Origin of the sequence: Pseudomonas sp. PMCC200344 (assembly GCF_030053095.1) — a bacterium.
GTDB lineage: Bacteria > Pseudomonadota > Gammaproteobacteria > Pseudomonadales > Pseudomonadaceae > Aquipseudomonas > Aquipseudomonas svalbardensis.
In genome coordinates, this window is the sequence record NZ_CP125618.1 from 918,244 (window position 1) to 1,033,586 (window position 115,343).

The window sequence follows — 115,343 nt, forward strand, 5'->3', positions numbered from 1 at the left end:
GAAGCCAGTGCCCGGACACAGCCGATTTCCACCCGTGACCTAATGCGGCTGCTCTCGCACTTGCAGCAATACGTGCCGGCGCCGGCAGCCCAGGACGACTTCGATCTGCGAAACCAGCTCGAACAACTGCTGACCCGGGTCAGCCTCAAAAGTGGCAAGTCACGCGTGGTTGGGGTGGCTGACGAAGACGTGATCAACCTGATCGCCATGCTCTTCGAATGCATCCTCGATGACCGCAACCTGCCGGATTCGCTCAAGGCGTTGATCGGCCGTTTGCAGATCCCGATGCTGAAAGTGGCGGTGCTCGACAAGAGCTTCTTCAGCCGCAGCAGTCACCCGGCCCGACGCCTGCTCAATGAAATCGCCACTGCAGCCATGGGCTGGGGCGAGTGCGATGACCATGAGCGCGACAGCCTGTATCTGCGCATCGAGCAAGTGGTGCAACGGTTGCTGAACGATTTTGTCGATGATCCGGCGGTCTTTTCCGAATTGCTCGCGGATTTTCTCGCCTTCACCAGCGACGAGCGCCGTCGCAGTGAGCTGCTGGAGCAACGTACCCGTGACGCCGAAGAAGGCCGCGCCAGGACTGAACTGGCCCGCCAGCGCGTCGAACAGGTGCTGAATCAGGCCTTGTTGGGCAAAGTATTGCCGCAACGGGTGGTGGTGTTTGTCCAGGAAGCGTGGAGCCAGGTGCTGCTGCTGACCTGTCTCAAGCACGGCGATCAGTCGTCCGAGTGGCACGCCGATGTGCAGTCCATGGAGCAATTGATCTGGAGCGTGCAGCGTCATGATGAATCCGATGCGAGCCTGCGCTTGTTGGCGCTGGTACCTGGGTTGCTCAAGTCGTTGCGCGACGGGCTGAGCAGTTCGGCCTTCGACCCGTTCGCTACCAGCGAATTTTTCAGTGAGCTGGAAGCCTTGCACGTTCAGCTGTTCGAACGTCCAGGGCAAAAGCTTGAGCAGTCTGTCGATACACCGGTAATGGTCGAAGTGCGGCAGGGAATCGTCCTGCGAACCGCCGACGAAGGGCCGGTCGAAACGGCGTCAGTGCGCTTGCCGGAGGACGATGCCGGTCTGCTTCAGGTCGATCAACTGCGGTTGGGGTGCTGGGTCGAGTTTCAGGAAGACGAGGAAAACACCCTTCGCTGCAAGCTGGCGGCGATCATTGAAGCCACCGGCAAGTACATTTTCGTCAATCGCACCGGGATGAAAGTGCTGGAGCGCAGCCGCACCGGTCTGGCGCTGGAATTTTGTCGTGGCGCGGCGCGTGCGCTGGACGACACCTTGCTGTTCGACCGGGCGCTGGAGTCGGTGATCGGCAACCTGCGGCGCCTCAATCGCGGCAAGTGATCGCGCCCCGAGGGTCTATCGCGGCATACTGGGCGCCAACACAGTCGTCGTTGAAGGAACCTGTATGCAGTTGGACCCCGCGAGCGGTTGGTGTCAGGGCGTAGATATTTGCCCCTCGCCCAACTTCAATGCGCGCCCCTCGGACGAAGTTTCCCTGCTGGTGATCCACAACATCAGTTTGCCGCCTGCGCAATTCGCCACCGGCAAGGTGCAGGAATTTTTCCAGAATCGTCTGGATGTCACGGAGCATCCCTACTTTGAAGGGATCGCCGACCTGCGTGTGTCTGCGCACTTTCTGATCGAACGTGACGGCACCGTCACTCAGTTTGTCTCTTGTCTTGAGCGTGCCTGGCATGCCGGCGTCTCGAGTTTCGAAGGGCGGGAAACCTGTAACGATTTTTCCGTGGGCATCGAACTTGAAGGCACGGATGATCTGCCGTTCACCGACGCTCAGTATCAAGCGTTGACGACCCTGACCCGGCAGCTGCAAAGCGCCTTCACGGCCATCACCGTAGAGCGCATCTGCGGGCATTGCGACATCGCACCCGGGCGCAAGACTGATCCGGGACCGGCGTTTGACTGGGCACGCTATCGCGCGGCTCTGGCAAAAGCTGCTCTGGAAAATAAGGAGTAACAATGAGTTTTCTGGTGTTGCTGTTGGCGGTCTGGATCGAGAAGTTCTCGGCCCTGCGTCATCGGATTCAGCGCGATGGTGGATGGGTTCGCGAGCTGAACAAGCTTGAGGTCAGTCCGCGTCTGGCGAAAAGTCCGTGGCTGATCTTGGTCATACTGGTGTTGTTGCCAGTGGCATTGCTGGGTTTGCTGCTACTGGTACTGGACCCGGTGGCTTACGGTCTGCTGGCGTTGCCGGTGCACCTGCTGGTGGTGATTTACAGTCTGGGCCGCGGTGATCTGCTGGCCGGTCTCGGGCCGTTTCGCGATGCCTGGCGCCGGGAAGACCTGCAAGCTGCCGCTCATGTAGCGGACCGCGATGTGGGTATCTGCGCCGATAGCGGCGAACAATTGCTGGAACGGGTCGAAGGGCATTTGCTGTGGGAGGCTTATCAGAGCTTTTTCGCGGTGATTTTCTGGTACTTCCTGCTGGGGCCGGTCGCGGCCCTGAGCTATCGACTGCTGGCCCTGGCCGAAGAACACGGGCAGAACCCGGCCGTGGTCGAGCGCGCGGCAAAACTGCGTCATGCGTTCGACTGGGTGCCGGTGCGTCTGCTGGCGGCGAGTTTTGCGTTGGTCGGCAACTTTGTCGCGGTCAGCCGGGTGATGCTGCACGAACTGCTGAACTGGAACATCAGCGCCGCCCAATTGATCGAGAAGGTCGGGCTGGTGGCCGGTGAAATCCCGGCACCGGTGGTCGGGCCTGACGGCATCAACAGCCTCGACCGGATCTGGGAACTGTTGCTGCGAGCGGCGGTGCTCTGGTACGCCGGTTTTGCGTTGTGGACCGTCCTTCCGTAAGCACGCTGACCCCTGTAGCTGGCGCAGCCTGCGTCCGGCTGCGCAGCAGTCGCCAACTCAGTCACTGCGGTTTGTCTGGCTCACTGCGTAATCTTACGACTGCTGCGCAGCCGGACGCAGCCTTCGGCAGCTGCTACAGGACCGCGTACGCCGTGTCGTTAACCTTAAGTTACAAAACCTCCCGCCGATTTGAGCTATACAGAGACAGCGCCGAATAGTGGCTATCTGCTCTCGACCCGCGCCTGCCAATAAAAATAAGAAATCAAAGGGAGACTTCCAGTGAAGAGCTTGCTCTATCCCGCCGTCGCGCTGATGAATCGCCTGAGCTTTGGCATGAAGTTCAGCCTGATCAGCGTGCTGTTCCTTGTGCCGATGTTGGTGACCAACTTCTATCTGGTGCGCGATTCTTATCGAGAATTCCAGGGCACCCGGGTCGAACTGCAAAGCCTCGACCTGCTGGGCAGCAGCCTGACGTTACGGCGCGATCTGGAAACCCTGAACAATCTGGTGCAGATCAACGTCACCCTCGGTCAGTCCGGCAAGGCCGGCAATATCGAGTCGCAGATCAGTACCTTGGGGCAAAGTGTGTTGACCCGTTTGCAAGGGCTGACGGCGATGACCACTGACCCCGAGCAAATCATGGTTTTTGATGGCAAGCGTGATGAAATGATCGCCGCGTTCAAGGCCCAGCAAGCGGAAAATTCCCTGCAAAGCAAAAGCGCGATGATCGGCAAGTTGCTCGGCAACGCACAAATTTTCAGCCAGATCATCGCCAGTCAGGCCGGCCTCAGCCGCGACACCCAGAGCGACATGCGCCAGCTGAGCGAACTCATTACCAATGTCACCCCGCCCGTTACCCAGCTTCTGGGCGAAGGCCGGGCGATGGGCTCTTTTTCGCTGGGGCAGGGCTTTCTCAACTCAGCATCGAGTACCCGTTTTGATGAGTTGCTGGCGCAGATCGAAAAACTGCAGGCCGAATATGCCCTGAAGTTGCAGGACGCACTGGGCTCCAGCAAAGCGGCACGGGAAACCCTGGCCGCTCAGGCCGATAACAGCAAGGCATCGTTGAAAAAGGCCAGTGAACTGTTCGAAGAGCAGGTAGTGATGGCCGACACGCTGGATGCGCCGTGGCAGGGCTTTTACGATCAGGTCACGGGCCTGATGGACCAGACCTACCAACTCAATGAAGCCACCCTGAAGTTTCTCGGCACCCAGTTACAGCTGCGACTGGAGCAGAACCGCACGCATATGGTCTTGCAGGCCGTGGCGCTGTCGGTGGTGTTTGTGTTGATTTTTTACCTCTACGGCGGCTTCTACGCTTCGACCCGCACCACCCTCAAGCGTCTTGGCGCGGTGATGGACAAAGTCGCGGCCGGCGACATGACGGTGACCTTCAGCGCCAACAGCCGGGATGAACTGGGCGAGTTGGGCGAGGTGTTCAATGGCACCGTGAAGAAAATCCATGACCTGATCGAGCGGGTCGGCCAGACCGTCAGTGAGGTCGAGCGTCAGGCCGGGCAGGTGGAGAGCGTTTCCGCCCAGAGCAACCAGGCGGTGGCGGGGCAGCGCACGCAGATCGAGCAGGTTGCCACGGCCATGAACCAGATGTCGGCCACGTCCCTTGAGGTGGCACGCAGTGCCGCCGCGGCGGTCAGCAGCGCCCATAGCGTCAATGACGAGACCATCAGCGGTCGCGGGCTGGTGGAGTCCCAGCAGGGCAGCATCGCTGCGCTTGCCAGTGAGATTGATCAGTCGGTGCTGGTGATCAATCAACTGGCCAGCGATAGTCAGTCCATCAGCCGCGTGCTGGAAGTCATCAAAAGCATCGCCGAGCAAACCAACCTGCTGGCGCTCAACGCGGCCATCGAAGCCGCTCGGGCCGGTGAGCAGGGCCGTGGTTTTGCGGTGGTGGCGGATGAGGTCCGGACCCTGGCCAAACGTACCCAGCAATCGACCGAAGAAATCGAGCAAATGATCGCCAAGCTGCACAGCGGTGTCGGCGCTGCGGTGAAGGCCATGGGTACCAGTCATCAGATGGCCAACGGTACCGTGGGGCAGTCGGAGAAGGTTCAGCAAGCGCTGGAGAACATCCTCGGCGCCGTCGGCATGATCGTCGATCAGAACCAGCAAATCGCCGCGGCGGTAGAGCAGCAGACTGCCGTGGCCCATGACATCGACCAGAATATTGTCGAGATCAACCGCGCGGGTGAACGCACCGCCGAAGGGGCGCATCAGACCGAGGATGCCAGTCGTGCGTTGTCGGCTCAGGTGGTGGAGCTCAAACAGCTGATCAGCGCGTTTCGGGTGTGATCAACGCCAGTTGAACAGCTCACAGGCATTGGCCGTACTGGCAGCGGCCAATTGCTCGGGCGTGATCGCCATGATCCCGGCCAATGCGGAGCAGATCGCCGGAAGATGGGCCGGGCTGTTGCGTTGACCGGGAAACATGGCGGGCGCCATGTCCGGGGAGTCGGTTTCCAGCACTACCGATGCAAGCGGCAGTTCAGCAAGTACGCGATGCATGCGCAGCGCCTGCGGCCAAGTCGCAGCACCGCCCAAACCAAGCTTGAAACCAAGCTTGATGTACTCACGAGCCTCTTCCTTGCTGCCGGCGAAGGCGTGGATGATCCCCGCGCGTTTCAACTTGAACCGTTTAAGCGTGGCAATCACCGCCGCATGGCTGCGTCGCACATGGATCAGCGCTGGCAGCGTGAAGTCCGCCGCCAGTTGCAGCTGCGCGTCGAACAACGCCTGTTGGCGCTCGCGATCGAGGGTTTCGATGAAGTAATCCAGACCGATCTCGCCCACCGCACACAGTTGCCGATGGCCGGCCAGCCGAGTCAGCCAGTCGCCGAGTGCCGTCAGGTCTTCGGGACGATGATCATCCAGATACACCGGGTGCAAACCGAACGCCGCATGCAGGTCAGGATCGCTTTGCACCAGATCCCAGACGCGCTGCCAATTGCCCTGATAAACCCCCAGCACCACCATCCGCCGCACCCCGAGGGCGCGGCTCTCGGCCAACAGCGCCGTGCGATCCTCGTCGAAGTCCGGAAAATCCAGATGAGTGTGGCTGTCGATCAGCTCCACGGTTCAGTCCTGGCGAATACGCTGCTTGAAGGTCCGCGCGATGGCCTGCACGCCGGGTCGGTAATCCGATTGCTCGATGGCGGCCAGGGCCAGTTCCAGCGCTTTGTCGGCGATGAGCTGATGCTGCTGGGCCATGGCGTTGACCGGCAGCGGCAGGAAATCCAGCAACTGTGTGTCGCCGAAAGTGCCGAGGCGCAGCGGGCGGGTTTTGAGCGGGAAGTCGTGCAAGGCATCGAATACGCCCTGAAGCAGCACGTAGGAAGTCGTCACCAGCGCATCCGGCAAATGGCCCAGACGCTGTAGCAGTTCTTCCATCAACTGTTTGCCGCATTCACGGCTGAACGACTCGCCGTGCTCGATCAGCACCTCGCCTTTGAACCCATCCAACGCTTCTTTGAAACCGCCCGCTCGCTCCTGGCTGATGCTCAGTTCGGGGCGTGCGCCGATCAGTGCAATCTGTTTGGGCAGCGGGTCCAGTAGACTGCGGGTCAGTTGCAGGCTGGCCTCGCGGTCATCGCTGATCACCGAGCAGAAATGCTCAGGCTCCATGACCCGGTCGATCGCGATGATCGGAATGCCCTTGGCCTGCAATTGGCGATAGCTGTCATCGCCGGCCGGCAGGCAACTGGCAACGATCAATGCATCGCAGCGCCGGGCCCGGAACAGTTTCAGCAATTGCCGTTCGCTGTCCGGCGCATCGTCGGAACTGGCGATAAGCAGCTGATAGCCGCGAGCGCGGGCGCCTTGTTCCAGCAGTTTGGCGATTCGCGCGTAACTGGGGTTTTCCAGGTCCGGCAGAATGAAACCCAGGGTGCGGGTATGCCGACTGCGCAGCCCGGCAGCTTGGGGATTGGGCGTAAAGCCATGTTGTTCGACGACCGCGCGCACGCGCTCGACGGTGGCACTGCTGATACGTTGTTGTTCTGCCTTGCCATTGATGACATAGCTGGCGGTGGTAACGGACACACCGGCCAACTGGGCGATATCACTGAGTTTCAACCCGGGTTTTCCTTGTTTTTTCGAGCTTGCCTCGACATTTTCGCCAATCCTACCCGATTAAGGCAGACGACCATCGTCGCGATGCATCCGACAATTGGACTTCAAGGATGAGACATTATCGAGTAACGTGCCAATCATTCTAGATTAAACGTTTCAGCAAGCGTATTTTCTACGTTATAGGCTCCTTTGCCGGTTCTGCCGCGAAACCGCCAAAACTGCCCCTGAAAAGGTGTGTCTAAGAGCCTAAGCTGAATCATTCAAAACAATACCTGGCGTCACAAGACGCCAAAAAGGAGAAAGCATGCTCGAGCTCACCATAGAGCAGATATCCATGGGCCAATCGGCTGTGGATAAGTCCGCAGCGTTGCACCTGCTGGCGCAGCATCTGGTCACCGATGGCTTGGTCGCCGAGGGTTATCTCGCCGGTTTGCAGGCGCGCGAAGCCCAGGGCTCGACCTTTCTCGGTCAAGGTATTGCCATCCCCCACGGTACGCCGGAAACCCGCGATCTGGTGTTTTCCACCGGCGTGCGGCTGATGCAGTTCCCTGAAGGCGTGGACTGGGGCGACGGTCAGATCGTCTACCTGGCGATTGGTATTGCGGCCAAATCCGACGAACACCTGCGTCTATTGCAACTGCTGACCCGTGCCCTCGGCGAAACCGACCTGGGCCAGGCGCTGCGCCGCGCCAGTTCCGCCGAAGCCTTGCTGAAACTGCTGCAAGGCGCGCCGCAAGAACTGGCGCTGGATGCACAGATGATCGGCCTCGGTGTGTCCGCCGATGACTTCGAAGAGTTGGTCTGGCGCGGTGCACGTTTGCTGCGTCAGGCCGACTGCGTGAGCAACGGTTTCTCTGCCGTGTTGCAGCAAGTCGACGCGCTGCCGCTGGGCGATGGCCTGTGGTGGTTGCACAGCGAGCAAACGGTCAAGCGGCCTGGCCTGGCCTTCGTCACGCCGGACAAACCCATGCGTTACCTCGGCCAGCCGCTCAGCGGTCTGTTCTGCCTGGCCAGCCTCGGTGAAGCCCATCAGGCCTTGCTCGAACGCCTTTGTGCGTTGCTGATCGAAGGTCGCGGCCACGAATTGGGTCGCGCCACCAGTAGCCGTAAAGTCCTCGAAGTCCTGGGCGGTGAGCTGCCGGCCGATTGGCCCAGCGCTCGCATCGCCCTGGCCAACGCCCACGGCTTGCACGCGCGTCCGGCAAAGATTCTCGCGCAACTGGCGAAAAGTTTTGAAGGTGAAATCCGCGTACGCATCGTCGATGGCCAGGACAGCGCCGTGTCGGTGAAGAGTTTGAGCAAACTGCTCAGCCTCGGCGCCCGTCGCGGTCAGGTGCTGGAATTTGTCGCCGAACCGAGCATCGCTGCCGATGCCTTGCCAGCCTTGCTGGCCGCCATCGAAGAAGGCCTCGGTGAAGAAATAGAGCCGTTGCCAGCCGTGAGCCAACAACGCGAAGTGATCGCCGATGTGGCCGAGGTAATCCTCGCGCCAGCCTCTGGCAGTCTGATTCAGGCCATCGCCGCCGCACCGGGCATCGCCATCGGCCCAGCGCACATTCAAGTGCTGCAAACCATTGAATACCCGCTGCGCGGTGAGTCTGCCGCGATTGAGCGCGAGCGTCTCCAACAGGCATTGGCGGACGTGCGTCACGACATCGAAGGCCTGATTGAACGCAGCAAGTCCAAGGCCATTCGCGAGATTTTCATCACCCACCAGGAAATGCTCGACGACCCGGAATTGACCGATGAAGTCGACACCCGTCTCAAGCAGGGCGAAAGTGCCGAAGCGGCGTGGATGGCGGTAATTGAAGCGGCGGCCAAACAACAGGAATCGCTGCAGGACGCCTTGCTCGCCGAGCGCGCCGCCGACTTGCGTGATATCGGCCGTCGAGTGCTGGCGCAACTGAGTGGCGTCGAAACCCCGAGCGAGCCTGAGCAACCGTACATTCTGGTGATGGATGAAGTCGGTCCGTCCGACGTCGCCCGCCTTGATCCGGCGCGCGTCGCCGGCATCCTCACCGCCCGTGGCGGCGCCACCGCGCACAGTGCGATTGTCGCCCGAGCCCTCGGTATTCCAGCACTGGTCGGAGCCGGTCCGGCCGTGTTGCTGCTGGCGCCGGGCACGCCGTTACTGATTGACGGTCAGCGCGGCCGCCTGCACGTGGACGCCGACGCGGCGACCTTGCAACGCGCCACCGAAGAGCGCGACACCCGCGAGCAACGTCTGAAAGCAGCCGCCGAACAACGCCATCAACCGGCACTGACCACTGACGGCCATGCGGTCGAAGTGTTCGCCAACATCGGCGAAAGCGCCGGCGTGACCAACGCGGTGGAGCAGGGCGCCGAAGGCATTGGCCTGTTGCGCACCGAACTGATTTTCATGGCCCACTCGCAAGCGCCGGACGAGGCGACCCAGGAAGTCGAATACCGTCGCGTGCTCGATGGCCTGGCCGGTCGGCCGCTGGTGGTGCGCACCCTCGACGTTGGCGGTGACAAACCGCTGCCGTATTGGCCGATCGCCAAAGAAGAAAACCCGTTCCTCGGCGTGCGCGGTATTCGCCTGACCCTGCAACGTCCGCACATCATGGAAGCGCAATTGCGTGCCTTGCTGCGCGCTGCGGACAACCGTCCGCTGCGGATTATGTTCCCCATGGTCGGCAGCGTCGACGAGTGGCGCCAGGCGCGGGACATGACCGAACGTCTGCGTCTGGAAATTCCGGTTGCCGACCTGCAACTGGGGATCATGATTGAAGTGCCGTCGGCTGCATTGCTGGCGCCGGTGCTGGCCAAAGAGGTCGACTTCTTCAGCGTCGGCACCAATGACCTGACCCAATACACCCTGGCCATCGACCGTGGTCATCCAACCTTGTCGGCCCAGGCTGACGGCTTGCACCCGGCGGTGCTGCAACTGATCGACATCACCGTGCGCGCAGCGCATGCAAACGGCAAGTGGGTCGGTGTGTGCGGCGAGTTGGCGGCCGATCCGCTGGCGGTGCCGGTGCTGGTCGGTCTGGGTGTGGATGAGCTCAGTGTGTCGGGTCGCAGCATTGCCGAGGTCAAGGCGCGGGTTCGCGAACTCAGCCTGGCTCAGACCCAAATCCTTGCCCAACAGGCCCTGGCCGTGGGCAGCGCCGATGAAGTGCGCGCACTAGTGGAGGCCCTGTAATGGCCAAGATCCTGACCCTGACCCTCAACCCGGCGCTGGACCTCACCGTCCAGTTGCCGCTACTTGCCCCCGGCCAAGTCAACCGTAGCGACGAGATGCATACACACGCCGCCGGTAAAGGCGTGAACGTGGCACAGGTGCTGGCGGACCTCGGGCATCAGCTCACGGTCAGCGGTTTCCTCGGGGAGGACAACCTCCAGGCGTTCGAAACCCTGTTCGCCAAACGCGGGTTTGTCGACGCGTTCATCCGTGTTCCGGGTGAGACGCGCAGCAACATCAAACTGGCGGAAAGCGATGGACGCATCACCGACATCAACGGTCCCGGACCCTTGGTGAGTGAAGCCGCGCAACAGGCGTTGCTTGATCGACTTGATCAGATTGCGCCCGGTCATGACGCGGTCGTCGTTGCCGGCAGCCTGCCCCAAGGCATCAGTCCTCAGTGGTTACAGGCGTTGATTGTGCGTTTGAAAAATCTCGGTTTGAACGTGGCGTTGGACACCAGTGGTGAAGCCTTGCGGGCTGCGCTCAACGCCGGCCCGTGGCTGATCAAACCCAATACCGAAGAGCTGGCCGACGCGCTGGGTTGTGAGGTGGTTTCGGTGGCTGCGCAAGCGCAAGCCGCGAGCCGCCTGCACGCTCAAGGCATCGAGCACGTGGTGATCTCCGACGGTGCCGACGGTGTGAACTGGTTCAGTGTCGGCTCGGCGCTGCATGCCACGCCGCCCAAGGTTAGTGTCGTCAGCACCGTGGGCGCGGGCGATTCGCTACTGGCGGGCATGCTCCACGGTCTGCTCAGCGCCGACACGCCTGAACAGACCTTGCGCACCGCCACGGCGATTGCCGCGATGGCGGTCACCCAGATCGGTTTCGGTATTGGCGACGCCACGCAGTTGGCGCGGCTCGAACAGGGCGTGCGCATGCGCACCCTGACAGAACAATAAGAGGGTTTGTCATGAAGTTAGCCATTGTTACGGCCTGCCCGAACGGTATGGTCACCAGTGTGCTGTGCGCCCGTTTGCTTGATGCGGCGGCCCAGCGTCAGGGCTGGAGCACCAGTGTCGAAGTCAACGATGCCGCGCACCCAGAACGCCAATTGTCGGTGGCCACGGTCGAGGCGGCCGAGTGGGTGTTGCTGGTGACCAGCGCGCCAGTGGATATGTCGCGATTCGTCGGCAAGCGGGTGTTCCAGAGTACCCCGGCGCAAGCCCTGCAAGATGTTGAAGCGGTGCTGCGTCGCGGTGCTGAAGAGGCTCAGGTTTACGTCGCCCCCGAAGCCGTGGCCGAGCCTGCCGCCCTCGTGAAAAACGCCCCGCGCCTGGTCGCGATTACTGCGTGCCCGACCGGCGTCGCACACACCTTCATGGCCGCCGAGGCCTTGCAGCAAGCGGCCAAGCGTCTGGGTTACGACCTGCAAGTGGAAACCCAGGGCTCGGTCGGTGCGCGCAATCCGCTGAGTGCAGCAGCCATTGCCGATGCGGACGTAGTGCTGCTGGCCTGCGATATCGAAGTCGCCACCGAACGTTTTGCCGGCAAGAAGATTTACCGTTGTGGCACCGGCATCGCCCTCAAACAAGCCGAAGCGACGCTGAATAAAGCGTTGGCCGAAGGCACGCAGGAAACCGCTTCGAGCGGTGCCAAAGGCCCGGCCAAGCAAGAGAAAAGTGGCGTCTACAAACACCTGCTGACCGGCGTGTCGTTCATGCTGCCGATGGTGGTGGCGGGCGGTCTGATGATCGCCTTGTCGTTCGTGTTCGGCATCACTGCCTTCAAGGAGGAAGGCACGCTCGCGGCAGCCCTGATGCAGATCGGCGGCGAGACCGCATTCAAACTGATGGTGCCGCTGCTGGCGGGTTATATCGCCTACTCGATCGCCGACCGTCCGGGCCTGGCGCCGGGGATGATTGGCGGTCTGCTGGCAAGCACCTTGGGCGCCGGTTTTATCGGCGGGATCATTGCCGGTTTCATCGCCGGTTACGCGGCGCAGGCGATCAATCGTTATGCGCGATTGCCGCAAAGTCTTGAGGCGCTGAAACCGATTCTGATCATCCCGTTGCTGGCGAGTCTGTTCACCGGTCTGGTGATGATCTACGTGGTCGGCAAACCGGTGGCCGGGATGCTCGAAGGCCTCACGCACTTCCTCGACAGCATGGGCACTACCAATGCGATTCTGCTCGGTGTGTTGCTGGGCGGGATGATGTGCGTCGACCTTGGCGGGCCGATCAACAAAGCCGCGTATGCGTTCTCGGTGGGGCTGCTGGCGTCACAAAGTTATGCACCGATGGCCGCGACCATGGCGGCCGGCATGGTGCCGCCGATTGGCCTGGGCATCGCTACGTTTATTGCGCGGCGCAAGTTTGCTCAGACCGAACGCGAGGCCGGTAAAGCGGCGTTGGTATTGGGGCTGTGCTTCATCTCCGAAGGCGCGATTCCGTTTGCCGCGAAAGACCCGCTGCGGGTGATCCCGGCGAGCATTGCCGGTGGTGCGCTGACCGGTGCGTTGTCGATGTATTTCGGCTGCAAACTGATGGCGCCGCACGGCGGGTTGTTCGTACTGGCGATCCCGAATGCGATCAACCATGCGCTGTTGTACCTGCTGGCGATTGTGGCGGGGAGTCTGCTGACGGCGGTGGTTTATGCGGTGGTCAAGCGGCCGGAAGTCGTTGAGCTGGCAATAGAGCCCGTCAGCGCCTGACACCCCAACAATCTCCTGTAGGAGTGAGCCTGCTCGCGATGGCTGCTTAACATTCAATAGATAAGTTGACTGTTACACCGCTATCGCGAGCAGGCTCGCTCCCACAGGGGGCTGTGTCACAGTCATTTCATGCGTATGTGCTTTAGTTTTCCTTTTCAGGGAGAACACTATGAGCGAATTCGACCTCGGCCGTCGTCGCGTCATACAAGCCGTCGGTGCCGGGCTGTTGTTGCCTGGCCTGGCGCCGGCAGTGATTGCTTCGGTCAAGGATCGGCCACAACTCACCGATGGCGTGCAGTCCGGCGACGTGCTGGGCGACCGGGCGATGATCTGGAGCCGATGTGATCGTCCGGCGCGAATGGTGGTGGAGTGGGACACCCGCAGCCTGTTCACCAACCCTCGTCGTTTTGCCTCGCCATTGGCCGATTCCAATACCGATTTCACTGCCCGCGTCGAACTCACTGGCCTGCCCGCCGACCAGGCGATTTTCTACCGTGTGCACTTCGAAGATGCCCAGAGCGGCGTCGCCAGCGAGCCCTGGTTCGGCCATCTGCGCAGCGTGCCGCAAACCCGTCGCGATATCCGTTTCGTCTGGAGCGGCGACACCGCCGGCCAGGGCTTCGGCATCAACCCGGACATCGGCGGCATGCGCATCTACGAAGCCATGCGATTGCGCCTGCCAGATTTTTTTATCAACAGCGGCGACACCATCTACGCTGACGGCCCCGTACCTGCGCAGCTCACCACAGAGAGCGGCCGCGTGTGGCGCAACATCACCACTGAAGCCAAGAGCAAAGTCGCCGAAACCCTCGACGATTATCGCGGCAATTACCGCTACAACCTCATGGACGAAAACATCCGCCGCTTCAACGCCGAGGTCCTGCAGATCTGGCAGTGGGACGATCATGAAGTGGTGAACAACTGGTCGCCGGGCAAGCCGTTGGATGATCGCTACAAGAGCAAAGATATCCACAGCCTGGTCGGCCGCGCGCGTCAGGCCTGGCTCGAATACGCACCGATGCGATTGCAGAGCGCCGATGGCGGCGGGCGGATTTATCGCAAGCTCGGTTATGGGCCATTGCTTGATGTGTTCGTGCTCGATATGCGCAGCTATCGCGGGGCCAATGACGACAACCTGGGTGCCGCTAAACCGTTCCTCGGACGTGAACAGCTGGACTGGCTAAAGCGTGAATTGAAGGCCTCCAAGGCCCAGTGGAAAGTCATCGCTGCTGATATGCCGATTGGCCTCGGCGTATCGGATGGTGAAGTCAGCCCCGGTGTGACGCGCTGGGAAGCCGTGGCCAACGGTGATCCTGGATCGGCCCAGGGGCGTGAACTGGAAATCGCCGAATTGTTGGGTTTTCTGCGGGCGCAACAGGTGCGCAATTTTGTCTGGCTGACGGCGGATGTGCATTATTGCGCCGCGCACCATTACCACCCGGACCGTGCGTCGTTTCAGGATTTCGAACCGTTCTGGGAGTTTGTCGCCGGGCCTTTGAATGCGGGGAGTTTCGGGCCTGATTCGCTGGATAAGACCTTTGGCCCGGAAGTGGTGTTCGAGAAAGCACCACCGGCACAGAACACCTCACCGTTTGCCGGGTTTCAGTTTTTTGGTGAGGTGAATATTGATGGGCAGACGGGGGAGATGAGTGTGGTGTTGCGGGATTTGGATGGGGTTGGGGTGTTTGAGCAGAAGTTGCAGCCAGTCTGATAGATCCACCCCTCACCCCAGCCCTCTCCCCATGTTTGTACCGGACACATGGTGGACAGGTGTTCGGAGACATGGTGGACACTTTTAAATAGACACATTGCTCATCTGAAAGGAGATGGTTTGTGTCTTGGGAAGAGGTGTCCACCATGCAGCTTCGTTCCGAATTTGTACTGTTAGCTCGGCAAGAAGGGGCCAATATCCGACAACTCTGCCGACGCTTTCATATCAGCCCAAGCACCGGATACAAATGGCTTGGCCGGTTCGAAACCTCTGGTGCAGACGGCTTGCACGACCAGTCTCGGCGCCCAAAACATTCACCCAAACGCTGCGCTGATACGGTTGAAAAGCAGATTCTGGCCTTGGGGGTGGAGCACACGGCCTGGGGCGCCCGCAAGCTCAAACGCAATCTGGAGGATGAGGGGTATTTGATGCCCGCCGTCAGCACGGTGCATGCGATTTTGCAGCGTAATTCGCGAATCGACCCGCAGGCGGCAAATACCAAACCCTTTATCCGATTTGAGCATGAAGCCCCCAACGATCTTTGGCAGATGGACTTCAAGGGACATGTCGGCATGCGCCATGGTCGCTGCCATCCCTTGACGGTATTGGACGACCATTCGCGGTTCTCGCTGTGCATCGCGGCCTGTGGCAACGAGCAGCGTCAGACCGTGCAGGAGCAGCTTATCCACGTGTTTCGGCGCTACGGCTTGCCGATGCGCATGACCATGGATAACGGTGCACCGTGGGGCGATCAGAGCGGGGTTTATACCGCGTTAGAGGTCTGGCTGATGAGCCAGGGCATCCGAGTGGGCCACTCCAGGCCTTATCACCCGCAGACTCAGGGCAAGCTTGAGCGTTTTCACCGCAGCCTCAAGGCTGAAGTTTTGCAAGGTCAGTGCTTCATCGACCTGCTTGGGGCACAGAACGCCTTCGATATCTGGCGCGATATCTACAACCAGAAACGCCCCCATCAAGCATTGGAAATGGAGGTTCCAGCGACTCGCTACAGCTGTAGTCCTCGTGAATACCAGGAGCATCGGCAAGCACTGGAGTACGCCGAAGGGGATTTGATCAGAAAGGTTCAGGCCAATGGCGAGATGTACTGGAAAAGCCGCAAGTATGCGATTGGAAAGGCCTTCATCGGCGAGCACATAGCCATCAGAGAAACGACCGAGGATGGCATCTACGACATCTATTGGAGCAGACATCGCATTGCCAAAATTGACTTGAGCTTGCAGACCGTTGTATCAGGAAAGCGGCTTTGAAGACGTCCACCATGTCCCCGAACATGTGTCCACCATGTGTCCGGTACAAACACCCCACGGGGTAGAGGGAGAAAGGGAGCCGATCTTCACTGTTTTCAATGCCTGAGTTCGACGCGATTTTTCAGGTCGCAGTATTTCTAAAGAAACTCACGGTCAGTCCCCTCTACCTCTGGGAGAGGGCTAGGGTGAGGGGCTCTTTCAGTACACGTCACGCCGGTAGCGACCTTGCTCGATCAAGCGGTCAACCTCTTCAATTCCGAGTATTTCGTTAAGCACGTGATCCACGCCTGAAGCCATCCCTTGCAAGCTGCCGCAGATGTAAATGACCGCGCCCTCGGCCAGCCATTTTTTCAGCTCGTCCGCCGACTCGCGCAGTCGATCCTGCACGTAGATCTTCTCGGCCTGATCCCGCGAGAACGCCAGGTCCAGCCGCTCCAGATCCCCCGAAATCAACCATTCTTCCAGCTCATCGCGACACAGATAGTCATGCTCGCGATTGCGTTCGCCAAACAGTAGCCAATGACGTTGCTGTCCATCGGCGATCCGCGCCTTGAGCAAGCTGCGCAGCCCGGCCAGGCCAGTGCCGTTGCCCAGCAGGATCATCGGCACCGGCTCGGTCGGCAGGTGGAAACCGCTGTTGCGCCGTACGCGCAGGCTGATGGTGCCGCCCACCGGGGCGTGTTCGGTCAGCCAGCCGGAGCCGACGCCCAGGCTGCCGTCAGGATGCCGTTCCTGGCGCACGATCAATTCCAGCACGCCATCGGCGGCGATCGAGGCGATGGAGTATTCGCGCATGGCCAAGGGCACCAGCGCATCCACCAGCGCCTGAGCATGCAGGCCGACCAAGTGAGTTCTGTTTTCTGGCAGTTGTCGACTGGCGAGGGCTTGCTCCAGCGGTTGTGACAGGCCACCGAGCGCAACCGTGGCGCGACCGTCAATGCCCAGGCCATCCAGGAAATGTTCGATCGCCCACGGACAATTGCGCGGCAACACTTCCACCAGGTCACCGGCCAGCCAACTGCTGGTGCTGGGGGCGGTGAGGCCGAGCAAGTACACGCCCGAACCGCTGCTGTCAGGGTTGAGCAACTCACGGCGGGTCAGGTTCCAGTTGTCGTAGCTTGGCGCGTGCCAGGTGTCCACGGGCGCCTGTCCGGTCAGCAAGCCCAGTTGCTGCTGCCAGTGACGCAAGGCGTAAGGGTCGCCGCTGTCGACCTCCACCGGGGCGAACAGGGTCTTGCCGCCGTGCTCGCCCAGCCACGTGTGCAAGCGACGAGCGAAGCCGCAGAAGTGCTGATACTGCCGATCGCCAAGCCCCAGCACGGCGTAGTTCAGGCTTTCCAGGCTCAACGTCCGGCCCAGCACTTTGCGCTCAAACCCCCGGGCGCTGTCCGGCGCTTCACCGTCGCCGAAGGTGCTGACCACGAACAACGCATTGCTGAAATCACGCAAGTCTTGCTCGCTGACGTCCGCCAGCGGCTGAACCTTCACCGGCAGGCCCGCCGCCTGCAATTGCCCGGCGGTCTGCCACGCCAGTTGCTCGGCAAAGCCGCTCTGGCTGGCGAAGCCGATCAGCCACGCCGGTGCGTCACTGTTCGGTTGTGCGAGGTCTTTGCGGGCATCCTTGATCTGCTTTTTCTTGCGTCGACGATCGAGGTACAACAACCAGCCAGTGACGAAAAACAGCGGCATCGTCAGCGCGGTAATTGTCAGGATAATCCGCCCGACAATGCCGAAGTAGCTGCCGACGTGCAGCGCGTAAATGCTGGTGAGCAGTTGCGCCTTGAGGCTCTTGTCGCTGTAGCGGTCATGCCGTTTGACGATGCCGGTCGCCGGATCGAGGCTGATCTGATTCAGCGCGCGGTCGTGGGGCGAACTGCTCAAAAGGTAGAACACGTTGGCCGGCTGCCCGGCCACTGACGGCATGCGGATGTTGTAGGCGCTCAGTGCAGGACCGGCAGCGCTGTAGATGCTGCTCCACATCACTGCGTAATCGGCGGTGGGCGCCGGGCCGCTTGGCGCAGGGCCGCGACCGCTGCGGGCGCGCTCGTTCTGCGGCGAGTCGGAAAGTAATTGGGTCAGGCCCTTGTTGTACCACTCATAGGACCAGGACAACCCGGTCAGCGCCGCCAGAAGGTAAAACACCAGGCACCAGGTACCGGCCACCGAGTGCAAATCCCAGTTGAAGCTGCGGCCCTTTTTCTTCCAGTCGAGGGTCAGCCAGGCACGCCAGTTTTTCCACTGACGCGGCCAGCGCAGGTAAAGACCGGACAGGCAGAAGAACACCAGAATCAGCGTACAGGCACCGGTGATCTGCCGACCGCTATCGCCCATGGCGAGGAAGCGGTGCAGTTGCAGGATCAAGCCGAAGAAGTCCCGGCCAGTGGCGTCGCCCATGAACTCGGCGGTGTACGGGTTGAAGTAGCGCATCTCGCCGCGGCGCTCACCCGGCGGTGGGGTAAAGGACACCCGCGCGGCGTTGCCGCTGTCAGTCTCGACCCAGAGCATCGCGACTTTCTTGCCGGAGGCGCCCTCGATTTTTTCCACCAGTTCGGCGGGCGGCAGGACGCCAGCGACCTGCTTCTCGACCTGCAGCACAGAAGGGTTCAGCGCGCGCAGGATTTCATCCTGAAACGATACCGTCGCCCCGGTGATGCCCATCAGGGCCAGGACCAGTCCGGCGCTGATGCCGAAAAACCAGTGCAACTGGAACAGGGTTCTCTTCAACACGTTGCTCGCCTTGTTCGTTCGAAAATATTGATCACGGCGCGCATTATGCCGTGGGTTGTCGAGAAACATTCTTTATTACGCACAAAAGCCCCGTTCACCTGGATGAACGGGGCCTGTCCCTGATTTCAGTCTTTACACGCAATCCCTTGTGGGAGCGGGCTTGCTCGCGAAAGCGGTATGTCAGGTGGCATTGATGGCGACTGACACTCCCTCTTCGCGAGCAAGCCCGCTCCCACAGGGATTGCGGTGTGACTGGCAATCAGAAGTGGAAGTTGGCGCTCAGCAGGGCGGTACGGCCCGCCGCCACGTGGGCGTAGTGGTTCTGCAGTATCTGATCGAAGTAACGCTCGTCGGTCAGGTTCTGTACGTTGAGTTGCAGGTCGACGTTCTTGGTCAGGCGGTAGCTGGCCATCGCGTCGTAACGCCAGTAGGACGGGATCTCCACCGAGTTGGCGACGTTGCCGAACTGGGAATCGACGTAGGTTACACCGGCACCGACGGTCAACTTGTCCGGCACCAGATCGTAGGTCGACCAGAACGTGAAGTTGTTCTGTGGAGTGCTTGGCATGTGGTTGCCTTCATCGGCGGCGAGGGTGGTTTTGACCACTTCGCTGTCCATGTAGGTGTAGCCGCCGAAGACTCTCCAGTTACGAGTCAGCTTGCCGCTGTAGCTCAGTTCTACACCATTGACCTGCTGTTCGCCGTCCAGCACTTGAGTGGTGCCGCCGTCCGGATCGTTGATGCGGGCGTTGGTTTTCTCGGTACGGAACAGCGCGGCGGTCAGCGACAGATCGTCACCGAAGAAGTCCCACTTGGTGCCGATCTCGTAGTTGCGGTTCTTTTCTGGATCCAGACGGCTGTTGTTCGCTGCCAGTTCCAGACCACCGTTGCCGCTGGTTTCGCCAGCCGGGTTGCTGGAGGTCGAGTAGGCCGCGTAAATGCTGCCGTTAGGCAACGGGTTGTAGACCACGCCGATCTGGTAGTTCACCAGGTCGCTGGTGTTCTGACGGGAGAAACTGCCCGCTGGAGCTGTGCTGCTAGCGTTGGCGAAGCCGCTGGATTCGACCTCGTAGTTGTCATAGCGCAAGCCCAGGTTCAGAGACCATTGCTCGTTGAACTTCAGCGTGTCGAACACGTAGGCCGCAGCGGTTTTGGTGTCGGTGTCGGTGAACGCAGCGCTGTCGGCGATCGAGCCGTTCCAGTTATCCCCAGGCGTCGGATTCTGCAGGCTGGTGCAGTCGCCGGAGTTGAACAGGGCGCGGTTACAGCGAGTGCCGCTGGCGGTCTGGGTCAGGATGTACGGGCGGTTGTGGGTGTCTTGATAGGAAAACTCAAGGCCGGTGACCAGGCTGTGCTCGATGGCGCCGGTGTTGAACTTGGCGCTCAGGTCGGTCTGGTTGATCCAGCCGCTGGACGTCGAGTTACGGCTTTTCGCGCCGCGATACACGCTGCCATTGACCACGTTGCCCTTGCTGTCGTCCGGGTTGGTGACGATGTAATCGAGCGTAGAACGGGACATGCGGAAGCTGTTCGACACGGTCAGGTCATCATTCAGATCGTGTTCGATCTTGAGGGTGCCGCTGTCGTTGCTGGTCTCGCGAAAGTCGCGACCGGTGAGGCCGTAGAAGTTGTCGCGATCGACATTCACAGGTTTATCGACGTTGTACTTGCTGCGGTTGGGGCTCAAGGTCAACGGGATGCCGTAGTCGGGCATGTCGTCGGTTTCAACGTGGTAGTAGCCGACGGTCAGGCGGGTGTCGGTACCCAGGCCGAACGCGAAGGAAGGTGCCACGCCCCAACGGCTGACGTCCACGGCATCACGGCCGGCGACGTTGGCTTCGTGCTTCATCAGGTTCAGACGGAAGGCCGAGGTGTCGGTCATCTGCTGGTTCAGGTCGAGGGTGGTGCGCTTGGTCTGATCCGAGCCCCAGGTGAAGCCGCCGTTGTAGGCATTTCCCAGTTTGGCGGTCTTGCTCACCAGGTTCAGGCTGCCACCGGTGGAACCGGCGCCGGTAAAGGCGGAACCCGGGCCCTTGCTGACTTCGATCGATTCAACGTTGAAGATCTCGCGGCTCTGGGACGCCGGATCGCGCATGCCGTCGACGAACGTGTCGCTTTCGGCGTTGAAGCCGCGAATGATCGGACGATCGCCGGCCGGGTTGCCACCTTCACCGGCACCGAACGTGATACCCGGTGTGGTACGCAGCGCGTCGACCAGGCTAGTGGCGCCGGTGTCGCGAATCACTTGTTGCGGAATCACGGTGACGCTTTTCGGCGTCTCACGCAGTGGCGCGGTGTACTTCTTGTTGGCCGAGGTATCGGTCTTGTAGGAGGTCTCGTCCTGAGCTTCGCCGTTGATAGCGGTAGCGCCCAGGGAAATCGAGTTGCTCGGTGCTTTTTCGTCGGTCTTTTCAGCCGCGAAAGCCATGTGGCCCGCAGAGCTGGCGGTGATCGCCACGCCAATTGCAGACGCGAGCAAACGCGGTGAACTGACCGGTAATTGTAGTTGTTGGCGTGACATGAGAATTCCCCTCCCCAAGGATTTGAGGCCGCGGAATATAGGGTAAACAGGTATTTGTATCAATTGCGAAACGTTACTATTCGCGACAAATTTACATTCTTTACAATTTAACCTTACGGTTTTTGGTGGCTCGTTCGTCACAGGGGTTTTACAAGGGCAATAAGAATCAATACCATTGCCGCCTCTTTTGTCTTCAGGTGTCATCCCATGCTGCTGCACATTCCCGGCGTGTTCGCGAAAGAAGAAGTGCAGCGCATCCGCGAGGCTCTGGAGCACGCAGATTGGGCTGACGGCAAGATTACCGCCGGCTACCAGTCGGCCAAAGCCAAGCACAATCTGCAGTTACCGGAAGGTCATCCGCTGGCCAAGGAAGTCGGCGCGGCGATGCTGGAACGGCTGTGGAAAAATCCGCTGTTTATGTCCGCGGCGTTACCGCACAAGGTCTTCCCTCCGTTGCTGAACTGTTACACAGCCGGCGGCAGTTTCGACTTTCACATCGATAACGCCGTGCGCCAGCCCAAAGGCAGCATCGAGCGAGTGCGCACCGATCTGTCGGCCACTCTGTTTTTCAGCGAACCGGACGACTACGACGGCGGCGAACTGGAAATCCAGGACACCTTCGGCACCCAACGGGTGAAGTTGCCGGCCGGCGACATGGTTCTGTACCCCGGCACCAGCCTGCACAAGGTCAACGCCGTGACACGCGGCACTCGCTACGCCTCGTTCTTCTGGACTCAAAGCCTCGTGCGCGAAGACAGCCAGCGCGCCTTGCTGTTCGAGATGGACGGAGCGATCCAGCAACTGACCCAGGACATGCCCGACCACCCTTCGCTGATTCGCCTCACCGGCACTTATCACAACCTGTTGCGTCGCTGGGTCGAGGTATGAGTTATCAACTGCGCCGCGAGGAAATCCTCGACGGTGACCGGCTCAAAGCCATGCTCGAAGAAAGCCCGGCACGTGCCGCCCAGGCGATTCTGATCGCCGCCCGCGAAGGCGTGCTGGATGCTCAAGCGTTGCTCGGGCAGATTCTGCTGGATGGGCAGGGCATCGAGCAGGATCAGCCGCTGGCCTTGCGCTGGTTTGGGATTGCCGCCGGGGGAGGGCATTTGATGGCGCGCAACATGCTCGGTCGTTGTCATGAGCATGGTTGGGGTTGCGTTGCCGATGCTTCGGTTGCTGCGGGGCATTATCGCCAGGCCGCCGAAGCCGGACTGGATTGGGCGATGTACAACTACGCCAACCTGTTGGCCACCGGGCGCGGCGTTATTGAGGATCAGGCGCAAGCGTTGAATCTTTATCGCCGGGCAGCGGAACTGGGCCATGCGAAATCGATGAACTTGCTGGGACGATATCTGGAGCAAGGCCATTTTTGTCCTGCTGATCCTGTGACGGCGTTTGATTGGTATCGACGTTCGGCGCTGGGCGGTGATTTTCGTGGGCAGTTCAGTTATGCCAGCGTTCTGGTGGAACTCTCGCACATCGAAGAAGCGCTGGTCTGGTATCGCCGGGCAATGCACGCGGGGCATTCGGCTTTTTTAAGTATCGCGGCGCAGACACTGTCGAACGTGCCCCACGCGCAAGTGCAAGCAATGGCCCTGGAATATCGCGCACGGGCAGCCAACCAAGTAAGCATTTGAAGTTCGCCGTCGGCTTGTCACGCGAGTGGATTAGTTGCTTGCTCGCCAGGCGTTGGTATTTTTTATAAATATATCCTCGTAAGTTTGCACTTTGCAGTGGCGCTGCATTGTGTTTTATTTCCAGTGCGCAGTTTGAATGGTTGTAATGTTCCGGCTCTGCAAATCACGTTATTAAATATCTAATTGTGTGTTGACTAATTAAAGGAATAATTATGTCTGGTAATAAATTGTGGGATGACGCTCTGAAAAACGCTTCTCCCGAGCAAATATTGCAGTACGCCGCTGAAGCTCCGGCGCGGTTAATCAGTGCATCCGCTTCGGGCTCTAATAGTGATGTACGTGCCACGGGGCTGTTGCTGACTAAAAAACAAATCATCGATCTGCACAAGTATCAGGCTGCCGCTTTCAGGCTTCCGCGTACTTTGAAAGACGTTACTGACTATCTGCGCTTCGGTGCCGGTCAGGATGGTGGTCCGGGCCTTTCCCCCGCGGACTTCCTGACCACTTTCCTCAATACTCACAACCATGCCTCGCGTTGGACGGACTTGCGCGAGCGCATCATGATGACGGGCCGCGGCCTCAGTAACTTCGCAACGAGCATGCTGACGTATGGTGCATCGATGGAAGAAGTCTACTCCGACGTAAGGGCTGGCAATCTGCTGGACCTGCACGACATTAAAACGGTTGAACAACTAAGAGCGCTGCAGGCCGCGTTGGGCGACAAGTTTCCAGGTCTGCAACTGGAAAGCGATACGCTGAGTGATTTGGGTTATTTTCTCGACAGGATATTTGAAGAAGTTGATAAGAACTTAAATATTACTCGCGGCATCAAGAAAGACCTCGATGCGTTTGGTATGGATCTTCAGGAGTACATCCTGCCTGGCATCCAATACAAGGTTGATCTGATAAAAAATAATACCTTGTCAGCAGAAATAAAAAATCTGCAAGTGAAAATTGATGATCGTTCCGCCGAGATTGAACTAAAGAATACTGAGTACAAAGCGGCCGTTCAGGAGGCATTGAAAGCCGCGGCTGGTATGAACATTGTCGGGTTGGCGATGGCTATCTATATGGGCGTCGAAGCTGAAAACATTCGTGCAGCGCGTAACGAACTGTATGCCCAACAGGATCTCGACATTCTGAAGCTGGACAGCATGAATCAGACCTTGGGTTCTCTGGCGCGTGTAAAGCACGACTTGCAGAGTCTTGAAATCGTGGCAATCGATGCCGAAATCGCGACAAAAAACCTTATCTATACCTGGAACGTCTTGCACGATGCTGTCGCAAACTCTTCCAAAGCTATCGCTACCATCAACGATGCGTTGTCGCTGCGACAGTTCATCGCGCAATTCAGGCTGGTCGTTAATCCATGGAGAAAAATCGAGACCGATGCCGACGCTCTTATTCTGGTGTTCAAGGAGGCTCAGGAGGAATTTTCACGCAATAACTCGTTGGGAGCACGTTCAATGAATGTTGTAAGCCTGTTCAATTCGGCCTATCCGCCGCTCGATTTGGCGGCATTAAGTACCCATCACGAACACATGCGTAATGCGCGCATTCAGGCCAATACCTGGCAGGTCAAGCTTGGTTATTTGCCGGACTTGTTCAGCCGCTTCGACAGCGTTGTCAGAGAGGTCGGTCGGGGAAGCAACGAGTTACAAGGCACCGCTCAGACCAGCAAGTACGAACTCGAAATCATTCAGCGCGGTCTTGAAGACCTCGAAAAAGAACGACTGAGCGAGGCTGACCCGCTAGTTATCGAAGAAATCGATGGCGATCGTAAGCGACTCTTGAAGCAGGCCGCCGATGTAATCAAGGAGAAGTCGTCCAAAATTGACCAATGCCTGGCGGATATCAGCGATTCGTTCGATCGACGCCTGGTCCAGACTTACCTGGTTGATTTTGCGCACGAAGAGCAAATGGCCAAAGATGAAATCAGTGATCTGCAATTGAAGTTGCAGGCGTTCACGGATGAGCGCAAAACCATCTCTGAAGCCGTCGCTACCCTGGGAAAGGCAGGCGTTGAAGCACTTGGCAAAGACATTGAACTGACCCTTGCCAAGGTCACTCAGTTGGGCCTGGCTCCTACAGAGATTCAACTGGTGATGATGGCGATCGACCAACTTAAAAAAACATTAATCGACGCCGGCAAGACAATTGCTTTTATCGACATGCTTCGCGAGAGTGACAAGTTGAAGCTGAAGATTGATGCCTTGGTCGAGAAGATTGATGTCGAGAATTCAATTATTCAGGCATCACTCGGCAGGACTAAATACTTGCAGGCGATTCTTTCGATAGAGGACTCGCGACATGAATACGCCACTGTCTATAGCGGTGCTGCGACAGCTTATCGGCAGTTCCTGACGGCCACCGCCGCAGCGCAATTTGCCGATGTCGAAGCGCTGGACAATGCATTCAAGGTGCAGGCACCGCTGTTTATCAAGTTCCTCGCGCCCGTGTCGATGCCAAGGCGCTGACAAACGGATGATCACGGACTGCCAGCGGCAACTTTGACGCTGGCAGTCGAGGTTTTGTCAGGCCAAGGAGAGACTGATGCTGGATTATTTATTGGCAGAAAAGAATTTTGCCTCGTTGAAGCAATACATTGTTTTTTTGAACGACTTGCCTGGCGCACTTGGGGAAATCAACCGGTTCTCAGATTCTATCGCCCGATCCGGATATACCTTATTGCCTCGGCCCGATTCTCAGGCATTGATTCAAGTTGCGCGTGGCAACGCGGTCTGCTGGCGAGCGATCGGTATTACCGTACCTTGCCTTGGTAACGTGTCGACTCGGGTACTGCAGGATGTGAGCGGTTTTATCCGCGAGTTTCAGGCGATTGTCAGCGTTACCGAGAATCGGCGTTTGGCGATTTCGGTAATTGATCCGCAGCAGTTCGCCGTTGTCAGATCTGCCGGTTGGGGCAATGCGCCCTGTGCCAATGTGATTGATGTGATGCGCGAACTCTATGCGCGGCTCGAACGTTGCCAATATGCAGTGACGGACTTCAAGTTGCAGGTAACTAAACTTGCGGTGTCGATCCACAGCATTTTTATTCGCTTCATCGAATCGCTGACATTGCCGTTAAGTACCGAAGGCCCGATGTCCAAGATTGAAGCCTATTACACCTTGGGTCGAATTGGGTTGCCGGGCATGGATTACGATCCTGACCATCCGTACTCGCAAACGGAACGGCAAGAGATGTCCCGAGCGCACATGGGACGCCTTGGCGATCTTTACCGGCAAGCCAGCATCGCCGCATGCAACCTCGGTGATTTCTGTTACCGCTGGACCTACATGCTCGATGAAACCAAACGGTCGCTGGCAACTCATTATCCTCAACAAACGATGATGCGTGCCAAGGCCTCTTTGCCGATGATTACCGGCTCACTGGAGGATGTTAAATCCATGTCAGACCAACTGTTGAAAATGGCCAAGGTCTTCTAAAAAAAACCCATGACACTGTCATGGGTTTTTCATTGGGCGTTTGAAACTCGAAGCGTCAGTTACACGTAAAACGACTTCAGCGGCGGGAAGCCATTGAACTCAACGGCGCTGTAGCTGGTGGTGTAAGCACCGGTCGACAACCAGTACAAACGATCACCAATCGCCAGGTTCAGCGGCAAACCGTACTTGTAGTTCTCGTACATGATGTCGGCGCTGTCGCAGGTCGGGCCGGCGATGACCACTTCTTCCACTTCACCTTTCTTCTCGGTCCAGATCGGGAACTTGATGGCTTCGTCCATGGTTTCGATCAGGCCGGAGAACTTGCCCACATCCGTGTACACCCATCGCTCTACCGCGGTACGGGATTTACGGGCGACCAGCACCACTTCGCTGACCAGGATGCCAGCGTTGGCGATCAACGAACGGCCTGGTTCCAGGATGATTTCCGGCAGCTCGTCGCCGAAATCTTCCTTGAGGAAACGGATGATTTCTTCAGCGTAGGTTTCCAGGCTGTTGGTGCGGGTAATGTAGTTGGCCGGGAAACCGCCGCCCATGTTGATCAGCTTCAGGTGAATGCCGTCTTCTTCTTTCAGGCGTTCGAAGATCACTTTGACCTTGGCGATCGCTGCGTCCCAGACGCTGATGTCGCGCTGCTGCGAACCGACGTGGAACGAGATGCCGTAAGGCACCAGGCCCAGGTCGCGAGCGAGGATCAGCAGGTCCATGGCCATGTCGGTCTGGCAACCGAATTTGCGCGACAGAGGCCAGTCAGCGGTGGTCGAGCCTTCGGTGAGGATGCGCACGTAGACTTTCGAACCCGGTGCAGCCTTGGCGATGTTGCGTAGGTCGGCTTCGGAGTCGGTGGCATACAGACGCACGCCCTTCTCGTAGAAGTAGCGAATGTCTTTGGATTTCTTGATGGTGTTGCCGTAGCTGATGCGATCCGGGCCGACGCCCTGGTTCATCACTTTATCGAGCTCGTAGATCGAGGCGATGTCGAAGTTCGAGCCTTTCTCTTTGAGCAGGTCGATGATTTCGACGGCCGGGTTGGCCTTGACCGCGTAGTAGACCTTGGCGAAATCGAAACCGGCGCGCAGGTCGTCATAGGCCTGGCTGATCATCGCGGTGTCGATCACCACGAACGGGGTTTCTTGTTTGTCGGCGAAGGCCTTCATTTTGTTGAAGGTATCGCGCGCGAAATAGTCTTCGACGTTGATCGACATGCTGGGAACTCCTACTGGCAAACTAGATTAATCAATGGGTGCAAATGAACGTCCTCCGTATCCCCACTTTGGTTCGCCTACTTCCCAAGGCATGTCGCCGAAAGCAAAAAGGCCATGGGAAGCGGTGCTTTCCCTTGGCCTTGCTGTCTCGTCGTCAGTACTTGAGCCGGATGGATCGTTTCCAGCATGGACGTTCGGCGCGAACTTTAGGGCGTGAGGGGCTTGAGATCAACAAAAAATGTCGCGTTTTTGCACGCATCCGTCGTGCGGTCCTGGACAGCTACTGATGTAACCGACCTGCATGACAGTGTGATGTTCCCTTTGCAGGGATCTTTGAGGTGTTTCAGTGGAACTTGTGGTGCTCCATTCGCGAGCAAGCCCGCTCCCACATTGGACCTGTGTCAGCTCACAATCTTGTGGATGAGCGCGGACCAATGTGGGAGCAACTGTCTTGATGACCTTTATTTTGAAAGCATATTGATAGACAGCTGAACTCCCACAGCTTTAGGCCATGCGATGCCCTACAGGAACACCGCGACCCGTTTAGGCCAAGGGTTCTTTCCACTCGGTTCGGTCTCGGATCATGGCGTTCAGCCGTATCAACAACACACGCATACAGGCGATGAGCGCTACTTTTGCGCATTTACCCTTATGACGCAGTGCGTCATACCGCGCTTTGAACTCAGGCTGTCGCTGAATCACCACCCAGCACGCCATGTACATTGCCCGACGCGCAGCAAACCTGCCGCCGCTAATGTGGCGGGGGCCTTCATGCTTGCCACTGTCGTCGTTGTAGGGGGCTATGCCTGCCAGCGCTGCAATCTCGTGCCGTCCAACCTCGCCCAGCTCGGGTAAGTAGGCCATCAAGCTGGCTGCCGTCACGAGCCCTATACCCTTGACCGAGCACAAACGGGCCGTTTTATCACTGTCCAGGTCTTTAGCAGTTTGACGGATCAGCTTTTCTATCGACTTTATGGCTTGGCATAAATAGTCGATATGACTTCGCAGACAGGGTTTTACCGTGTCAGCAGAGGCTGTTTTAAGGCGCCGTATATCGTCGCCTTGCTGCTGAACAAAATTTTCGCGCTGCTGTACCAGCGCACGCAAATTGTCCTGTTCAGGGCTGGTGATTCGGTTGCTTGGCGACTTTATGACTTCGGCAAACTGCGCGAGCAGCCGCGCATCTATCGGGTCGGTTTTAGCGCGCTGCCCCATGGCCTTGGCAAAATCCCTGGCTCGGCGAGGGTTGATCCGCAAGACTTCGAAGCCGGCAGCCTGAAGCGCTTTCATGACCTCTCGCTCATAGCCGCCGGTGGCTTCCAGCAATACGCGGCTGACCTGATAGCGCTTTAACCAGTCAATCAGCGCAAGGAAATCACTGGCGGTATTGAGGTGACTCGCGCCAACGTCTTGCGGGTTAATCCGAACTTCAAGGGTATCTTTGGAAACATCGATGCCTGCGCAGGAAAACATAGCCGATCCCTCTTACACTCAAAGGTGAGAGCGCTCTGGCTGGGCACCACGCTTGTAATGTTCGAGGTCGGCTCGTTCAACTGTTCGGGCTCAATAACCAGAGCGGAGAGGTGAATGGCAGCATGGGCTCCCACACGTGCTTTAAGCACTCCGGGCATTCAGCTTGCCATTCACCGCTCTCATCCTCAGTCTAATTCCTGCGCAAGACACAAGCGGGCTTGCCCCGGGCGGCGTTCCGACGAAGGCGTCAGATCAGGCGACGGCAGTCTCAGCAGGCGAAACAATACTGGTCTTGCCCCCACGGGACTTGCCGGAGCTCAGGTATTCGGCAATCGATTCCTGTGTCACTTCACCCAGGAACACCCGCTCCGCATCCATCACCGGCAACCACGAGCGGTTGAACTCGTACATGCGCGACAGCAGGATGCGCAAATGTTCGTCGTACACCGCAGTGGCGTTGAACTCGCGCAGGTATTGCGCGCACGTGCCGGTCTGACGGTGCAGGTCGCGACGGCGCACGTAGCCCAGCGCTTTGTTCTCGCCATCAGTGACCACCACGTAGCGACGGTCCAGTTCGTCCATCAACTCAAGGGCTTCAGCCACTGGCGTTTCCGGGCTCACCGACGGCGCGTTGTCCGCCGCGTCTTCGGCTTTCACCAGCAACAGACGCTTGAGGGTGCTGTCCTGGCCGACGAAGTTGCTGACAAAGTCATCCGCCGGGTGCGCGAGCAAAGTGTCCGGGTGATCGATCTGCAGCAGTTTGCCAGCGCGGAAGATTGCGATCTTGTCGCCTAGCTTGATGGCTTCATCAATGTCGTGGCTGACCATGATCACGGTCTTGTTCAGCGCGCGTTGCATCTCGAAGAACTCGTTCTGAATCATCTCGCGGTTGATCGGGTCGACCGCGCCAAACGGTTCGTCCATCAGCAACAACGGCGCATCCGCCGCCAGCGCACGAATCACGCCGATCCGTTGCTGTTGTCCACCGGACAGTTCGCGCGGGTAGCGATTCAGATACTGCTTGGGCTCAAGCTTGATCATGCTCATCAGCTCGCGGGCGCGGTCGTGGCATTTCTGTTTGTCCCAGCCGAGCAGGCGCGGAACGATGGTGATGTTTTCCTCGATGGTCATGTTCGGGAACAGACCGATCTGCTGGATCACATAACCGATGTTGCGGCGCAGGGTCACGGCGTCGAGGTCGGTGGTGTCTTCGCCGTTGATCAGGATCTTGCCGGAGGTCGGCTTGATCAGGCGATTGATCATTTTCAGCGTGGTGCTTTTGCCGCAACCCGATGGCCCGAGGAACACACAGATCTCGCCTTCATTGACGGTCAGGCTTACCGAGTCCACGGCTTTCACATCTTTGCCGTTGCTTTGGAAGGTCTTGCTGAGGTTTTGAAGTTCGATCATTTCAGGAGTCCTTTTGGAGTCAGCGTGCGTTGCAGCCATTGCAGAAGCAGGTCGGCGAAGATGGCCAGGAGACTGACCAGCACGGCGCCGACGATCAGCATCGACATGTCGCTGCGGCTGATGGAAGCGAGAATGAGTACGCCGAGGCCACCGGCGCCGATGGTGGCGGCGATGGTCATCACACCAATGTTCATGACCACGGCGGTGCGCACACCGGCGAGGATCACTGGCACCGCGATCGGCAGTTCGACCATGCGCAGGCGCTGGCCGAAGGTCATGCCGATGCCGCGGGCGGCTTCACGAATGCCGGGGTCGACGCCGGTCAGGGCGAGGTAGGTGTTACGCATGATCGGCAGCAGCGAGTACAAAAACACCGCAGTGATCGCCGGCATCGGGCCCAGGCCCTGGCCGAACTTGGAGTAGAACGGCAGCAGCAGGCCGAACAGCGCAATCGACGGCACGGTCAGCAGCACCGTGGCGCTGGCCTGCAAGGGGCCGGCGAGGGTCGGGAAGCGTGTCATCAGGATGCCGAGCGGCACGCCAACGAGAATCGCCAGGGTCACTGCAATACCAACGAGGGTGATGTGCTGCCCGGTCAGTTGCAGGACCAACGGCCAGTCGAGATGGGAAAAGGCGTTCAGAAATTCCATGTCTTTTCCTCCTTATTTGATGGGGTGCTGACGCAGGAAATCGGCGGCAACGGATGAAGGGCTTTCGTGATCGACGTCGACCCGCGCATTGAGCTGGCGCATGGTGGCGTCGTCGAACAGTTCAGCCAGCGGCTTGAGTTCTTCGGCGAGTTTCGGATGAGCATCGAGATACACCTGACGCACCACCGGTGCTGCGGTGTAGTCCGGGAAGTAATGCTTGTCGTCTTCCAGCAGTTTCAGCTTGAAGGCGTTCAAACGACCGTCAGTGGTGTAGACCAGACCGGCAAACACTTGACCATTGCGCAGGGCGGTGTAGACCAGCCCGGCGTCCATCTGGCGGATGTTTTTGCGGGTCAGGTTCATGCCGTAGAGGTCGACCATGCCGTCCAGACCGTCGGAACGGTTGGCGAACTCGGTGTCCAGCGCCACCAGGTGATGGGTCTTCGCCTCAGCCTGCATCACCGTGTTCAGCTCGCTGATGGTGTTGATCTGCGGGTAGGCCTTCGCTGTGTTTTCCGGCAGGGCCAGCGCGTAGGTGTTGCTGAATTTCGACGGGGTGAGCCAGATCAGGCCTTTTTTCGCGTCGAGTTCTTTCACCTTGGCGTAGGACTGAGCGCTGTCGAGTTTTTCAGTGATGTGGTTGTAAGCCACCAGCGAGACGCCGGTGTATTCCCACATCAAGTCCAGCTGACCACTTTCGTGGGCGCTGCGGGCCAGGTTGCTGCCCAGACCGCCGGTCACTTGGGTGTCGTAACCCTTGGTGCGCAGGTATTGGGAGGTGATTTCCGCCAACAGGGTTTGTTCGGTGAACACCCGGGCACCGATGCGGATCACCGGTTTTTCAGCGGCTTGGGCAAATCCTGCGAACAGCAGAACGCAGCCTATTAAAAAGCTTAATGTCTTCATAAAAATTCCTTTGCCGAGGCTTAAGACGGGCGGAGGCCGCGTTCGAGCCAGAGGCGGCTGGCGAGTGTCACCAGGCCGTCAAGCAGCAAGGCCAGCAGGGCGGTGCAGGCCGCGCCGAGCAGCAGTTGCGGCTGATTGTTCAAGGCGATGCCTGGGAAAATCAGGCTGCCCAGACTGTTGGCGCCGATCAGGAACGCCAGCGGTGCGGTACCGACGTTGATCGCCAGCGCCACGCGCACGCCACCGATGATGATCGGCACGGCGTTCGGCAGTTCGACCCGCCACAGCACCTGAGTCGGTGTCATGCCGATGCCGACGGCCGCTTCCTTGAGCGAACCCTGAACGTTTTTCAGGCCTTCATAGGTGTTGCGCACGATCGGCAACAGCGAGGCGAGGAACAGGGCGAAAATCGCGGGGCCGCTGCCGATGCCGAGGATACCCAGGGCGATGGCCAGTACGGCAAGAGGCGGCACGGTGTTGCCGATGTTGAAGATCTGCATGAAGCGTTCAGCGCGGCCCACCATGGTCGGGCGGCTGAGGAAGATACCGGCGGGTATGCCCACAACGAGGGCGGCCAGCATGGAAGCGAGGACGAGAATCAAATGGGCTTGCAGGTAAAACAACAAATCGTCGCGGTACTGTTCGATCGTGTTGATGCCAATCCAGTGGACCAGCAGGGCCAGAAGGGCGACGACAACCGCACCTCCTATCAGCCCTTTGCCATAGCGAATAGCCACAGGCAGACTCCTTTTTCTTTGTCGGCGAACGCAGTCCCGAGTGGCATGCCATTCCTGGCTGCCGGGATTATCAACGTTCGCGAGAAGCAGCTCTTCATGCTGATAAAACCGCATGAGATCGAGCCATAAGCGCAGCCTCGTCAGGCCAACTTGCTGATTTTTCAGCCCCTGGTACGAGTGCCGTAACAGGGGAGTGGACGTCTGCACCTTTTAAAAGGTTCCATAATTAACAGCATTTAGCCACCCTTGATCTCCCTTCCGGCCCGTCGATCGCCGTTGGCGACAGGGCGAGCGGTGGTCCGTAAGGCTCGGTTTGCGCTATACTCGCCGCCCTTTTTTGAATCACCTGCCAGGCGATTTCCCATGACCAAACAGGCCGCCGAAGTCGCGAAACGCCGCACTTTCGCCATTATTTCCCACCCCGATGCCGGTAAAACCACCATCACCGAGAAGCTCTTGCTGATGGGCAAGGCGATTGCGATTGCTGGCACGGTGAAATCTCGCAAGTCTGACCGCCATGCCACCTCCGACTGGATGGAAATGGAAAAACAACGGGGTATTTCCATTACCACGTCGGTCATGCAGTTCCCGTATCGCGATCACATGATCAACCTGCTCGACACCCCGGGCCACGAAGACTTCTCCGAAGATACTTACCGCACCCTGACGGCGGTTGACTCGGCATTGATGGTTCTCGACGGCGGTAAGGGTGTAGAGCCACGGACCATCGCGCTGATGGACGTTTGCCGTCTGCGTGACACGCCGATTGTCAGCTTCATCAACAAACTCGACCGTGACATCCGCGACCCGATCGAACTGCTCGACGAAATCGAAGCGGTCCTGAAGATCAAGGCAGCGCCGATCACCTGGCCGATCGGTTGCTACCGCGATTTCAAGGGCGTTTATCACCTCGCCGACGACTACATCATCGTGTACACCGCTGGCCACGGCCACGAGCGCACCGATGTGAAAATCATCGAGAAGCTCGACTCCGATGAAGCTCGCGCACATTTGGGCGATGAGTACGATCGCTTCGTCGATCAGCTGGAACTGGTACAGGGCGCTTGTCACGAATTCAATCAACAGGAATTCCTCGACGGCCAACTGACCCCGGTGTTCTTCGGTACTGCACTGGGCAACTTTGGTGTCGATCACGTGCTCGACGCCGTGGTCAACTGGGCGCCGAAACCGCTGGCCCGTGTCGCCAACGAACGTACCGTGGAACCGGTTGAAGAGAAATTCGCCGGCTTCGTGTTCAAGATCCAGGCGAACATGGACCCGAAACACCGCGACCGTATCGCCTTCATGCGTATCTGCTCCGGCAAGTACGAAAAAGGCATGAAGATGCGCCACGTGCGCACCGGCAAGGACGTGCGGATCGGCGATGCGCTGACCTTCTTCTCCTCCGAGCGTGAGCAACTGGAAGAAGCGTTTGCCGGCGACATCATCGGCCTGCACAACCACGGCACCATCCAGATCGGCGACACCTTCACCGAAGGCGAAGTCCTGGGCTTCACCGGCATTCCACACTTCGCCCCGGAACTGTTCCGTCGCGTGCGCCTGCGTGATCCGCTGAAATCCAAGCAACTGCGTCAGGGCTTGCAGCAACTGGCGGAAGAGGGCGCGACCCAAGTGTTCTTCCCGACGCGCAGCAACGACATCATTCTCGGCGCCGTCGGTGTGCTGCAGTTCGATGTGGTCGCCAGCCGTTTGAAAGAGGAATACAAGGTCGAGTGCTCCTACGAGCCGATTACCGTTTATTCCGCGCGCTGGATCGATTGTAGCGATAAGAAGAAGCTCGAAGAATTCCAGATCAAGGCTGTGGAAAACCTCGCCATCGACGGCGGTGGTCACCTGACCTACCTGGCCCCGACGCGGGTCAACCTGGCGCTGATGGAAGAGCGTTGGCCGGACGTGAAATTCCGCGCGACGCGTGAGCACCATTAAGCGCTGATCGGCTACACCGAAAACCCCGTTGCGAGAGCTGCGGGGTTTTTTGTTGGGTGTCCGTTCGTCGATTTCATGGTTGAAAACAGGTTCAACTGTCAGATTTGACAGTAGAACTGTGGGGGCATCTTCGGTATAAAAAATGGGGAGAAATGATTCTCTACAGTATTTTTTTAAAGGAGATTGTCATGACAGCTAATACAGATTCTGGAACTACAGGTGAATATAAAGTTGATCTCAAGGGGATGTTTCAATTTAACGCAACCCAGTGTGAGTTGCGGCTATATCGCCCGCCTTTTTTCGAAAGCCACTTATCGGGGGGCGATGATGCAGGCAACGCATCTTTTGTAGACTTCTTTTATATACGCGAAATCCAAAAGGGTAAGGAGTATAAACTTTATCCCGATAGAAATGACGACCTGCCAAGTGACAGTGCCGTGTCGTTTTACTTTAGAACTGCCGACGGCGTCCAGTGGCACCCCGTGTCTGGGGGGACAGTTCGTGTGAGTAATATTGATGCCGTCAAAAATGAAATCGAAGTGGTTTTTAAATGTACCGTTGAAAGCGATAGAGGGGAGCCCAAGAGGGTTGATGTGACAGGAAGTGCAAATCTTTCTGGCTTGTCGAAATTGTCTGTGCTCGATGAAGTTGAGACTCAATTTAAATTAAGAAGTAAAAAGTAAGTGCCTAAAAACCCCGCTGTGAAAACTGCGGGGTTTTTTAATGCCCCGATTTCGACGCTGTTAGTTGGTTTGGAGATAACTCTTATTCAAAACCAATCTCCCCACAAACGGCATTCCGTCCATTCGTTAGCGTCCTATCTGGAGAACCTGGCTGATCGGAACTAGTTTTCATTCAGCGCCACGGCAATCGGGTTTTCTGCCGTCAGGCAACCCATGCTGCATCTAGTATGGTGACGCCGAGTGCCTATGGTCTTTTGGGGTATTGCTCAGGTGTGGAAGTGATGAAACATCACGGGACACAGGTTGCCACTACTTCATTTTTGTTGGTTCAACATCTCGCGACCAGCGACATGGTTCTGCACTTACTCGACGGAAATTTCGAGGGCGCTTCTGCTCCACGCTATACGCAGACAGCCAACGGTTTATGGGTACAGTCGGAATATGCGCATTTTCCTGGCGCGACCTGGAGTCCTGACGAGGTTCTCGAACCCACTTTTTATACGCACCTGCCACCTACCGCATTGGAAATGACTGCGCAGGTCAGGGCCAATGGCGGCTCGGGAATTGTCGTTTCGCTTCATGAGTGCATGCAGCGCTACAGCGAATGCACTCAGTTGCTCGCAAATACGCCAGCCAGCCTTTGTCTGAAGGTTCAGCGATACCATAACTCAAGGCTCCGGAGCGCTGCTAACCCATGAGAATGGGATGTTGCGCAACGGTTTTTCTGTAGGTTTTTTCCTTTGGCCGGGTAGCTTGACTCTGGTTTTGCGTTGTTGGCGTTTCTACTCGAGACAACTCAGTCGTAGCCGTCTACTGTTCGAAAGGCAATTGGCAAATAGCTGTCTTTTTAAGGATCAATGGAATGATGAGTCGGCTGACTCACCTGCTGCGGCTGGATGGCTATTTCTGCACCATGGCCTGGGTGCTGGCGGCGCTGCTTTTCATCAATCGCTTGAGCAGCATGGTCAAGCTGTTCATGGCGCTGTACCTGCGTCAGGAACTGGGGCTGGCCATTGAAACAGTCGGCTGGCTGCTGTCCGCTTACGGCGCCGGACTGCTGATCGGCTCGATGCTGGGCGGATGGCTGAGCGATCATGTGCCCACGGCGCGGCTGACGGCTGCGCTGTTTTTTGCCTCGGTGTGGACGCTGGTCTTGCTCGGGCTGACCACGCAGGTGCCGCTGCTGGCAGGTTTGCTTTTGCTCAGCGGGACACTCGACGGAGCTATTCGTACGCTGCATCAGCGGCTGATCATGGAGTACTGCGAGGTGGCGCAGCGTTCTCGCGCGCAGACCTTGAGCCGTGTCGCCAGAAACCTCGGGATGGCTGCCGCCGGCTTGGCGGGCGGGGTGCTGGCGCAGACCGATTTTCGCTGGGTGTTTTTTGTCAGCGCGGCCATGACGCTGCTGGCATTGCTTTGGTTTGTCCGCACGACATGGCATCGACCGGTGCTGATTCCTGACGAAACGCCCGATGTCGGCACAGGCACAGGCACAGGCGTCCCCTATCGAGATCGACCGTTCCTCTGGTTGCTGGCAGCGGTGATCCTGCTTGGCATGGCGTTCGACTCGATCTACAGCATGCTCGGCAATTACCTGCGGGATTACTACCGGTTGAGCACTGAAGCCATCGGTTGGCAGTTTGGGCTCAATGCGATGCTGATTGTGGTATTGCAAATACCGCTTTCGCACTGGGGTGAACGCTGGGGCGCGCGCCGGCAACTGGCGGCGGGATGTGTGTTGCTGGCGGTCGGACTCGGCATGTTGCCGCTCGGTTCCGGGGTGTTTTACGCCTGCCTTTCCACTGTGGTCTGGACCCTGGGGGAAGCCCTGTTCATGCCGCCGCTCAATGTACTCGTCATGCAGCACGCGCAAGCCGGAAAAAGCGGCCAGTACTTCGGTCTGTTCTTCATGTGCTGGAGTGCGAGCGCGCTGTTTTCACCTGTACTTGGCGGTCAGCTTTACGGTCATTTCGGTGGCCACAGTGTCTGGCTCGCAAGCGCGGCTCTGGCGGTGTTGTCCATACCGCTGTTTTATCAAGCAACGCGTTTGTCGGAGCGGCAACGGGTTCTCTCCTCGGCGCGCGGCGAGCCTGCGTCACTTAGCTGATCTGGTTATAGGCGTTATTCACAACCAATCTTCCCGCCAAGGGCATTCCGTCCATTCGTCAGCGTCCTATCTGGAGAACTGAATCAATCGGAACTAGATTTTATTCAGCGCCAGAGAGGCACCGCTGTTTCACCTACAAATGGATGGAATCGGTTATGAACAGATTGCTACGCGTTTTACTGATGTCGAAAGTATTGGTAATGCTGGCCCTCGGCAGTTCGGCGGTCTGGGCCGAGTGCGAGAATCACGATACCCAGGCTTCGAGCGGGCAGGTCGGGCACAGTGATCTGATGATCGCCAAATCCGAATCGGAGCCCGGTGATCAGGGGCAGGGCGGCAGCGCGGACGATGACGACTCGACCACCGATGATCCGGACAGCGACGAGGCAGAAGGGGCTTAAATGACAGGCAAAAGAAAACCCCGACTGTCGGGCTGATGCGCCATCCGGCAAGAAGGGGTTTGGTTAACTCTGAAAAAGCGCGCCTCAGTGACTGAGGCGCGTTTTTTTATGCCGCGCCGTCGAGAAACTGCTCGGCGTAATGGCAAGCCACCTGGCGGCTGTCGAGCAGGCGCAGAGCCGGCTCTTCAGTGCTGCAGCGCTCGGTCGCGTACGGGCAGCGCTTGTGGAATGCGCAGCCGGACGGCGGGTTCAGCGGGTTGGGCAATTCGCCGACGATCTTGATTTTCGGCTTGTTCGGGTCCGGGTGAATGGTCGGGGTGGCCGACAGCAGCGCTTGGGTGTACGGGTGCAGAGGACGCTCGTAGATGTCGTTTTTCGGACCCATTTCCACCGGGCGACCGAGGTACATCACCATCACGTCATCGGCGACGTGTTGCACCACCGCCAGGTTGTGGGAGATGAACACGTAAGCGGTGTTGAACTCTTGCTGCAAGTCCATGAACAGGTTCAGCACCTGCGCCTGAATGGACACGTCCAGCGCCGAGGTCGGTTCATCCGCTACCAGCACTTTAGGTTGCAACATCATCGCGCGGGCCAGGGCGATCCGCTGGCGTTGACCGCCGGAGAACATGTGCGGATAACGCTGGTAGTGCTCGGGACGCAAGCCCACCTGCTTCATCATCGCCTGGACTTTCTCGCGACGTTCGGCGGCGGAAAGGTTGGTGTTGATCAGCAGCGGCTCGCCGAGCTGATCACCGACTTTCTGCCGTGGGTTCAACGAGGCGTACGGGCTCTGGAACACCATCTGCACGTCTTTGCGCAGTTGCTTGCGTTCAGCCTTGTTGGCGCCGGTGACTTCCTGCCCAGCGATTTTCAAGGAACCGGAGGATGGCTCCTCGATCAGCGTCAGGGCACGGGCCAGGGTGGATTTGCCGCAGCCCGACTCGCCGACCACAGCGAGGGTCTTGCCGGCTTCCAGTTCGAATGACACACCGTTCAGTGCGCGTACGGTCGCATGGCCCTTGAACAGGCCGCGGGACACTTCGTAGTGACGGGTCAGGTCGCGGGCGGTAAGTACGACGGCCATTACGCCACCTCCTGATTCAGCGGGTAGAAGCAGCGGGCGAGGCTGTTGCTTTTCGGGTCGAGGGTTGGACGTTGCTGACGGCAGGTGTCCTGCACGTACGGGCAACGCGGCGACAGCAGGCAACCCAGCGGGCGGTCATAACGACCGGGAACGATGCCCGGCAGCGTCGCCAGGCGGGTGGCGCCCAGGCTGTGTTCCGGAATCGCCTTGAGCAGCGCTTCGCTGTACGGGTGCGCCGGAATGTCGAACAGCTGAGGCACCTGACCGACTTCGACCGCTTGGCCGGCGTACATCACGCACACGCGCTGAGCGGTTTCGGCCACTACCGCGAGGTCGTGAGTGATCAGCACCAGACCCATGTTCTGCTCTTTCTGCAACGCCAGCAGCAGATCCATGATCTGTGCCTGAATCGTTACATCCAGAGCAGTGGTCGGTTCGTCAGCGATCAGCAGTTTCGGCTCGCCGGCAATCGCCATGGCGATCGCAACACGCTGGCTCATACCACCGGACAGTTGATGCGGGTAAGCATTCATACGGCTGGCGGCGCCCGGGATTTCAACTTTTTCCAGCAGTTCGATGGCGCGTGCACGGGCTTGCTTGCCGGACATTTTCAGGTGCAGGCGCAGCACTTCTTCGATCTGGAAACCGACGGTGTAGCTTGGGTTCAGCGCGGTCATCGGGTCCTGGAAGACCATGGCCAGGTCTTTGCCGACAATCTGCCGACGCTGGCGGTTGCTCAGCTTGAGCATGTTCTTGCCGTCGAAATTCAGGGCGTCGGCGGTGACGATCCCCGGATGTTCGATCAGGCCCATCAGCGCCATCATGGTCACGGACTTACCGGAACCCGATTCGCCAACGATGGCCAGCACTTCGCCCTTGTCCACGGTAATGTCGAGACCGTCGACCACCGGAACGGCGTTCTTGTCGCCGAAGCGAACGTTGAGATTCTTGATTTCTAACAGTGACATTTGAATCTCCTCAGGCGGCGTTCTTGAGTTTCGGGTCCAGCGCATCGCGCAGGCCGTCGCCCATCAAGTTGATTGCCAGCACGCTGAGCAAAATGGTCAAACCAGGCAGACTGACTACCCACCAGGCGCGTTCGATGTAGTCGCGAGCCGAAGCCAGCATGGTGCCCCACTCAGGGGTTGGCGGTTGTACGCCAAGGCCGAGGAAGCCCAGTGCCGCGGCATCGAGAATCGCCGAGGAGAAACTCAGGGTGGCCTGAACGATCAGCGGCGCCATGCAGTTAGGCAGCACCGTGACGAACATCAGGCGTGGCAGACCGGCACCGGCCAGGCGCGCGGCGGTCACGTAGTCGCGGTTCAGTTCGCCCATCACCGCGGCGCGGGTCAGACGAACATAGGACGGCAACGAAACCACGGCGATGGCAATAATGGTGTTGATCAGGCCAGGGCCGAGGATGGCGACAATCGCCACCGCCAGCAGCAGGGACGGCAGGGCCAGCATGATGTCCATCAAACGCATGATGGTCGGGCCGAGCAAGCGCGGGAAGAACCCGGCGAACAGACCCAAAAGGATGCCCGGAATCAGCGACATCACCACCGACGACAAACCGATCAGCAGGGACAGGCGCGAACCGTGGATCAGCCGCGACAGCAGGTCGCGACCCAGTTCATCGGTGCCGAGCAGGAACTGGATTTGCCCACCTTCCAGCCAGGACGGCGGGGTCAGCAGGAAGTCGCGGTACTGCTCGCTCGGGTTATGCGGTGCTACCCAAGGGGCGAACAGGGCGCAGAAAATCACCAGCAGCATGAACATCAGGCCGGCGACGGCGCCTTTGTTCTTGGAGAACGCTTGCCAGAATTCTTTGTATGGAGACGGATACAGCAGGCTTTGATCGACTGCTACCGCTGGAATTGAAGTGGTCATGGTCATAATGATCTCAGCGCTGGTGACGAATGCGTGGGTTGGCAAAGCCGTAGAGGATGTCCACCACGAAGTTGACCAGAATCACCAGGCAGGCGATTAACAGGATGCCGTTTTGCACCACGGGATAGTCCCGTGCGCCAATGGCTTCGATCAGCCATTTGCCGATGCCGGGCCAGGAGAAGATGGTTTCGGTCAGGACCGCACCGGCCAGCAATGTGCCGACTTGCAGGCCGACCACGGTCAGTACCGGAATCAGCGCGTTACGCAGGCCGTGAACGAATACCACGCGCGATGGCGACAGGCCTTTGGCGCGGGCGGTACGGATGTAGTCTTCACGCAGCACTTCGAGCATCGAAGAACGGGTCATCCGCGCGATCACCGCCAGCGGAATGGTACCGAGCACAATGGCCGGCAGGATCAGGTGATGCAGGGCATCGAAGAACGCACCGACGTCATCGGCCAGCAGCGTGTCGATAAGCATGAAACCGGTCCGCGGCTCGATGTCATAGAGCAGGTCGATCCGCCCGGACACCGGGGTCCAGCCCAGGGACACCGAGAAGAACATGATCAGGATCAGGCCCCACCAGAAGATCGGCATCGAATATCCCGCCAGGGAGATGCCCATCACCCCATGGTCGAACAGGGAGCCTCGCTTGAGTGCCGCGATCACCCCGGCCAGAAGGCCCAGGATGCCGGCGAACAGCAGGGCGGCCATGGACAGTTCCAGGGTCGCAGGGAATAGAGAAGTGAATTCGCTCCAGACACTTTCACGGGTACGCAGGGATTCGCCAAGGTCGCCGTGGGCCAGTTTGCCAACGTAATCCAGGTATTGGGCATACAGGGGTTTGTTCAGCCCCAGGCGCTCCATTGCCTGAGCGTGCATTTCGGGGTCGACTCGACGTTCGCCCATCATCACTTCCACGGGGTCGCCTGGAATCATGCGAATCAACGCGAAAGTCAGCAAGGTGATGCCGAAGAACGTGGGGATCAATAACCCCAATCGGCGGGCAATAAAACTAAACATCTTGTGGTGTCCCTCATCAGCCGGTTAGGCGTGCCCGGCATTCCTGGGTCAGGAATGCCGGTAGTTTCTTATCTACTTCACCTGAGTGGTGGCGAAGTTGTTAGTGGTGAGCGGGCTAATGTGATAGCCCTCCACGTTGTTACGCATTGCGGTGAACATACGGGTGTGCGCCATGCTGATCCATGGCTGGTCCTGGTTAAAAATAACCAGAGCCTGTTCGTACAGCGCTGCACGTTCGGCCGGGTCGGTTTTTTCGCGGGCCTGGTCGATCAGGGCCTGGAACTTTTCATTGCACCAGCGCGCGTAGTTTTCGCCGTTCTTCGCGGCTTCGCAACTGAGCATAGGCGTCAGGAAGTTATCCGGGTCGCCGTTATCGCCCGCCCATCCGGCGGAAACCATATCGTGCTCGCCGTTTTTCGCGCGTTTGAGCATTTCGCCCCATTCCATGACGCGGATATCGATCTTGATGCCCACCTTGGCGAGGTCGGCCTGCATCATCTGCGCGCCGAGCATCGGGTTGGGGTTGGTCGCACCCCCGCCATTGCGGGTGAACAGGGTGAATACCGTGCCTTCCGGTACGCCGGCTTCCTTGAGCAGGGCGCGGGCCTTGTCGAGGTCGCGGGCCGGGTTCTTCAGGGTGTGGTTGTAACCCAGCAGCGTGTCGGGGAACGGGTTGACCGCAGCGGTCGCATTGCCTTTGCCAAACAGCGCGTTGACGGCCGCTTCCTTGTCGAAGGCGATGTCGATGGCCTTACGCACGCGCACGTCACTCAGGTATTTGTGCGTGGTGTTGATGGCGATATACGCGACGGTCATCGCGTTCAGCTCATCGACCTTCAGCTTGTCGTCTTTCTTGATGCTCGGAATATCATCCGGTTTCGGGTACAGCGCAATCTGGCATTCGTTGGCTTTCAGTTTTTGCAGGCGCACGTTGTTGTCGGTGGCGATGGCCAGGATCAGCGAATCAGCCGGCGGCTTGCCACGGAAGTAATCCGGGTTGGCCTTGAAGCGGACTTGAGCGTCCTTGTTGTAACGCTGGAAAACGAACGGGCCGGTGCCGACAGGCTTGTTGTTCAGGTCGCCGGTCTTGTTGGCCTTGAGCAGCTGGTCGGCATATTCGGCGGAGTAGATCGAGGAGAAGGCCATGGCGATGTCGGCCAGGAACGGCGCTTCGCGGCGGGTCAGGGTGAAGGTGACCGTGTTGTCATCGATCTTCTCGACACTTTTGAGCAGTTCCTTGAAGCCCATGCTTTCAAAGTACGGGAAGCCCACGCTCGACAGTTTGTGCCATGGGTGATTCGGGTCCAGCTGACGCTGGAAGCTCCAGACCACGTCGTCGGCGTTCATGTCGCGGGTCGGCTTGAAGTATTCGGTGGTGTGGAACTTGACGCCTTTGCGCAGGTGGAACGTGTAGGTCAGACCGTCCTCGCTGATGTCCCAGGAGTCGGCCAGTGCCGGAATCACTTCAGTGGTGCCAGGCTTGAAGTCCGCCAGACGATTGAAGATGGTTTCGGCCACCGCATCGGCTGTGACTGCAGTCGTGTACTGGACCATATCGAAGCCTTCCGGACTGGCTTCGGTGCAGACCACCAGGGGTTTGGCCGAGACGCCAACAGCGACACTCAGCAACGCGGCAGCGATGGCCGCACGTAGGGGAAGCATTTTCATCAAAGAACCCTCTGCAATCGGTTAGAAGGACAAAAGCCGAACGGCCGATTCGTCACTGAATCAGCCGTTCGGCAGGTGCATTACAGAATGTTGAACGGGATGGTGGTCACGAGACGGAACTCGTTGATGTTGCCGTCAGCCTGGTTTTCGCTGGCACGGTGAGTGGTGTACGTCGCGCGAATGGCGGTAGCCTTGAGTGGGCCGCTCTGCACGGCGTAGGACGCACCGATGCCGTATTCGTAGTGGGTTTCGCCGTCCATCAGACTCAGGTCGCCGCGCTTGGCGCCCGGATCGGTGTAAGCCGTGCCGCGGTAGTGAGTACCGTCAATGCCCCAGCCGCGAGCCTGGTAGATGTTGAACTTCAGACCCGGTACGCCGTACTCGGCCATGTTGAGGCCGTAGGCGATCTGGAAGGACTTCTCGTTCGGGCCGTTGAAGTCCGACAGCAAGGAGTTGGCCAGGTAGATGCCGTTGGTTTCGTGCAGGTAGTCGAAGTACTCGTTACCGTTCACTTCCTGGTACGAGAAGGTCAGGCTGTGGGCCTGGTGAGTCAGGCCGAGCGACAGCGAGTAGGTGTCGTTGTCGATCTCACCCATCAACTTTTTGCCTTCGTCGACGGTTTTGTAGTAGTTCAGGCCGGTGGTCAGGCTCAGCACCTGGCTGTCACCCAGTTCGTGGGTGGCGCCGAAGTAGTACTGGTTCCAGAAATCTTCGACGTTGGCGCCGTACAGGCTGGTTTTCAGGCTATTGAACGGCTGGTAGTTCACGCCTGCGGTGTAGACCTTGTCGGTTTCAACGCCGGTGGCGGAATACTCGCTGCGGAACTTCGACAGGCTCTGTTCGGTACGTGGCGAAACACGGTCGAAACCGGCCAGGTCGAACGACAGGTTGTTGAATTCTTCGCTGTGCAGGCTGATACCTTCAAAGCTCGAAGGCAGCGGACGGTTGCCGATAACGTCGACGATTGGCGTGCTGAAGTTCTGGCGACCGGCAGTCAACGTGGAGTTCGAGACACGAAATTTGACGTTGGCCAGGCCCAGTTTGCTCCACTGGTCTACGGCATCGCCGTTGGAGTCCGCCAGGGTGCGGTTGGAGCCACCTGCAATGTCCTTGCGGTCACGGTCCAGCACGATGGCGTTGTATGCAGCGACTTCGGTGCTGACGCCAACGGTGCCCTGGGTGAAGCCCGAGGAGTAGTTGACGATGGTGCCTTGAACCCAGTTGATACGACGTGGTGTCGGGGTTTTAGGGACGGTCGGATCGTTCTTCACGCTGTTTTTCTTGTAGCTGAAGGTGTCGTCACGACGTTTCAATTCGTTGGCATACCAGTTGCGCGTTGTGCCGCCCAGGCTTTGTCCATCGATAAAGCCTTTGGCCTCGCTTTGGGTGCTACTGCCGGCCAATGTGGTAGGGACGAACTCCTGACTTGCAGGTTCTGCGTACGCTGTGGCGGTTACGCTGCTGATGGCCAGGGCCAATAACGCGGTGCTACTCAGTTTCATGGGGTGAAGCTCCTTTCTTTCTTTTTTTTTAATGCCGGTCTTTTTTGATGATCCGGCTATTTGGTTTCGAACTCATTCAAGGCATCGCAAACGTTTGCTGTAGAACGGATTGACGAATTACGGCAATACGCTTGCGTGAGGGCGGAATCCGCCCCCAGCGTTTTTGGCTAATCGGTTATTTTTCTATGCTGACGCCCGAGAACACGTTACGACCGAAAGGACTCACCTTGAATCCTTCGATTTTGGCGCTCAACGGCTGGTTAACCGTCGAGTGGGCGACTGGCGTAATCGGCACCTGCTGCTTGAGGTACTGTTGCGCCTGTTTGTAAAGCACGGTGCGCTGGTCGCGGTCGGTGACGACCTTGGCCTGCTTGATCAGCTTGTCGTAAGCCGGATCACACCACATGGAGTAGTTGTTGCCGCCAATGGCGTCGCAGCTGTAAAGCGTGCCGAGCCAGTTGTCCGGGTCCCCGTTGTCACCGGTCCAGCCGATCAGGCTGACGTCGTGTTCGCCGTTTTTGGTGCGCTTGATGTACTCGCCCCATTCGTAGCTGACGATCTTCACGTTGAGGCCGATTTTTGCCCAGTCCGCCTGGAGCATCTCGGCCATCAATTTGGCGTTCGGGTTGTAAGGGCGCTGAACGGGCATCGCCCACAAAGTAATTTCGGTGCCTTCCTTCACGCCGGCAGCCTTGAGCAATTCCTTGGCTTTTTCCGGGTTGTAGGCGGCGTCTTTGATGGTCTCATCGTAGGACCATTGGGTCGGTGGCATGGCGTTGACGGCCAGTTGACCGGCACCTTGATAGACGGCGTTGAGAATGCCTTGCTTGTTCACCGCCATGTCCAGCGCCTGGCGCACTTCGAGTTGATCGAAAGGCTTGTGCCGAACGTTATAGGCGATGTAACCGAGGTTGAAACCGGGCTTCTCGATGAGCTTGAGTGTCGGGTCGTTCTTCAGCGCGGTCACGTCGGCAGGGCGTGGGTGCAGGGTGATCTGGCACTCGTTGGCCTTGAGCTTCTGCACGCGCACCGAGGCATCGGTATTGATGGCGAAAATCAGGTTGTCGAGCTTGACCCGGCTCGGGTCCCAGTACTGCTTGTTGCCGGTGTAACGGATGTTGGAATCTTTCTGGTAGCTCTTGAACACGAACGGCCCGGTGCCGATCGGCTTCTGGTTGATGTCGCTCGGCTTGCCTTCGGCCAGCAGTTTGTCGGCGTATTCGGCGGACAGGATGGCGGCGAAGCTCATGGCGATGTTCTGGATGAATGCGGCGTCCACGCTGTTGAGCGTCATGACCACGGTCAGCGGCCCGGTGTTCTCGACCTTGGCGATGTTCTTGTTCAGGCTCATTCCGTTGAAATACGGGAACTCGGTCGGATAAGCCTTACGGAAAGGTTGCTGTGGATCAAGCATGCGATTGAACGTGAACAGCACGTCGTCGGCGTTGAAATCACGGGTCGGCGTGAAGTATTTGGTCGTGTGAAATTTCACCCCTTCGCGTAGGTGAAAAGTGTACTTGAGGCCGTCCTCGGAAATATCCCAGCGAGTGGCCAGGCCAGGTACGACGTTGGTGGCGCCTTTTTCGAACTCTGCCAGTCGGTTGTACAACGGCTCGGCGGCGTCATTGTCGGTCGCGGTCGTGTATTGCGCGGTGTCGAAGCCAGCAGGGCTGCCTTCGGAGCAGAACACCAGGCTGTTACTGGCGGCCTGGCTGATGGAAGTGGCGGCCAACAGGCCGGTGCCCAGCAATGCGGATAAAACCAAGGTATGGCGCATGACGCTCCCTTTTCTCTTTCTCTAAGTGTTTTCAATGAATCGCCATCCCGTCCGGGGACGTGGAGGCATCACTGATCTCAAGCCATGACAGGCAGCAATAACCGAGAGCCCACGCACGAACTGGTCAGAACCCGACGGTAGGAGCCGTGGGCCTGGCAGTAAATGCGTAGAGTCCTAAAGACTCGTAGGAAATGGCAACGCGTCCGACGCCGCTGCTGTAATGCTCAGCGGAATTGGATGTAGGTGGTTTCCTACTTTCTCGGCAGATAAAGCAGCGGCGACGTTAAAAACGTCGCCGCTGCAAAACCTTATTTGCTGACGCTGACGCCGTAGAAGGAGTTCAAGCCAAACGGGCTGATCTTGAAGTCCTGCACGTTGTCGCGCATGGGTTGGAACACCGTCGAGTGAGCGATAGGTGTCATTGGAACGGCATCTTTGAGGACGTGTTGCGCCTGCTTGTACAGTTCGGTGCGCTTGGACTGATCGGTCGTGCGCTTGGCTTCTTTCACGATGCCGTCAAACTTCTTGTCGCACCACTTGGAGAAGTTGTTGCCCTCCAGGGAGTCGCAGCCGAACAGCACGTTCAGCCAGTTGTCCGGATCACCGTTGTCGCCGCTCCAGCCAATCAGCATCGCGCCGTTTTCCCCGCCTTTGGAGCGCTTGATGTACTCGCCCCACTCGTAGGTCACGATCTTGGCCTTGATACCGACCTTGGCCCAGTCGGACTGCAGCATTTCAGCCATCAGCTTGGCGTTCGGGTTGTAAGGACGCTGAACCGGCATCGCCCACAGATTGATCTCGGTGCCTTCCTTGATGCCAGCTTCCTTGAGCAGCTCTTTGGCTTTCTCAGGGTTGTACGGCGCATCCTTGATGGTGGTGTCGTAAGACCACTGGGTTGGCGGCATGGCGTTGACGGCCAGCTGACCAGCACCCTGGTAAACGGAATCGATGATCTGCTGTTTGTTGACGGCCATGTCCAGTGCCTGACGCACTTTCAGTTGGGCCATCGGGTTCGGCTGATCGCTGCCCTTGATCTTGTCCATCACGTTGTAGGCGATGTAACCCAGGTTGAAACCAGCCTGGTCAGGCACTTTCAGAGTCTTGTCTGCTTGCAGCGCCTTCAGGTCGGCTGGACGTGGGAACAGAGTGATCTGGCACTCGTTCTTCTTCAGCTTCTGGATACGTACCGACGGGTCGGTGGTGATGGCGAAGATCAGGTTGTCGATCTTGACGTCGTCAGGCATCCAGTAGTCCTTGTTCCCGGTGTAGCGGATGTTGGAGTCTTTCTGGTAGCTCTTGAACACGAACGGGCCAGTGCCGACCGGCTTCTGGTTGATGTCGGCGGCTTTGCCTTCTTTCAGCAACTGGGCGGCGTACTCGGCGGACTGAACGGAAGCGAAACTCATGGCCATGTTCTGGATGAACGCGGCGTCGACTTCTTTCAGGGTGAACTTGACAGTTTTGTCGTCGACTTTATCGATCTTGGTGATGTTGGTGTCCATCCCCATGTCGGTGAAGTACGGGAATTCGGTTGGGTACGCCTTACGGAACGGATCATCCTTGTTAATCATGCGATTAAAGGTGAACAGCACGTCGTCGGCGTTGAACTCACGAGTCGGCTTGAAGTACGGGGTGGTGTGGAACTTGACGCCTTCCCGCAGGTGGAAGGTGTAAGTCAGGCCATCATCGGAGATGTCCCATTTGGTCGCCAGACCAGGAATAACGGCGGTGCCGCCGCGCTCGAACTGAGTCAGACGGTTGAACATGGTTTCTGCAGAGGCGTCGAAGTCGGTTCCGGTGGTGTACTGACCAGGATCAAAACCGGCCGGGCTCCCTTCGGAGCAAAACACCAGGTTAGTCGCCGCTTGGGCGAAAGGTGCGCTAGCTAACAAGCCTGCGCCGACTAAAAACGGAATGACCGCGTGTTTAAGCATGGTGGCCTCATGATTTGTTGTCATTTTTGGAATTAGAGGACGACCTCGTGAGTCGTGCCTGCGGATACTTATGCAGGGGCCATACCCATTGCAAGATCCGGAGCGGGCACAAGTCTTAAACAGTGGCACGAACGTACCTTAATGTCGCATTTGTATAAATTCGCGCGCATTTGACCGTTTGCGCAGGTTTTTTTCAGTGCATATGGCGCACCTGCGCGGGGCGATCTGGACGTTTTGCGCACCCGATTGGAGCGCGGTGTTACTTATTTATACCCATCATTGATGGGTGTGAACGGGGAGGGCGGGCGTGAATGAGATTGAGTTCTGGTTTGGTGGCTAGGTGTTTGTTGTTTAAAGGGTTGTTGTGTCTGTGGGGGCAGATTGTTCCGTTACTGTTTGTCAGTGGACATCTGTGGGTGATGCTTGGCTTTGGGATTTTGGGGAGGCTGCGTGGTCGTGTTGGTAGTACCGGGGTGCAACCTTTGCTGCTTGCGGTAGCGCTTTTGGCTTTTTTCCAAGTGTTGAGCGTCTGATAACTGAGCGCTTTCTGACAGATGTGCAGGGGGCAGATGTTGGGAGCGAGCCTGATAGCCGACCTCTTTCTGCTGCATCCAATTGATCGTTTCCACGCTCCGCGTAGGAATGCAGCCAGGGACGCTCCGCGTTCCATTTTTTGTGTTGAGCGATGTGTGAGACACACAGCGCTTTCCCACGCACTTTTCAGGTTGCCGGGTAGGAAGTCGTGTATCTAGCCTCTGTCCGTCGCTACACAACCATAGGCGCTGTACAACGTCGATCCGGCGTAGGGTGCAATGTTGTTCATGAATTCGGCGTACGACACGATTCAACTGTGGGAGATTCTATGTTGCAGGGCAACCCCGCAATTTCAGGCCGGGTGTATTCGCTCTGATTTTTCATCAGGGCAAATGCCACCCACTTCGCCGCGTGAGAAACGGCAAGGGATGGCCCCATTTGCAAAATAGGGTTGCCAATGACTAAGCCAGTTCCGGATCCGCCACTCGAATCCACGACACCCTCCACGCCAAAAACCGCGAAGCCATCAAACGCGCCCTCGACTTTTATCTCTGCCCCGAACCTGCCCAAACCCACCAAGCCAGCACGATGTTTCTCGTCAACTCGGCCGGCCTCAGCGCAATACGGCGCTGGCAACTCAGCAGATCATCATGCTAGTTGAGCTGGCGGTGAATCGGGCGTTGGATCGGGTTGATCCGCAGGGCTGACCACTATGTTATCGTTCATCGCCAGCAGAAACCTGCTGGCGATGGCAGCATGTAAGTCACTGCAATACTTCGGACGTGCTGAAGGTTTGAGCCGACCAGAAACCTGAATGGTGACTCATTGACTACCTTTCATTTTTTTACAGTTACGCGAAGTATCTGTGACTCTTGAAGGCGGAATTCTCGAAAGCGTATCAGAATGTAATGCAGTTCGGCTTCTGCGCCAGATGCATGCACTTTTTCTAAGACGGTCTTCGGAATGGAAAAAACGTAGGATTGTTCGGAGTCACCTTCCAGGACTTGCTGTGCTTTGTTGAAGAGAGTTGTGGTGCCGCAATCGACCTTGAAGGTAAGCTGATCACCGGCTAAGGGGCCCGAATACCGCGGTATGATGCCGTGTGCGTCGCCCTTGATTTTATCCAGGTAAACTACACCACCTTCCGCTTCCTTCAGTTCGGGCGCGGGCAATCCGTTCGATTGTGTTGTCATTATCAAATCCTTTGAGTGATGAGTACCGTCAGGCAATCATCGTTGATGGACCCGGTTTTTTTAACCGGGACCTATTTGGGGCTGGGTGACGATTGTTCGGCTACTGTCAGAAATTACAGTTCAGACGGACGGTAGAGGTGCTGGGAGAGGCAGCAGGTGAGTTGCCACAAAATTCAGGCACAAAAAAACGGCGATCATTACTGATCGCCGTTCTTTCTCTCGCCCGAATCAAATCACTGCATCAACACTTCAATCGAACCATCCGCCGTCATGCTGACCTGGCTGGTACCCGCCTCAACCTCAGGCGTCACCGGTGCCGAGTCCATGCTCGCCGCTTTCATCATCATCGGTCCACGCATGTACGGCTGTGGATAACCGTTGCTGTTCAAGTTCAGGTTAACAATTTTATAACCCTTGCCGCCCAGTGCATCGGTCGCCAATTGCGCGCGGGCCTTGAAAGCCGTCACGGCTTCTTTAAGCAACGCATCTTCGCTGGCCTTACGGGTTGGGGTGGCGATGGCGAAGTCCATGCCACCCATTTTCAGGTCGGTGAGCAGTTCGCCTGTCAGTTTCGACAGCGCGGCGAAGTCCGAGCTTTCCAGGCGCAGTTCGGCGCGTTCGCGCCAGCCGGTGATTTTCTGGCCCTTGGTGTCGTAGATCGGGTAGCTGTTGCGGCTGCCCTGGCGCAGGGTGACTTCCTTGACCTGTTTGGCCTGGGCCAGCGCTTTGTTCATGGTGGTGCTGACGTCGGCGGCGAGTTTGGCCGGGTCGGTGTTTTGTTCTTCGGTGTAGAGGGTCACGATCATCAGGTCGCGGGCGATTTCCTGACTGACTTCGGCGCGCAGGGCGATCTGGTTGTAATGAAGTTCGTCGGCGGCCAGGGCCGGGAGGCTGGCGACGGTGCCAACGCTAAGGGCAAGAAGGGCGGCGCTGCGGCTGAAACTGTGCATGAAAACTCCTTGGACGGTGCGCAGGGGTTAAGGTCCGAGCCTGCGTGAAACCATCAGACTCTAGCTTTTATGATCCGGTTCGCACAGTTACAACTTCTATACAGATCGACGCGATCTCTTGTAGCAGCTGCCGAAGGCTGCGTTCGAGCGCGAAGCGGTCGCAATTGGGTTGACGCGTTTTGCATGAAGGAATGAGGTCTCAGGTTTTACGACCGCTTCGCGGCCGAACGCAGCATTCGGCAGCTGCTACAAGGGCTTTGTGTTGGCTGAAGGCCTGTGGCCGTTTGCCGCACTTTTGCCTGCCAGCCCCCGTGCTTGGTTATACTCCGTGCGATCCGCCTGGAGCGCTCATCAGGAGAGCTCATGCTCGCCCCCGTTCAAATCACTTCCGCAACTCGCCAGAATCTCTGGCGGCTGACGTTCATCCGCACATTGGTGCTGGCCGCTCAGGCCGGTTCCGTGGGCCTGGCCTACTGGCTCGACTTGCTGCCGCTGCCTTGGTTCCAACTGGCTGCGACCCTCGGTTGCTCGATGTTGCTGTGCGCGTTCACGGCCATTCGCTTGCGCACCTCATGGCCGGTTACCGAACTCGAATACGCCGTGCAACTGGCCTGCGACCTGTTTATCCACAGTGCCTTGCTGTATTTCTCCGGCGGCTCGACCAACCCCTTCGTCTCTTATTACCTGGTGCCGCTGACCATCGCCGCCGTGACCTTGCCGTGGCGTTACTCGGTGATTCTGTCCGGTATCGCGTTGACAATGTACACCCTGCTGCTGGCGCGCTTCTATCCGCTGCAAACCTTCCCGATCGCTCGGGAAAACCTGCAGGTTTACGGGATGTGGCTGAGTTTTGCCCTGGCCGCGGCGGTCATCACCTTCTTCGCCGCACGCATGGCCGAAGAGCTGCGCCGTCAGGAAGAACTGCGCGCCATCCGTCGCGAAGAGGGCTTGCGCGATCAGCAACTGCTGGCCGTCGCCACCCAAGCCGCTGGTGCGGCCCATGAACTGGGCACACCGCTGGCGACCATGAGTGTGTTGCTCAAGGAAATGCGTCAGGACCATCACGACCCGATGTTGCAGGACGACCTGAGCGTGCTGCAGGATCAGGTCAAACTCTGCAAAGAAACCTTGCAGCAACTGGTGCGCGCCGCCGAGGCCAATCGTCGATTGGCCGTGGAGATGCAGGACGTCACCGATTGGCTCGATGAAGCCCTGAATCGCTGGCACTTGATGCGCCCGGAAGCCAGTTACCGCTTCCAGCGCTTGGGCCAAGGCACCGTGCCGCGCATGGCGCCGCCACCGGACCTGACCCAGGCGCTGCTGAATTTGCTCAACAACGCCGCCGACGCTTGCCCCGAAGGGCTGCAAGTGACGCTGGACTGGAATGCCGACGACCTGACAATCAGCATCCGCGACCACGGCGCCGGTGTGCCGCTGGCCATCGCCGAGCAGATCGGCAAGCCGTTTTTTACCACCAAGGGCAAAGGTTTCGGCCTGGGCCTGTTTTTGAGCAAGGCCAGCGTGACACGCGCCGGCGGCTCAGTGAAACTCTACAGTCATGAGGAAGGCGGCACGCTCACCGAGCTGCGCCTGCCCCGTGTCGCCCGAGGAGACGAACATGAGTGACGAGATCCAAGTCGAAGGCGAAGGCGAAGAACTGCCGCATTTGCTGCTGGTCGACGACGACGCAACGTTTACCCGGGTAATGGCCCGTGCCATGGCCCGCCGCGGCTTTCGCGTCAGCACCGCCGGTTCCGCCGAAGAAGGCCTGACCATCGCTCAGGCCGACCTGCCGGACTACGCCGCGCTGGACCTGAAAATGGACGGCGATTCCGGCCTGGTGCTGTTGCCCAAGCTACTTGAGCTGGACCCGGAAATGCGCGTGGTAATCCTCACCGGTTACTCGAGCATCGCCACTGCCGTCGAGGCGATCAAGCGCGGCGCCTGCAATTACCTGTGCAAACCGGCGGACGCCGATGACGTGCTGGCCGCGCTGCTCTCCGAGCACGCCGACCTCGACACGCTGGTGCCGGAAAACCCGATGTCGGTGGATCGCCTGCAGTGGGAACACATCCAGCGCGTGCTGACCGAACACGAAGGCAACATCTCCGCCACTGCCCGCGCCCTGGGCATGCACCGCCGCACGCTGCAGCGCAAACTGCAGAAGCGTCCGGTTCGTCGTTGACTGTAGTTTTTTGAGGGAGTGGCGAATAAACCATGTTCATGGAGTATCGTTTGTTCGCCCCTTTAATGCCTCTACGGCAAGATCCGGACGGTCAATGGATCAGAGGAGTGTTCAACGCCTTGGGATTTCGCGTAGAACTTGATTTCGACTTCTCGATGGATGTGCGGGCGCATTTCGTTGACAGGCAATTCGGCTTGTAATGCACTCTCTGATTTGTAGCCACTGTCCCACTTATCATCAGTCCCTAGAAAAGCGGCTACAAACTTGTATTCAGCACCTGGTGGAAGTACACCCCCGGCGCCAATACTGAGCTCAGTGGTTTTACCTAATCCACTGAGGAAGAACGCATTATTTTGTACGTCTTTCGCCCTTGGAATCGGGTATGTAACCTTGGGTTTATTGCCCATCGTAATAGCTCCTTTGTATGCGTTTTAACCAGATTGCCCGGCGCACGTCATGGCGACGGGTTGCGATCAGTAGGCGCGAAATATCGCCACCTATCTACTGTCATATCTGACAGTGGCGACCGGCGGTAACCGATTGGGGATTGCTTGTCAAAATGGCCTCAACGCTGAACCGCCCCTGAACAATTGTTGTCACACAGCGTTACAACACAAGCCGATCATCTATGATCGGTTCGTGTGTGTTCTTTTCTTTATCGAGCCTTATCCATGAATCAGAACGCTGAATATTCCGCGGTCAATGATGCTGTGCGCGGGCAGTTTTTCCGCCGAGTGTGGGACATGATCACGCCTTACTGGCGCAGCGAAGAGAAGGGCAAGGCCTGGACGTTGCTGATCGCCGTGATTGCGCTGTCGTTGTTCAGCGTGGCGATTTCGGTGTGGATCAACAGTTGGTACAAGGACTTCTACAATGCCTTGCAGAAAAAGGACGAAGCGGCCTTTTGGCAGTTGATTCTGTATTTTTGCGGCATCGCGGCGGTGGCGATCCTTGGCGCGGTGTATCGGCTCTACCTGACGCAGATGCTGACGATTCGCTGGCGGGCCTGGCTCACCGAGAAGCATTTTGCCCGTTGGCTCAGCCACAAGAATTACTACCAGTTGGAGCAGGGCGGATACACCGATAACCCGGACCAGCGGATTTCCGAAGACCTCAATAAATTCACCAGCAACACGTTGGGCCTGGGGCTCGGGTTGATTCGCAACATCGTCAGCCTCGTATCGTTCTCGATCATTCTGTGGGGCGTATCGGGCAGTATCGAAGTGTTTGGTTTCACGATTCCCGGTTACATGTTCTGGTGCGCGCTGGTTTACGCCGCCGTCGCCAGTTGGCTGACGCATTTGATTGGCCGTCGCCTGATCGGCCTCAACAACAACCAGCAACGCTTCGAAGCCGACCTGCGTTTCTCCATGGTGCGGATTCGCGAGAATGCCGAAAGCATTGCGCTGTACAACGGCGAGCCTAATGAGAACCGCCGCTTGAGCAGCCGTTTCGGGATGGTCTGGCACAACTACTGGGACATCATGAAAGTGTCCAAGCGCCTGACCTTCTTTACCTCCGGTTATGAGCAGATCGCCGTCATCTTCCCGTTCATGGTCGCCGCGCCGCGTTACTTCACTGGCAAGATCGAGCTGGGTGAGCTGATGCAAATCAACTCGGCGTTCGCTAACGTCCAGGACAACTTCAGTTGGTTCATCACGGCGTACCAGGACCTTGCCGAATGGCGGGCCACCTGTGATCGTCTGCTGAGTTTCCGCCAGGCCATGACTGACAACGAAGAGCGTGCGCCGGCGATTGATGTGCAAAACCATGGCTCGGCGTTGAAGGTGCATAACCTTGGCCTCGACCTGGCGGATGGTCGTCACCTGCTGAGCAACGCCGACATGACCGTGGAGGAGGGCGAGCGCGTCATGCTCAGCGGTCGCTCCGGCAGCGGTAAATCCACGTTGTTTCGAGCCATGGGGCACCTTTGGCCGGCTGGCCACGGCAGTATTCGTCTGCCGACGGGGCGTTATCTGTTCCTGCCGCAAAAACCGTATCTGCCGATTGGCAGCCTGCGTGAAGCGCTGAGTTATCCACAGTCTGGCGATACGTATCCGCACGAGCGCTACGTTCACGTGCTGGAAGCCTGCCGTTTGCCGCATCTCGTTGCCCGTCTGGACGAAGCCAATCACTGGCAGCGCATGTTGTCGCCGGGTGAGCAACAGCGTCTGGCCTTCGCACGAGCGCTGCTTTACGCACCGCAATGGCTGTACATGGACGAAGCCACCTCGGCGATGGACGAGGAGGACGAAGCGTCGCTGTATCAGACCTTGATCGATGAGATTCCGGGGTTGAGCATTGTCAGCGTCGGGCATCGCAGCAGCCTGAAGCGCTTCCATCCACGGCATGTTCGTATCGAGAATGGCCATCTGGTGGACCAGACCGTGACCGCATAAACACCACAACCTCTGTAGGAGCGAGGCTTGCCCGCGAAGAACGATCACTCGGTCCTCAGTCGGAAACCGCGTGGAGCCCTTCGCGGGCAAGCCTCGCTCCTCCAGGGGTTAGGTGATCGTACAACCGCGTTGAGCTATGATGCGGTTTCAGCCGCAACTTTCGAGAAAGACGTTCACCATGGAAAACCCGATCGACGCACCACGCCTCCCTCGCAAGCGCCGCAGCCTCGCTCAGGAACTGGTGACGGTGCTGTCCGAGCAGATCCGCGACGGTCACCTCAAGCGTGGCGACAAGTTGCCCACCGAGTCGGCGATCATGGATGCCCATGGCGTCAGCCGCACCGTGGTGCGCGAAGCGATTTCCCGTTTGCAGGCAGCTGGGCAGGTTGAAACCCGCCACGGCATCGGCACCTTCGTGCTCGATACCCCAAGCCCGAGCGGTTTCCGTATCGACCCGGCGACCGTGGTCACGCTGCGGGACGTGCTGGCGATTCTGGAACTGCGCATCAGCCTCGAAGTGGAGTCCGCCGGCCTCGCCGCGCAACGCCGCAGCCCCGAGCAGCTGGCATTGATGCGAGCTGCGCTGGATGCATTGAATGAAAGTGTTTCCCATGCCAGCGATGCCGTAGCGTCCGACTTCCAGTTCCACCTGCAAATCGCCCTGGCGACGGGCAATCGCTACTTCACCGACATCATGACCCACCTGGGCACCAGCATCATTCCGCGTACGCGCCTCAATTCCGCGCGCCTGGCCCATGACGACCAACAGCACTACATGAATCGTCTGAGCCGTGAGCACGAAGAGATTTACGATGCGATTGCGCGTCAGGATTCCGATGCGGCCAGGGCCGCGATGCGGTTGCACCTGACTAATAGCCGAGAGCGGCTGCGTCATGCTCATGAAGAGGCGGAGGCGCAGCGCGGCTAAGGGTAAGGGTCTTCTACCTCGACCGTTTTGTAATCGACATACTCAACGGTGTTGTTCAGCAACACCTTGAATATCTTCAGGGTGATTTTCCAGTACTGACCGGGCAGTGTTTCAAACTCGACGATGTTGTCCACGCTCACATTCAGGTCAAAATCTGATGGCAGCTCTAGAGCTGCATGTCTGGTTTTTGCAGGAAAGTTAAACCGGTGGATTGTGCTCATGGGGTATTCGCCTATGCAATGATTGACTGCCCGATTAAGCCTCGGAGGCAGAGGGTTCGATACTGTAAGAAATAACAGTTTCGATGAACGGTCGGCGTCAATCCGCACCTGCCGCGGTGATGTAGATCGTTCCCACGCAGAGCGTGAGAACGATCAGGTGCGGGGAATCAGCCGGTCCTGAGAATCGAACGATCCACCCTCACGGCCCACTCAGAAGCCCCAGCCTTGGCATCGAATGCGACATGCCCATGCTCATCAACCACCGCCCGAGCAATCGGCACTCCCTTGGCCAACAACTCCAGCGGCGCACCTTTCAGCGATTGGCCCGAAGCCAGTTCCAGTTTCAATTTGATAGTCATCATCGATCTCCTTATCAGGCAACGTTGCCAGTGGGTTTGTAATCCTTGAGCAGCAAGTAAGTGCTCCAGCCCCACCAGTCGTCCACGGTGGCGGTGTCGTTCAGGTTGTTGACGTCCTTGCGTCGCAGCACCTTGTTGCCCTCGACCCTGAACAGCGGCGAAAAGTTGGTCGCCAGGTTAAGTACGGCTTGCAGATCAGGCATTTTTTTCAAGGCGCCGAATTGGCCGGCCGACGGGGCGATTCCACTGAGATAAGCCGCGAACACTTCATCCGCAGACACCTGAACCGCCTGATTCACCTGGGCGCGATTAGCGCTATCGATGGCGTCGAAGTAGCGCTTGTCCCCATACGCGTGCCACTGATCGCCGTTGCCATTGCGCACGTTGAGACCGAACTTGCTGTCTTCGTCGTGCATGAAGCGCGTGATCAACGAACCCAGATCGCTGGGTGTAACCACCGCTGCCAATTGCTTGCGCGGCACTCGCAGGTGGCCGGCGGAAAACAGGTCGGTCAGGTAGTGATCGGCAAAAGCGTTCATCGCATAGGCCAGCTCCAGGTGCTTTTCATCGCCACTGGTGTGGGCCCGCACCGCTTGTTGCACCGCCGCGGTGTGCCCGGCGATATAGGCCAGCAGCGCCCATTCGGCGAAGTGATCGGCATTGTTGGCGGCCAGTTTCAGGTAGCGGCCAAATGGGAACAACGCCGAAACGACACTGCCACCGCCGGTGATCTTGTTCCACTCTTCTGACAACGTATCACCGAGGGCGTCATAAGCCTCGTGAGGTTGTTTACCGTCCTTGATCGCCTGCTTGATTGCGGCGATTTCCTTTTGCATCACGCCGAGGATCAGCTTGGCCTCGGCGTTAGAAGCAGGCAGTACGGCCAGCGAATTAAAGGCGTTGGTAAAGCGCTGGATTCGGTCGACGGCCGTCGCGCCTTCGCTGATCGGTTGATCGGGAATTCCATAGAAATCACCTCCCAGCGCAATGACCTGGCCATAGGTCAGCGCCAGCCCATTGGGCATATGCAGCTCCACCTGTGAAGCCGGGATAGCGGGCGCATCCTTGACGAAACGCAGCAGGGTGCTGTCGCCGATGGCGGTGTGTTCGCCACCCTCGAACCTCAGCTGTGGCTTGCCTTTCAGGGCTTTACCGGAGGCTGTGGGTAGCGACGCGGGAAGGGCAGACGCAGAGTTGTGATGATCAGCAATCTGCAAGACCACGTGTTGGTTATCCCCGATGAGAGGGATGCCATGCTCGGTAAAAAGATCATCCAGTCCGGCAATGACCTGTTTCGGTTTTTCCTTCGGTTGTGCGTGTAGACCTGACATTTCTATCTCCTTGATATGTCGTCGGTGCGATTAAAAACAACTGTATAAATATACAGTCGTCCGAATCATAGATGAGAAATTTCCTACGTCAAGGAAATACCTTTCCGACTCAAATTCTGCGGTTGGCGATGAAATGCAGTTGACGGTTATTATTTAAGTTGTACGATGACCTACAACTTCGGCGCAGGCTGAACGGTTTTCTCACACACATACGTCGCTATCCAGGGTGTTCGAATAATGAATCCACAAGAACTGAAGTCCATCCTCTCTTCCGGTCTGCTGTCTTTCCCGGTTACCGATTTCAATGCTCAGGGCGACTTCCATCGCGCGGGCTACATCAAACGTCTCGAATGGCTGGCCCCATACGGCGCCTCGGCATTGTTCGCCGCGGGCGGCACCGGTGAGTTCTTCTCTCTGGCGGCCAGCGAATATTCGGAAATCATCAAGACTGCCGTCGACACCTGCGAAACCAGCGTGCCGATTCTGGCCGGCGTTGGCGGTTCGACTCGTCAAGCCATCGAATACGCACAGGAAGCCGAGCGTCTGGGCGCCAAAGGTCTGTTGTTGCTGCCGCACTACCTGACCGAAGCTAGCCAGGACGGCGTTGCCGCCCATGTTGAAGCCGTGTGCAAATCGGTGAAAATCGGCGTGGTGGTTTACAACCGCAACGTCTGCCGCCTGACCGCGCCGCTGCTGGAGTGTCTGGCTGAGCGCTGCCCAAACCTGATCGGCTACAAGGACGGTCTGGGCGATATCGAGTTGATGGTGTCGATCCGTCGCCGCCTCGGTGATCGCTTCAGCTACCTGGGCGGTTTGCCGACCGCCGAAGTCTACGCCGCAGCCTACAAGGCACTGGGCGTACCGGTTTACTCCTCGGCGGTGTTCAACTTCATCCCGAAAACCGCGATGGATTTCTACCACGCCATTGCCCGTGAAGATCACGCCACCGTCGGCAAGATCATCGACGACTTCTTCCTGCCATACCTGGACATCCGTAACCGCAAAGCCGGTTACGCCGTGAGCATAGTCAAGGCCGGGGCAAAAATTGCCGGCTATGACGCAGGTCCTGTGCGTGCACCGCTGACCGATCTGCTGCCAGAAGAGTACGAAGCTCTGGCCGCGCTGATCGACAAGCAAGGTGCGCAGTAACACACCCAATTAATAAGGCCGCTGAGCAATCAGCGGCCTTTTGCGTGAGGAGAACATCTCGTGGCAGATGCAAAGCGTTTTGATAACTACATCGGTGGCCAATGGGTTGCCGGCGCCGACTACTCCACCAACATCAACCCGTCGGAGTTGTCCGACACCATCGGCGAATACGCCAAAGCTGATCTCGCTCAGGTTCACGCCGCCATCGACGCCGCTCGCGCTGCGTTCCCGGCCTGGTCCACTTCGGGCATTCAGGCGCGTCACGATTCGCTGGATAAAGTCGGTACCGAAATCCTCGCGCGTCGCGAAGAGCTCGGCACCTTGCTGGCTCGGGAAGAGGGCAAGACCCTGCCCGAAGCCATCGGCGAAGTGACTCGCGCCGGCAACATCTTCAAGTTCTTCGCCGGTGAGTGCCTGCGCCTGTCCGGCGACTACCTGCCGTCGGTGCGCCCGGGTGTGAACGTCGAAGTCACTCGCGAAGCATTGGGCGTCGTTGGCCTGATCACCCCGTGGAACTTCCCGATCGCGATCCCTGCGTGGAAAATCGCCCCGGCCCTGGCCTACGGTAACTGCGTCGTGCTGAAGCCGGCCGATCTGGTGCCGGGTTGCGCCTGGGCGCTGGCCGAAATCATCTCCCGCGCAGGCTTCCCGGCCGGCGTGTTCAACCTGGTGATGGGCAGCGGTCGTGTGGTGGGCGATGCGCTGGTGCAGAGTCCAAAAGTCGATGGCATCAGCTTCACCGGTTCCGTGGGTGTCGGTCGTCAGATCGCGGTCAACTGCGTGTCGCGTCAGGCCAAGGTTCAGCTGGAAATGGGTGGCAAGAATCCGCAGATCATTCTCGACGACGCCGACCTCAAGCAAGCGGTCGAGCTGTCGGTACAGAGCGCGTTCTACTCCACCGGCCAGCGTTGCACTGCCTCGAGCCGCTTCATCGTCACCGCCGGGATTCACGACAAGTTCGTCGAAGCTGTGGCCGAGCGCATGAAGTCGATCAAGGTCGGTCACGCGCTGAAAACCGGTACCGACATCGGTCCGGTGGTATCCCAAGCTCAGCTTGAACAGGACTTGAAGTACATCGACATCGGCCAGTCCGAAGGCGCACGTCTGGTCAGCGGCGGTGGTCTGGTGACCTGCGACACCGAAGGTTACTACCTCGCGCCAACCCTGTTTGCCGACAGCGAAGCTGCGATGCGCATCAGCCGCGAAGAGATCTTCGGCCCGGTGGCCAACGTGGTTCGCGTAGCGGATTACGAGGCCGCGCTGGCCATGGCCAACGACACCGAATTCGGTCTGTCGGCGGGCATCGCCACCACGTCGTTGAAGTACGCCAACCACTTCAAACGTCACTCCCAGGCCGGGATGGTGATGGTCAATCTGCCGACGGCGGGCGTGGATTACCACGTTCCATTCGGTGGGCGTAAAGGTTCATCCTATGGCTCCCGCGAGCAAGGTCGCTACGCGCAAGAGTTCTACACCGTGGTGAAGACTAGCTACATCGGCTCCTGACAGGAAACACCGCGGTATCGGCATCGATACCGCAACCCCTGTAGGAGCTGTCGAGTGAAACGAGGCTGCGATCTTTGCTTCTGAAGATCAAAAGATCGCAGCCTCGTTTCACTCAACAGCTGCTACAGGGATAAACAGTTTCACCCGCGCATAAAAATAATCAGTGGGAGTACATCTACATGCAAGCGACCAAGCCGACCCGCGTCCGCTATTTGATTTTGCTCATGCTTTTTCTGGTGACCACGATCAACTACGCCGACCGGGCTACCATCGCCATCGCGGGCTCCAGCCTGCAAAAAGACCTCGGCATCGACGCGGTCACCCTCGGTTACATCTTCTCCGCATTCGGTTGGGCCTACGTGGCCGGGCAAATTCCCGGTGGCTGGTTGCTGGACCGTTTCGGCTCGAAAAAAATCTACGCGCTCAGCATCTTCACCTGGTCGCTGTTCACCGTGCTGCAGGGCTATGTCGGTGAGTTCGGCATGTCCACGGCGGTGGTTGCGCTGTTCATGCTGCGCTTCCTGGTGGGCCTGGCCGAAGCGCCATCCTTCCCCGGTAACGCACGCATTGTTGCGACATGGTTTCCGACCGCTGAACGCGGTACGGCGTCTGCGATCTTCAACTCGGCGCAGTACTTCGCCACGGTGCTGTTTGCGCCGCTGATGGGCTGGATCGTTTACAGCTTCGGCTGGCAGCATGTGTTCATCGTCATGGGCGTGATTGGCATCATCTTCTCGGGGATCTGGCTGAAGGTGATCTACAGCCCGCGTCAGCATCCGATGATCAATGACGCCGAGTTCAAGCACATCGCCGACAACGGCGGCATGGTCGACATGGACCAGGACAAAGGCAAAGGCAAAAAGGGAGACGGTCCGAAGTGGGACTACATCCGCCAGTTGCTGACCAACCGCATGATGCTCGGTGTGTATCTGGGCCAATACTGCATCAACGGCATCACCTACTTCTTCCTGACCTGGTTCCCGGTGTACCTGGTGCAAGAACGCGGCATGACCATCCTCAAGGCCGGTTTCATCGCCTCGTTGCCGGCGATCTGCGGCTTTATTGGTGGTGTGCTCGGCGGCGTGATTTCCGACTACCTGCTGCGCAAGGGCCATTCCCTGACCTTCGCCCGCAAGGCGCCGATCATTGCTGGCTTGCTGGTCTCCAGCAGCATCGTGGCCTGCAACTACGTTGACGTTGAATGGATGGTCGTCGGCTTCATGGCCCTGGCGTTCTTCGGCAAAGGCGTGGGTGCGCTGGGTTGGGCCGTGGTGTCTGACACCTCGCCAAAACAGATTGCTGGTCTCAGCGGTGGCTTGTTCAACACCTTCGGCAACATCGCTTCGATCACCACCCCGATTGTCATCGGCTACATCATCAGCTCCACCGGTTCGTTCAAATGGGCGCTGGTGTTTGTCGGTTGCAACGCGCTGGTCGCAGTGTTCAGTTACCTGGTGATCGTCGGTCCGATCAAGCGTGTGGTACTCAAGGAACCGCCAGTCAGCGGTCCTGAAACCAATAACAAATTGTCTCAAGCGCATTCCTGAGGAGCGGCGTCATGCAGTTGATTGAACATTCCGACTCGCCGCGCTACATCCGCCTGCACGAGCGGGACAACGTAGTGATCGTGGTCAATGACCAAGGCGTGCCGGCCGGTACCGAATTTCCGGGCGGCCTGGTCACCGTGGACTTCGTGCCACAGAGCCACAAGGTCACCCTGGAAGACATTCCCGTGGGTGGCCAGGTGATTCGTTACGGGCAGACCATTGGCTACGCGTTGCAGCCGATTCCGCGCGGTAGCTGGGTCAAGGAAGATCAACTGCGCATGCCCACCGCGCCACCGCTGGACAGCTTGCCGCTGTCCACCGAAGTGCCGGCGGCGCAGGCACCGCTGGAAGGCTTCACGTTCGAGGGTTATCGCAACGCCGACGGCACCGTCGGCACGCGCAACATTCTCGGGATTACCACGACGGTTCAGTGCGTCACCGGCGTGCTTGATCACGCGGTCAAGCGCATCAAGGACGAGTTGCTGCCCAAGTACCCGAACGTCGATGACGTGGTCGCACTGACTCACAGCTACGGCTGCGGCGTGGCGATTACCGCGACTGACGCGTACATCCCGATCCGCACGGTGCGCAACCTGGCGCGCAACCCGAACCTGGGTGGCGAAGCGTTGGTGATCAGCCTTGGCTGCGAGAAACTGCAGGCCGGGCAGGTGATGCACGAGAACGACAGCTCGGTGGATTTGAGCGATCCGTGGTTGTACCGCTTGCAGGATTCCAGTCACGGTTTCACCGAGATGATCGAGCAGATCATGGCGCTGGCCGAGACCCGTTTGAAGAAGCTCGATCAGCGTCGCCGGGAAACCGTGCCGGCGTCCGAGCTGATTCTCGGTATGCAGTGCGGCGGCAGCGATGCGTTTTCCGGGATCACCGCCAACCCTGCGTTGGGTTATGCCTCGGACCTGTTATTGCGCGCGGGTGCGACGGTGATGTTTTCCGAAGTCACCGAAGTGCGCGACGCGATTTACCTGCTGACTTCACGTGCGGAAACAGAAGAAGTCGCTCAGGAACTGGTGCGCGAGATGGACTGGTACGACCGTTACCTGGCCAAGGGCGAAGCGGATCGCAGCGCCAACACCACACCGGGGAACAAGAAGGGCGGGTTGTCGAACATTGTCGAGAAGTCCCTGGGCTCGATCGTCAAATCCGGCAGCAGCGCGATCAACGGGGTGCTTGGCCCTGGCGAGCGCTTCAAGCGCAAAGGGCTGATCTTCTGTGCGACCCCTGCCAGTGACTTTGTCTGCGGGACGTTGCAACTGGCGGCGGGGATGAACCTGCACGTGTTCACCACCGGGCGTGGCACGCCGTATGGTTTGGCGATGGCGCCGGTAGTGAAGGTGTCGACCCGGACCGAGCTGGCGCAGCGTTGGCCAGACCTGATCGACATCGATGCCGGACGGATTGCGACCGGGCGGGCGTCGATTGAGGACCTTGGCTGGGAGTTGCTTCACTACTACCTGGATGTGGCCAGCGGCAAGAAGCAGACGTGGGCGGAGAAGCACAAACTGCATAACGACATTACCTTGTTCAACCCTGCACCGATCACCTGATACCGCGTTATCGTTCATCGCGAGCAGCCTCGCTCCCACAGTGGATCTTCTTCGTACACAGATTTTGTGATCGACGCTGGACAAATGTGGGAGATTCTATGTTGCAGGGCAACCCCGCAACCTCAGGCCGGGTGGTATTCGCTCTGATTTTTCATCAGGGCAAATGCCACCCGGCAGAGTTTCCGGGCAAGGGCCACCAAGGCCTGGGTTTTCGAGAAGCCTCTTGCCAAATACGACTCGTAAAACGGTTTCCATTTAGCTGAGCGACAGGCTGCCATTGCGGCGTTGTAAGCCAACCGGCGGACTTCCGGATCCCCTTTTTTTGTCAGGTGCCGGGGGCCGTTCTTCTTCCCGGAGTCATCGACCGTAAGGTCCATCCCTAGAAACGCGATGAACGCATCACTATTGGCAAAATCACCGCGCATAAAGGTCGTCGCCAACCCGGTTGCAGTCAGTTCGCCAACCCCTTCGATGGCTTTGCAGCGGTCGATATTCTCTTCAATACCCGCCTCTTTGCTGACCTTGCGCAGCAGTTTCTGAATGGCCTGATCCGCTTGCTTGAAGGCCTTTTGCTGGGCGCTCTGTACTTTCTTCAACAAGGGTTCATTGGCCCAGCTCAGCATCAGACCGGCATGGTTCTGGATCAGCGTTGCACGTCTGTGGAGCAGGCTTTTCAGCGAGGTGTAGGCCTTGGGTGGTGGGCTCCAGATCCGCAGTCCGTCTTGTTCGTTCGTCAAATAACGCGCCAGCAGACGGGCATCGCAGGGATCGTTCTTGGCTCGTTGGCCGATGCCGCGGCGATAGTTGCTCACCCGATAAGCATCCACGACATAGACCTGGTGCCCCATCGCATGGGCCAGCTCGACGGTGTCCAGGTGGTAGATGTTGGTGGCTTCAACGGCGATAGCGCTTTGGGCGGGCAATGTTTTAAGCCAGCGTTTGAGGGCTGTTCGATCGTTCTTGATGGTGTCAGTGGTTAGCCGGTCGGAGCGATAGACAACTATTTCGGCCTTGGCGATATCGACGCCAACCACCGTCTGCGAAGTAAGGATTGTCATGACGAATCCTCGGAGCTAGGGTTTAAGAGCTTGTCGGGGTCTACCGTTGCGCTGGCTTGCCTCTATCGTCGGTTTTACCGATGAATTCCTTATCGGCGCTTTGGGTAGAAGGGGCGGGATGAGAAGTCTCCCACGGTCTGTACTGGTCAGAGTCAGAATCGAGCTTTTAGTCCCGCCCACCCCTTCAAGTCTAAACATACAAGCGAGCTTGCTCCGGGCGGCGTTCCGACGATAGCGGCCTAACAGACGCCGAGGGACTTGCTGGCTTATCATTAGCCCCCTAACGACGCTCACCCAAGGTTACCCCTGGCATGCTGGCTATCTTCTTCGAAACCCTGAACATCACCGCGCCGGTGTTTGCCATGCTGTTTCTGGGGGCGCTGCTCAAGCGCATCGACTGGATCAACGACAACTTTATCCACACTGCGTCGGCCCTGGTGTTCAACGTCACCATGCCGGCGTTGCTGTTTCTGGGCATCCTGCATGCCGACCTGCACGCCGCGTTGCAACCGGCGCTGCTGATCTATTTCTCGCTGGCGACGCTGGTGTGTTTTGCCATCGCCTGGGGCTGGGCGATCTGGAAGTGCCCGAGGGAAGACCGGGGGATCTACACCCAGGGCGCTTTTCGCGGCAATAACGGGGTCATCGGCCTCGCACTGGCGGCAAGCATGTACGGCGACTACGGGATATCCCTCGGGGCGATTCTCGCGGCGTTGGTGATCTTGTTTTACAACACGCTCTCGACCATTGTGCTGGCGGTTTACAGCCCGGTGATCAAGTCCGACCCTTGGAGCATCTGCAAAAGCGTGATGGTCAATCCGCTGATCATCAGCGTGTTGGTTGCGGCGCCATTTGCCTACTTCAAGATCAGCTTGCCGGGATGGCTGGAGACGTCCGGCCAATACCTGGCGCAAACCACCTTGCCGTTGGCGCTGATCTGCATTGGCGGCACGCTGTCGCTGGCGGCCCTGCGCAAAAGCGGCAATATGGCGCTGAGCTCAAGCCTGGTGAAGATGATCGGCCTGCCTGTGCTGGCGACACTGGGGGCGTGGCTCTGGGGCTTTCGTGGTGCGGAGTTGGGGATACTGTTCCTGTACTTCGGCAGCCCGACCGCCGCGGCCAGTTTTGTCATGGCCCGTCAGGCCAATGGCAATCATGAACTGGCGGCAGCGATCATCGTGATCACCACATTGATGGCGGCGGTCACCACCAACATCGGGATCTTCCTGTTGCAGTGGGGCGGGTGGATTTAGCTCCGGGATTTTCGGTGTTCTTCAGGGCCTCATCGCGAGCAGGCTCGCTCCCACGTGGGAATGCATTTCAACTGTGGGAGCGAGCCTGCTCCGGGCGGCGTTCCGACGATAGCAATCTTTCTTACACTACAAACGCCAGCCTGTTACTCCGGCTTCTGGTAGCTGTCGATCACTTCCTGCGCCGCCCGAAACGCATCGATGGCCGCCGGAACACCGGCATACACCGCGCAATGCAGCAGCGCTTCACGAATCTCTTCCACGGTGCAGCCATTGTTCAGCGCACCGCGCACGTGACCTTTCAATTCCTGCGGGCACTTCAACGCGGTCAGCGCGGCGAGGGTGATCAGGCTGCGGGTTTTCAATGGCAAACCTTCGCGGTTCCAGACGCTGCCCCAGGCGTGTTCGTTGACGAAATCCTGCAGCGGTTGCGTGAACTCGGTGGCATTGCCCAGCGCGCGGTCGACGAAGGCGTCGCCCATCACTTGGCGGCGGACTTCAACCCCAGGCTTTTTATCATCGGTCATGGCAATTCCTTATTGTGGTGTTGGCGACGCCAGGCGCGCAGCGACGTGAACAGCAAAAACGCCATCAGCGCCGGCAGGACAAAAAACAGCATCAGATGTTCAAGCTTGCCGGCCAGCGGCATGCCGGTGGTGAATGACACCACGTGCAGACCGTAAGCCAGATACAAACCCAAAAACAGCAGACCTTCGGCGCGGGTCACCCGGTAACCGGAATAAAACACCGGCAGGCACAGCACCGCGACGCCGAGCATCACCGGCAAGTCGAAATCCAGGGCGTTGGGCGATACCGACAGCGGTGTCGGAGCGATCAATGCGGTGAAACCCAGCACGCCCAAGAGGTTGAACAGGTTGCTGCCGATCACGTTGCCCACGGCGATCTCGCGCTCACCACGCAAGGCGGCGATCAACGAGGTGGCCAGTTCCGGCAGGGAGGTGCTGACGGCGACGATGGTCAGGCCGATGATCCGCTCCGACAACCCCAGATCGGTCGCGACCGAAACCGCTGCGCCCAACAGCAAGTGCCCGGCGTAGACCAGCATCGCCAAACCCACGACGATCATCAGCAGGCTGCTGATCCATGGCGCTTGCGGGACTTCGTGGGTCGTCGATTGCGGGCGGGTCGAGTGCCGCGACTGGCGCAGCAGCAGGCCCAGATACAGCACCAGTGCCGCGAGCAGCAACACGCCATCGGCGCGGGTCAGTTCTTCGTTCCACGCCAATACGAACACCAAAAGACTGGCGCCGATCATCAGCGGAATATCCAGGCGCACCAGTTGCCGTGAAACCCGCAACGGGATGATCAGCGCCGAGAATCCGAGGGTGACGAGGATGTTGAAGATGCTACTGCCGATCACGCTGCCGACGGCGATGTCGGCGTTCTGCGCCAGGGTCGCTTGCAGGCTGACCGCCATCTGCGGTGCGCTGCTGCCGAGGGCGACGATGGTCAGGCCGATAATCAGCGGTCGTACATGCAGGCGCGCGGCGAGGCGCACGGCGGCGCGCACCATCAACTCAGCGCCGGCGATCAGCAACAGCAAGCCGCTGAGCAATTCAATCACGCTGATCAGGGGTATATCGGCAAGTCCGAAAATGGTCGGTGCTCCGTCTATCAGTCGTCGAGGGCTTGCACGCGAACCTTCGCGGTGCCACTGCGTAGCATGCCCAACTGTTCGGCCGCTTCACGTGACACGTCGATCAGGCGCCCACGAGAGTATGGCCCGCGGTCGTTGATGCGCACCACGCAGGACCTGTCGTTATTCAGGTTGGTAATCTTCACCCGGGTGCCGAACGGCAACTGGCGATGGGCAGCGGTCAGGGAATTCTTGTTGAAACGCTCGCCACTGGCGGTGCGTTTGCCATGGTGTTTGGCGCCGTAATACGAGGCAACGCCAGTCTTGTTGTAACCGTGTGGATCGATGGCATCGGTGCTGGCGCAACCGGCCAGCAGAGAGAACAGGGCGAAGGCACTGAGCAGACGCTTCATTTAGAAAGTTCCCAAAAACAAATGTGGGAGCGAGCCTGCTCGCGATGGCGGACTGTCAGTCACATCAATGATGGATGTGCCGCCGTCATCGCGAGCAGGCTCGCTCCCACAAGGGGTAGAGCCAGGCTTTAAAACTGGCTCCATTGCGATCAGCCTTCGAGCTTGCTTTTCAGCAGTTCGTTAACCTGTTGCGGGTTGGCCTTGCCTTTGGAGGCTTTCATGGCCTGGCCGACGAAGAAGCCGAACATCTTGCCGCGTTTGGCTTCGTCTGCCGCGCGGTACTGTTCAACTTGTTCGGCGTTGGCCGCGAGCATTTCGTCCAACACTGCCGAAATCGCACCCGTGTCGGTCACTTGCTTGAGGCCGCGCTTGTCGATGATCTCGTCCGCGCTGCCTTCGCCGTTGGCCATGGCCTCAAACACCACCTTGGCGATTTTGCCGGAGATGGTGTTGTCGGTGATGCGCAGCAGCATGCCGCCCAGTTGCTCGGCCGAGACCGGCGACTGATCGATGTCCAGGCCCTGTTTGTTCAACAGACTGCCCAATTCAACCATCACCCAGTTGGCCGCCAGTTTGGCGTCGCCGCCGATGCTCACGACTTTCTCGAAGTAATCGGCTTGCTCGCGGCTGGTGGCCAGGACGCTGGCGTCGTAGACCGACAGACCGAACTGCGCCTGGAAGCGCTCGCGTTTCTGCGGTGGCAGTTCCGGCAGGGTGGCGCGCACGTCGTCGAGGAACGAGTCTTCGATGACCACCGGCAGCAGGTCCGGATCGGGGAAGTAACGGTAGTCGTTGGCTTCCTCTTTGCTGCGCATCGGACGGGTTTCGTCCTTGTTCGGATCGTACAGGCGGGTCTGCTGGATCACCCTGCCGCCGTCTTCGATCAGTTCGATCTGGCGCTGCACTTCGGTGTTGATCGCCTTCTCGATGAAACGGAACGAGTTGACGTTCTTGATCTCGCAGCGAGTGCCGAATTCAACCTGGCCTTTCGGACGGATCGACACGTTGCAGTCGCAACGCAGCGAGCCTTCGGCCATGTTGCCGTCGCAAATGCCCAGGTAGCGAACGAGCGCGTGGACAGCCTTGACGTAAGCCACGGCTTCCTTGGCACTGCGCATGTCCGGCTCGGAAACGATTTCCAGCAGCGGCGTGCCGGCGCGGTTCAGGTCGATGCCGGTGGCGCCGCTGAATTCTTCGTGCAGACTTTTACCGGCGTCTTCTTCCAGGTGCGCGCGGGTGATGCCGACGCGCTTGACCGTGCCGTCTTCCAGCGCGATGTCCAGGTGGCCTTTGCCAACGATCGGCAATTCCATCTGGCTGATCTGATAGCCCTTGGGCAGGTCCGGATAGAAATAGTTTTTACGGGCGAACACGTTGTGCTGGCCGATCTCGGCATCAATCGCGAGACCGAACATCACCGCCATGCGCACCGCTTCCTGGTTCAGCACCGGCAATACGCCGGGCATACCGAGGTCAACCAGGCTGGCCTGGGTGTTCGGCTCGGAACCGAAAGTGGTGGAGCTACCGGAAAAGATTTTCGACCGGGTGGTGAGCTGGGTGTGAATCTCCAGCCCGATCACGACTTCCCATTGCATGTGTTTCTCCTCAGAAGCCGGTTGGGGTGCGGGTGTGCCAGTCAGTGTTCAACTGATACTGGTGCGCAACGTTGAGCAAACGGCCTTCCTGGAAATACGGGGCGAGCAATTGCACGCCGACCGGCAGACCATCGACAAAACCGGCTGGCATGGACAAGCCCGGCAGACCGGCGAGGTTGGCGGTGATGGTGTAGACGTCTTCCAGGTACGCAGCGACCGGGTCGCTATTCTTGGCGCCGAGCTTCCAGGCCGGGTTCGGCGTGGTTGGGCCGAGGATGATGTCGACCTCATTGAAGGCAGCCATGAAGTCGTTTTTGATCAAACGACGAATCTTCTGGGCCTTCAGGTAATAGGCATCGTAGTAACCGGCCGACAGCGCGTAAGCACCGACCATGATCCGGCGCTGCACTTCCGCGCCGAAACCTTCGCCACGGGAACGCTTGTACAGGTCTTCCAGGTTTTTCGGGTCTTCGCAGCGATAGCCAAAACGCACGCCGTCGAAACGCGACAGGTTGGAAGAGGCTTCTGCCGGGGCGATCACGTAGTAAGCAGGGATTGCGTGCTGCATGTTCGGCAGGCTGATTTCCTTGACCACGGCACCGAGCTTTTCCAGCTCCTTGACGCTGTTGTGGATCAGCTCGGCGATACGCGGGTCGAGACCTGCGCTGAAGTATTCCTTCGGCACGCCGATGCGCAGGCCTTGCAGCGAACCGTTGAGGCTGGCGCTGTAATCAGGCACCGGCTCGTCGATGCTGGTGGAGTCCTGCGGGTCGAAACCGGCCATGCCTTGTAGCAGGATCGCGCAGTCTTCGGCGGTGCGGGCCAATGGGCCGCCCTGGTCGAGGCTGGACGCGTAGGCGATCATGCCCCAGCGCGAAACGCGACCGTATGTCGGTTTCAGGCCAGTGAGGTTGGTCAGCGCGGCGGGCTGACGAATCGAGCCGCCGGTGTCAGTGCCCGTCGCCGCCGGCAACAGACGAGCGGCAACCGCAGCCGCCGAACCGCCAGACGAGCCACCTGGAACATGTTCCAGGTTCCACGGGTTTTTCACTGCGCCGTAGTAGCTCGACTCGTTGGCCGAACCCATGGCGAATTCGTCCATGTTGGTCTTGCCCAGCGTCACGGCACCCGCGGCGGCCAGCTTGGCGACCACGGTGGCGTCGTACGGTGCTTTAAAGTTGTCGAGCATCTTCGAGCCGCAGCTGGTGCGAATGCCCTGGGTGCAGAACAGGTCTTTGTGGGCGATAGGCGCACCGAGCAGGGCGCCGCTCTCACCATTGGCCCGGCGTGCGTCAGCGGCTTTCGCCTGCTGGAGCGCCAGGTCTTCGGTGAGGCTGATGAAACTGTTGAGCTGAGGGTCGAGCTGGGCGATACGCGCCAGCAGGGTTTTGGTCAGCTCTTCGGAAGAAAACTTTTTATCGGCGAGACCGCGGGCGATCTCGGCCAGAGTCAATTGATGCATTGCAGGCTCTTTCCCTTTAGTCGATGACTTTCGGAACCAGGTACAGGCCGTTTTCGACCGCTGGTGCGATGGACTGATAGGCCTCGCGATGATTGGTCTCGGTCACGACGTCTGCACGCAGGCGCTGGCTGGCTTCCAGTGGGTGGGCGAGCGGCTCGATACCATCGGTATTGACCGCCTGCATTTCGTCGACCAGCCCCAGAATGCTGTTCAGGGCCGAAGTGATGTGTGGAAGATCGGCATCATTAAGGCCAAGGCAGGCCAGATGAGCGATTTTTTCCACGTCGGAGCGTTCAAGCGTCATGGGATTCTCCAGTGGAAGGAAAACAGAACGGATGCTATCCGTGTGTTAGATTGTCGGAACACTACCGCATTTCTACGGTCATAAGGCCGCGATTGTGGGGGTTGGTGCACAGAAAAGCGGCCAATTTAACATATTGGCGCCTTGCCCAAAATCCCTGTCGTTGTTAGAGTTTGCCGCACTTTTTTACCCACGCGTTGCCTAGGGTCCCTTTCCCATGTTCAAGAAACTGCGTGGCATGTTTTCCAGCGATCTTTCCATTGACCTGGGCACTGCCAACACCCTTATTTACGTGCGCGAGCGCGGTATCGTCCTGAATGAGCCCTCGGTTGTGGCTATTCGGACACACGGTAACCAGAAAAGTGTCGTTGCTGTCGGCACCGAGGCCAAGCGCATGCTCGGCCGTACGCCGGGCAACATTGCTGCCATTCGTCCGATGAAGGACGGTGTGATCGCCGACTTCAGCGTTTGCGAAAAGATGCTGCAATACTTTATCAACAAGGTTCACGAAAACAGCTTCCTGCAGCCTAGCCCTCGTGTGTTGATCTGCGTTCCGTGCAAATCCACCCAGGTTGAGCGTCGTGCCATCCGTGAATCGGCTCTCGGTGCCGGTGCCCGTGAAGTGTTCCTGATCGAAGAGCCAATGGCTGCTGCGATCGGTGCCGGTCTGCCGGTTGAAGAAGCTCGCGGTTCGATGGTTGTCGATATCGGTGGCGGTACCACCGAAATCGCGCTGATCTCCCTGAACGGTGTGGTTTACGCCGAATCCGTACGGGTTGGCGGCGACCGCTTCGACGAAGCGATCATCACTTACGTGCGTCGCAACTACGGCAGCCTGATCGGCGAATCCACGGCCGAGCGCATCAAGCAGGAAATCGGTACTGCCTACCCGGGCGGCGAAGTTCGCGAAGTCGATGTTCGTGGCCGTAATCTGGCCGAAGGCGTTCCACGCGCATTCACCCTGAACTCCAATGAAGTGCTGGAAGCTCTGCAAGAGTCCCTGGCCACCATCGTTCAGGCTGTGAAAAGTGCACTGGAGCAATCGCCTCCGGAACTGGCTTCCGATATCGCCGAGCGTGGCCTGGTACTGACCGGTGGTGGCGCCTTGCTGCGTGACCTCGACAAATTGCTGGCCCAGGAAACCGGTCTGCCGGTAATCGTTGCCGAAGACCCGCTGACCTGTGTTGCTCGCGGCGGTGGCCGTGCGTTGGAAATGATGGATAAACACACCATGGACCTGCTGTCGAGCGAGTGATCTCGCCCGACGCATCTATGCTGTTGGCGCGCAGGCAGCACTTTGCAGTGCTGCCTGTTGGCGTTTATCTTCTGTCAGTCTGCATCCAGGCCGGTTTGATGCCGTATGAATAAAGAGAACATTTGCCTGGGAGGAGCGGCTTATTAAACCGCTTTTCACCAAAGGGCCTTCACTGGGCGTGCGCTTGTTAGTGCTGGTCGTGCTATCGGTCGCGCTGATGGTGGTCGATGCCCGCTTCACACTGCTCAAGCCAGTGCGTAGCCAAATGTCGCTGGTACTGATGCAGTCTTACTGGATCACCGACCTGCCGCAGCGGCTATGGCAGGGTGTGGCCAGCCAATTTGGCAGCCGTACCGAACTCGTCGCCGAAAACGAAAAACTCAAAACCGAAAACCTGTTGTTGCAGGGCCGCATGCAAAAGCTTGCCGCCCTCACCGAGCAGAACGTTCGGCTGCGCGAGTTGCTCAACTCCTCCGCGCTGGTCAACGAGAAGGTCGAAGTGGCCGAGCTGATCGGCATGGACCCCAATCCCTTCACCCACCGCATCATCATCAATAAAGGTGAGCGCGACGGTGTGGTCCTCGGTCAGCCGGTGCTCGATGCCCGCGGCCTGATGGGTCAGGTGGTCGAGTTGATGCCGTACACCTCTCGTGTGCTGTTGCTGACCGACACCACTCACAGCATTCCAGTGCAGGTGAACCGCAACGGTCTGCGGGCGATTGCCAGCGGTACCGGTAACCCGGAACGCCTGGAGCTGCGTCACGTGGCCGATACCGCCGATATAAAAGAAGGCGATCTGCTGGTCAGCTCCGGTCTGGGGCAGCGGTTTCCGGCGGGTTACCCGGTGGCGACGGTCAAGGAAGTGATTCACGACTCCGGTCAACCGTTCGCTATTGTGCGTGCCGTACCGACCGCCGCCTTGAACCGTAGCCGTTACCTGCTGCTGGTGTTCACCGATGGTCGTACAGCCGAAGAGCGCGCCAACGAAGCTGCCCAGGCTCAAGAGGCTTTGGACCAGCACGGTGGTGGACCGATCATTCCAGCGACCGTGCCGAAACCTGCCATCGTCCCGGCTGCTGTTGCTGCGCCCGTGACGCCGGTTGCGCCGACGGCTACCCCTGCTGCTACAACCCCGCCCAAACCTGCGGCAACTCACCCTGCGGCTGCGAAACCTGCCGCCAGCAAGCCGCCTGCGACGCAACCTGCAGTCGCTAAACCGCCGGCCACGCCGCCCGCTGCCGTGAAGTCTGCTGCCAAACCGCCTGTCTCTGCGCCGGCTACCACTGGGGGACGAGAATAATGGTGGGTGCTACTGCCTCCCGAAACGACTGGATGGTCTGGCTGACATTCGCCATAGGCATGCTGCTCAGCGTTTCGCCGCTGCCACAATTCATGGAAATCCTCCGTCCGCTGTGGCTGGCCCTGCTGCTGGCGTTCTGGGCGTTGGCCATGCCGCAGAAAGTCGGGATGGTCACCGCGTGGTGCCTGGGCCTGGCCGAAGACGTGCTCTATGGCACGCTGTTGGGTCAGAACGCGTTGATCCTGACGTTGATCACGTACCTGGTGCTGGCGCTGCAACAACGCCTGCGCATGTTCCCAATGTGGCAACAGAGCCTGGTGATCCTGGTGATCTTCGGCCTCGCGCAGCTTGTTCAACTATGGCTCAGCGCCCTGACCGGCAATCGTCAGCCGACGCTGGCGCTAGTCTTGCCGGCATTAGTCAGTGCATTGCTCTGGCCATGGATCAGCTACGGTTTGCGCGGTTTGCGTCGACGCTACAAAATCAATTGATTCGGTCAGGCATTGGCCCGTACCGGTGCCCTGCCTCGCAAATACGTTCCTTTTTGGCGAGTGGCTGTTGTTGCCAGACAAGGCGCCGCGACGAGTCATAGCTCGCTATGGCGAGGAGCGGCAACGCAGTATGGCAACAACAGGTGCCGCCAAAAAGGAACAGTATTTGTGAGGCAGGGCACTAAACAGGGAGATGTCTTGATGAAACAGCTGTACCTCGCCTCAGGCTCGCCGCGTCGGCGTGAACTGCTCACGCAGATCGGCGTGCCGTTCTCCGCCATCAGTGCGGGCATCGATGAAACCCCGTTAGAAAATGAATCCCCGTCGGCCTATGTCGAGCGCCTGGCGCGCGGCAAAGCCGAGGCCGGGCGCGGGACTGTCGTGTCCGACGCAGATTTTTGCGTGCTGGGCGCCGACACCGCCGTGGTGCTGGACGGAAAAATTCTCGGCAAGCCGGTTGATGAAGCCGAGGCGTGCGCCATGCTTATGATGTTGTCCGGGTGCGAACATGAAGTCCTGACGGCGATTGCGGTGCGAGAGGGTGAGCGTTGCGAGTCTCGGGTCGTGCGCAGTCTGGTGCGCTTTCGCAACATCAGTCGTGATGAAGCGGTGGCTTACTGGGCCAGCGGCGAGCCGCAGGACAAGGCCGGCGGCTACGGCATTCAAGGGCTCGGCGCGGTGTTTGTCGCCGGGCTCAATGGCAGTTACTCGGCGGTGGTCGGGTTACCGCTGTGCGAAACCGCTGAGCTGCTGGGCCATTTCGGCATACCCTGTTGGCAAACCCTTAACGCGCGTTGAGCGTCGTACTGACAAGATGCGGCCATTATCGTGAACATGCCTGAACGAGACCCTGCCATGAGTGAAGAGATCCTGATCAACATCACGCCGATGGAATCGCGCGTGGCGGTGGTTGAAAACGGTGTTCTGCAAGAGGTCCATGTCGAGCGCACGCAAAAGCGCGGGATCGTCGGCAACATCTATAAAGGCAAAGTTGTCCGGGTATTGCCGGGCATGCAGGCGGCATTCGTCGACATCGGACTGGACCGCGCCGCGTTCATTCACGCCTCGGAAATCTCCCTGCGCGAAGGCCCTGCGGTCGAAAGCATCAGTGCTCTGGTTCACGAGGGTCAGAGCCTGGTAGTGCAAGTCACCAAGGACCCGATCGGCTCAAAAGGCGCACGCCTGACGACTCAGCTGTCGATTCCATCGCGTTATCTGGTGTACATGCCGCGCACCGCGCACGTTGGCATTTCGTTGAAGATCGAAGACGAAGCCGAGCGCGAACGTCTCAAACAAGTGGTCACTGATTGCGTGGCCAAAGAAGGCATCCAAGAGGCCGGTGGCTTCATCCTGCGTACCGCTGCCGAAGGTGCCGGTGCCGATGAAATCCTCATGGACATCCGCTACCTGCGTCGTCTCTGGGATCAGATCAACGAGCAGATCAAAACCATCAGCGCGCCGAGTGTGATCTACGAAGACCTCGGCCTGGCGCTGCGCACCTTGCGTGACCTGGTGAGTCCGAAGATCGAGAAGATCCGCATCGACTCCCGGGAAACCTTCCAGAAAACCACGCAGTTCGTCGCCGAACTGATGCCGGAAATCGCCGATCGTCTTGAGCATTACCCTGGCGAACGGCCGATCTTCGACCTGTACGGCGTCGAAGACGAAATCCAGAAAGCCCTGGAGCGCAAAGTCCCGCTGAAGTCCGGCGGTTATCTGGTGGTCGATCCGGCGGAAGCCATGAGTACCATCGACGTCAACACCGGGGCGTTCGTCGGTCATCGCAACCTCGAAGAAACCATCTTCAAGACCAACCTCGAAGCCGCGACCGCCATCGCTCGTCAGCTGCGCCTGCGCAACCTGGGCGGGATCATCATCATCGACTTCATCGACATGGAAGACGAAGAGCATCAGCGTCAGGTGCTGCGCACACTCGAGAAGCAACTGGAGCGCGATCACGCCAAGACCAACATCATCGGCATCACCGAGTTGGGCCTGGTGCAGATGACCCGCAAGCGCACTCGTGAAAGTCTTGAGCAAGTGCTGTGCGAGCCGTGCAGCAGCTGTCAGGGCCGCGGCAAGCTCAAGACGCCGGAAACCGTTTGCTACGAGATTTTCCGCGAAATCCTCCGAGAAGCTCGCGCCTATCAGGCGGAAGGCTATCGTGTATTGGCAAACCAGAAAGTGGTCGACCGTTTGCTCGATGAAGAATCGGGCAATGTCGCCGAGCTCGAAGGTTTTATCGGACGCACCATCCGGTTCCAGGTGGAAACCATGTATTCCCAGGAACAATACGACGTGGTGCTGCTCTGAATCGCTGTATTTCAACCCTGTTAGAACGGCTGGCCTCAGCTTTTTGCAGCATTTTTGCCATGGGAGCCAACTGACATGGAGCGTCTGACACGCATTTTGGCTGCACTGACCCGCTGGGGTCTGGGGCTGTGTGCGTTGGTGTTGGTGTTGTTGGCGCTATACGTCAGCCTCGGCCGAGAGCTGACCCCGCTGGTGGCCGAGTACCGTGCCGAAGTCGAGGCCAAAGCCAGCTCTGCCTTGGGTATTCCGCTGAATATCGGCGAACTGGAAGGCAACTGGAGCGGTTTTGCTCCGATCATGCTGGCTCACGACGTAATGGTCGGCGAGGGCGCCAATGCCTTGCGTCTGGATCAGGTGCGCGCGGTGCCGGATCTTTGGGCCAGTCTGATGGCTCGCGAAGTGCGCATCGCTCACCTGGAACTCAGCGGCCTGAAGATCAGCCTCAAGGAAAGTGAGGACGGCCATTGGGCGCTGGAAGGTTTGCCGGTGCAGCAGGATCAGCCGCTGGATCCTGCGCAATTGCTCAATCGCATGCAGGTGGTTCAGCAACTGTCGGTACTCGATAGCCAAGTCACTTTGCAGCCACTGAAAGAGCAGCCGCTGACCCTGACTTACGTCGGGCTGAATCTGAAAACCGGCGTCTCCCGCCAGCGACTCGACGCCCGTTTGACCCTGCCCGACGGACAACCGATGGCGATCAGTCTGCGAACCCGTCTGCGCGCCAGCGAATGGAAAGACGGCGAGGCCGAAGCTTATTTGAGCCTGCCGCAAAGCGACTGGTCGAAATGGTTGCCTGAGCGCCTGACCCAACAATGGAATTTTTCCGAGTTCAAGGCCGGCGGCGAGCTTTGGGTGAACTGGAACAAGGGTGCCCTGCAAAGTGCTGCGATTCGCTTGAACGCGCCGCAACTCAAGGGCGCGTACGCCGAGCGCAAGCCGATCCAGATCAACAATCTGGCGCTCAACGGCTATTTCCAGCGCAGTTCCGAAGGCGCCCTGATCACCCTGGATTCGCTGGCCATGAACCTCGGCGAGACCCGCTGGGAATCGCATCTGCAACTCAAACAAAACGCGGCGACCGACAAGACTGAAGAGCTTTGGCATCTGCAAGCCGACCGCCTCGATCTCACCCCGATCACCCCGATACTGAATGCCTTGGGGCCGCTGCCCGAAGGCATTGCCACCGCCGTCGAGCGACTCAAAGTGACGGGTGGCCTGCGCAACGTGCTGATCGACTTCCGGCCCAATGCTACCGACGACAGCAAGTTCAGCTTTGCCGCCAACCTGGATCGGGTCGGCTTCGATGCCTATCACGGCGCTCCAGCGGCGCGAAATGTCAGTGGCAGCATCAGCGGTGATCTGGGCGGTGGCGAGCTGCGCATGGACAGCAAGGATTTTTCCCTGCACCTGGACCCGATCTTCGCCAAACCATGGCAGTACATTCAGGCCAATGCCCGCCTGACCTGGAAACTCGATAAAGAAGCCTTCACCTTGATCGCGCCATACCTGAAGGTGCTGGGCGAGGAGGGCAAGATTGCCGGCGATTTTCTGATCCGCCTGCATTTCGACCACACCCAGGAAGACTACATGGACCTGCGGGTCGGTCTGGTGGACGGCGACGGTCGTTACACCGCCAAGTACTTGCCGACAATGCTCAGCCCGGGGCTGGAGGAATGGCTGCGTACGGCGATTCTCAAAGGTGCGGTGGACGAAGGCTTCTTCCAGTACCAGGGTTCGCTGAACCACGGGGCCGCCGAGACTGCCCGCAGCATCAGCCTGTTCTTCAAGGTTCACGACGCCGAACTGGCCTTCCAGCCAGGCTGGCCACATGTCAGCAAAGTCACGGGTGACGTGTTTGTTGAAGACAGCGGTGTGCGGATTCTGGCCAGCAAGGGGCAGTTGCTCAATACCCAGGTCAGCGACATTTACGTCAATATTCCCCATGCGCCAGCGGGGCAAAACGTCCATCTGTTCCTCGACGGTGGATTCGCCGGCGGGCTGGGCGATGGCCTGAAGATTCTCCAGGAAGCGCCGATCGGCACCGCAGCCACCTTTGCCGGTTGGGAAGGCGAGGGCGATCTGCGGGGCAAACTGAAACTGGACATTCCATTGGTCAAAGGCGAGCAGCCGAAGATCCTCGTCGACTTCAAGACCGCCAAGGCCCGTCTGAAACTGGCCGAGCCAACCCTGGAACTGACTCAGCTCAAGGGCGATTTCCGTTTCGATAGCGCCAAGGGTTTGAGCGGGCAAAACATCACCGCGCGCGCCTTCGATAAACCGGTTACTGCACAGATTTTCGCCGATGGCAGCCCCGGCAACCTCAAGACTCGCGTCGCCGCCTCGGGCCAGGTCGAGGTCAAGAAACTGACTGACTGGCTGAGTGTTACTCAGCCGTTGCCAGTGTCCGGTGTGATCCCTTATCAGCTGCAACTGAACCTTGATGGGCCCGACAGTCAATTGATGGTCAGCTCCAACCTCAAGGGCGTAGCAATCGATTTGCCGGCGCCGTTCGGCATGGCGCCCGACGTCGGCCGCGACACCACGTTCCGCATGACCCTGCAAGGGGCGGAGCGGCGCTACTGGGTCAATTACGGTGAGCTGGCTAACTTCACGTTTGCGGCACCGCCCGGCAATTTTGCCGACGGTCGTGGCGAGTTGTTCCTGGGTGGCGGTAATGCCGTGCTACCCGGCGCCAAAGGCCTGCGGGTGCGCGGTGTCTTGTCGGAACTGGATGTCCGCCCCTGGAAGGACCTGGTAGACAAGTACGCCGGCCAGGATCCGGGCGGCAACGCCAAACAGTTGCTCAGCAGTGCGGATTTCAAGATTGGCAAGCTCAGCGGTGTCGGCACTACGCTCGATCAGGCTTCCGTACAGTTGAATCGCAAACCTGCTGCGTGGGCCTTGCAACTCGACAGCCAGCAGGTCAAGGGCAGCGCCAGCATCCCCGATGCGAAAGCCGCGCCGATTGCGATCAATCTGCAATACGTGCGTTTGCCGGCGCCAGCCCCGACGGTCCTGGCCGACGAAAACTCGCCAGATCCGCTGGCCTCGGTGGATCCGACGAAGATCCCGGCACTGGATATCACCATCAATCAGCTGTTCCAGGGCAAGGACCTCGTCGGGGCCTGGTATCTGAAAGTCCGTCCGATCGCCAAGGGCATTGCGCTTAATACGCTGGATCTGGGCCTCAAAGGCATTCTCCTGCAGGGCAGCGGCGGTTGGGAAGGCGTGCCCGGTTCCAGCAGCAGTTGGTACAAGGGCCGTATCAGCGGCAAGAATCTCGCCGATGTACTGAAGGGTTGGGGCTTTGCGCCGAGTGTCACCAGTGAAGATTTTCATATGGATGTCGATGGTCGCTGGCCCGGTTCGCCGGCCTGGCTGGCCACCAAGCGCTTCTCTGGAACCCTCGATGCTTCGCTGAGTAAAGGCCAGTTTGTTGAAGTTGAGGGCAGCGCCCAGGCATTGCGAGTGTTTGGCTTGCTGAACTTCAACTCCATCGGCCGCCGGCTGCGTCTGGACTTCTCCGATCTGTTCGGCAAAGGCTTGAGTTACGACCGGGTCAAAGGCCTGCTGGTCGCGACCAACGGCGTATACGTGACGCGTGAGCCGATTCGGCTGACCGGTCCGTCGAGTAACATCGAACTCAACGGGACGCTGGACCTGGTGAGCGATAAGGTCGATGCCAAGTTGCTGGTGACGTTGCCTGTGACCAACAACCTGCCGATTGCCGCGCTGATCGTCGGTGCACCGGCTATCGGCGGCGCGCTGTTCCTGATCGACAAGCTGATCGGTGACCGCGTAGCGCGTTTCGCGAGCGTCAAATACACCGTCAAGGGTCCGTGGAAAGAGCCGAAAATCACCTTTGACAAGCCTTTTTGACAAACTTTTTGAAAACGCACTTCCCAAGCCTATGGAGTAGCATGGCGGCCTGCCCTTATAAAAAGCGATGAAGGAGCGCGCCATGTCTGTAGCGGTGATTCAAATGGTCAGCCAGAGCGATGTGCAGGCCAATCTGGCCCAGGCCCGTCGGCTGCTCGAGCAAGCGGCGACCAGTGGTGCGCAGCTTGCCGTGCTGCCGGAAAACTTCGCCGCCATGGGCCGTCGCGACATTGCCGACATCGGCCGCGCCGAGGCGTTGGGTGAAGGACCGATCCTGCCATGGTTGAAACAGACCGCCCGCGACCTCAAGTTATGGATAGTGGCCGGCACATTGCCGTTGCCGCCGGTGGATCAACCGACGGCCAAAGTGCATGCCTGCTCGCTGATGGTGGATGACCGCGGCGAAACCGTTGCACGGTATGACAAGTTGCACCTTTTCGACGTCGATGTGGCGGACAATCGCGGGCGTTATCGCGAATCCGATGACTATGCTTATGGCAGTGGGGTAGTCGTGGCGGATACGCCCGTTGGCCGAGTCGGGCTGACAGTGTGTTACGACCTGCGCTTCCCGGAGCTGTACAGCGAATTACGCGCTGCCGGTGCAGAGTTGATTTCTGCCCCGTCAGCCTTTACCGCGGTGACCGGCGCGGCGCATTGGGACGTGTTGATACGCGCGCGGGCCATCGAAACTCAATGTTATGTGCTCGCGGCTGCCCAGGGTGGGACGCATCCGGGGCCGCGGGAAACCTTTGGCCATGCCGCAATAATCGACCCGTGGGGGCGTGTGCTGGCGCAACAGGATCAAGGCGAGGCCGTGCTGCTGGCCGAACGCGATAGCAGCGAACAGGCGTCCATCAGGGCGCGGATGCCGGTGTCCAGTCACCGGCGCTTTTTCTCGCAGGGCGCCCGGCGACCTGCCTCAGAACGATGAATTTAAGGCGTAAAGCATATGAGCGAGTTGTTGTCCTCAGTCAGTGAACACCTCCTGGCGCCCGGCGGCGTAACAATCGAGAGCCTGCAAGGTGTGCTCGGCGATCTGGCCGGCCCGGGTATCGATGCCGCCGACCTGTATTTCCAGGGGCAGATTTCCGAGTCCTGGGCGCTGGAAGACGGGATCGTCAAGGAAGGCAGCTTCAACCTCGACCAAGGTGTCGGCGTGCGAGCGCAATCGGGTGAGAAAACCGGTTTTGCCTACAGCAATGCCATTACCCTCGAAGCCCTCGGCGCTGCGGCCCGTGCTGCACGTTCGATCTCCCGCGCCGGTCAGAACGGCACGGTGCAAGCCTTCACGACTCAGGATGTCGCCCAGTTGTACGGGCCGGACAACCCACTCGAAGTGATGACCCGTGCCGAGAAGGTCGAACTGCTCAAGCGTATCGACGTCGCGACTCGCGCCCTCGACCCGCGTATCCAGCAAGTCACCGTGAGCATGGCTGGCGTCTGGGAACGAATCCTCGTGGCTTCCACCGACGGCGGCCTGGCCGCCGATGTACGGCCGTTGGTGCGCTTCAACGTCAGCGTGATCGTCGAGCAGAACGGTCGCCGTGAGCGCGGCGGTCATGGCGGTGGCGGTCGTACCGATTACCGTTATTTCCTCAGCGATGACCGCGCTATGAGCTACGCCCGTGAAGCGCTGCGTCAGGCGCTGGTCAACCTTGAAGCCATCCCTGCGCCGGCCGGTACGTTGCCGGTGGTGCTGGGGTCGGGTTGGTCCGGCGTGTTGCTGCACGAAGCGGTCGGCCACGGTCTGGAAGGCGACTTCAACCGCAAGGGCAGTTCCGCCTACAGCGGGCGCATGGGCGAGATGGTTGCGTCCAAGCTTTGCACCATCGTCGATGACGGCACGCTGGCCGGTCGTCGCGGTTCCCTGAGCGTCGATGATGAAGGCACCCCGACCGAGTGCACGACACTGATCGAAAACGGCGTACTCAAAGGCTATATGCAGGACAAGCTCAACGCCCGTCTGATGGGTGTGGCCCGTACCGGTAACGGTCGTCGCGAATCCTACGCGCACCTGCCGATGCCGCGCATGACTAACACCTACATGCTGGCGGGCGAAAGCGACCCAGCAGAAATCATCGCCTCGGTGAAACGCGGCATCTACTGTGCCAACCTCGGCGGCGGTCAGGTGGACATCACCAGCGGCAAATTCGTGTTCTCCACCAGCGAGGCGTACCTGATCGAAGACGGCAAAATCACTGCCCCGGTCAAAGGCGCGACACTGATCGGCAACGGCCCTGAAGCCATGAGCAAGGTGTCGATGGTCGGTAACGATCTGGCGCTGGACAGCGGCGTGGGAACGTGTGGCAAGGATGGGCAGTCGGTGCCGGTGGGTGTCGGCCAGCCAACGCTGAAAATCGATGCGATCACTGTGGGTGGCACAGGATCTTGACGGATGGAGCTTCGGGTGAACCGCGTAGCGGCTCACCCGAGAAGGGACTTAACGCAGACCGCGTTGAGTCTCGTCCAGCTCACGGATGTACTTGAAGATTTTACGGCTCGATGCCGGTGGCTTGTTGGTCGCCAGTTCGTGCTGGGCCTGACGGATCAGGGAGCGCAATTGCTGACGATCAGCCTCCGGGTAGTCGACCACGAACTTCTCCAGGACTGCATCGTCGCCCGCGATCAAGCGATCGCGCCAGCGTTCCAGGCCATGGAAACGTTCGTTGTACTGCCGAGTGGAGGCATCGAGTTGATCGAGCAGAGTCAGAATGGCGTCAGTGTCCTGATCGCGCATCAGTTTGCCGATGAACATAAGGTGCCGTTTACGCGCGATATTCGCGGTGTGCTTGGGCGCATCAGCCAGTGCCCGGCGCATGGCGTCGGTCAACGGCAGTTTTGCCAGCAAGTCAGGCTTGAGTGTTGTAAGGCGCTCGCCAAGGTCAACCAGAGCATGAAGCTCGCGTTTAACCTGGGATTTGCTTTTTTCTCCCGTATCGAGGGAGTCGTCGTAAGAATCAACCATGGTGGCCGTCCGCAAAGAAACGCCGCCATGATAACCAGTCGGGGGCCGCTTGTCCGGCCCGGTCGCTCGAAGGCCCTAGCCGAAAGCAGAATTTGAGTGGAGAACAGCATGAGTGCAGTTGAAAGCGTCGGCCCACAAGCGTTGCCGGCACTGCAAGAACAAGTCGAGCAGATCATCGCTGAAGCCAAGCGCCAAGGTGCCAGTGCCTGTGAAGTGGCGGTGTCCCTGGAGCAGGGCCTGTCCACCACGGTGCGTCAGCGTGAAGTCGAAACCGTCGAATTCCACCGCGATCAGGGTTTTGGCATCACCCTGTACGCTGGCCAGCGCAAGGGCTCGGCCAGCACGTCCGCCAGCGGTCCGGAGGCGATTCGCGAAACCGTCGCCGCCGCACTGGCCATCGCCAAGCACACGTCGGAAGACGAAGCTTCGGGCCTGGCAGACGCCGCGCTGATGGCCAAGGATCTGCAGGATTTTGACCTGTTCCACCAATGGGATATCACCCCGGAGCAAGCCATCGAGCAGGCCCTGGCCTGTGAAGCGGCGGCGTTTGCCACCGACAGCCGGATCAAGAACGCCGATGGCACCACCCTCAGCACCCATCAGGGCTGCCGTGTCTACGGCAACAGCCACGGTTTTATCGGCGGTTACGCGTCGACCCGTCACAGCCTGAGCTGCGTCATGATCGCCGAGGCCGACGGCCAGATGCAGCGCGATTACTGGTACGACGTGAACCGTCAGGGCAACTTGCTGGCCGACCCGGTGAGCATCGGCCAACGTGCTGCGCAACGGGCGGCGAGCCGTCTGGGCGCGCGTCCGGTGCCGACCTGCGAAGTGCCGGTGCTGTTTTCCGCGGAACTGGCCGGTGGATTGTTCGGCAGTTTCCTCTCGGCGATTTCCGGCGGCAGTCTGTATCGTAAATCCTCGTTCCTTGAAGGCACGCTGGGGCAGAAACTGTTCCCGGAATGGCTGACCATCGATGAGCGTCCGCACCTGATGCGCGCGATGGGCAGTTCGGCGTTCGATGGCGATGGTTTGGCCACTTACGCCAAACCATTCGTCGAAAAAGGCGAGTTGGTGTCATACATTCTCGGCACGTACTCGGGCCGTAAGCTCGGGATGCCGAGCACCGCCAATGCCGGCGGTGTGCACAACCTGTTCGTCACCCATGGTGACGAAGACCAGGCGGCCTTGCTGCGCCGCATGGGTCGCGGGCTGCTGGTGACTGAATTGATGGGCCAGGGCCTGAACATGGTCACTGGCGATTACTCCCGTGGCGCGGCGGGTTACTGGGTCGAGAATGGCGAAATCCAGTTTGCGGTTCAGGAAGTGACCATCGCCGGCAACATGCGTGACATGTTCAAACAGATCGTTGCCGTCGGTAATGACCTGGAACTGCGCAGCAACATTCGTACAGGTTCGGTGCTGATCGAGCGGATGACGGTAGCTGGCAGTTAACGCTTAACCGTTACACAAAAAGGCGCGCCCCCCATCTTTGGGTGGCGCGCCTTTTTTGTGCGTGATTTTCTCGGGGTTGTTTTGGTTCTCATTATCATATAATAATAAATCTCATTACCGAATGAGCCCGGATCATGAGTTCTGCCTTGCACGAGCAGCCTTACCTCGAAAGCTGGCGCTGGATGAGTCGCCAGATCCGTTGCGCGATGGACCCTGACGAGCCGCGCCTGATCGAACATTACCTGGCCGAAGGTCGGTATCTCGCCTGTTGCACGGCAACGTCTCCCTGGACCATTGCCGAAACTTCTTTCCGTCTGTTGCTCGACACCGCCGCCGATGTCGCGCTGCCCTGGCACTGGCGCACCTTTTGTCTGGACCAGGCCTGGCGGCCATTGCGCGATCTGGAACGCCTCTCTCTGTGCAAGTGCCGCCTCAAGCGCTGGCAGAGCTACACCTGGCAACTGGCGACCTGCGAGTTGCAGCCCTCGATTCCTCTCATAGAACTGGTGCAAGGATTTACAGATGACCAAGACACGTATTGAGCGCGACAGCATGGGTGAGCTTCAAGTCCCGGTGGACGCCCTCTACGGCGCACAGACTCAACGCGCAGTGGATAACTTTCCCATCAGCGGCAAGCCGATGCCCGTGCAGTTCATCCGCGCGCTGATCCTGGCCAAGGCTGCCGCTGCCCGAGCCAACGTCGAGCTCGAACAAATCAGCGAATCCCAGGGCACAGCCATCGTCGATGCGGCGCTGGGCCTGCTCCAAAGCGACTTCATGCAGCATTTTCCGGTGGATATCTTCCAGACCGGTTCCGGCACCAGTTCGAACATGAACGCCAACGAAGTGATCGCCACCCTGGCCAGCCGTCTGCTCGGCGAACCGGTGAACCCCAATGATCACGTCAATTGCGGCCAAAGCAGCAACGACATCATCCCGACCACCATCCACGTCAGTGCTGCGTTGGCGTTGCACGACCAATTGTTGCCGGCGCTGGTGCGTCTGGTTCAGGTGATCGAGCGCAAGGCCGAAGAGGTTCATCACCACGTCAAAACCGGTCGCACTCACTTGATGGACGCGATGCCGGTGCGCATGAGCCAGGTACTCAACGGTTGGGCGCAGCAGCTCAAGGCCAACATCGGTCATCTGCAGGATTTGCTGCCGAGCCTGCAATCTCTGGCGCAGGGCGGCACGGCAGTGGGTACCGGAATCAACGCTCATCCGGAATTCGCGGCGCGTTTCAGTGAGCAACTGAGCAAGCTGACCCAGGTGCAATTCAAACCGGGCGAGGATCTGTTTGCGCTGATTGGCTCTCAGGACACGGCGGTCAGTGTTTCCGGTCAGCTCAAGGCCACGGCCGTTTCGCTGATGAAAATCGCCAACGACCTGCGCTGGATGAACTCCGGCCCGCTGGCCGGTCTTGGTGAAATCGAGCTCGAAGCCTTGCAGCCGGGTTCTTCGATCATGCCTGGCAAGGTCAACCCGGTGATCCCGGAAGCGACCGCCATGGTCGCCGCTCAGGTCATCGGCAATGACACGGTTATCACCATCGCCGGTCAGTCGGGCAATTTCGAGCTGAACGTGATGCTGCCGATCATCGCCCAGAACCTGCTGAGCAGCATCGAGTTGCTGACCAACTCCAGCCATCTGCTGGGTGAAAAGGCCATCGCCAGCTTCAAGGTCAACGAAGCCAGGCTCAAGGAAGCGCTGTCGCGTAACCCGATCCTGGTCACCGCACTCAACCCGATCATTGGTTACCAAAAAGCCGCGGAGATCGCCAAGAAAGCCTATCAACAGGGCCGTCCGGTGATCGATGTCGCTCTGGAACACACCGACCTGACACGCAGCCAGCTTGAGGTCTTGCTGGACCCGGAGAAACTCACCGCAGGCGGCGTGTAATCACCGCAACCGCTTTGGAGGCTCACCATGGAACACTGGAAACGCACGATCGAACGGGCAAATCGTTGTTTCATGCTGGGCGAATACGTCGATGCCCGCGAGGCCTACTTGCAGGCATTGGCCCTGGCCCAGGTGTTGTTTGAGCGATGGGCAGATGCCGACGAAGCGGTGGCGGCCTGCGTGATTTCCCACCACAACCTGGCGGACCTGCATTTGCGTCTGAACCAGCCGGAGGAGAGCGCCGAGTACTTGTGCGCCATCCATCAGCGGTTGTTGCAGACCATGCAGGACCCACGACTGGTGCCAGCCTTGCGTGAAGCCGCGCTGCGCCAGAGCAGCAAGACCTACGTCGAGCTGCTGAATTTCATCAGCGAACACGGCGAATACCCGCGCACCCATCGTTTGCTGCACATCGATGCCGCCTCGCCTGCGCCCCTACATCATGGAGTTCATTGAAATGGCTTTTACCTTGCCTGCCTTGCCTTACGCCTACGATGCCCTGGAACCGCACATCGATGCGCAGACCATGGAAATCCACTACACCAAGCATCACCAGACCTACATCAACAACCTCAACGCTGCGGTGGCAGGCACCGAGTTTGCCGAGTGGCCGGTGGAAAAACTGGTGTCAGCTGTCCGGCAACTGCCGGAGAAGCTGCGCGCGGCGGTGATCAATCAGGGCGGTGGGCATGCCAACCATTCGCTGTTCTGGGAAGTGATGGCGCCCAACGGCGGCGGCAATCCTGAAGGCTCCTTGGCTGAGGCGATCAATGAGCAACTGGGCGGCCTGAGCAGTTTCAAGGAAGCCTTCACCAAAGCCGCGCTGACTCGTTTCGGCAGCGGCTGGGCGTGGCTCAGTGTGACGCCGCAAAAGACGCTGGTCGTTGAAAGCAGCGGCAATCAGGACAGTCCATTGATGAACGGCAATACGCCAATCCTCGGCCTGGATGTCTGGGAGCACGCTTATTACCTGCAATACCAGAACCGGCGCCCGGAATACATCAACGCGTTCTACAACGTGATCAATTGGCCTGAAGTCGCTGCGCGCTATCAGGCTGCACTGGTTTAAGACTTCTGCAAAAACAATCCAAGGCTAGCTATGGGCACTGAAACACTGGCGATCGGAAGTGGACGAATGTTTCGTTACGCATTCGGATCGCTGTTACTGCTGGCAGGCATGACGTTATTGGTTGCCCAAGGCTTAGCGTGGCTGGACCTCGAGCCGAAACTGCTGCGCGCGCTGCAAGGCGGGGCGATCTGCGCTTTGGGCACTGCCTTGGGCGCGGTGCCCGTGCTGGTAATTCGACGGATGCCCCAGACGGTCAGCGATACGCTGCTCGGCTTCGGGGCCGGGGTAATGCTCGCGGCGACAGCGTTTTCGTTGATCGTTCCGGGGATCTCTGCCGCTGAAAACCTGGGGTTGACGCCTTGGGCGGCCAGCGGACTGATCAGTTTCGGCATCATGCTGGGTGCGTTCGGATTGTTCCTGGTTGATCGCAAGGTGTCAGGTGCGTCGCCGGAAATGCTCGTAGGCACGCTGGAGCGACCGGTCATCCCGCCGCGAATCTGGTTGTTTGTGTTTGCGATCATTGCCCACAATATCCCCGAAGGCATGGCGGTCGGTGTGTCGGCGGGGGGTGGCATGCCTGACGCCGATAGTCTGGCCATGGGCATCGCCTTGCAGGATGTGCCGGAAGGTCTGGTGATCGCGCTGGTATTGGCCGGGGCAGGGATGTCGCGGGTCAAGGCGTTCCTGATTGGTGCTGCGTCAGGGTTGGTCGAGCCGGTCTTCGCGTTGTTGTGTGCCTGGCTAGTGAGCCTGGCCGAATTGTTGTTGCCCTTGGGGTTGGCACTGGCGGCCGGGGCAATGTTGCTGGTGGTCACCCATGAAGTCATCCCCGAGTCGCGCCGCAATGGTCACGACAAGCTTGCAAGTCTTGGGTTGCTGATCGGGTTTTGCTTGATGATGGTGATGGATACAGCGCTCGCTTAGGCGAGCGTTATTCGCCTTCGCCGAAGTAGTCATTGATCAAATTCACCAATGCCTGCAGCGCCTCATCAGCCTGTTCACCTTCGGTGCTCAGGTGGATTTTGGTGCCCTTGCCCGCAGCGAGCATCATCATTGCCATGATGCTTTTTCCGTCGACCGTGGATTCCGGCGTGCGTCCTACTCTGATCGTGCAATCCTTGAACTCACCGGCGACGCCAACGAATTTTGCAGAAGCGCGGGCATGCAGGCCCAGCTTGTTGATGATTTCAATTTCCAGAGCAGGCATCGCGGTGTGAATCCTTTAGCTGAGGTCGCGGTGGCGAACCTGGACGTTCTTCAGGGTTTTTTGCAGGGCCTGGCCTAGACGTTCGGTCAGGTAGACTGAGCGGTGATGGCCGCCGGTGCAGCCAATGGCAATGGTGACATAAGCGCGGTTGCTGGCGGCAAAGCGTGGTAGCCACTTGAACAAGTAGGTGGAGATGTCCTGGAACATCTCTTCGACGTCCGGCTGTGCCGCCAGGTACTCGGCAACCGGTTGATCGAGCCCGGATTGATCGCGCAACTCTGGCTTCCAGTAAGGGTTCGGCAGGCAGCGCACGTCGAACACCAGGTCAGCGTCCACCGGCATGCCACGCTTGAAGCCGAAAGACTCCACCAGGAACGCCGTACCGGGTTCCGGCTGGTTCAGCAGGCGCAGCTTGATGGTATCCCGCAGCTGATACAGGTTCAGGTTGGTGGTGTTTACTTTGAGATCGGCGAGGTCGGCAATCGGCCCGAGCAGGGCGGTCTCATCGTTGATGGCCTCGGCCAGCGAGCGATTGGCATTGCTCAGCGGGTGACGACGGCGGGTTTCCGAGAAGCGTTTGAGCAAGGTTTCTTCGTCGGCGTCCAGATAAAGCACATCACACTGTATATGCCGGCTGCGTACTTCTTCCAGCAGTTCGGGAAACCGCGACAAGTGACTCGGCAAGTTACGCGCATCGATCGATACGGCAACCAGCGGTTGCGCCAGCTCGGTGTGAATCAACGCGCGTTCGGCCAGTTCCGGCAGCAGGCCGGCGGGCAGGTTGTCGATGCAGTAGTAGCCGTTGTCCTCGAGAACATCGAGTGCGGTACTTTTACCTGAGCCGGAGCGGCCACTGACGATGATCAAGCGCATGATTAATGACCGTTTTGCTCGTCCAGGACAACCTGATACAAGGCTTCATTGCTCGGGGCGCTGCGCAGTTTTTCGCGCACTTCCTTGCGGTCGAGCATGCTGGCGATCTGGCGCAGTAACTCCAGGTGCGCATCGGTAGCGGCTTCCGGGACCAGCAGAACGAACAGCAGGTCAACCGGGGCGCCGTCGATGGCGTCGAAATCGATGGGTGCATCAAGGTGCATCAGGGCACTGATGGGCGAGGTGCAGCCCTTCAGGCGGCAGTGGGGAATGGCGATGCCGTTGCCAAAACCGGTTGAGCCAAGTTTTTCACGGGCAATCAGAGCCTCGAAGACATCTTGCATCTCCAGATCCGGCACTTCTTTGTGGATAAGGTTGGCAATTTGCTCGAGGGCTTTCTTTTTACTGCCGCCCGGCACGTTCACGAGGGAACGGCCGGGGGTCAGGATGCTTTCAAGTCGGATCATGGGTTGGGAGTGTTAACGACCGGTCGCGCCCTGGAGGAGGCTTTGGGTCTTTTCCTTATGCTTTTTGAGTTGTTTATCCAGCTTGTCGGTCAGTGCGTCGATCGCCGCGTACATATCGGTATGCTCCGCGTTTGCGACCACTTCATTGCCGGGAATATGCAGCGTGGCTTCGATTTTCTGCTTGAGCTTTTCGACCGTCATCGTGACTTGCACGTTGGTGATCTTGTCGAAATGCCTCTCTAATCGTTCGAGTTTTTCGCCGATGTAGGTGCGAAGAGGTTCGGTCACTTCCAGTTGGTGTCCACTGATGTTGACTTGCATACAGCTCTCCTTCGTTGCCAGTGCATAAAGCGGCAGGCAGAAATGCCTGCCACTGGAACGCTGTGGCGTGGCTCTACATCAACCGCTTGCGTTCGCTCGAAGGCGCGATCCCGAGGGATTCGCGGTACTTGGCGACGGTGCGGCGAGCCACCTGAATGCCTTGTGCCTCCAGTAAACCAGCGATCTTGCTGTCACTCAACGGCTTTTTCTGATTTTCCGCGGCAACCAGTTTTTTGATGATCGCGCGGATCGCCGTGGACGAGCATTCACCGCCCTCTGAGGTGCTGACGTGGCTCGAGAAAAAGTATTTCAGTTCATATATGCCCCGTGGGGTATGCATGAACTTTTGCGTGGTCACCCGAGAAATCGTCGACTCGTGCATGCCCACCGCTTCGGCGATGTCATGCAGGACCAGCGGTTTCATGGCTTCGTCGCCGTATTCAAGAAAACCGCGCTGATGCTCGACGATCTGAGTGGCTACTTTCATCAGGGTTTCGTTGCGGCTTTGCAGGCTCTTGATGAACCAGCGGGCCTCTTGCAACTGATTGCGCATGAAGGTGTTGTCGGCGCTGGTGTCGGCGCGGCGCACGAAACCGGCGTATTGAGCATTGACCCGCAGGCGCGGCACGGATTCCTGGTTCAGTTCCACCAGCCAGCGCTCGTTGTCCTTGCGTACGATCACGTCGGGAACGACGTATTCGGCTTCGCTGGACTCGATTTGCGAGCCTGGGCGCGGGTTGAGGCTCTGGACCAATTCAATCACTTGGCGCAGTTCATCTTCCTTGAGCTTCATGCGACGCATCAGCTGGCTGTAGTCGCGGCTGCCGAGCAGGTCGATGTAATCGGTGACCAGGCGTTTGGCCTCGACCAGCCAAGGCGTCTTGGCGGACAACTGACGCAATTGCAGCAGCAGGCATTCGCCCAGATTACGGGCGCCGATGCCAGCGGGTTCGAATTGCTGGATGCGGTGCAGAACGGCTTCGATTTCGTCCAGTTCGATGTCCAGTTCCGGATCGAAGGCTTCGAGAATCTCCTCGAGAGTTTCGTCCAGGTAGCCCTGATTGTTGATGCAGTCGATCAGGGTCACGGCAATCAGGCGATCAGTGTCGGACATCGGTGCCAGGTTCAGTTGCCACAGCAAGTGGCTTTGCAGGCTTTCGCCGGCCGATGTACGGGTGGTGAAATCCCACTCGTCGTCATCGTTACTCGGCAGGCTGCTGGCGCTGGTCTGGTAGACGTCTTCCCACGCGGTGTCGACGGGCAGTTCGTTGGGAATCCGCTCGTTCCAGTCGCCTTCCTCGAGGTTGTCCACCGTCGGAGCGGTTTCCTGGTAGGAGGGTTCCGAAACATCGGCGTTGGGTGGCTGTTCGGCTTTGTCGGCCAAGGGGTCGGCGTTATCGAAGTCGTCGCCTTCTTCCTGGCGTTCGAGCATCGGATTGGACTCCAGGGCCTCCTGGATTTCCTGTTGCAGGTCCAGGGTCGACAATTGGAGCAGGCGGATGGCCTGTTGCAGCTGCGGTGTCATCGTCAGCTGCTGGCCCATTCTCAAGACTAGCGATGGTTTCATGGCAGGGGCTTAACACCTTATTCGCCGGCGCACATGCGCCATCCACTACAGGGCGCCGGAGCGCCAAACATAAGCAAATTATATGCCCGAAACTGCAGCGTTTGCCTAGAGCGCTGTAACAATAAAAAAATGTTGATTTTTTATCGAGACAAGCGCCCGAGCAACCAGCCAGACACCTCAGTGCTTACAGGCGGAACTCATGGCCCAGATACACTTCCTTGACCAGGTCGTTGGCCAGGATGGTGGCAGAGTCACCTTCGGCGATCAGTTGGCCATCGTTGACGATGTAGGCGGTTTCGCAGATATCCAGGGTTTCACGGACGTTGTGGTCAGTGATCAGCACGCCAATGCCCTTGGCCTTGAGGTGATAGATGATCTGTTTGATATCGCCCACCGAAATCGGGTCCACGCCGGCGAATGGTTCGTCGAGCAGGATGAATTTCGGGTTGGTAGCGAGTGCCCGGGCGATTTCCACGCGGCGGCGTTCACCACCGGACAGACTCATCCCGAGGTTGTCGCGGATGTGGCTGATATGGAATTCCTGCAGCAGGCTTTCCAGCTCTTTGCGACGACCGGCCTTGTCGAGTTCCTTGCGGGTCTCGAGGATCGCCATGATGTTGTCGGCTACCGAGAGTTTGCGGAAGATCGAGGCTTCTTGCGGAAGATAGCCGATACCGGCCTTCGCACGACCGTGCATGGGCTGGTGGCTGACATCCAGGTCGTCAATCAGTACGCGGCCCTGATCAGCCTGTACCAGGCCGACAATCATGTAAAAGCAGGTGGTCTTGCCGGCGCCGTTGGGACCCAGCAGGCCGACGATCTGACCGCTGTCGATCGACAGGCTGACGTCACGCACGACCTGGCGGCTCTTGTAGCTCTTGGCCAGATGCTGAGCTTTCAGAGTTGCCATTACTGGGCCTTTTGCTCGTCGGTTTTCTTCTTCGGCTGGATCACCATGTCGATGCGCGGACGCGACTCGGTGACCTTGTTGCCCGTCGCGCGACCGGCGCTCGCAAGCTTTTTAACCGTGTCGTAGACGATTTTCTCGCCTTGGGTGACGTTGTTGTCCTTGTCGATGACTTTGGCACGATCGATCAATACGACGCGGTTTTGCGAGGCGTGGTACTGGATGGTCACTCCGTAGCCCTGAACCGGCTTGGTGTCGCCAGCCGTCTGCATCTGCTCGAAGTAGGCCAGATTGCCCACCGAAGTCACCACGTCGATGTCGCCGGCCGGGGTGCGGGTGATGGTTACAGTATTGCCTTTAACAATCATCGAGCCCTGGGTAATGATCACGTCACCTTTATAGGTGGCAATACCATTCTTGTCGTCCAGTTGGGCATCGTCGGCCTGGATGCGGATAGGCTGCTCTTGATCGTTCGGCAGAGCCCAGGCGCTCACGCTTCCCAGTGCTGCGCTCAGACCGAGCAAAATAGGGAGGGTTTTAACGAGCCTCATACTGTCCTCTTACGTTCGATAGCAGGTGTATCCTGCTTTCTTTCAAATACGCTTTCATTCCCTTGCCAGTCGACACACCACCAGCGCCGTCGATTCTAACGGGTTGCTCGGTCTGCGCATATTGCTGCTGCGGGAACACTGTCATGCGGGTGGTGGTAATCAGGGTCTTGCGGTTTTTCTCGTCGAGGCGCGTGATGCGCACCGAGTCAATCAGTTCGACCTGAGTGCCGTCGGGATTCACTTCGCCGTGCTCGCTCTGGATATGCCACGGAAACTCGGTGCCGCGGAACATGTTCAGGTCGGGATTGGTCAACAGCGTCACTTCGGTGGCTTTCAGGTGTTCAACCTTGTCGGACGTCATTTCGTATTGCAGTTTGCCGTCAGGCAGGTACTGCACGCTGTGGGCGTTGATCGCGTAATAGTCGATCGCGGTTTCATCGATCTTTGCCACCGGCTGGTCGAGGAAGCGTTCCGGGCTGATGTTCCAGTAGCCGACCGCCGCGAATATCGCTGCGATGCAGCCAAACACCAGGAATTTGCGAATCTTTTTGCTCAGCATAGTTGGCTCACAGGTACGCGGCGTTTGCCGCATCAAGGCGGCCCTGCGCGCGCAGGATCAATTCGCAGAATTCGCGAGCGGCACCCTCGCCACCGCGGGCCTGGGTGATGCCGTGGGCGTGTTCACGGACGAAACTGGCAGCGTTTGCCACCGCCATGCCAAGGCCGACGCGGCGAATCACCGGCAGGTCCGGCAGGTCGTCGCCGAGATAGGCGACTTGCTCATAGCTTAGGTTGAGTTGGGCAAGAAGCTCGTCGAGTACCACCAGTTTGTCTTCGCGCCCCTGGTACACGTGTGGAATGCCGAGGTTCTTCGCTCGTCGTTCGACCACCGGGGTCTTGCGGCCGCTGATGATAGCGGTCTGCACGCCGGCTGCCATCAACATCTTGATGCCTTGGCCGTCGAGGGTGTTGAACGTCTTGAATTCGCTGCCGTCTTCGAGGAAGTACAGGCGTCCGTCGGTCAGTACGCCATCGACGTCAAAAACCGCCAGTTTGATGTTCTTGCCGCGTTGCAGCAGGTCGGTGCTCATCACATTACTCCTGCGCGCAGCAGATCGGACAGGTTGAAGGCGCCGATCGGACGGTCCTCCTTGTCCACCACCACCAGCGCGTTGATTCGATGGTCTTCCATGATTTTCAGAGCCTCGGCCGCGAGCATCTCGGGACGGGCGGTCTTGCCGTGAACGGTCATGACCTCGTCGATGGTCGCGTGATGGATATCGATGGTGCGGTCCAGAGTGCGACGCAAATCGCCGTCGGTGAAGATCCCGGCGAGTTTGCCATCGGGCTCCACAATCGCGGTCATGCCCAGGCCCTTGCGGGTCATTTCCATCAAGGCGTCCTTGAGTAGCGTGCCACGTTGCACCTGGGGCAGTTCTGCGCCGGCGTGCATGACGTTTTCCACTTTCAGCAGCAGGCGTCGGCCAAGCGCGCCACCGGGGTGGGAAAAGGCGAAATCTTCAGCGGTAAAACCGCGGGCTTCCAGTAGCGCAACGGCCAGGGCGTCGCCCATGACCAGCGCGGCAGTGGTCGACGAGGTCGGTGCCAGGTTGAGTGGGCAGGCTTCGTGCTCGACGTGAACGTTGAGGTTGACCTCAGCAGCCTTCGCCAGCGGTGAATCAGGGTTGCCGGTCATGCTGATCAATTGAATGCCCAGGCGCTTGATCAGCGGCAGCAGGGTGACGATTTCATTGGTGGAGCCGGAATTTGACAGCGCCAGGATGATGTCGTCGCGGGTGATCATGCCCATATCGCCGTGGCTGGCTTCGGCCGGGTGCACGAAAAAGGCCGTGGTGCCGGTGCTGGCCAGGGTGGCGGCGATCTTGTTGCCGACGTGCCCCGATTTGCCCATGCCGACTACGACCACGCGCCCTTTGCTGGCCAGAATCATCTCGCAAGCGCGTACGAAATCTGCGTCGATACGGGGCAACAAGCCTTGTACGGCTTCCAGTTCGAGGCGGATGGTGCGTTGTGCTGATTGAATCAGGTCGCTGGATTGGCTCATGTCAGAAATCGTATAGCCTGATGAAAAGGCGGCGATTATAACGGTAATGATCGAAACCCTCACGCAAGTTCGTCGCGCTTTGTCATTCCCTGTTACCGAATACCCCTAAATAGAAGCTTTTACCCCGTCATGTTACTGAACATGGCCCGGCTTGGGCCTTGGGCGCTTGGCCTTTGCAGTGATATAGTTCGCCGCCAGTTCGGCCTGCCCGGGAGGTATGTGCTTTCGTCAGAAAGTCAGGCGTCCGAGTGAGAGGCTGCATCGCAAGGAGTTTAGATGAGTGCCGATAAAGCCTACGCGGTCGAGCTGAAGGGACTGACCTTCAAGCGCGGTGCGCGCAGCATTTTCAATAACGTCGATATACGTATCCCGCGCGGCAAGGTCACCGGCATCATGGGGCCTTCCGGGTGTGGCAAGACTACGCTGTTGCGGCTGATGGGCGCACAGTTGCGGCCTACCAAAGGCGAAGTCTGGGTCAATGGACAGAACCTGCCGAAACTGTCACGCAGTGATCTGTTCGATGCGCGAAAGCACATGGGCGTACTGTTTCAGAGTGGTGCACTGTTCACCGATCTCGATGTGTTCGAGAACGTCGCCTTTCCGCTACGCGTTCATACCGAACTGCCGGAAGAAATGATCCGGGACATTGTCCTGCTCAAATTGCAGGCCGTCGGCTTGCGTGGCGCCATCGACCTGATGCCTGACGAGTTGTCCGGCGGCATGAAGCGTCGTGTCGCTCTGGCCCGGGCGATTGCCCTCGACCCGCAAATCCTCATGTACGACGAGCCCTTTGTCGGCCAGGATCCCATCGCCATGGGCGTGCTGGTGCGCCTGATCCGCCTGCTCAACGATGCGCTGGGCATCACCAGTATCGTGGTCTCCCACGACCTGGCTGAGACCGCGAGCATCGCCGATTACATCTATGTCGTCGGCGAAGGTCAGGTGTTGGGGCAGGGCACTCCCGAGGAACTGATGAACTCGCAGGAGCCACGCATCCGTCAATTCATGACAGGCGAGCCGGACGGTCCGGTCGCCTATCACTTTCCAGCGACGGATTACCGCGCAGATCTTCTGGGGAAGCGTTGATGCGCAAGATTTCACTAATAGAGCGGGTTCGCCGGTTCGGCCACTCTGGCATTGACGTGCTGGGGGTGTTTGGCCGTTCGGCGATATTCCTGTTTCATGCCTTGCTCGGCCGTGGTGGCATTGGTGGCGGTTTTGGCCTGCTGATCAAGCAACTGCATTCAGTGGGCGTGATGTCCCTGGTGATCATCGTGGTCTCCGGGGTATTCATCGGCATGGTGCTGGCGCTGCAAGGCTTTAATATTCTATCCAGCTACGGTTCGGAGCAGGCGGTCGGCCAGATGGTTGCGCTGACGCTGTTGCGCGAACTGGGCCCCGTGGTCACGGCATTGCTGTTCGCCGGGCGCGCCGGTTCGGCATTGACTGCCGAAATCGGCAACATGAAATCCACCGAGCAGTTGTCCAGTCTGGAAATGATTGGTGTCGACCCGCTCAAGTACATCATTGCCCCGCGCCTGTGGGCCGGCTTCATTTCCCTGCCGGTGCTGGCGATGATCTTCAGCGTGGTGGGAATCTGGGGTGGTTCGTGGGTGGCCGTCGACTGGCTGGGTGTCTATGAAGGTTCCTACTGGTCCAACATGCAGAACAGCGTGACCTTTGCTGACGATGTGCTCAACGGCATCATCAAAAGCATCGTTTTCGCCTTTGTCGTGACCTGGATCGCCGTATTTCAAGGCTATGACTGCGAGCCCACTTCCGAGGGGATCAGTCGTGCCACTACCAAGACCGTGGTGTATGCCTCTTTGGCTGTACTCGGCCTGGACTTTATTCTGACCGCCTTGATGTTTGGAGATTTCTGATGCAAAACCGCACCCTGGAAATCGGTGTCGGCCTTTTCTTGCTGGCTGGCATCCTGGCTTTGCTGTTGCTGGCGTTGCGGGTGAGTGGCCTGTCCCCGAGCGCAACCACCGATACTTATAAAACTTATGCGTATTTCGACAATATCGCCGGTTTGACTGTCAGAGCTAAAGTGACCATGGCCGGTGTGACCATTGGCAAGGTCACGGCGATCGATCTGGACCGCGACAGTTTCACTGGTCGAGTGACCATGCAGCTGGAAAAACGCGTAGATAACCTGCCGACTGACTCCACTGCATCTATCCTGACCGCTGGCCTGTTGGGCGAGAAGTACATCGGCATCAGCGTGGGCGGGGAAGAAACCTTGCTCAAGGATGGTTCAACCATCCACGACACGCAGTCGTCGCTGGTACTCGAAGACCTGATCGGTAAATTTCTGCTCAATACCGTTAGTAAAGACGCCAAATGAGGAGCTTTTGAATGATCTCTACCTTGCGACGTGGCCTGTTGGTATTACTCTCGGCCCTGCCTTTGATGGCTAACGCTGTGGCGGCGCCTTCCGCGCACGAACTGGTACAGGACACCACCAATCGGTTACTTGCCGATCTGGCGACCAATAAAGAGAAGTACAAGCAGGATCCGAAAGACTTTTATGCCGCGCTGGACAGCATCGTCGGACCTGTTGTGGATGCCGAGGGCATTTCCAAGAGCATCATGACGGTCAAATACTCGCGCAAAGCCACGCCTGCGCAAATGAAGACCTTTGAAGAAAACTTCAAAAAGGGTCTGTTCCAGTTCTATGGCAACGCTTTGCTCGAATACAACAATCAGGGGATCGTCGTCGACCCTGCCAAGGATGAGTCGGGAGATCGTACAAGCGTCGCCATGACGGTCAAAGGCAGCAACGGCTCGATTTATCCTGTGTCTTACACACTCGAAAAGATCAATGGCGAGTGGAAACTGCGCAACGTGATCATTAACGGCATTAACATCGGCAAGCTGTTCCGTGATCAGTTCGCTGATGCGATGCAGCGCAATGGCAACGACCTGGACAAGACCATCAATGGTTGGGCCGGGGAAGTCGCCAAAGCCAAGGAAGCCAGTCAGAAGCAAACAACCGAGACGCAAGCTCAATGAGTGTGTCGGCCATTCGCATGAGCGAATCCGGCGAGCTGACGCTTAGCGGCATGCTGGATTACCGCACTGGCCCCGGTTTGCGCAAGCAGGGGCAGGCGCTGATTAAATCCAGCAAGGCCGCGGCTCTGGTGGTCGATTGCTCGGCAGTGTTGAAGTCCAGCAGTGTCGGCTTGTCGCTGCTGCTGTGCTTCATGCGTGATGCAGAGGCGGCCGGCAAGGCGCTGAGCATCCGCGGGATGCCAGAAGACATGCGCGAAATCGCTCAGGTCAGCGAATTGACCGAGCTGTTGGCGCACCCCTAACCGCATCTATTAAGAAGCCCCCCGTCAGAGTCCTGCTTCGCGGGGTTCGCAGGCGCGGGGCTTTTTTGTATGATGTCCGACCCGCGCGCACAGGGCGCCGATTGAGGTTGAGCATGCAGGCCGTAGAAGTGAAGAGCTTCCTTGAAGGAAAGCTGCCAGGAACCCTAGTAGAAGTCGAGGGCGAAGGCTGCAACTTTCAGCTGAACGTGATTAGCGATGAACTGGCGGCGTTGAGCCCGGTGAAGCGTCAGCAGCAGATCTATGCCCATTTGAACCCATGGATCACCGATGGCAGCATCCATGCGGTCACTATGAAATTTTTCAGCAGCGCGGCCTGGGCCGAGCGCACCTGAGCCCAAGGGCGTCGAGATTCTTATGGATAAATTGATAATTACCGGTGGCGTTCGTCTTGATGGCGAAATCCGCATCTCCGGGGCAAAGAACTCTGCCCTGCCGATCCTGGCTGCAACCTTGCTGTGCGATGGCCCGGTGACTGTTGCCAACCTGCCGCACCTGCACGACATCACCACCATGATCGAGCTGTTCGGTCGTATGGGCATCGAGCCGGTGATCGACGAGAAACTCAGCGTCGAAATCGACCCGCGCACCATAAAGACCCTGATCGCTCCGTACGAACTGGTGAAAACCATGCGTGCGTCGATCCTGGTGCTGGGCCCGATGGTTGCCCGTTTCGGTGAAGCCGAAGTCGCACTGCCTGGCGGTTGCGCCATTGGTTCGCGTCCGGTTGACCTGCACATTCGTGGACTTGAAGCCATGGGCGCGGTCATTGACGTCGAAGGCGGCTACATCAAGGCCAAGGCGCCTGAGGGTGGCCTGCGCGGTGCGCACTTCTTCTTCGACACCGTCAGTGTGACCGGTACCGAAAACATCATGATGGCGGCCGCTCTGGCCAAGGGCCGCAGCGTTCTGGCAAACGCCGCTCGCGAGCCTGAAGTCATCGACCTGGCGAACTTCCTGATCGCCATGGGCGCCAAGATCACTGGCGCCGGCACTGACACCATCACCATTGATGGCGTCGAGCGTCTGCACCCGACCACTTACAAAGTGATGCCTGACCGAATCGAGACCGGCACTTACCTGGTCGCAGCTGCTGTGACCGGCGGTCGTGTGAAGGTCAAGGACACCGATCCGACCATCCTCGAAGCCGTTCTTGAGAAACTCAAAGAATCGGGTGCCGAAATCACCTGCGGCGAAGACTGGATCGAGCTGAACATGCACGGCAAGCGGCCAAAAGCCGTTAACGTGCGCACCGCTCCGTACCCGGCATTCCCGACAGACATGCAAGCGCAGTTCATCTCCCTCAACGCCATTGCTGAAGGCACCGGTGCCGTGATCGAGACGATCTTCGAAAACCGCTTCATGCACGTTTACGAACTGCACCGCATGGGCGCCAAGATCCAGGTCGAAGGCAACACTGCCATCGTCACCGGTACCGAAAAGCTCAAGGGCGCGCCAGTCATGGCCACCGACCTGCGTGCTTCGGCCAGTCTGGTGATCTCGGCGTTGATCGCTGAAGGTGACACCCTGATCGACCGCATCTACCACATCGACCGTGGTTACGAGTGCATCGAAGAGAAACTGCAGATGCTCGGCGCCAAGATCCGCCGCGTACCGGGCTAGTTTCTGTTGCATGGGCACAGGGACGTGCCCGTTGAATTCGTTTCAAGTCGAGCCGGTTACCGGCTCGATGTGTGTCCGGCGCCATCTGCGACCGGGCATGAGTACCTTGATAAGGACTGACGTTTCCCATGTTGACCATCGCACTGTCCAAGGGCCGCATCCTTGACGACACCCTGCCGCTTCTGGCTGAAGCGGGCATCGTGCCGACCGAGAATCCGGACAAGAGCCGCAAGCTGATCATCCCCACGACTCAGGCCGATGTACGTCTGCTGATCGTGCGCGCCACCGATGTGCCGACTTACGTCGAGCATGGTGCCGCTGACCTGGGCGTCGCCGGTAAAGATGTGCTGATGGAATACGGCGGCCAGGGTTTGTACGAGCCATTGGACCTGCGAATTGCCCTCTGCAAGCTGATGACCGCCGGCCGTGTCGGTGATGTCGAGCCCAAGGGCCGCCTGCGTGTCGCGACCAAATTCGTCAACGTTGCCAAGCGCTACTACGCCGAACAGGGCCGTCAGGTCGACATCATCAAGCTCTATGGCTCGATGGAACTGGCGCCGCTGATAGGTCTGGCAGACAAGATCATCGACGTGGTCGACACCGGCAACACCCTGCGCGCCAATGGCCTGGAACCCCAGGATTTCATTGCCGACATCAGCTCACGGCTGATCGTCAACAAAGCTTCAATGAAAATGCAGCACGCCCGTATTCAGGCGTTGATCGACACCCTGCGCAAGGCAGTGGAGTCTCGACACCGCGGCTGATTCACCTGCGCGACCTTGAGTCGCGCCCGTCTATCCGCCTCATAGCCAGAATTCTCAGGTGCCCAAGCGGATCGAATGTTAGCTTCGGGCGCCTGAGTTTTTGCCAATCCTATGAGGCTCTCGCTATGACCGCACCGACTGCAATTCGCCGACTCAACGCTGCTGACCCTGATTTCGCACATCATCTGGATCATCTGCTGAGCTGGGAAAGTGTGTCTGACGACTCGGTCAATCAGCGGGTGCTGGACATCATCAAGGCCGTGCGCGAGCGTGGCGATGCGGCGTTGGTGGAATTCACCCAGAAGTTCGACGGCCTGCAGGTCGCGTCCATGGCGGACCTGATCCTGCCTCGTGAGCGCCTGGAACTGGCCCTGACCCGAATCACCGTGCCTCAGCGTGAAGCGCTGGAAAAAGCCGCGTCCCGAGTCCGCAGCTACCACGAGAAACAGAAGCAGGATTCCTGGAGCTACACCGAAGCCGACGGCACCGTGCTGGGCCAGAAAGTTACGCCGCTGGATCGCGCCGGCCTGTACGTACCGGGCGGCAAGGCGTCGTACCCGTCCTCGGTGCTGATGAACGCGATTCCGGCCAAGGTGGCCGGCGTGACCGAAGTGGTCATGGTGGTGCCGACACCTCGTGGCGAAATCAACGAGCTGGTGCTGGCCGCAGCGTGCATCGCCGGCGTCGACCGCGTGTTCACCATCGGCGGCGCTCAAGCGGTCGCCGCGCTGGCTTACGGCACCGAAAGTGTGCCGAAGGTCGACAAGGTGGTCGGTCCGGGCAACATCTACGTCGCCACCGCCAAGCGCCACGTGTTCGGCCAGGTCGGCATCGACATGATCGCCGGCCCATCCGAAATCCTCGTGGTCTGCGACGGCCAGACTGATCCGGACTGGATCGCCATGGACCTGTTCTCCCAGGCTGAGCACGACGAAGACGCCCAGGCGATTCTGGTCAGCCCGGACGCCGAGTTCCTCGACAAGGTCGCCGCCAGCATCGCCAAACTGCTGCCGACCATGGAACGCGCCGAAATCATCGAAAAGTCGATCAATGGCCGTGGTGCGCTGATCAAGGTCCGCGACATGGACCAAGCCATCGAAGTGGCCAACCGCATCGCGCCGGAACACCTTGAGTTGTCCGTTGCTGATCCGCAGGCCTGGCTGCCGAAGATTCGCCACGCTGGCGCGATCTTCATGGGCCGTCACACCTGCGAAGCCTTGGGCGACTACTGCGCCGGTCCGAACCACGTGTTGCCGACCTCCGGCACCGCGCGCTTCTCTTCGCCGCTGGGCGTGTACGACTTCCAGAAGCGCTCGTCGATCATCTTCTGCTCCGAGCAGGGTGCGTCGGAACTGGGCAAAACCGCTTCCGTGCTGGCCCGTGGCGAGTCGCTGACCGCCCACGCCCGCAGCGCCGAATTCCGCATCGTTGACGACAAGAAGGGCAACTGAGCATGAGTAAATTCTGGAGTCCCTTCGTCAAGAATCTGGTGCCCTACGTGCCGGGCGAGCAGCCGAAACTGGCGAAACTGGTGAAACTCAACACCAACGAAAACCCGTACGGTCCCTCGCCAAAAGCCTTGGCGGCGATGCAGACCGAACTGAATGACAATTTGCGTCTGTACCCGGACCCGAACAGTGATGTGCTCAAGCAAGCAGTCGCCAAGTACTACGGCGTGCAGAGCAATCAGGTGTTTCTCGGCAACGGTTCCGATGAAGTCCTGGCGCACATCTTTCACGGTTTGCTGCAACATGATAATCCGGTCCTGTTCCCGGACATCAGCTACAGCTTCTATCCGGTTTACTGCGGGTTGTACGGCATCGCCTTCGACGCGGTGCCGCTGGACGAGCAGTTCCAGATCAACCCGGCGGACTACGCCAAGCCGAACGGCGGGATCATCTTCCCGAATCCGAACGCACCGACTGGCTGCCTGTTGGCGCTGGATGCCGTGGAGCGAATCCTCAAGGCCAGCCCGGATTCAGTGGTCGTGGTGGATGAGGCTTACATCGATTTTGGCGGTGAGACGGCGATCAGCCTGGTGGATCGTTATCCGAACCTGCTGGTGACTCAGACCTTGTCCAAGTCCCGTTCACTGGCTGGCCTGCGGGTTGGTTTGGCGGTGGGGCATCCGGATTTGATCGAGGCGCTGGAGCGGATCAAGAACAGCTTCAACTCCTATCCGCTGGATCGCCTGGCGATTGTGGGGGCTGCGGCGGCGTTCGAGGATCGCGAGTATTTCGACAAGACCTGCCGGTTGGTCATCGAGAGTCGCGAGAAGGTGGTCGCGCAGCTGAAGGCGAAGGGGTTTGAGGTGTTGCCGTCGGCGGCGAACTTCATTTTTGCACGTCATCCGAAATACGATGCGGCGGGGCTGGCGGCGAAGTTGCGCGAGCAGGGCGTGATCGTTCGGCACTTCAAGCAAGAGCGGATTGCCCAGTTCCTGCGTATTTCCATCGGCGCGCCGGAGCAGAATCAGGCACTGATCGACGGCCTCGGCGACCTCTGATCCATCCTCGATCCTGTGGGAGCGAGCCTGCTCGCGATAGCGGTTCGGCATTCAACATCAATGCTGAATGTTATGACCCCATCGTCGGAACGCCGCCCGGAGCCGGCTCGCTCCCACAGGTTTTGTGTGGTGACTGGTTACTCGTGATGCGGTTCGCCAAGGAAGGTCAGCGACGTGAACAGCCCGCGTGTCGCCACATCCGGGTTGTCCTTCAGCGGAATATCCATCTGCGCCGCAATCACATTCAATCCTTCATTACGCACCAATACTTGCGCCCGACCTTCTGCGTCGGTCTCGGTGCTCAAGGTATTCGGCGCGCTGCGATAGTCGCCCACCAACTTCACACCCGCCGCCGGCTTACCGTCCAATAGCACTCGAACCGGCAACGATTTACCCGGCCCGACGGTCAGCGGATCAACCTCCGGCAGAATCAGCAATTTCATCTGATCGAGCTTCGGCAGTTTCGCCCCCGGCTGGTATATCGCCAGGCTGTACTTGAAGGTCTGGGTCGACTCAATGGCCCCCGACACTTTGCTGCGTCCTTCGTTGATCCATTTTTTATCCGCCGTTTGCGACCACATGCCGTTGTTCAGCGCCACCGCCATCACCGCCGGCGGTTTCAGCGGTTGCAGACGGGCATGATCGGCCTGGCGTTGAACATTAACCGGGATCATTTTTCCGGCTGCGTCATAGGCCCAGGCGCCACTGATTTTCTGCGCTTTGAAGGCGTTGTCTTCGGCGCCGTGGCCGTAGATGACTTCGATGTTGCCGCGACGTTGTTCGGTCCAGAGACCGTGGGCCGAGACTTGGCCGGCGCACAGCAGGCCGAGTAGCGCCAGGGATTTGAGATGTTGCATGGTGACGTCCTTTTACAGATTGAGTGTCAGGCTGACGGTGAAATTGCGCGGCTCGCCGGGGTTGACCCAGTAGTTGCTGTAGGAGCGCTCGAAGTATTTCTCGTCGAAAAGGTTGTTCAGGTTCAGGCCCACGGTGACGTTTTCGCTGGCCTTGTAATGGGCCAGCAGGTCGACGGTGTGGAAGGCCGGCAGTTCGAAATCGCTGCCGGCTTCACCTGAGCGATCGCCGACATAGGTGAGCGCTGCACCAAGGTCCGAACCGCGCAAATGGCCATCCTGAAATTCATAAACGCCCAACAAACTGCCGCTGCGTTTGGCCACACCGAGAATTCGGCTGCCGGTGGGAATCACCTTGTCGCCTTGGGTGACTTCGGCGTCGATGTAAGCGAAGGCGCCGATCACTCGCACGGCGTCGGTCACTTGCCCGGTGACTTGCAGGTCGACACCCTGGCTGCGGGCCTTGCCCATGGCGCGGCTGGAATCGGTGCTCGGATCGAGCGCCAGGACGTTTTCCTTTTCGATATGGAAGGCGGCGAGGGTGGTGCTCAAGCGGTCGTCGAACAGCTCGCTCTTGATCCCGACTTCATAACCGACGCCTTCTTCCGGGTCGAAGGATTTGCCGGTGGCGTCCAGGCCGTTGTTCGGTTTGAATGAAGTAGAGGCGTTGGCGAACAACCCTACTTCGGGCGTCAGTTGGTAGAGCAGGCCGGCCCGCTGGGTCAGGGCATCGTGGCGCTGGCGGCTGGTCGCGTTGCGGCTGTGATCGTCGATGCTTTGTTCGAAATGTTCGACGCGCGCACCGATCATGCCGCGCAGTTTGTCGGTGAAAACGATCTGGTCCTGAAGGTTCAGTGCCTGGCTTTCGACATGCTCGAAGAGGTCGGTCCCGGAGCGTGCGCCATTGGGTTTCGGCTGGCCGTAGATCGGCCGATAGATATCGATGGCATACGGGCCGCCAGCAATGGTCGTGACTCGTTCGTTCTTGCGGAAATTCTCGTATTCGCTGCCGATCAGCAGTTCGTGTTGCCAGCTGCCGATGTCGAACAAACCGCGCAGTTCGAGTTGGGTGATGCTGTCATGCCAGTTGGTATCGCGCTCGCGGTAGCGACGGTTCACGGTGTGGCCGTCGGCGTTCAAGGGACGATTTTCGGAGGCGAAGCCCCAGAGTTTGCCTTCCTTGTAATGGCTGGCCAGGCGAAGTTTCCAGCGGTCGTTGAGCTGATGTTCGAGGGCGGCTTGCAGCAGATTGTTGTGGTTGTCGATGTTGCCGTCGTTGGGTTCGCCAAGGAAGGTCGAACGGGAGACGCCGCTCCATTTATTGTTCGGCGCGACGATACCGCGATCGAATGTCGAGCTGTGGCGGACGAACTCGCTCTCCACCAACAGGCTGGTGTCCGGGTTCAGTTGCCAGCTGAAGGAAGGCGCAACGAACACGCGCTGACTGTCGACGTGATCGCGGAAGCTGTGGTTGTCCTCGACGGTCAGGTTCACCCGGGACAGAACGTTGCCGTCATCATCCAGCGGCGTGTTGACGTCCACGGCGGTGCGATAACGATCCCAGCTGCCGGCGCTGGTTTGTAGTGTGGTGAAGGCTTCGGGTTGGGGCTTCTTGGTGACGATGTTCACCGTACCGCCCGGATCGCCACGACCATAGAGACTGGCGGCCGGGCCTTTGAGCACTTCGATGCGTTCGATGTTGGCCACATCCGGGGTGCTTGGATAGCCGCGGTTGGCGCTGAAACCGTCCTTGTAGAACTCCGAAGTGGTGAAGCCGCGCACGCTGTATTCGTAAAGCGTCAGGCCGCCGAAGTTGTTCTGCTTCGACACGCCACCGGCAAAATCCAGCGCGCGTTCGACGCTGGTGCTGCCCAGATCCTTGAGCACACTGACGGGAATCACACTGATCGATTGCGGTATATCGCGAATGGCCGTGTCGGTTTTGGTTGCGCTGGAAGAGCGCGTGGCGCGGTAACCCTTGACCGGGCCGGTGGGGGATTCGTAGTCGGAGGTGACGCTGATGGCGTCCAGTTCAACGGTTTGCGATTCTTCGGCAAAGACCGGATCCCCCAGCAAACCGAGGGCCAGGCCAGCGACGGAAGCCATTGTTCGAGACGACATGTTATGTTGTTCCAATAGTGATATTGAAACAATATAACATGCCTAATGAGAATGTCTGCTGTTAAGAAGCTTCGGAGTTTTGGAGCGGTCGAGGGTGCAAAAGATCGCAGTCTTCGACAGCTCCTACGGGCTTACTCTTCTACTTTCTCTTTGACCGGCGCAGGCGGCGGACGCAAACCGATCTCGGCGGTGAGCTTGAGCTCTTTGCCGTTGCGCATCACCTGGATCGTGACCTTGTCGGTCGGTTTGATCCGCGCGACCTGGTTCATCGAACGGCGACCATCGCCAGCCGGCTCGCCGTCGATGCTGAGGATCACGTCACCCAATTGCAGGCCGGCCTTCTGCGCCGGACCGTCACGGAAAATCCCCGCGACCACAATGCCCGGTCGCCCCGACAGACCAAACGATTCTGCCAGTTCCTGGCTCAACGGCTGCACTTCGATGCCGAGCCAGCCACGAATCACCTGGCCGTGTTCGATGATCGACTTCATCACTTCCATGGCCAGTTTCACCGGGATTGCGAAACCGATGCCCTGCGAACCGCCGGACTTGGAGAAGATCGCCGTGTTGATGCCGGTCAGGTTGCCGTTGGCATCCACCAGCGCGCCGCCGGAGTTGCCGGGGTTGATCGCTGCGTCGGTCTGAATGAAGTCTTCGTAGTTGTTCAAGCCCAGCTGATTGCGCCCGGTGGCGCTGATGATGCCCATGGTCACGGTCTGGCCGACACCGAACGGGTTGCCGATGGCCAGGGCTACGTCGCCGATGCGGATGTTGTCGGAACGCCCGACAGTGATCGATGGAAGATTCTTCAAGTCGATCTTCAGGACAGCGAGGTCGGTTTCCGGGTCGCTGCCGATCACTCGGGCCAAGGTTTCACGACCGTCCTTGAGCGCCACCACGATCTGGTCGGCGCCGGTGGTCACGTGGTTGTTGGTCAGCAGGTAACCTTCCGGGCTCATGATCACGCCTGAACCGAGGCTCGACTCCATGCGCTTCTGTTTGGGCGAGTTGTCGCCGAAGAAGCGGCGGAACTGCGGGTCCTCGAACAGCGGATGGTTCGGTTTGTTGATGACTTTGGTGGTGTACAGGTTGACCACCGATGGCGCGGCGGTAGTCACGGCGTCGGCATAGGACACGGGGCCCTGTTGCATGGTGGTGGTTTGCGGGGCTTGCTGCATGTTGACGTCGAGGCTCGGGAGCCCGACCCACTGCGGGTAACGCTGGATTATCAATAGAGCGATAAGCACGCCGGCCAACAGCGGCCAGCCGGAAAAACGCAGCGCCTTGAGCATTAAGCACGTCCTGAGAGGTTGCAGGCGGTATGAGACCGCCCATAATGTCGCGCATTATACGAGGCGAAGCGTGCCTCTGAACGGGATATTTAGGAGTCTTTTATGGCCGTCGCCCTGAGCACCCTGGTCGAAGAAGCCGACCGTTACCTTAACAGTGCAAAGATTGCCGATTACTGCCCCAACGGGTTGCAGGTCGAAGGCCGGCCGCAGGTCATGCGCATCGTCAGTGGCGTCACCGCCAGCCAGGCATTGCTCGACGCCGCTGTGGAAGCCAGCGCCGACCTGGTGCTGGTGCATCACGGTTATTTCTGGAAAGGCGAGAATCCGTGCATCACCGGCATGAAGCAGCGTCGGTTGAAAACCCTGCTCAAGCACGATATCAGCCTGTTGTCCTACCATTTGCCGCTGGACCTGCACCCGGAAGTCGGCAATAACGTGCAGCTGGCACGTCAGCTCGATATCACTGTGGAAGGCCCATTGGACCCGGACAACCTTAAAGTGGTCGGCCTGGTCGGTTCATTGAACGAGCCGGTGACGGCCCGCGATTTTGCCCGTCGCGTACAAGAAGTCATGGGCCGCGAGCCATTGCTGATCGAAGGCAGCGAGATGATTCGCCGCGTTGGCTGGTGCACCGGTGGCGGTCAGGGTTACATCGATCAGGCCGTGCTCGCTGGCGTCGACTTGTACCTCAGCGGTGAGGCGTCCGAGCAGACCTTCCACAGCGCCCGGGAAAACAACATCAGCTTCATCGCCGCCGGCCATCACGCTACAGAACGCTATGGCGTGCAGGCACTCGGGGATTATCTGGCGCGGCGTTTTGCCCTTGAGCACATCTTCATCGATTGTCCGAATCCAATCTGATTGTTGTCTGAAGTTCTGGGGGGTAGAAGTGTAGTCAGGTGCTTATTGATGATCGAGGCAGGCAGGAAGTAATTGTGTTTCGACGTAGGGGGCAGATTAACGTTGCGGTGGAGGCTACTTCCAGAGTAAACGATCATCACAGAGTGCTGAGTGCAGTTTTATTTAAAATAGACAGGTTTCCAGGGAATTGCTGTTGGCCTGTCTATTGTGTTGATGTTGGCTGGTTATTTTTGTACGTCAAATGATCCTTCAAAAATGATTTTTTTATCTTTTGAGTAAAAAGTAAACGTACCTGCTGCTGCATTCCCTGATTTGCTGAGCGTAATGTTCAGTTTGCCAGAGTAAGCATTTTCATATTTGCCCTTGTCGCCGTATGTCCAGCTCCAATAGCCCGAGCCGTCCTCAGTAAAGTCAGGGTATTTTACTAAGTGCGACCCGTCCTCAAGGCCATATGGAAAAGAAAAAGAAATGGCATCATCTTCAGGGGTAACTGCCATAATGAAACCCGCAAATGTGGAGTCATCAGAACTCTCGGGTCCCGTGGAGAATTTAATGCCACTGGTAATATTCAGTTTGCTTCCGGTATGTGTTTTCCCTTTGATTGTCCCAGAGGCTTTTGTGCTTTCAGATACAACGGAAGCATAATCCGAGGGGAGAGATAATTTCATATTGAGGTCCTTTCAGTAATTAATTATTGAGTGCAATAGTTTTTGCCTTGCGGAAGTAAATTAGGGGTTGCTGGTTCTTATGTCTACTGTCAGAAATGACAGTGCGTTATATCTGTTTTGAATTAAAATTATTTTTTAAGGTTTAATTGGTTGGCTGATGAAGAGGGAAATGAGGATTAACGTTTTCTGACGTATTTCAGTGGGAAACCCGCGGGCCCCGACCGGATAACGCCCACAAAAAAGTCAGCCGCACCCGAACACGCCGGTATATTCATATACCCTTTCGATCTAGCCGGTGTCCTGATTAGAAGAGGTCGCTGTGCTAGGATTCCTCGCTCGAACACGGCCCGCTGGCCGTCCATAAGATCGTTTTCGTGAGTAGCCATGGTCGACAAACTGACGCATCTGAAACAGCTGGAGGCCGAAAGCATCCACATCATCCGCGAGGTCGCCGCCGAGTTCGATAACCCGGTGATGCTGTACTCCGTCGGTAAAGACTCCGCCGTGATGCTGCACCTTGCGCGCAAGGCATTCTTCCCGGGCAAACTGCCGTTCCCGGTGATGCACGTCGACACCCGGTGGAAGTTCAAGGAAATGTACGCGTTCCGCGACCGCATGGTCGAAGAACTCGGCCTGGACCTGATCGTGCACGTGAACCCCGATGGCGTCGCGCAGGGCATCAACCCGCTGACCCACGGCAGCGCCAAGCACACCGATATCATGAAAACCGAAGGCCTCAAGCAGGCCCTAGACAAGTACGGTTTCGATGCCGCTTTCGGTGGTGCCCGTCGCGACGAAGAGAAGTCCCGTGCCAAAGAACGCGTGTATTCCTTCCGCGACACCAAGCACCGCTGGGATCCGAAAAACCAGCGTCCCGAGTTGTGGAACGTCTACAACGGCAAAGTCAACAAGGGTGAATCGATCCGCGTGTTCCCTTTGTCGAACTGGACCGAACTGGACATCTGGCAGTACATCTACCTCGAAGGCATCCCGATTGTGCCGCTGTATTTCGCCGCCGAGCGCGACGTCATCGAGATGAATGGCACCTGGATCATGATCGACGACGAACGCCTGCTCAATCACCTGAGCGATGAAGACAAGGCGCGCATCGTCAAGAAGAAGGTCCGCTTCCGCACACTCGGCGACTACCCGTTGACCGGTGCGGTCGAGTCCGAGGCCATCAGCCTGACCGACATCATTCAGGAAATGCTCCTGACGCGAACTTCCGAACGCCAGGGCCGAGTCATCGATCACGATGGCGCCGGCTCGATGGAAGAAAAGAAACGTCAGGGTTATTTCTAAGGGGTTGTCATGTCGCACGCATCTGATTTGATCAGCGAGGACATCCTCGCCTATCTGGGCCAGCACGAACGCAAGGAAATGCTGCGCTTTCTTACCTGTGGCAACGTCGACGACGGCAAGAGCACCCTGATCGGGCGCCTGCTGCACGACTCCAAAATGATCTACGAAGATCACCTGGAAGCCATTACCCGCGACTCGAAAAAAGTCGGCACCACCGGCGATGACATCGACCTGGCATTGCTGGTCGACGGCCTGCAGGCCGAGCGGGAGCAGGGCATCACCATCGATGTCGCTTACCGTTATTTCTCCACCGCCAAACGCAAATTCATCATCGCCGACACCCCTGGCCATGAGCAGTACACCCGCAACATGGCCACCGGTGCGTCCACCTGTGACCTGGCGATCATCCTGGTCGACGCCCGTTATGGCGTGCAGACCCAGACCCGTCGCCACAGCTTCATTGCCTCGTTGCTCGGCATCAAGCACATCGTTGTCGCCATCAACAAGATGGACCTCAACGGCTTCGACGAAACAGTCTTCGAGTCGATCAAGGCCGATTACTTGAAGTTCGCCGAAGGCATCGCGTTCAAGCCGACCACCATGGCGTTCGTGCCGATGTCGGCGCTGAAGGGCGACAACGTGGTGAACAAGTCCGAGCGCTCGCCGTGGTACACCGGCCAGTCGCTGATGGAAATCCTTGAAACCGTCGAGATCGCCAACGACCGCAACTACACCGACCTGCGTTTCCCGGTGCAGTACGTCAACCGTCCGAACCTGAACTTCCGTGGTTTCGCCGGTACGCTGGCCAGCGGCGTCGTGCACAAGGGCGACGAAGTCGTTGTGCTGCCGTCGGGCAAGAGCAGCCGCGTGAAATCCATCGTCACCTTCGAAGGTGAGCTGGAGCACGCCGGTCCTGGTCAAGCGGTGACGCTGACCATGGAAGACGAGATCGACATCTCTCGCGGCGACTTGTTGGTGCATGCCGACAATCTGCCGCAAGTGACTGACGCCTTCGACGCCATGCTGGTGTGGATGGCGGAAGAGCCGATGCTGCCGGGCAAGAAATACGACATCAAGCGCGCGACCACCTACGTGCCGGGTTCGATCACCAGCATCGTCAACCGCGTTGACGTGAACACCCTGGAAGAAGGTCCGGCCAGTTCGTTGCATCTGAACGAGATCGGTCGCGTCAAGATCAGCCTCGACGCGGCCATCGCGCTGGACGGTTACGCGAGCAACCGCACCTCCGGTTCGTTCATCATCATCGATCGTTTGACCAATGGCACCGTCGCGGCCGGCATGATCATCGCCCAGCCGTTGAGCCATGGCACCAGCACGCATCACGGCAAACTGGCGCACGTCGCCACCGAAGAACGCGCCCAGCGCTTCGGCCAGCAACCGGCCACCGTGTTGTTCAGCGGTTTGTCGGGCGCGGGCAAAAGCACCCTGGCCTACGCGGTTGAGCGCAAGCTGTTCGACATGGGCCGCGCGGTGTTTGTGCTCGATGGCCAGAACCTGCGTCATGACCTGAACAAAGGCCTGCCACAGGATCGCGCCGGGCGTACCGAGAACTGGCGTCGTGCGGCGCACGTTGCGCGTCAGTTCAACGAAGCGGGTCTGCTGACACTGGCAGCCTTCGTTGCGCCGAGTGCCGAAGGTCGTGAGCAGGCCAGGGAACTGATCGGCAAGGAGCGTCTGCTGACGGTCTACGTCCAGGCCTCTCCGACGGTCTGTGCCGAGCGTGACCCACAAGGCCTGTACGCGGCGGCCGGCGATAACATCCCGGGCGATTCCTTCCCGTACGACGTGCCGCTGGACGCCGACCTTGTGGTCGATACCCAGTCGCTGTCGCTGGAAGAAAGCGTCAAGCAAGTGCTGGATCTACTGCGCAAGCGTGGCGCGATCTAAGCGTTAGCCGTTAATAAAAAACCCGCCGATGAGTGATCATCGGCGGGTTTTTTTGTGCCCCTGAGATCGCCATCGTCGGAGCGCCGCCCGGAGCAGGCTCGCTCCCACAGGGATCTCAAGTGAACACAAAATCTGTATTCCATGGAGATCCCATGTGGGAGCGAGCCTGCTCGCGATGAGGCCAGTACAGGCGCTTCAGGACTTGGTCGGATACTCGCGATGCATCTGCCCCAGCAGCGCATCCTTGTCTTCCCATAGCTGATTGATCCAGCCCTGAAACTGCAATCGATACTCGCCGTCCTGGTCGTAGTTCTTGCCGATGAACTGCGGCGGAATCTTCAGCTCCTGAAAGTGCACCACCACGTCCTTCACGTTCCCACAGAGCAAATCCCAGTAACCGGGACGGCCGGCCGGATAGTGAATGGTCACGTTGACGATGGCTTCCAGCTGCTCACCCATGGCATCCAGCACAAACGCAATGCCGCCAGCCTTCGGTTTGAGCAAGTGACGGAACGGCGATTTCTGCTGGGCATGTTTGCCTTCGGTGAAACGCGTACCTTCGACGAAGTTGAAAATCCCCACCGGGTTATGGCGGAACTTGTCGCAGGTCTTGCGGGTGGTTTCCAGGTCTTTGCCTTTCTTCTCCGGGTGCTTCTCCAGGTAGGCCTTGGAGTAGCGCTTCATGAACGGAAAGCCGAGCGCCCACCACGCCAGACCAATCACCGGCACCCAGATCAGTTCCTGTTTGAGGAAGAACTTCAGCGGGCGAATCTTCCGGTTCAGCACGTACTGCAACACCATGATGTCGACCCAGCTCTGGTGGTTGCTGGTGATCAAATACGAGTGCTGATAGTCCAGACCTTCCAGGCCGCTGAGTTTCCAGCGCGTGTGTCCGAGCAAATCCATCCACGCTTTGTTGTTGCTGATCCAGGCTTCGTGGATGTGGCTCATCAGCCAATCGGTAAAGCGCTGGGCGGCGGGGAAAGGCAGCAGCAGTTTGAAGATCGCCACGATGAACAGCGGTGTGCAGCAGGCAATCGTGTTCAGCGCCAACAGCAGCGAGGCAATCACGCCTCGCAGCGGTGCAGGTAGGGAATCCAGCATTTAAAGATCCAAAGGTCGGTTGGCAGCTTGAATCGCGGTCAACGCGATGGTGTAGACGATGTCGTCGACCTGCGCGCCACGCGGCAGGTCGTTCACCGGTTTGCGCAGGCCTTGCAGCATCGGCCCGAGGCTGACGCAGTCGGCGCTGCGCTGCACCGCTTTGTGGGTGGTGTTGCCGGTGTTCAGGTCGGGGAATACGAACACTGTGGCGCGACCAGCGACCTGGCTGTTCGGCGCCAGTTGTCGGGCGACGGTTTCGTTGGCGGCGGCGTCGTACTGCAATGGGCCGTCGATCAACAGCGAGTTCTGTTGTTCGTGGGCGAGCAATGTCGCTTCGCGTACCTTCTCGACTTCTTCGCCGCTGGCCGATTCACCGCT

At 58.7% G+C, this 115,343-nt stretch carries 101 protein-coding genes and 2 pseudogenes (2 of these 103 only partly in view); 55 read left to right on the forward strand and 48 right to left on the reverse strand.

The features are described from left to right. The 4 genes from QFW87_RS04010 to QFW87_RS04025 all read left to right on the forward strand — a co-directional run. Nucleotides 1–1,350 carry the 3' portion of a DUF1631 domain-containing protein gene (locus QFW87_RS04010; protein ID WP_283189867.1) on the forward strand. The gene continues 861 nt to the left of window position 1, outside the view, so 1,350 of the gene's 2,211 nt are visible here — the last part of the coding sequence; its start codon lies beyond the left edge, outside the window; the stop codon is at nt 1,348–1,350. A gap of 64 nt (nt 1,351–1,414) precedes the next feature. Continuing rightward, nucleotides 1,415–1,984 carry a 1,6-anhydro-N-acetylmuramyl-L-alanine amidase AmpD gene (gene ampD / locus QFW87_RS04015; protein ID WP_283182916.1) on the forward strand — a complete coding sequence of 190 codons (570 nt, stop codon included), beginning with the start codon at nt 1,415–1,417 and terminating at the stop codon, nt 1,982–1,984. Between the two features lie 2 nt (nt 1,985–1,986). Then, the gene (ampE, locus tag QFW87_RS04020; protein ID WP_283182917.1) at nt 1,987–2,823 is read left to right on the forward strand and encodes a regulatory signaling modulator protein AmpE; all 837 of its coding nucleotides are present in this window, start codon (nt 1,987–1,989) and stop codon (nt 2,821–2,823) included. Nucleotides 2,824–3,102: 279 nt separating this feature from the next. Continuing rightward, on the forward strand, nt 3,103–5,133 hold the full coding sequence (locus QFW87_RS04025) for a methyl-accepting chemotaxis protein (RefSeq protein ID WP_283182918.1): 2,031 nt from the start codon (nt 3,103–3,105) through the stop codon (nt 5,131–5,133). Here QFW87_RS04025 and QFW87_RS04030 read toward each other — a convergent pair whose 3' ends face one another. Further along, nucleotides 5,134–5,913, reverse strand: coding sequence for a TatD family hydrolase (locus tag QFW87_RS04030; protein ID WP_283189868.1), 780 nt, complete (start codon nt 5,911–5,913; stop codon nt 5,134–5,136). A gap of 3 nt (nt 5,914–5,916) precedes the next feature. Next, a complete protein-coding gene (gene cra, locus QFW87_RS04035; protein WP_056742871.1) occupies nt 5,917–6,912 on the reverse strand; it encodes a catabolite repressor/activator in 996 nt (331 codons plus the stop codon). 301 nt (nt 6,913–7,213) lie between these two features. Here cra and ptsP point away from each other — a divergent pair, with 301 nt between their 5' ends. The 5 genes from ptsP (at nt 7,214) to QFW87_RS04060 (ending at nt 15,743) form a co-directional block, all read left to right on the forward strand. Next, nucleotides 7,214–10,075 (forward strand): phosphoenolpyruvate--protein phosphotransferase, encoded by a 2,862-nt coding sequence (ptsP, locus tag QFW87_RS04040; protein ID WP_283189869.1) that lies wholly within the window; start codon nt 7,214–7,216, stop codon nt 10,073–10,075. After that, on the forward strand, nt 10,075–11,016 hold the full coding sequence (pfkB, locus tag QFW87_RS04045) for a 1-phosphofructokinase (RefSeq protein WP_283189870.1): 942 nt from the start codon (nt 10,075–10,077) through the stop codon (nt 11,014–11,016). The genes ptsP and pfkB overlap by 1 nt, the downstream gene beginning before the upstream one ends. 11 nt (nt 11,017–11,027) lie before the next feature. Beyond that, the gene (locus QFW87_RS04050; RefSeq protein ID WP_283189871.1) at nt 11,028–12,767 is read left to right on the forward strand and encodes a PTS fructose-like transporter subunit IIB; all 1,740 of its coding nucleotides are present in this window, start codon (nt 11,028–11,030) and stop codon (nt 12,765–12,767) included. A gap of 169 nt (nt 12,768–12,936) precedes the next feature. Then, the gene (locus QFW87_RS04055; protein ID WP_283189872.1) at nt 12,937–14,478 is read left to right on the forward strand and encodes an alkaline phosphatase D family protein; all 1,542 of its coding nucleotides are present in this window, start codon (nt 12,937–12,939) and stop codon (nt 14,476–14,478) included. Nucleotides 14,479–14,624: 146 nt separating this feature from the next. Then, a complete protein-coding gene (locus QFW87_RS04060) occupies nt 14,625–15,743 on the forward strand; it encodes an IS481 family transposase (protein ID WP_283182018.1) in 1,119 nt (372 codons plus the stop codon). Nucleotides 15,744–15,941: 198 nt separating this feature from the next. On the opposite strand, the gene QFW87_RS04065 is transcribed toward QFW87_RS04060, so the two are convergent. Next, nucleotides 15,942–18,470, reverse strand: coding sequence for a sulfite reductase flavoprotein subunit alpha (locus tag QFW87_RS04065; protein WP_283189873.1), 2,529 nt, complete (start codon nt 18,468–18,470; stop codon nt 15,942–15,944). 259 nt (nt 18,471–18,729) lie between these two features. Then, nucleotides 18,730–20,991: a TonB-dependent siderophore receptor gene (locus QFW87_RS04070; RefSeq protein WP_283189874.1), complete on the reverse strand. Its 2,262-nt coding sequence runs from the start codon at nt 20,989–20,991 to the stop codon at nt 18,730–18,732. Between the two features lie 207 nt (nt 20,992–21,198). On the opposite strand from QFW87_RS04070, the gene QFW87_RS04075 reads away from it, so the two are divergent. The 4 genes from QFW87_RS04075 to QFW87_RS04090 all read left to right on the forward strand — a co-directional run bounded on the left by QFW87_RS04075 (nt 21,199) and on the right by QFW87_RS04090 (nt 26,078). Further along, complete coding sequence (locus tag QFW87_RS04075) at nt 21,199–21,879, forward strand: Fe2+-dependent dioxygenase (protein ID WP_283189875.1); 681 nt, start codon at nt 21,199–21,201, stop codon at nt 21,877–21,879. Further along, nucleotides 21,876–22,631: a tetratricopeptide repeat protein gene (locus QFW87_RS04080; RefSeq protein ID WP_283189876.1), complete on the forward strand. Its 756-nt coding sequence runs from the start codon at nt 21,876–21,878 to the stop codon at nt 22,629–22,631. Before QFW87_RS04075 ends, QFW87_RS04080 begins: the two co-directional genes overlap by 4 nt. Before the next feature lie 212 nt (nt 22,632–22,843). Beyond that, nucleotides 22,844–25,108, forward strand: a complete 2,265-nt coding sequence (locus QFW87_RS04085) for an alpha-xenorhabdolysin family binary toxin subunit A (protein ID WP_283189877.1) — start codon at nt 22,844–22,846, stop codon at nt 25,106–25,108. A 76-nt stretch (nt 25,109–25,184) separates the two neighbouring features. Then, on the forward strand, nt 25,185–26,078 hold the full coding sequence (locus tag QFW87_RS04090; RefSeq protein WP_283189878.1) for a hypothetical protein: 894 nt from the start codon (nt 25,185–25,187) through the stop codon (nt 26,076–26,078). A gap of 59 nt (nt 26,079–26,137) precedes the next feature. Here the strand turns inward: QFW87_RS04090 and QFW87_RS04095 are convergent, their stop codons facing one another. The 6 genes from QFW87_RS04095 to QFW87_RS04120 form a co-directional block, all read right to left on the reverse strand. Further along, on the reverse strand, nt 26,138–27,301 hold the full coding sequence (locus tag QFW87_RS04095; protein ID WP_283189879.1) for a type III PLP-dependent enzyme: 1,164 nt from the start codon (nt 27,299–27,301) through the stop codon (nt 26,138–26,140). Nucleotides 27,302–27,844: 543 nt separating this feature from the next. Next, nucleotides 27,845–28,774 (reverse strand): transposase, encoded by a 930-nt coding sequence (locus tag QFW87_RS04100; RefSeq protein ID WP_283180508.1) that lies wholly within the window; start codon nt 28,772–28,774, stop codon nt 27,845–27,847. 252 nt (nt 28,775–29,026) lie between these two features. Next, a complete protein-coding gene (locus tag QFW87_RS04105; protein WP_283182928.1) occupies nt 29,027–30,184 on the reverse strand; it encodes an ABC transporter ATP-binding protein in 1,158 nt (385 codons plus the stop codon). Then, on the reverse strand, nt 30,181–30,834 hold the full coding sequence (locus QFW87_RS04110) for an ABC transporter permease (protein ID WP_008148960.1): 654 nt from the start codon (nt 30,832–30,834) through the stop codon (nt 30,181–30,183). Before QFW87_RS04110 ends, QFW87_RS04105 begins: the two co-directional genes overlap by 4 nt. 12 nt (nt 30,835–30,846) lie before the next feature. Next, nucleotides 30,847–31,740, reverse strand: coding sequence for a glycine betaine ABC transporter substrate-binding protein (locus tag QFW87_RS04115; protein WP_283182929.1), 894 nt, complete (start codon nt 31,738–31,740; stop codon nt 30,847–30,849). Between the two features lie 20 nt (nt 31,741–31,760). Next, nucleotides 31,761–32,477, reverse strand: a complete 717-nt coding sequence (locus QFW87_RS04120) for an ABC transporter permease (RefSeq protein ID WP_074873724.1) — start codon at nt 32,475–32,477, stop codon at nt 31,761–31,763. A gap of 363 nt (nt 32,478–32,840) precedes the next feature. Here QFW87_RS04120 and QFW87_RS04125 point away from each other — a divergent pair, with 363 nt between their 5' ends. From QFW87_RS04125 to QFW87_RS04145, 5 genes are all read left to right on the forward strand, one after another. Beyond that, complete coding sequence (locus QFW87_RS04125; protein ID WP_131062973.1) at nt 32,841–34,424, forward strand: peptide chain release factor 3; 1,584 nt, start codon at nt 32,841–32,843, stop codon at nt 34,422–34,424. Nucleotides 34,425–34,612: 188 nt separating this feature from the next. Beyond that, nucleotides 34,613–35,107 (forward strand): hypothetical protein, encoded by a 495-nt coding sequence (locus QFW87_RS04130; protein WP_283182930.1) that lies wholly within the window; start codon nt 34,613–34,615, stop codon nt 35,105–35,107. A gap of 170 nt (nt 35,108–35,277) precedes the next feature. Next, entirely contained in the window at nt 35,278–35,805 is a 528-nt protein-coding gene (locus QFW87_RS04135; protein WP_283190878.1) for a DUF6002 family protein, read from the forward strand. Between the two features lie 164 nt (nt 35,806–35,969). After that, nucleotides 35,970–37,214 carry an MFS transporter gene (locus QFW87_RS04140; protein WP_283189880.1) on the forward strand — a complete coding sequence of 415 codons (1,245 nt, stop codon included), beginning with the start codon at nt 35,970–35,972 and terminating at the stop codon, nt 37,212–37,214. Between the two features lie 155 nt (nt 37,215–37,369). Then, nucleotides 37,370–37,615, forward strand: coding sequence for a hypothetical protein (locus QFW87_RS04145; RefSeq protein WP_283182932.1), 246 nt, complete (start codon nt 37,370–37,372; stop codon nt 37,613–37,615). A 106-nt stretch (nt 37,616–37,721) separates the two neighbouring features. Here the strand turns inward: QFW87_RS04145 and QFW87_RS04150 are convergent, their stop codons facing one another. The 8 genes from QFW87_RS04150 to QFW87_RS04185 all read right to left on the reverse strand — a co-directional run bounded on the left by QFW87_RS04150 (nt 37,722) and on the right by QFW87_RS04185 (nt 48,497). Beyond that, complete coding sequence (locus tag QFW87_RS04150) at nt 37,722–38,702, reverse strand: peptide ABC transporter ATP-binding protein (protein ID WP_111450436.1); 981 nt, start codon at nt 38,700–38,702, stop codon at nt 37,722–37,724. After that, nucleotides 38,702–39,670 carry an ABC transporter ATP-binding protein gene (locus tag QFW87_RS04155; RefSeq protein WP_283189881.1) on the reverse strand — a complete coding sequence of 323 codons (969 nt, stop codon included), beginning with the start codon at nt 39,668–39,670 and terminating at the stop codon, nt 38,702–38,704. Before QFW87_RS04155 ends, QFW87_RS04150 begins: the two co-directional genes overlap by 1 nt. A gap of 10 nt (nt 39,671–39,680) precedes the next feature. Next, a complete protein-coding gene (locus tag QFW87_RS04160; RefSeq protein ID WP_150658847.1) occupies nt 39,681–40,592 on the reverse strand; it encodes an ABC transporter permease subunit in 912 nt (303 codons plus the stop codon). Nucleotides 40,593–40,605: 13 nt separating this feature from the next. Further along, nucleotides 40,606–41,616: an ABC transporter permease subunit gene (locus QFW87_RS04165; RefSeq protein ID WP_027924494.1), complete on the reverse strand. Its 1,011-nt coding sequence runs from the start codon at nt 41,614–41,616 to the stop codon at nt 40,606–40,608. A 72-nt stretch (nt 41,617–41,688) separates the two neighbouring features. Next, nucleotides 41,689–43,284, reverse strand: coding sequence for an ABC transporter substrate-binding protein (locus tag QFW87_RS04170; RefSeq protein ID WP_283189882.1), 1,596 nt, complete (start codon nt 43,282–43,284; stop codon nt 41,689–41,691). An 80-nt stretch (nt 43,285–43,364) separates the two neighbouring features. Beyond that, nucleotides 43,365–44,786 (reverse strand): OprD family porin, encoded by a 1,422-nt coding sequence (locus tag QFW87_RS04175; RefSeq protein WP_283189883.1) that lies wholly within the window; start codon nt 44,784–44,786, stop codon nt 43,365–43,367. A 175-nt stretch (nt 44,787–44,961) separates the two neighbouring features. Next, nucleotides 44,962–46,563 (reverse strand): ABC transporter substrate-binding protein, encoded by a 1,602-nt coding sequence (locus tag QFW87_RS04180; protein WP_283189884.1) that lies wholly within the window; start codon nt 46,561–46,563, stop codon nt 44,962–44,964. A 308-nt stretch (nt 46,564–46,871) separates the two neighbouring features. Then, nucleotides 46,872–48,497, reverse strand: coding sequence for an ABC transporter substrate-binding protein (locus tag QFW87_RS04185; RefSeq protein WP_283182938.1), 1,626 nt, complete (start codon nt 48,495–48,497; stop codon nt 46,872–46,874). Between the two features lie 991 nt (nt 48,498–49,488). Here QFW87_RS04185 and QFW87_RS04190 point away from each other — a divergent pair. Further along, nucleotides 49,489–49,738, forward strand: a pseudogene (locus QFW87_RS04190) (hypothetical protein). Between the two features lie 129 nt (nt 49,739–49,867). On the opposite strand, the gene QFW87_RS04195 reads toward QFW87_RS04190, so the two are convergent. Further along, nucleotides 49,868–50,224, reverse strand: coding sequence for a hypothetical protein (locus tag QFW87_RS04195; RefSeq protein ID WP_283189885.1), 357 nt, complete (start codon nt 50,222–50,224; stop codon nt 49,868–49,870). Between the two features lie 233 nt (nt 50,225–50,457). Then, nucleotides 50,458–51,174, reverse strand: a complete 717-nt coding sequence (locus tag QFW87_RS04200) for an SIMPL domain-containing protein (RefSeq protein WP_283189886.1) — start codon at nt 51,172–51,174, stop codon at nt 50,458–50,460. A 363-nt stretch (nt 51,175–51,537) separates the two neighbouring features. Between QFW87_RS04200 and QFW87_RS04205 the strand changes: the two genes are divergently transcribed. Continuing rightward, nucleotides 51,538–52,800 (forward strand): ATP-binding protein, encoded by a 1,263-nt coding sequence (locus QFW87_RS04205; RefSeq protein ID WP_283182941.1) that lies wholly within the window; start codon nt 51,538–51,540, stop codon nt 52,798–52,800. Then, nucleotides 52,793–53,359 (forward strand): response regulator transcription factor, encoded by a 567-nt coding sequence (locus QFW87_RS04210; RefSeq protein WP_008148925.1) that lies wholly within the window; start codon nt 52,793–52,795, stop codon nt 53,357–53,359. The genes QFW87_RS04205 and QFW87_RS04210 overlap by 8 nt, the downstream gene beginning before the upstream one ends. A 71-nt stretch (nt 53,360–53,430) precedes the next feature. On the opposite strand, the gene QFW87_RS04215 is transcribed toward QFW87_RS04210, so the two are convergent. Then, on the reverse strand, nt 53,431–53,766 hold the full coding sequence (locus tag QFW87_RS04215; protein WP_283182942.1) for a hypothetical protein: 336 nt from the start codon (nt 53,764–53,766) through the stop codon (nt 53,431–53,433). 264 nt (nt 53,767–54,030) lie between these two features. On the opposite strand from QFW87_RS04215, the gene QFW87_RS04220 reads away from it, so the two are divergent. Together QFW87_RS04220 and QFW87_RS04225 are read left to right on the forward strand one after the other, a co-directional pair. Further along, complete coding sequence (locus QFW87_RS04220; protein WP_283182943.1) at nt 54,031–55,758, forward strand: ABC transporter ATP-binding protein/permease; 1,728 nt, start codon at nt 54,031–54,033, stop codon at nt 55,756–55,758. A 178-nt stretch (nt 55,759–55,936) separates the two neighbouring features. Continuing rightward, on the forward strand, nt 55,937–56,686 hold the full coding sequence (locus tag QFW87_RS04225; protein WP_046045828.1) for a FadR/GntR family transcriptional regulator: 750 nt from the start codon (nt 55,937–55,939) through the stop codon (nt 56,684–56,686). On the opposite strand, the gene QFW87_RS04230 is transcribed toward QFW87_RS04225, so the two are convergent. The 3 genes from QFW87_RS04230 to QFW87_RS04240 form a co-directional block, all read right to left on the reverse strand. Further along, nucleotides 56,683–56,907, reverse strand: coding sequence for a hypothetical protein (locus QFW87_RS04230; protein WP_283182944.1), 225 nt, complete (start codon nt 56,905–56,907; stop codon nt 56,683–56,685). The genes QFW87_RS04225 and QFW87_RS04230 overlap by 4 nt on opposite strands. A 167-nt stretch (nt 56,908–57,074) precedes the next feature. Next, complete coding sequence (locus QFW87_RS04235; protein WP_056742915.1) at nt 57,075–57,266, reverse strand: hypothetical protein; 192 nt, start codon at nt 57,264–57,266, stop codon at nt 57,075–57,077. Nucleotides 57,267–57,280: 14 nt separating this feature from the next. Continuing rightward, nucleotides 57,281–58,597: a phospholipase gene (locus QFW87_RS04240; protein WP_283189887.1), complete on the reverse strand. Its 1,317-nt coding sequence runs from the start codon at nt 58,595–58,597 to the stop codon at nt 57,281–57,283. A gap of 237 nt (nt 58,598–58,834) precedes the next feature. Between QFW87_RS04240 and kdgD the strand changes: the two genes are divergently transcribed. The 4 genes from kdgD (at nt 58,835) to garD (ending at nt 64,364) form a co-directional block, all read left to right on the forward strand. Then, nucleotides 58,835–59,746 carry a 5-dehydro-4-deoxyglucarate dehydratase gene (gene kdgD / locus QFW87_RS04245; RefSeq protein ID WP_283189888.1) on the forward strand — a complete coding sequence of 304 codons (912 nt, stop codon included), beginning with the start codon at nt 58,835–58,837 and terminating at the stop codon, nt 59,744–59,746. Nucleotides 59,747–59,806: 60 nt separating this feature from the next. Next, the gene (locus tag QFW87_RS04250; RefSeq protein ID WP_283189889.1) at nt 59,807–61,252 is read left to right on the forward strand and encodes an aldehyde dehydrogenase family protein; all 1,446 of its coding nucleotides are present in this window, start codon (nt 59,807–59,809) and stop codon (nt 61,250–61,252) included. Nucleotides 61,253–61,431: 179 nt separating this feature from the next. After that, on the forward strand, nt 61,432–62,799 hold the full coding sequence (locus QFW87_RS04255) for an MFS transporter (RefSeq protein ID WP_283189890.1): 1,368 nt from the start codon (nt 61,432–61,434) through the stop codon (nt 62,797–62,799). Between the two features lie 11 nt (nt 62,800–62,810). Then, on the forward strand, nt 62,811–64,364 hold the full coding sequence (gene garD / locus QFW87_RS04260; protein ID WP_283189891.1) for a galactarate dehydratase: 1,554 nt from the start codon (nt 62,811–62,813) through the stop codon (nt 64,362–64,364). Between the two features lie 96 nt (nt 64,365–64,460). Here garD and QFW87_RS04265 read toward each other — a convergent pair. Next, nucleotides 64,461–65,422, reverse strand: a pseudogene (locus QFW87_RS04265) (IS110 family transposase). A 311-nt stretch (nt 65,423–65,733) separates the two neighbouring features. Here QFW87_RS04265 and QFW87_RS04270 point away from each other — a divergent pair. Next, nucleotides 65,734–66,675 (forward strand): AEC family transporter, encoded by a 942-nt coding sequence (locus QFW87_RS04270; protein WP_283189892.1) that lies wholly within the window; start codon nt 65,734–65,736, stop codon nt 66,673–66,675. 143 nt (nt 66,676–66,818) lie between these two features. On the opposite strand, the gene QFW87_RS04275 is transcribed toward QFW87_RS04270, so the two are convergent. The 6 genes from QFW87_RS04275 to gatC form a co-directional block, all read right to left on the reverse strand. After that, nucleotides 66,819–67,199, reverse strand: a complete 381-nt coding sequence (locus tag QFW87_RS04275; protein ID WP_140681567.1) for a carboxymuconolactone decarboxylase family protein — start codon at nt 67,197–67,199, stop codon at nt 66,819–66,821. After that, nucleotides 67,196–68,257, reverse strand: coding sequence for a calcium/sodium antiporter (locus tag QFW87_RS04280; RefSeq protein ID WP_283189893.1), 1,062 nt, complete (start codon nt 68,255–68,257; stop codon nt 67,196–67,198). The genes QFW87_RS04275 and QFW87_RS04280 overlap by 4 nt, the downstream gene beginning before the upstream one ends. A 50-nt stretch (nt 68,258–68,307) precedes the next feature. Continuing rightward, nucleotides 68,308–68,682 (reverse strand): septal ring lytic transglycosylase RlpA family protein, encoded by a 375-nt coding sequence (locus QFW87_RS04285; protein WP_283182952.1) that lies wholly within the window; start codon nt 68,680–68,682, stop codon nt 68,308–68,310. A gap of 149 nt (nt 68,683–68,831) precedes the next feature. Then, nucleotides 68,832–70,277, reverse strand: a complete 1,446-nt coding sequence (gene gatB / locus QFW87_RS04290) for an Asp-tRNA(Asn)/Glu-tRNA(Gln) amidotransferase subunit GatB (protein ID WP_111450415.1) — start codon at nt 70,275–70,277, stop codon at nt 68,832–68,834. 10 nt (nt 70,278–70,287) lie between these two features. Beyond that, nucleotides 70,288–71,739 carry an Asp-tRNA(Asn)/Glu-tRNA(Gln) amidotransferase subunit GatA gene (gene gatA, locus QFW87_RS04295; RefSeq protein WP_283189894.1) on the reverse strand — a complete coding sequence of 484 codons (1,452 nt, stop codon included), beginning with the start codon at nt 71,737–71,739 and terminating at the stop codon, nt 70,288–70,290. A gap of 16 nt (nt 71,740–71,755) precedes the next feature. Then, nucleotides 71,756–72,043, reverse strand: a complete 288-nt coding sequence (gatC, locus tag QFW87_RS04300) for an Asp-tRNA(Asn)/Glu-tRNA(Gln) amidotransferase subunit GatC (protein ID WP_008026876.1) — start codon at nt 72,041–72,043, stop codon at nt 71,756–71,758. A 214-nt stretch (nt 72,044–72,257) separates the two neighbouring features. Here gatC and mreB point away from each other — a divergent pair, with 214 nt between their 5' ends. From mreB to tldD, 8 genes are all read left to right on the forward strand, one after another. After that, nucleotides 72,258–73,295 (forward strand): rod shape-determining protein MreB, encoded by a 1,038-nt coding sequence (gene mreB, locus QFW87_RS04305; protein ID WP_002555108.1) that lies wholly within the window; start codon nt 72,258–72,260, stop codon nt 73,293–73,295. 142 nt (nt 73,296–73,437) lie between these two features. After that, a complete protein-coding gene (gene mreC / locus QFW87_RS04310) occupies nt 73,438–74,595 on the forward strand; it encodes a rod shape-determining protein MreC (RefSeq protein ID WP_283190879.1) in 1,158 nt (385 codons plus the stop codon). Then, nucleotides 74,595–75,086 carry a rod shape-determining protein MreD gene (mreD, locus tag QFW87_RS04315; protein ID WP_129438504.1) on the forward strand — a complete coding sequence of 164 codons (492 nt, stop codon included), beginning with the start codon at nt 74,595–74,597 and terminating at the stop codon, nt 75,084–75,086. Before mreC ends, mreD begins: the two co-directional genes overlap by 1 nt. Nucleotides 75,087–75,287: 201 nt before the next feature. Then, nucleotides 75,288–75,884: a nucleoside triphosphate pyrophosphatase gene (locus tag QFW87_RS04320; protein WP_283189895.1), complete on the forward strand. Its 597-nt coding sequence runs from the start codon at nt 75,288–75,290 to the stop codon at nt 75,882–75,884. Between the two features lie 57 nt (nt 75,885–75,941). Beyond that, on the forward strand, nt 75,942–77,399 hold the full coding sequence (gene rng, locus QFW87_RS04325) for a ribonuclease G (protein ID WP_033058026.1): 1,458 nt from the start codon (nt 75,942–75,944) through the stop codon (nt 77,397–77,399). A gap of 75 nt (nt 77,400–77,474) precedes the next feature. After that, nucleotides 77,475–81,278 (forward strand): YhdP family protein, encoded by a 3,804-nt coding sequence (locus QFW87_RS04330; RefSeq protein WP_283189896.1) that lies wholly within the window; start codon nt 77,475–77,477, stop codon nt 81,276–81,278. A gap of 82 nt (nt 81,279–81,360) precedes the next feature. After that, a complete protein-coding gene (locus QFW87_RS04335; protein ID WP_283182956.1) occupies nt 81,361–82,209 on the forward strand; it encodes a carbon-nitrogen hydrolase family protein in 849 nt (282 codons plus the stop codon). 18 nt (nt 82,210–82,227) lie between these two features. After that, a complete protein-coding gene (gene tldD / locus QFW87_RS04340; protein ID WP_008148876.1) occupies nt 82,228–83,670 on the forward strand; it encodes a metalloprotease TldD in 1,443 nt (480 codons plus the stop codon). 48 nt (nt 83,671–83,718) lie between these two features. Here the strand turns inward: tldD and yjgA are convergent, their stop codons facing one another. Beyond that, the gene (gene yjgA / locus QFW87_RS04345; RefSeq protein WP_033058015.1) at nt 83,719–84,243 is read right to left on the reverse strand and encodes a ribosome biogenesis factor YjgA; all 525 of its coding nucleotides are present in this window, start codon (nt 84,241–84,243) and stop codon (nt 83,719–83,721) included. Nucleotides 84,244–84,351: 108 nt separating this feature from the next. On the opposite strand from yjgA, the gene pmbA reads away from it, so the two are divergent. From pmbA to QFW87_RS04375, 6 genes are all read left to right on the forward strand, one after another. Then, nucleotides 84,352–85,698 carry a metalloprotease PmbA gene (gene pmbA / locus QFW87_RS04350; RefSeq protein WP_283189897.1) on the forward strand — a complete coding sequence of 449 codons (1,347 nt, stop codon included), beginning with the start codon at nt 84,352–84,354 and terminating at the stop codon, nt 85,696–85,698. Nucleotides 85,699–85,832: 134 nt separating this feature from the next. After that, the gene (locus tag QFW87_RS04355; RefSeq protein WP_283182958.1) at nt 85,833–86,240 is read left to right on the forward strand and encodes a FagA protein; all 408 of its coding nucleotides are present in this window, start codon (nt 85,833–85,835) and stop codon (nt 86,238–86,240) included. Then, entirely contained in the window at nt 86,221–87,597 is a 1,377-nt protein-coding gene (locus QFW87_RS04360; protein ID WP_283189898.1) for a class II fumarate hydratase, read from the forward strand. The genes QFW87_RS04355 and QFW87_RS04360 overlap by 20 nt, the downstream gene beginning before the upstream one ends. A 27-nt stretch (nt 87,598–87,624) precedes the next feature. Next, on the forward strand, nt 87,625–88,053 hold the full coding sequence (locus tag QFW87_RS04365; RefSeq protein WP_283182960.1) for a hypothetical protein: 429 nt from the start codon (nt 87,625–87,627) through the stop codon (nt 88,051–88,053). 1 nt (nt 88,054) lies between these two features. Further along, complete coding sequence (locus tag QFW87_RS04370) at nt 88,055–88,666, forward strand: superoxide dismutase (protein ID WP_283189899.1); 612 nt, start codon at nt 88,055–88,057, stop codon at nt 88,664–88,666. Between the two features lie 30 nt (nt 88,667–88,696). Continuing rightward, the gene (locus QFW87_RS04375; RefSeq protein ID WP_283189900.1) at nt 88,697–89,590 is read left to right on the forward strand and encodes a ZIP family metal transporter; all 894 of its coding nucleotides are present in this window, start codon (nt 88,697–88,699) and stop codon (nt 89,588–89,590) included. 7 nt (nt 89,591–89,597) lie between these two features. Here QFW87_RS04375 and QFW87_RS04380 read toward each other — a convergent pair whose 3' ends face one another. The 10 genes from QFW87_RS04380 to QFW87_RS04425 form a co-directional block, all read right to left on the reverse strand. After that, complete coding sequence (locus QFW87_RS04380; protein WP_033058002.1) at nt 89,598–89,873, reverse strand: HPr family phosphocarrier protein; 276 nt, start codon at nt 89,871–89,873, stop codon at nt 89,598–89,600. A 15-nt stretch (nt 89,874–89,888) separates the two neighbouring features. Then, nucleotides 89,889–90,746, reverse strand: coding sequence for an RNase adapter RapZ (rapZ, locus tag QFW87_RS04385; RefSeq protein WP_149630552.1), 858 nt, complete (start codon nt 90,744–90,746; stop codon nt 89,889–89,891). A gap of 2 nt (nt 90,747–90,748) precedes the next feature. After that, nucleotides 90,749–91,213 carry a PTS IIA-like nitrogen regulatory protein PtsN gene (gene ptsN / locus QFW87_RS04390; RefSeq protein ID WP_056742951.1) on the reverse strand — a complete coding sequence of 155 codons (465 nt, stop codon included), beginning with the start codon at nt 91,211–91,213 and terminating at the stop codon, nt 90,749–90,751. 12 nt (nt 91,214–91,225) lie between these two features. Beyond that, nucleotides 91,226–91,534: a ribosome-associated translation inhibitor RaiA gene (raiA, locus tag QFW87_RS04395; protein ID WP_007941242.1), complete on the reverse strand. Its 309-nt coding sequence runs from the start codon at nt 91,532–91,534 to the stop codon at nt 91,226–91,228. Between the two features lie 73 nt (nt 91,535–91,607). Further along, nucleotides 91,608–93,101 carry an RNA polymerase factor sigma-54 gene (locus QFW87_RS04400; RefSeq protein WP_282375089.1) on the reverse strand — a complete coding sequence of 498 codons (1,494 nt, stop codon included), beginning with the start codon at nt 93,099–93,101 and terminating at the stop codon, nt 91,608–91,610. Between the two features lie 184 nt (nt 93,102–93,285). Continuing rightward, the gene (gene lptB / locus QFW87_RS04405) at nt 93,286–94,011 is read right to left on the reverse strand and encodes an LPS export ABC transporter ATP-binding protein (RefSeq protein ID WP_027924532.1); all 726 of its coding nucleotides are present in this window, start codon (nt 94,009–94,011) and stop codon (nt 93,286–93,288) included. Further along, entirely contained in the window at nt 94,011–94,559 is a 549-nt protein-coding gene (gene lptA / locus QFW87_RS04410; protein WP_283182962.1) for a lipopolysaccharide transport periplasmic protein LptA, read from the reverse strand. The genes lptB and lptA overlap by 1 nt, the downstream gene beginning before the upstream one ends. After that, nucleotides 94,546–95,118, reverse strand: coding sequence for an LPS export ABC transporter periplasmic protein LptC (lptC, locus tag QFW87_RS04415; protein ID WP_283189901.1), 573 nt, complete (start codon nt 95,116–95,118; stop codon nt 94,546–94,548). Before lptC ends, lptA begins: the two co-directional genes overlap by 14 nt. A gap of 7 nt (nt 95,119–95,125) precedes the next feature. After that, nucleotides 95,126–95,650, reverse strand: coding sequence for an HAD family hydrolase (locus QFW87_RS04420; RefSeq protein WP_033057989.1), 525 nt, complete (start codon nt 95,648–95,650; stop codon nt 95,126–95,128). Further along, nucleotides 95,650–96,624, reverse strand: a complete 975-nt coding sequence (locus QFW87_RS04425; RefSeq protein WP_283182964.1) for a KpsF/GutQ family sugar-phosphate isomerase — start codon at nt 96,622–96,624, stop codon at nt 95,650–95,652. The genes QFW87_RS04420 and QFW87_RS04425 overlap by 1 nt, the downstream gene beginning before the upstream one ends. Before the next feature lie 276 nt (nt 96,625–96,900). On the opposite strand from QFW87_RS04425, the gene QFW87_RS04430 reads away from it, so the two are divergent. The 10 genes from QFW87_RS04430 (at nt 96,901) to hisC (ending at nt 104,855) form a co-directional block, all read left to right on the forward strand. Continuing rightward, the gene (locus QFW87_RS04430; protein ID WP_059403257.1) at nt 96,901–97,710 is read left to right on the forward strand and encodes an ATP-binding cassette domain-containing protein; all 810 of its coding nucleotides are present in this window, start codon (nt 96,901–96,903) and stop codon (nt 97,708–97,710) included. Beyond that, nucleotides 97,710–98,507 carry a lipid asymmetry maintenance ABC transporter permease subunit MlaE gene (gene mlaE / locus QFW87_RS04435; protein WP_008150745.1) on the forward strand — a complete coding sequence of 266 codons (798 nt, stop codon included), beginning with the start codon at nt 97,710–97,712 and terminating at the stop codon, nt 98,505–98,507. The genes QFW87_RS04430 and mlaE overlap by 1 nt, the downstream gene beginning before the upstream one ends. Continuing rightward, nucleotides 98,507–98,974 (forward strand): outer membrane lipid asymmetry maintenance protein MlaD, encoded by a 468-nt coding sequence (gene mlaD, locus QFW87_RS04440; RefSeq protein ID WP_131061201.1) that lies wholly within the window; start codon nt 98,507–98,509, stop codon nt 98,972–98,974. The genes mlaE and mlaD overlap by 1 nt, the downstream gene beginning before the upstream one ends. Nucleotides 98,975–98,985: 11 nt before the next feature. Beyond that, the gene (locus QFW87_RS04445) at nt 98,986–99,642 is read left to right on the forward strand and encodes an ABC transporter substrate-binding protein (RefSeq protein ID WP_283189902.1); all 657 of its coding nucleotides are present in this window, start codon (nt 98,986–98,988) and stop codon (nt 99,640–99,642) included. Then, nucleotides 99,639–99,944, forward strand: a complete 306-nt coding sequence (locus QFW87_RS04450) for an STAS domain-containing protein (RefSeq protein ID WP_008150739.1) — start codon at nt 99,639–99,641, stop codon at nt 99,942–99,944. Before QFW87_RS04445 ends, QFW87_RS04450 begins: the two co-directional genes overlap by 4 nt. Before the next feature lie 113 nt (nt 99,945–100,057). After that, the gene (locus QFW87_RS04455; RefSeq protein WP_007912386.1) at nt 100,058–100,297 is read left to right on the forward strand and encodes a BolA family protein; all 240 of its coding nucleotides are present in this window, start codon (nt 100,058–100,060) and stop codon (nt 100,295–100,297) included. Between the two features lie 22 nt (nt 100,298–100,319). Further along, complete coding sequence (gene murA, locus QFW87_RS04460; protein WP_046045865.1) at nt 100,320–101,585, forward strand: UDP-N-acetylglucosamine 1-carboxyvinyltransferase; 1,266 nt, start codon at nt 100,320–100,322, stop codon at nt 101,583–101,585. A 128-nt stretch (nt 101,586–101,713) separates the two neighbouring features. Then, on the forward strand, nt 101,714–102,349 hold the full coding sequence (gene hisG, locus QFW87_RS04465) for an ATP phosphoribosyltransferase (RefSeq protein WP_007901570.1): 636 nt from the start codon (nt 101,714–101,716) through the stop codon (nt 102,347–102,349). A 125-nt stretch (nt 102,350–102,474) separates the two neighbouring features. After that, complete coding sequence (gene hisD / locus QFW87_RS04470; RefSeq protein WP_283189903.1) at nt 102,475–103,800, forward strand: histidinol dehydrogenase; 1,326 nt, start codon at nt 102,475–102,477, stop codon at nt 103,798–103,800. Between the two features lie 2 nt (nt 103,801–103,802). After that, entirely contained in the window at nt 103,803–104,855 is a 1,053-nt protein-coding gene (hisC, locus tag QFW87_RS04475; RefSeq protein ID WP_283189904.1) for a histidinol-phosphate transaminase, read from the forward strand. Between the two features lie 137 nt (nt 104,856–104,992). Here the strand turns inward: hisC and QFW87_RS04480 are convergent, their stop codons facing one another. From QFW87_RS04480 to algW, 3 genes are all read right to left on the reverse strand, one after another. Then, nucleotides 104,993–105,712, reverse strand: a complete 720-nt coding sequence (locus tag QFW87_RS04480; protein ID WP_283189905.1) for a DUF4198 domain-containing protein — start codon at nt 105,710–105,712, stop codon at nt 104,993–104,995. 12 nt (nt 105,713–105,724) lie between these two features. Next, nucleotides 105,725–107,830: a TonB-dependent siderophore receptor gene (locus QFW87_RS04485; protein WP_283189906.1), complete on the reverse strand. Its 2,106-nt coding sequence runs from the start codon at nt 107,828–107,830 to the stop codon at nt 105,725–105,727. 131 nt (nt 107,831–107,961) lie between these two features. Further along, the gene (gene algW / locus QFW87_RS04490) at nt 107,962–109,122 is read right to left on the reverse strand and encodes a Do family serine endopeptidase AlgW (RefSeq protein WP_283182972.1); all 1,161 of its coding nucleotides are present in this window, start codon (nt 109,120–109,122) and stop codon (nt 107,962–107,964) included. Nucleotides 109,123–109,224: 102 nt separating this feature from the next. Here algW and QFW87_RS04495 point away from each other — a divergent pair, with 102 nt between their 5' ends. Beyond that, nucleotides 109,225–109,983, forward strand: coding sequence for a Nif3-like dinuclear metal center hexameric protein (locus QFW87_RS04495; protein ID WP_283189907.1), 759 nt, complete (start codon nt 109,225–109,227; stop codon nt 109,981–109,983). A 224-nt stretch (nt 109,984–110,207) separates the two neighbouring features. Here QFW87_RS04495 and QFW87_RS04500 read toward each other — a convergent pair whose 3' ends face one another. Continuing rightward, the gene (locus QFW87_RS04500; protein ID WP_283189908.1) at nt 110,208–110,651 is read right to left on the reverse strand and encodes a hypothetical protein; all 444 of its coding nucleotides are present in this window, start codon (nt 110,649–110,651) and stop codon (nt 110,208–110,210) included. A gap of 384 nt (nt 110,652–111,035) precedes the next feature. Between QFW87_RS04500 and cysD the strand changes: the two genes are divergently transcribed. Continuing rightward, entirely contained in the window at nt 111,036–111,953 is a 918-nt protein-coding gene (gene cysD, locus QFW87_RS04505) for a sulfate adenylyltransferase subunit CysD (RefSeq protein ID WP_283182974.1), read from the forward strand. Nucleotides 111,954–111,962: 9 nt separating this feature from the next. After that, nucleotides 111,963–113,861, forward strand: coding sequence for a sulfate adenylyltransferase subunit CysN (cysN, locus tag QFW87_RS04510; protein ID WP_283189909.1), 1,899 nt, complete (start codon nt 111,963–111,965; stop codon nt 113,859–113,861). Between the two features lie 195 nt (nt 113,862–114,056). On the opposite strand, the gene QFW87_RS04515 is transcribed toward cysN, so the two are convergent. Beyond that, nucleotides 114,057–114,965, reverse strand: a complete 909-nt coding sequence (locus QFW87_RS04515; protein WP_283189910.1) for an acyltransferase — start codon at nt 114,963–114,965, stop codon at nt 114,057–114,059. Beyond that, nucleotides 114,966–115,343 carry the final stretch of a phosphate acetyltransferase gene (gene pta, locus QFW87_RS04520; RefSeq protein ID WP_283189911.1) on the reverse strand. 1,722 nt of this gene lie beyond the right edge of the window, so 378 of the gene's 2,100 nt are visible here — the last part of the coding sequence; the start codon falls outside the window, past its right edge — the gene reads right to left on this strand; the stop codon is at nt 114,966–114,968.

Excerpts from the sequence above, each read along its gene's own strand:
- lptC (WP_283189901.1), bottom strand. The coding sequence starts at position 95,118 with ATGCTGAGCAAAAAGATTCGCAAATTCCTGGTGTTTGGCTGCATCGCA.
- QFW87_RS04050 (WP_283189871.1), top strand. The coding sequence starts at position 11,028 with ATGAAGTTAGCCATTGTTACGGCCTGCCCGAACGGTATGGTCACCAGT.
- QFW87_RS04425 (WP_283182964.1), bottom strand. The coding sequence starts at position 96,624 with ATGAGCCAATCCAGCGACCTGATTCAATCAGCACAACGCACCATCCGC.
- pmbA (WP_283189897.1), top strand. The coding sequence starts at position 84,352 with ATGAGTGCAGTTGAAAGCGTCGGCCCACAAGCGTTGCCGGCACTGCAA.
- QFW87_RS04320 (WP_283189895.1), top strand. The coding sequence starts at position 75,288 with ATGAAACAGCTGTACCTCGCCTCAGGCTCGCCGCGTCGGCGTGAACTG.
- QFW87_RS04095 (WP_283189879.1), bottom strand. The coding sequence starts at position 27,301 with ATGTCGATCAACGTCGAAGACTATTTCGCGCGCGATACCTTCAACAAA.
- hisG (WP_007901570.1), top strand. The coding sequence starts at position 101,714 with ATGTTGACCATCGCACTGTCCAAGGGCCGCATCCTTGACGACACCCTG.
- QFW87_RS04400 (WP_282375089.1), bottom strand. The coding sequence starts at position 93,101 with ATGAAACCATCGCTAGTCTTGAGAATGGGCCAGCAGCTGACGATGACA.
- QFW87_RS04180 (WP_283189884.1), bottom strand. The coding sequence starts at position 46,563 with ATGCGCCATACCTTGGTTTTATCCGCATTGCTGGGCACCGGCCTGTTG.
- QFW87_RS04375 (WP_283189900.1), top strand. The coding sequence starts at position 88,697 with ATGGGCACTGAAACACTGGCGATCGGAAGTGGACGAATGTTTCGTTAC.
- QFW87_RS04420 (WP_033057989.1), bottom strand. The coding sequence starts at position 95,650 with ATGAGCACCGACCTGCTGCAACGCGGCAAGAACATCAAACTGGCGGTT.
- gatA (WP_283189894.1), bottom strand. The coding sequence starts at position 71,739 with ATGCATCAATTGACTCTGGCCGAGATCGCCCGCGGTCTCGCCGATAAA.
- QFW87_RS04145 (WP_283182932.1), top strand. The coding sequence starts at position 37,370 with ATGAACAGATTGCTACGCGTTTTACTGATGTCGAAAGTATTGGTAATG.
- QFW87_RS04495 (WP_283189907.1), top strand. The coding sequence starts at position 109,225 with ATGGCCGTCGCCCTGAGCACCCTGGTCGAAGAAGCCGACCGTTACCTT.
- QFW87_RS04255 (WP_283189890.1), top strand. The coding sequence starts at position 61,432 with ATGCAAGCGACCAAGCCGACCCGCGTCCGCTATTTGATTTTGCTCATG.
- mreB (WP_002555108.1), top strand. The coding sequence starts at position 72,258 with ATGTTCAAGAAACTGCGTGGCATGTTTTCCAGCGATCTTTCCATTGAC.
- mlaD (WP_131061201.1), top strand. The coding sequence starts at position 98,507 with ATGCAAAACCGCACCCTGGAAATCGGTGTCGGCCTTTTCTTGCTGGCT.
- raiA (WP_007941242.1), bottom strand. The coding sequence starts at position 91,534 with ATGCAAGTCAACATCAGTGGACACCAACTGGAAGTGACCGAACCTCTT.
- QFW87_RS04210 (WP_008148925.1), top strand. The coding sequence starts at position 52,793 with ATGAGTGACGAGATCCAAGTCGAAGGCGAAGGCGAAGAACTGCCGCAT.
- mlaE (WP_008150745.1), top strand. The coding sequence starts at position 97,710 with ATGCGCAAGATTTCACTAATAGAGCGGGTTCGCCGGTTCGGCCACTCT.
- ptsN (WP_056742951.1), bottom strand. The coding sequence starts at position 91,213 with ATGATCCGACTTGAAAGCATCCTGACCCCCGGCCGTTCCCTCGTGAAC.
- QFW87_RS04055 (WP_283189872.1), top strand. The coding sequence starts at position 12,937 with ATGAGCGAATTCGACCTCGGCCGTCGTCGCGTCATACAAGCCGTCGGT.
- QFW87_RS04430 (WP_059403257.1), top strand. The coding sequence starts at position 96,901 with ATGAGTGCCGATAAAGCCTACGCGGTCGAGCTGAAGGGACTGACCTTC.
- QFW87_RS04200 (WP_283189886.1), bottom strand. The coding sequence starts at position 51,174 with ATGCACAGTTTCAGCCGCAGCGCCGCCCTTCTTGCCCTTAGCGTTGGC.
- QFW87_RS04105 (WP_283182928.1), bottom strand. The coding sequence starts at position 30,184 with ATGATCGAACTTCAAAACCTCAGCAAGACCTTCCAAAGCAACGGCAAA.
- QFW87_RS04285 (WP_283182952.1), bottom strand. The coding sequence starts at position 68,682 with ATGAAGCGTCTGCTCAGTGCCTTCGCCCTGTTCTCTCTGCTGGCCGGT.
- algW (WP_283182972.1), bottom strand. The coding sequence starts at position 109,122 with ATGCTCAAGGCGCTGCGTTTTTCCGGCTGGCCGCTGTTGGCCGGCGTG.
- ampE (WP_283182917.1), top strand. The coding sequence starts at position 1,987 with ATGAGTTTTCTGGTGTTGCTGTTGGCGGTCTGGATCGAGAAGTTCTCG.
- QFW87_RS04170 (WP_283189882.1), bottom strand. The coding sequence starts at position 43,284 with ATGAAAATGCTTCCCCTACGTGCGGCCATCGCTGCCGCGTTGCTGAGT.
- pfkB (WP_283189870.1), top strand. The coding sequence starts at position 10,075 with ATGGCCAAGATCCTGACCCTGACCCTCAACCCGGCGCTGGACCTCACC.
- hisC (WP_283189904.1), top strand. The coding sequence starts at position 103,803 with ATGAGTAAATTCTGGAGTCCCTTCGTCAAGAATCTGGTGCCCTACGTG.
- QFW87_RS04230 (WP_283182944.1), bottom strand. The coding sequence starts at position 56,907 with ATGAGCACAATCCACCGGTTTAACTTTCCTGCAAAAACCAGACATGCA.
- QFW87_RS04455 (WP_007912386.1), top strand. The coding sequence starts at position 100,058 with ATGCAGGCCGTAGAAGTGAAGAGCTTCCTTGAAGGAAAGCTGCCAGGA.
- rng (WP_033058026.1), top strand. The coding sequence starts at position 75,942 with ATGAGTGAAGAGATCCTGATCAACATCACGCCGATGGAATCGCGCGTG.
- QFW87_RS04085 (WP_283189877.1), top strand. The coding sequence starts at position 22,844 with ATGTCTGGTAATAAATTGTGGGATGACGCTCTGAAAAACGCTTCTCCC.
- QFW87_RS04365 (WP_283182960.1), top strand. The coding sequence starts at position 87,625 with ATGGAACACTGGAAACGCACGATCGAACGGGCAAATCGTTGTTTCATG.
- gatC (WP_008026876.1), bottom strand. The coding sequence starts at position 72,043 with ATGACGCTTGAACGCTCCGACGTGGAAAAAATCGCTCATCTGGCCTGC.
- QFW87_RS04235 (WP_056742915.1), bottom strand. The coding sequence starts at position 57,266 with ATGACTATCAAATTGAAACTGGAACTGGCTTCGGGCCAATCGCTGAAA.
- QFW87_RS04165 (WP_027924494.1), bottom strand. The coding sequence starts at position 41,616 with ATGTTTAGTTTTATTGCCCGCCGATTGGGGTTATTGATCCCCACGTTC.
- QFW87_RS04500 (WP_283189908.1), bottom strand. The coding sequence starts at position 110,651 with ATGAAATTATCTCTCCCCTCGGATTATGCTTCCGTTGTATCTGAAAGC.
- QFW87_RS04360 (WP_283189898.1), top strand. The coding sequence starts at position 86,221 with ATGACCAAGACACGTATTGAGCGCGACAGCATGGGTGAGCTTCAAGTC.
- cysD (WP_283182974.1), top strand. The coding sequence starts at position 111,036 with ATGGTCGACAAACTGACGCATCTGAAACAGCTGGAGGCCGAAAGCATC.
- QFW87_RS04115 (WP_283182929.1), bottom strand. The coding sequence starts at position 31,740 with ATGAAGACATTAAGCTTTTTAATAGGCTGCGTTCTGCTGTTCGCAGGA.
- QFW87_RS04185 (WP_283182938.1), bottom strand. The coding sequence starts at position 48,497 with ATGCTTAAACACGCGGTCATTCCGTTTTTAGTCGGCGCAGGCTTGTTA.
- rapZ (WP_149630552.1), bottom strand. The coding sequence starts at position 90,746 with ATGCGCTTGATCATCGTCAGTGGCCGCTCCGGCTCAGGTAAAAGTACC.
- QFW87_RS04225 (WP_046045828.1), top strand. The coding sequence starts at position 55,937 with ATGGAAAACCCGATCGACGCACCACGCCTCCCTCGCAAGCGCCGCAGC.
- QFW87_RS04480 (WP_283189905.1), bottom strand. The coding sequence starts at position 105,712 with ATGCAACATCTCAAATCCCTGGCGCTACTCGGCCTGCTGTGCGCCGGC.
- QFW87_RS04515 (WP_283189910.1), bottom strand. The coding sequence starts at position 114,965 with ATGCTGGATTCCCTACCTGCACCGCTGCGAGGCGTGATTGCCTCGCTG.
- QFW87_RS04355 (WP_283182958.1), top strand. The coding sequence starts at position 85,833 with ATGAGTTCTGCCTTGCACGAGCAGCCTTACCTCGAAAGCTGGCGCTGG.
- QFW87_RS04485 (WP_283189906.1), bottom strand. The coding sequence starts at position 107,830 with ATGTCGTCTCGAACAATGGCTTCCGTCGCTGGCCTGGCCCTCGGTTTG.
- tldD (WP_008148876.1), top strand. The coding sequence starts at position 82,228 with ATGAGCGAGTTGTTGTCCTCAGTCAGTGAACACCTCCTGGCGCCCGGC.
- QFW87_RS04075 (WP_283189875.1), top strand. The coding sequence starts at position 21,199 with ATGCTGCTGCACATTCCCGGCGTGTTCGCGAAAGAAGAAGTGCAGCGC.
- QFW87_RS04240 (WP_283189887.1), bottom strand. The coding sequence starts at position 58,597 with ATGTCAGGTCTACACGCACAACCGAAGGAAAAACCGAAACAGGTCATT.
- QFW87_RS04155 (WP_283189881.1), bottom strand. The coding sequence starts at position 39,670 with ATGTCACTGTTAGAAATCAAGAATCTCAACGTTCGCTTCGGCGACAAG.
- ampD (WP_283182916.1), top strand. The coding sequence starts at position 1,415 with ATGCAGTTGGACCCCGCGAGCGGTTGGTGTCAGGGCGTAGATATTTGC.
- QFW87_RS04205 (WP_283182941.1), top strand. The coding sequence starts at position 51,538 with ATGCTCGCCCCCGTTCAAATCACTTCCGCAACTCGCCAGAATCTCTGG.
- QFW87_RS04335 (WP_283182956.1), top strand. The coding sequence starts at position 81,361 with ATGTCTGTAGCGGTGATTCAAATGGTCAGCCAGAGCGATGTGCAGGCC.
- QFW87_RS04070 (WP_283189874.1), bottom strand. The coding sequence starts at position 20,991 with ATGTCACGCCAACAACTACAATTACCGGTCAGTTCACCGCGTTTGCTC.
- QFW87_RS04195 (WP_283189885.1), bottom strand. The coding sequence starts at position 50,224 with ATGACAACACAATCGAACGGATTGCCCGCGCCCGAACTGAAGGAAGCG.
- murA (WP_046045865.1), top strand. The coding sequence starts at position 100,320 with ATGGATAAATTGATAATTACCGGTGGCGTTCGTCTTGATGGCGAAATC.
- mreD (WP_129438504.1), top strand. The coding sequence starts at position 74,595 with ATGGTGGGTGCTACTGCCTCCCGAAACGACTGGATGGTCTGGCTGACA.
- QFW87_RS04090 (WP_283189878.1), top strand. The coding sequence starts at position 25,185 with ATGCTGGATTATTTATTGGCAGAAAAGAATTTTGCCTCGTTGAAGCAA.
- lptB (WP_027924532.1), bottom strand. The coding sequence starts at position 94,011 with ATGGCAACTCTGAAAGCTCAGCATCTGGCCAAGAGCTACAAGAGCCGC.
- QFW87_RS04270 (WP_283189892.1), top strand. The coding sequence starts at position 65,734 with ATGCTGGCTATCTTCTTCGAAACCCTGAACATCACCGCGCCGGTGTTT.
- QFW87_RS04150 (WP_111450436.1), bottom strand. The coding sequence starts at position 38,702 with ATGGCCGTCGTACTTACCGCCCGCGACCTGACCCGTCACTACGAAGTG.
- cysN (WP_283189909.1), top strand. The coding sequence starts at position 111,963 with ATGTCGCACGCATCTGATTTGATCAGCGAGGACATCCTCGCCTATCTG.
- QFW87_RS04175 (WP_283189883.1), bottom strand. The coding sequence starts at position 44,786 with ATGAAACTGAGTAGCACCGCGTTATTGGCCCTGGCCATCAGCAGCGTA.
- garD (WP_283189891.1), top strand. The coding sequence starts at position 62,811 with ATGCAGTTGATTGAACATTCCGACTCGCCGCGCTACATCCGCCTGCAC.
- QFW87_RS04370 (WP_283189899.1), top strand. The coding sequence starts at position 88,055 with ATGGCTTTTACCTTGCCTGCCTTGCCTTACGCCTACGATGCCCTGGAA.
- QFW87_RS04215 (WP_283182942.1), bottom strand. The coding sequence starts at position 53,766 with ATGGGCAATAAACCCAAGGTTACATACCCGATTCCAAGGGCGAAAGAC.
- QFW87_RS04380 (WP_033058002.1), bottom strand. The coding sequence starts at position 89,873 with ATGCCTGCTCTGGAAATTGAAATCATCAACAAGCTGGGCCTGCATGCC.
- QFW87_RS04450 (WP_008150739.1), top strand. The coding sequence starts at position 99,639 with ATGAGTGTGTCGGCCATTCGCATGAGCGAATCCGGCGAGCTGACGCTT.
- QFW87_RS04110 (WP_008148960.1), bottom strand. The coding sequence starts at position 30,834 with ATGGAATTTCTGAACGCCTTTTCCCATCTCGACTGGCCGTTGGTCCTG.
- kdgD (WP_283189888.1), top strand. The coding sequence starts at position 58,835 with ATGAATCCACAAGAACTGAAGTCCATCCTCTCTTCCGGTCTGCTGTCT.
- QFW87_RS04220 (WP_283182943.1), top strand. The coding sequence starts at position 54,031 with ATGAATCAGAACGCTGAATATTCCGCGGTCAATGATGCTGTGCGCGGG.
- QFW87_RS04275 (WP_140681567.1), bottom strand. The coding sequence starts at position 67,199 with ATGACCGATGATAAAAAGCCTGGGGTTGAAGTCCGCCGCCAAGTGATG.
- gatB (WP_111450415.1), bottom strand. The coding sequence starts at position 70,277 with ATGCAATGGGAAGTCGTGATCGGGCTGGAGATTCACACCCAGCTCACC.
- yjgA (WP_033058015.1), bottom strand. The coding sequence starts at position 84,243 with ATGGTTGATTCTTACGACGACTCCCTCGATACGGGAGAAAAAAGCAAA.
- lptA (WP_283182962.1), bottom strand. The coding sequence starts at position 94,559 with ATGAGGCTCGTTAAAACCCTCCCTATTTTGCTCGGTCTGAGCGCAGCA.
- QFW87_RS04060 (WP_283182018.1), top strand. The coding sequence starts at position 14,625 with ATGCAGCTTCGTTCCGAATTTGTACTGTTAGCTCGGCAAGAAGGGGCC.
- QFW87_RS04330 (WP_283189896.1), top strand. The coding sequence starts at position 77,475 with ATGGAGCGTCTGACACGCATTTTGGCTGCACTGACCCGCTGGGGTCTG.
- QFW87_RS04445 (WP_283189902.1), top strand. The coding sequence starts at position 98,986 with ATGATCTCTACCTTGCGACGTGGCCTGTTGGTATTACTCTCGGCCCTG.
- ptsP (WP_283189869.1), top strand. The coding sequence starts at position 7,214 with ATGCTCGAGCTCACCATAGAGCAGATATCCATGGGCCAATCGGCTGTG.
- QFW87_RS04125 (WP_131062973.1), top strand. The coding sequence starts at position 32,841 with ATGACCAAACAGGCCGCCGAAGTCGCGAAACGCCGCACTTTCGCCATT.
- QFW87_RS04160 (WP_150658847.1), bottom strand. The coding sequence starts at position 40,592 with ATGACCACTTCAATTCCAGCGGTAGCAGTCGATCAAAGCCTGCTGTAT.
- hisD (WP_283189903.1), top strand. The coding sequence starts at position 102,475 with ATGACCGCACCGACTGCAATTCGCCGACTCAACGCTGCTGACCCTGAT.
- QFW87_RS04140 (WP_283189880.1), top strand. The coding sequence starts at position 35,970 with ATGATGAGTCGGCTGACTCACCTGCTGCGGCTGGATGGCTATTTCTGC.
- QFW87_RS04080 (WP_283189876.1), top strand. The coding sequence starts at position 21,876 with ATGAGTTATCAACTGCGCCGCGAGGAAATCCTCGACGGTGACCGGCTC.
- QFW87_RS04100 (WP_283180508.1), bottom strand. The coding sequence starts at position 28,774 with ATGTTTTCCTGCGCAGGCATCGATGTTTCCAAAGATACCCTTGAAGTT.
- QFW87_RS04130 (WP_283182930.1), top strand. The coding sequence starts at position 34,613 with ATGACAGCTAATACAGATTCTGGAACTACAGGTGAATATAAAGTTGAT.